Below are 112121 nucleotides of genomic sequence, written 5' to 3' on the forward strand. Positions count from 1 at the left end.
TCAGCTTGCTCGATGAACTCACCGAGGCGGGCGGACCTGACCTCCGCTGAACCAGGGCTCTGCACAGCCCCGCGCGGCCTGCTCACAGGTGGGCGTTCAGGAGCTCCCCGAGCGCTGTTTTCGACATCGGGCCGGTGCCGGCCGCCAGTGCCTCGCCCCGGTTGATCAGCACCACGGAGGGCGCGTCGGTGACGCCGTAACGCCGTACGGGGCCGGGGCACCTTGCGATGTCGGCGCGGACGACGAGCAGTCGGCCCTGGTAGTCGTCGGCCACCTCCCGTACCAGGGCGTCCATTTCCTTGCATGCCGCCGCGGCCTTGGGCCACACCCCGTGGAAGTACGCGAGCACCGGCACGTCCGCCTTCGTCAGGATGAACTCGAACTCGGCTTCCTCCTGGGGGCGTTGGACCCTGTTCGGCATCGGCACTCCTTGACTTCCGTACGGCGCGTCAGTGGGCCCTGCGTGCTCGGGCGGCCTTGCGGGCCTCCGCCATCGTGCGTGCCTCCGCGGCCTTGCGGGATTCCTTCGGCGGGCGGCCCGAGCGGGTACCCAGACCCCGGAACGGCGCGTTGCCGGTCTTCGCCCCGTTCTCCACCGGTGGGCGCTTCGCGCCGGTGATGCTGGTCAGCCTCTCCTCGCCGGAGCGAACCTGAGCGACCGTGGGCCGGATCCCGGCCTCCGACATCATGCGGTTCACGTCCCGGCGCTGGCCGGGCGTGACCAGCGTGACCACGCTGCCGGACTCCCCGGCACGCGCGGTGCGCCCGCCGCGGTGGAGGTAGTCCTTGGGGTCGGCGGGCGGGTCCACGTTGACGACGAGGTCCAGGTGCTCGACGTCGATGCCACGGGCAGCGACGTTGGTCGCCACCAGCACCGTGATCTTCCCGTCCCTGAACTGGGCCAGCGTGTGCGTACGCTGCGGCTGCGACTTCCCGCTGTGCAGAGCGCCCGCCTGTATGCCGCTGCTCCGCAGGTGGCGGGTGAACTGGTCCACACCGTGCTTGGTGTCCAGGAACATCAGCACCCGCCCGTCCCGAGCCGCGATCTCGGTGGCCGTCACGTACTTGTCGGCGGGATGGACGTTCAGTACGTGGTGCTCCATCGTCGCGACCGAGCCCTCCGCCCGATCGACCGCGGCGAACACCGGCTCACTCAGATACTGCCTGACCAGTTGATCGACGTTGCGGTCGAGCGTCGCGGAGAACAGCATCCGCTGCCCGCCGGGCGGCGTCCGGTCCAGGATCTCCGAGACCTGCGGCAGAAAACCCATGTCGCACATCTGGTCCGCCTCGTCCAGCACGGCGATCCGCACCCGGTCCAGGTGACAGTCCCGCCGGGCGACGAGATCGGTCAGCCGTCCCGGCGTCGCCACCACGACCTCGGCACCCGCCCGGAGCGCCGCCACCTGCCGGCTGATCGCCAGCCCGCCGACGACGGTCGCCGAGCGCAGCCCGAGCGCCTCCGCGCAGGGGGCCAGTGCCTCGCTGACCTGCTGCGCGAGTTCCCTGGTCGGCACCAGGACCAGCGCGAGAGGGCGCTTCGGCTCGGCGCGCCGGCCCGCCGTACGTGCGAGAAGCGCGAGCCCGAAGGCGAGGGTCTTCCCCGAGCCGGTCCGCGCGCGGCCGAGGACATCCCGGCCGGCCAGCGCGCTCGGCAGGGTGGCCGCCTGGATCGGGAACGGCTCCCGAATCCCGAGCTCCGCCAGCACCCTCATCAGCTCGGCCGGCAGTTCCAGCTCCGCGAAGGAGCCGGCCGGCGGGAGGCCGGGCGCCGGTGCTCCCGGCACCGAGAGCTCGCCGTGCGGGCCCTTGCCCTGGTCGGACCTGCCGGGTCCGGAGCGACCGGAGGACGAATGCTTCGCCTTCATTGGGGGTTCCTCGTTTCGGCGCCCTGAACGGATCTGGGCCCGTACCTTGTCCGGTACGGGCCCAGGCTCTCTGCAAGCGTGCCCCAACCTTACCAGCGCGGGCCTCGCGCGGGCCTCGCGCCGACCGTCCCCGCGGGTCGGCGGATCGGCGGCTTATCGGCATGGTGGGCGATCAACATCAAGCCTCTCCTGAGCGCTTCCGCCACGCCGGGCGGACAGCCTCGTGCGCCGCCGGGTTCGCGGAGGGGCCGGGGCCCCGAGCCTGAGGTGAGTCGTTTCTTCGCACGCGTTCGAAGAAGCGGCCGGGCATGTCACTGATTACTGCCGCAGAATCAATTCTGCACAATCGAAATCCTTGCAGAAATACGTCACTCGCGACCCGAACGTTTGCGGAATCTTCTCACTATATGGATAACAGAAACCGCCGAGACTCGTCTGTAAGCATTCCCATCCGAGGCATATTCACGCGTAATCTGCCCGCGACAGAATGAAGGCTTTCCGGGCGATCGGTAGCGGCCCGGCCGGCCCCCGTCTCCCAAAGAAATGGTCTCGATGAAGCTCAATATCCGTGGCATGGCACGACAACGATCCATTTCCGGCTGGCTCACCGCCGCGCTCACGGCCACCGTTGCCGCCGCGATGGTCGCGGTCACACCGAGCCAGGCGCTCGCCATCGCCACACCCGTCCCCCTCGGCACCGCCGACGCATTCGCCGTTCTGGCCGGTGAGTCGATCACCAACACCGGCCCGTCGGTCATCACCGGTGATATCGGTGTGAGCCCCGGAACGGCCATCAGCGGTTTCCCGCCCGGCCTGGTCAACGGCGCGCAGCACTCCGCGGACGCGGTGGCTCTCCAGGCCAAGTCCGACTTGGTGGCGGCGTACAACAACGCCGCCGGGCAGGCCACGGACGCGGCGCTCCCGCCGGACGCCGGCGGCCTGACGCTCGTTCCCGGTGTCTACACCGCGTCCTCGACGCTGGGTCTGACCGGCACCCTCACGCTGGACGCGCAGGGTGACCCCAACGCCGTCTGGGTCTTCCAGGTCGGCTCCGGGTTGACGACGGCCTCCGCCAGCCGGGTCTCGCTCATCAACGGCGCGGCGGCGTGCAACGTGTTCTGGAAGATCGGCAGCTCGGCCACCCTGGGCACCAACTCGACGTTCATCGGCAACATCCTGGCCCTGACCTCGATCAGCGCCACGACCGGGGCGACCATCGACGGGCGTGCGCTGGCGCGTAACGGCTCGGTGACCCTGGACACCAACCGCATCACCCGCGCCACCTGCGCGGGCACCACCACGTCCGGGACGACGACCGGCACCACGACCGGTACGACCACGGGCACCACGACCGGTACCACCACCGGAACGACGGGCAGCGTCCTCGGCGGCGTGCTCGGCGGTGTGCTGGGCGGCGGAACGACCGGCACCAACACCGGTGGCGTGCTCGGCGGCGTCCTCGGCGGCGTCGTGACCGGCGGCACCACCGGAGGCACCACGGGTGGTACGACCGGCGGGTCCCCGGGCGGGGTCATCGCGGGCAACACGACCGGCAATACGAGCGGGAACACCGTCGGCAACACCATCGGCGGAAACAGCGGCGGCGGCCACGGCGGTCACACCGGTGGCGGCCACGGCGGAAAGCCTCCGGGCAAGCCGGACCACGGCCACGGCGGAAAGCCCCCGGGGAAGCCGGACCACGGTTACGGCCACGACGAAGGCGGTTACGGCGAGGGCGGTTACGGCGAGAAGCCCCCGGAGCACGGCGGCTACGGCGACAAGCCCGAGCACCAGGCCTGACAAACAGCCGGACCACGGATCGCGCCGCGCGGTGGAATCTCTCGATTCCGCCGCGCGGCGCCCCCAGAAAACCCCGCGAAAACTCCGGGCGTGAGTAGCTGATATGAAAAAGACAGGGTGGGTGCCGGTGCCGGGCGGAATTGATTCGGTGGAATCGGTGGAGTCGGCGGAATCGATGGAGTCGGTGAAGCCGGCGGAATCGGCTGACTCGGTTGACTCGGTTGAGTCAGTTGAGTCGGTTGAAGCCGTGAGAACTGCCGACACGGCTCGGAGACCGGAATCGGCGGAGGCACGGAAATCCGGCACCGCCGGAGTACCGGCCACTTCGCGCGTACTGAGAGCGGGGGTGCGTACCGTCGTATTCCTGTGTCTGGCGACCGTGCTGGCCCACGCGGCGCTCGTGTTCCTGCACATCGCGCCTTCCAACGCCGTCTCGCAGCGCTACAGCCGGCAGATCAACGCCTGGGTCTATCCGCTCTTCGAGCAGAACTGGCGGCTCTTCGCGCCTGACCCCGACTCCGTCAACCGGCAGATCTCCGCGCGCACGGCGCGCACCACTGCCGACGGCACAGTCCAGGTGAGTGGGTGGTTCGACCTGACGGCTGTGGACAACGCGGCGGTCGAGCACAGCCCGTTCCCCAGCCACACCGCGCAGAACGAGCTGCGCCGGGCCTGGACGTCGTACCTCGAACTGCACGGCGGGAGCGACGAGTCGCGTTCCGCCCGCGCCGTGATGATGCAGAAGTATCTGCGCAACATCGCGGTGGCCCGGACGGCCGACCGCCTCGGCAAAGGCGCCGGGTTCATTCAGCTCCGGGTCGTCACCACGCCCATCGCCGCCCGGAGCGCGGACGGTACGCGGACGGCCCAGGGGCCGCCGAAATCCCCCGAGACCCGGCTCCTGCCCTGGTGGAAGGTGACCCCCGATGGCAACTGAACAGCTCTCCGCGCGCGACCGGACCAGGCGTCTGTACGCCCTCCTGACCGAGCGGCCGATCTCGCTGTACGCCACCGCGGGGCTGCGCATCGGCTACGGCCTGCTCTATCTGGGCTTCCTGCTGCGGGAGTTCCCCCATCGCGACGAGATCTGGGGACCCGGTTCGCCCTGGACACCGGAACTCGCGGCGCAGCTCTACGACCAGACCGGCTGGGCCAGCATCCTCGCCCTCTCCGACAGCCGTACCTACTTCGAACTCTGCTACGCGCTCGCCGTCGTCACCTCCGCGCTGTTCGCGCTCGGCTGGCGGACCCGCGCCATCTCCGTCCTCTTCGCCGTCCTCGTGGCCTCGTTCCACTCGCGGTCCATCTTCATGACCGACGGCGGCGACAACCTCATCCTGCTGATGGCCTTCTACCTCGTCCTCACCGCCTGCGGCCGGCGGTGGTCCCTGGACGCGCGCAGAGCGGCCCGGTACGCGGCGGCGGACGCCGGCCGTACGCCACAGCCGATCGGTCAACTCCGCGCCGCCCGGACCGTGTTGGTCACGGTGCTGCACAACTGCGGACTGATCGTCATCGCCGTCCAGGTCTGTTTCCTCTACGGATCGGCCGGCCTGTACAAGGTGCAGGGTGGCACCTGGGGCAGCGGCACCGCCCTGCACTACGTGCTGAACCTCGACCTCTTCCGGCCCTGGCCCGCGCTCTCACAGATCGCGGACGAGCAGACCGTACTGCTCGCGATCACCGGTTACGCGACCGTGCTCCTCCAGGTCGCGTTCCCGTTCGTCCTGTTCGGACGGCTCAAGTACCCCGTCCTCGCCATGCTGTTGGGCATGCACATCGGGATCGCGGTACTCATGGGGCTGCCGCTCTTCTCCGGCGCGATGATCGTCGCGGACCTGGTCTTCCTGCCCGATCGCTTCTACCTCGCACTGCGACGCCTGTGCGGGCAGGTGGCACGGAGCGGGCTCCGGCGCGCGCCGGAGCCGAGAAAGCCCACGGGCCAGGCGCCGGAGGGGCTGCCGACCACCAACCTGCTGCCGCAGCAGAGCGGGGCCAACCGGTCCGTGACGAGTGGGCATCTCGACTGACGTTCTCACGCGCGCGGTCACCGACCGCGGTGTCCCCAGTGCCCGGCCGCGCACCTGGTCGGACACTTGGTCGGGCACTTGGTCGGGACGGGGCGCTTGGTCGGGACGGGCGCTCGATCTGCCGCTCGATGCCGTGCGGCTCAGCGGTCGACGGTGGCCATGTCCGCCTCGTTGTGGCGCTCGCCCGAGGCGGGGGTGAGGTTGTTCAGGCGGTCGAGCTGGGTGGCGCTGAGTTCGATGCCGTCCGCGGCGGTGTTCTCCTCGACGCGGGAGACCCGCCGGGTCCCGGGGATGGGGGCGATGTCGTGGCCGCGGGTCAGCAGCCAGGCCAGCGCGGTCTGGGCCGGGGTCGCTCCGATCTCGGCGCCGATGGCCTGTACTTCGTCAACGATGCGCAGGTTGCGCCGGAAGTTCTCCCCGGTGAAGCGCGGATTGGCCTTGCGCCAGTCGTCGTCGGGGAAGTCGTCGACGGAGCGGATCCGGCCGGTCAGAAGGCCGTGGCCGAGCGGCGAGTAGGGCACGAATCCGATGCCCAGCTCGCGCAGGAGAGGGAGGATCTCGGCCTCGACGTCACGGGTCCACAGGGAGTACTCGGTCTGGAGTGCGGCCACCGGGTGCACGGTGTGCGCACGGCGGATCGTGGCGGGGCCGGCCTCGGAGAGCCCGATATGGCGGACCATGCCCGCCGTGACCAGTTCGGACAGCGCGCCGACCGTCTCCTCGACGGGGATGTTCGGGTCGACGCGGTGCTGGTAGTAGAGGTCGATGTGGTCGGTGCCGAGGCGCTTGAGGGAGCCTTCGACCGCGGTCCTCACGTTGCCGGGGCTGCTGTCGATCACACCGGGGCCGCCACCGCAGTGGGAGTACATGCCGAACTTCGTCGCCACGACGACATCGTCGCGCCGGCCCTTGACGGCCTTGCCGACGACCTCCTCGCTGTGGAAGGGGCCGTAGATCTCGGCGGTGTCGATATGGGTGACCCCGAGGTCCAGCGCCCGGTGGATGGTACGGACGGACTCTTCGTCGTCCAGCTCACCGCCCGTCGTGTAGGTGCCGGCCATGGTCATGGCTCCCAGGCCGATGCGCGACACATCGAGCCCGCCGAGTGTTACGTGCTTCATCGGACACTCCTTCTCGTGCGGCCGTCGTCTCGTACGGTCGTCAGGCTTGGTCGGTGGGGATGACCCGGAGTTCGGCGATCGAGGCATGCCGGGCCCGTATCACTCCCGAGCAGGCCACCGGGCGGACCCGCCGCAAGAAGCCCCTCGACCACGAGCAGAAGCGGGCGGGGCTCGTGGCGGGTTCACCGGTGCAGCGGTTCAGTGGTCCAGGGGGAGTTGGTCGCCGGTCGCGCCGGCTTCGAGGTAGGCGTAGTCGGGGTGGTCGAGCCGGTGGTGGGCGTAGATCTGGTCGGCCCACGGCGGGTCGAAGGGGGTGAAGGAGCGCAGGCCCAGGACCTGTCCGATGGGCCGGTCGGGGTGGGCGGTGTTGAAGTCGGCGACGGCCGCGGCTTCGCCGATCTGCCCGATGGTGCCGGGGAGGTCGTCCAGGTAGCACGTGACCCGCGGCAGCAGGTGCGTGTGCTCCGGGCCGTGGAAGAGTTCGAGGGCTGCGGCCGTCGACGAGCAGTAGTCGAGGTCGAGGCTGACGAAGCCCACGGGGTGGTCGCCCAGCTCCTGCGCGCGGGTGGTGAGATAGTGGGGCAGGGTCTCGGCGAGGTCGCCGATCACGAGTTCGACCGCGTCGCCGAGGCGGGCCCGCAGCCGGTCGTGGTCCATGGTGTAGAAGCCGGGCCCGAAGAGGTACGGCAGGTCCCGGGGGTCCTTCGGTGCGGGCATGCCGCCCCCGCTGTCGAAGCCGACCACCCGCACCGCCACCCCGGTGGCCGCCGCGTAGTAGCGGGCGTGCGCGGCAAGGGCGAGCAGCCCGTTGCCGCCGGCCACTCCGAACTCCACGACGGTGACGCCGCGGTGTCCCAGCCGCGCCGCCAGCTCCGTGGCCCGGCGGATCCCGTACGCGTAGTGGGGCCGTTCGACCAGTCCGAACCGGTACGCCGTGGCGGAGCCGGCCCCGGGCAGCCGCCGCGCCAGCCGGATCAGGCGGGCATGGCGAGTGGCGGACTTCGACCAGTCCCACAGCGCGTCGGCCGCCCCACCGGCGGGCCGACGACCGTACGGATGGCCCTTCTGGGCCGTTGCCGGTCGTTCCCTGCCTCGCACAATGCTCCCTTCGCGCCAGGACACACAGCGCCGTTGACATGGCCCGCTCCCGCCCCTCGGATCGGCCCGGGTCGGGCTCACGGGGCAGGACAGAACTCCATCATCGGCGTGCGACAGCGCATACGCGGTAACCGTCGACCGGGAACACCCGAACCGGTGAACAGCGACGCCATCCATGGCAGCGGGCCCACGTGCACGCGGGTCGCGGGCGTGGTCGCGGGCGTCGTCGTGTGAGCGGTGGGCCGGGGCGTGGCGTGCTGTTGGACCGCATGCGGGGGATGATCGAAGCATGAGAGGCGATGATCCGCTGGTGTCCGGTGCAGAGCCGGGCCCGGAGGGCTGCCAGGAGGCGGTGGCGGGTCCTGTCCGGCGGACCCGGGCCGAAGGGTCCCAAGGGGCCGAAAGGGCCGCCGGTCATGGCGGCTCGCTCCGTGCGGGCGTCGGCCCGGCAGCGGGGAGGGGGCGGTGAATGAAGCGTTCCTCCTCAGACGGTACGAAGCGCTCCTGGGCGCCGTGCCGCAGTCGGTCTGGGCGTTGTCGGCCGACGGGGTCGTCACTCTGTTGATGGGCAGCGGGATGCCGGAGCGGCTGTGGCACCCCGACGGTGACAGCTCATGGATGGACGCGGTGCATCCGAAGGACCGGGACTGGTTCCAGCGGGCGTGGCGCAAGGCCAATCAGCAGCGGTCCGCCCTCGACACGATCGTACGAGTACGGCTTGAGGAAGCCCCCGACCGTTTCCGCCACATCAAGATCATCGCCGCACCCGTCCTGGACCGGAGCGGGGAACTGGAGTGGGTCGGTACGGCCACCGATGCCGAGGACCACTGGCGCACCCGTATGCGGGAGAAGCTGCTGGCTCGGATGGCACCCGTACCGGCCGCGCACAACCTGTCCGAGGCCTTTCTGACCAGTGCGGCGGCCGTCGTGCCGGAGCTTGCCGACGCCGTCGCCGTCTTCCGCGTACGGGACGGCGGCGAAGCCGCGTTTCGGACCTCCGAGGGCGTACCGGCCACGGCGTCGGCGGAGCGGGTGGGGCTCGCACCCGGGCTGCCTCCCATGCATCCGCTGGACGCGGACTTCCTGCTGGGGCCGGCCGTACAGGAAGCCATCGAGAGGCAGGAGGCGGGGCTGCTGACCTTCCCGCCCGGGAAACCGCCCGAGGACAGCCTTTCCAAGGTCTCCGTCCGGTGGCTGCGGGAGGCCGACGCGACAAGCGTGGCGCTGCTGCCGGTCGTGGTGGACGGCCGGACCGTCGCGCTGGCGACCACAGCGACCTGCCGGGGCAACCCGCCGTCGGACGAGGGCGACCTGTATCTGCTGCAAGACGTCTTCCAGCAGATGAGCGGACCTCTGCGCCGGACGATGGAGCTACAGAACATCCGCGACATGGCCCTCGTACTCCAGCAGTCCTTCCTGGCCGTACCGCCGTCCGTCGAAGGTCTCGTCATCACGGCGCTCTACCATCCGGCCGACTCGGCCGCCGAGGTCGGCGGCGACTGGTACGACGCCGTCCGGCTCACGGCCGACTCACTCGCTCTGTCCATCGGCGACATCGCGGGTCACGACGTGGACGCGGCCACCGCGATGGGGCGTGTCAACAGCATGCTGAGGGGGCTCGCGTACGACAGCGGCCCGGCCGCCAGCCCGGCGGCCACCCTCAGCCGGCTCGACCGCATCGTGCAGGCGCTCGACAGCCCGTCGATGGTCACGGCGGTGCACGCGGTCCTGCGCCGGCAGGCGGACGACGCCTGGCACATCGCCCTGTCCAACGCCGGCCACCCGCCACCCCTGCTGATCCCGGCCGGCGCGCCGTCGCGGTATCTGCACGACCTCACGGCCTCGGACCCACCGCTGTGCGTCGGCGAGGCCCTGCCCCGTACCGACCTCCACGCGGTCATCCGGGAGGGCGACACCTTGGTGCTCTACACCGACGGACTCGTGGAAGTGCCGGGCACGGACATCGGTGACGGTCTGCGGCGCCTGCGTGAGCACACCGACGCGCTGGTCCGCAGGGGGGTGTCCCAGCCGACCCTGATCCGGGGGCTGCTGCCGCCCGTCCAGAACCGCTGGGACGACATCGCCGTGATCGCGCTGCACGCCCGGAGGGAGCGGTGATGCGGCCGGCTCGGCGACTGCGTCCGCATCCGGCTGTGCCCGCTGCTCCCGCCGCCCTCGCTTGCGACCGGAACATCACGTTTGTACGTTTGATGAGCCGTCCTTGACCGAGAGAGGCGCCGCATGAATGCTCCGCACGATCGACAGAGCGGACTTGCCACCTCGCGCGCCCACTCCGCCCGGGTGTACGACTACATTCTGGGCGGCAAGGATCACTATCCCGTTGATGTCGAAGCGGGCGACGCCATGTGCCGGCACTGGCCCGCGCTGCCCGTCCACATGATGGAGAACCGCCGGTTCATGCACCGCGCCGGCCGCTTCCTCGCCGAGGAGCGAGGCATCCGCCAGTTCCTCGACGTCGGGACCGGTCTGCCGACCTCGCCCAATCTGCACGAGGTCGTGCAGGAGGTCGCGCCGGAATCACATGTGGTCTACGTCGACAATGACCCCGTCGTCCTCGCCCACGCCCGCGCCCTGCTCCAGAGCTCGGCCGAGGGGGCCACCGCATACGTGGACGCGGACATGCACGACCCCGACACCATTCTGGACAGCCCCGAGTTCCGTGACCTCATCGATCTGAACCGGCCCGTCGGCCTGATGCTGATCGGCATCCTGCACTTCATCCTGCCCCCGGACGACCGGCGCCTGGTCAACCGGCTGCTGGAACCGCTGCCGTCCGGCAGCTATCTCGCGATGACCATCGGCACCGCCGACTTCGCGCCCGAGGAAGTCAACCGGGTGGCGGAGGAGTACCGGCAGCAGAACATGCCCATGGCGCTGCGCGATCTCCCCACCGCCACCTCGTTCTTCGACGGACTTGAGCTACAGGAACCGGGAGTCACCCAGGTGCACACCTGGCGCCCCGGCCCTGAACAGGCCGGCATCGACGGCCGCGACATCGCCATGTACGGGGCGGTGGCCCGAAAGCCCTGAGCCGCCCCGCGCCGATGGGCTCATGGGGTGGGGGGCGGTCCGGGGAGGGTGAGGGACGAGTGGGCCGGGCGGGGTGGTGGCGGGGGGAGGGTGTGGAGGGTGCGGAGCCTTTCGTTGCGCCGGGTCAGGGACTCGGCGGTGGTCGGGAAGAGGGTGGCGCCGCCCTCGGCCACCAGTGCCTGGTTCGCCGTCACGAACGGGCGGGTGTCGTGTTCGTAGGCGGCGAAGCCCGCGGTGTGGTCGCGGTCGGCCAGGGACGCGGCGAGCATGTACGCGCCGGCGAGGGCGAGGCTGGTGCCCTGGCCGGTGAGGAACGAGGGTGCGTACGCGGCGTCGCCCACCAGCGCGATCCTGCCGCCCGACCAGCGGGGCATACGGATCTGGCCGACCGCGTCGAAGAACACGTCGTCCGCGTCGCGCATGGCGGCCAGCATGCCGGGGATCTCCCAGCCCGCGCCGGTGAAGACCTCGGCGACCAGGGCCCGTTGGGCTTCCGGGTCACGGAGGGTGTCGAAGGGTGGTGCGGGGCGGGCGAAGTTCAGGAAGGCGTGGACAGGTTCGTCGTGCCCCACGGCGTAGAGCGCCGCCGCTCTGCCGGGGGTGTTCCACATGACGGTCTCGTGGGAGAGCCCGAGGGTGTTGGGCACGGTGAAGATGGCGAAGCCGTATCCGAGGTAGTGGTGGAACGGTTCCTCGGGGCCGAACAGGAACTCCCGGGTGTGGGAGTGCAGTCCGTCCGCTCCGACGACCATGTCGAAGGTGCGGCTGCCGCCCCCGTGGAAGGTGATGTCGACACCGCGGGCGCTCTCGTGGAGGGTGGCGACGGAGTCGTCGAAGACGAACTCCACGTCGTCACGGACCGCCGCGTACAGGGCTGCGGTCAGATCCCCGCGGCGCACTTCGAGATCGTGTCCCGCGACACCGCCGGTGACGGTGTGGGGGTGGAGACGGGCCACCGTGCCGCCGTCACCGTCGAGGAAGGTCAGCCGGCGCAGGTCGATGTGCGCGTCCCGCAGCCGGGGCAGGATTCCCATCCTGCGGACGACCTCAAGTGCGGTGCCACGTATGTCGACGGGGTAGCCGCCGCTCCGTGGTGCGGCTGCTCTCTCGACCACCGTGACCGCGTATCCGTAGCGGTTCAGCCAGTACGCGAGGGCGGGGCCCGCGATGCCGGCCCCGGAGATCAGGACCTTGTTCTTCATTCCTTGGCTCCTCTGTTCATGGTGCGGACGACAAGCAGGGAGAGCGCCGTGAGGGCGCCGGCGACGACGAAGCCGGTGACGAAGCCGGATTCGGCGGGGATGTCCGAGCCGGACGGGGTGGCGGCGGTGAGGAGCGCCCCGCTGAGCTGCACACCCACGGCGAACCCGATCACGCGAGTCACCAGGACCAGGCTGGTGGCGATGCCGGTGTCGCTCTGGTCGACGGATGTGGCGGTGGTGGTCACCAGCGCCGTGACGCACAGGCCGTTGGCGAGGGCGACCAGCGCCTTGCCGACGACGAGATGCCAGATCTCGGTGTGTACGGCCGCCAGGGCGAGCAGGCCGGCGGCCATCATGACGACGCCGGTGGCGACCACGGCACGCGAGCCGAACCGTCGCGCCCCCATCCCGCCGAGCGGCCCGGCCAGCGTCGCGGCCACGGCGCCGGGCAGCAGGAAGAAGCCGATCTCGGTGGCGCCGGCCCCGAAGCCGTACCCGTCACCGGACACATCGAACAGCTGCGGTACGAGATAGACCGCCGCCGAGGTGCCGACGCATATCAGGAACGTCAGCACGCACGACTTCCACACCGCGGGCCGTGCCAGCATGCGCAGATCGACCATCGGCGCCGCCGCACGACGCTCGACGGCCACCCAGCCGCTCCCGAAGGCGGCCAGGAGAAGGACGAGGGCGACGAGTACGAGTGGCTGCGAGGCGATGTCCGTCGCCAGTGAGAGCACGAGCATCAGCGTGACCAGCGTCCCGCTCAGGAGCGCCAGACCGGGCCAGTCGATTCCGGTGCCGTCCGACGTGGCCGGCTGATCGTCGGGCATCAGCCTGTTCAGCAGCAGGGTGGACCCGATGACCGCGAACGTCGGCAGCGCGAACATCCAGTGCCGGGACAGCCCTTCGGCGACGGGTCCTGCGGCCAGCGTTCCCGCCATCCCGCCCCCCACGAACAGCCCGCTGACCACCCCGATGGCCACCTTCGACTCGCCTGCGGGGAGGTGTTTTCGCACCAGGATGAACGACAGGGGCAGCGCGCCCACCATCGCTCCCTGTAACACCTGGCCGAGCAGCAGCACGGGCAGGTTCGGCGCCAGGGCGGACACCAGGCCCCCGGCGGAGACCACCGCCATCAGCCGGATCAGGACCCGTTTACCGCCGTAGCGGTCGCCGAACTTGCCCGCGACCGGCGTGATGAGCGCGCCGGTGATGAGGAGAACGATGCTGAGCAGCGCCCCTTCGGCCGGACTCATGTCCAACTCCCGTTGCAGGAGCGGGAGTGTCGGAGTCACCACCGACTCCAGGGCGCCGGTGGCGACCGCGAGCATGCCGAGAGCCGCGACAGCGGGCTTCCCGATGGAGACCGAGGGGGCCGGGATCGTGGCCATATACGCCCTTTCCATCCTTTCGATCATTTCCGTCGTTCCGTCGTTCCGTCGTTCCGTCGTTGGCGGACGAGAGCGCGGACAGCGCTTTACGGGGAAGTGGGCGCGCGTCACGACCAGCGGCGCAGTGCCGCCCGCGCCGGCAGCGTGACCGCGAGCAGCGTCAGAGCGCCGGTGGCGGCGACGAGGGATCCGTACAACAGCGGTGGTACGTACGGCAGTTCGCCCGTCGTACCGCGCATCATCGGGATCAGCGTGGCCGCCGCGATCGCGGAGCCGAGGACCACGCCCACCGCCGAGACCAGCAGGCCCTCCCAGTGGAGCATCGTCAGCACCTGGCGCCGGGTGGAGCCGACGAGGCGCAGCGTGCCCAGCTCGCGGCGGCGGTCGAGGACCGTCATCACCAGGGTGTTGACGGCGGCGACGGCGGCGAAGCCGCCGAGGACCGCGGCCATGGTGTTGTTCAGCCAGGCGCCCAGCTTCGCGTCGAGGCTCTTCCCGGTGGCGTAGCCGGAGGCGTCGGTGACCTGCCCCAGGGCGGCGAGCGACTCCCGCGAGCCGCCGTCGACCAGCAGCGTGCTGTCGAAGCCCGAGGTGACGTGCCCGGTCAGGGCCGCCCGGTCCATCGTCACCGTGGCCAGGCCGAGACCGCGGCCGTAGATCGCGACGATCTCGGGGTCGGCCATGGTGCCGTCGGGCAGATACAGCGGGAGCCGGTCGCCCACGCCGACGTCCGCCGAGGTCGCCAGGCTCTTGTCGATGGCGACACGGTCCCCGCCGAGCCGGTCGAGGCTGCCCTTGGTGACGTCCAGGTCCTGCACCTTCGCCAGTTCCGCGCCGGAGCCGGTGACACCCTGTGTCGCCGCGCCCTGGAGCGACGTGAACTCGCCGGAGCCGATCGGCACCAGCACCTGTGTGTTCAGCAGGCCGACGGCCGCGTCCACGCCCGGTGCGCGGGCGGCGTCCGCCGCCGCGTCCACCGGGAGCCCGGCCGGGTGCGTGACCACGTGGTCGGCGGTGATGCCCGCGCGCACCTGCTTGTCGGCGACACGGCTCTCGCTCGTGTACATGAAGACGAGGGTCGACGCGAAGGCCACGGCGAGCACGATCGGAGTGATCGCGGAGGCCAACCGGCGGGCGTTGGTACGGGAGTTGGCGGCGGCCAGTGACGCCGACGCGCCGGCGCCGCGCAGCGGGAGGCCGAAGAGGCCCGCGCACAGCCGTGCCACCAGTGGGCCGAGCAGCGCGACGGCGAGCATGAAGAGCATGACGACGCCGAGGGCGGCGCCCGCCGCGTCGTCCCCCGCGGAGCCGGCCGAGACGCCGGTGAGGATCGTGCCGCCGACGAGGGCGGCGATGCCGAGCGTCGTACGGATCACTCCCGGCCGCAGCCGCTCCACCGACGCCTCGCTGAGCGCCTGTCCCGGCTTGATCTTCGCGGGCCTGCGCCCGGCCGCCCAGCCGGCGCCGAGCGCGGTGAGCAGCCCGACGACGACGGCGCCGAGCAGGGGAATCCCGGAGACATGCACCTGTACCGCCTCCGGGATCGCGCCCCGGTCCCGCAACTGCCCGAACCACCAGTTCGCGAGCCCGATGCCGGGCAGACAGCCCAGGATCCCGGCGAGCGGCGCGATGAGCAGCGCCTCGGAGGCGACCGCGCGGCGGATCTGCCGGGGGGTGGCGCCGACCGCGCGCAGCAGCGCGAACTCACGGGACCGCTGGGACACCGACAGGGCCACGGTCCCGGCCGCGGTGAAGATCGCGACGATGGCGGCGATGCCGCCGAAGGAGCCGCCGATCCCGAAGAGGGTCACCTTGGCGGAGGCGAGGCCCGGGTCCTCGACGGCGCCCCGGTCGTCGCCGGTGTGCACGTCGGCGCCCGAGCCGGCCAGGGCCTTCTGCACGGAGTCGGCGAGGGCGTCGGTGCCGGTGCCGTTCTTCGGCAGTACGGCGATGGCGTCCGCCTTGCCGGGGTGGTCGGCGAGCGTGGGGGCCTGGGCGTCGGCGAACCAGGCGATGGCGTCCCCGGCGCCGGTGTCGCTGTCGCTGTCGCGGGTGGTGTCCGCGGGTCCGGCCTCGGCGATGCCCGCGACGCGGAAGTCCTGCCGCCCGGAGGCGGTCTCCAGCGCGACGGTGTCGCCGACCCCGGCCTTCGCGGCGCGGGACGTGGCCGCGTCGAGCACGACCTCGCCGGCGCGGGGCGCGGAGCCGGTGCTCAGCGCCGTACCGGTGAAGGCGTGCGAGCCCCAGCCGTGGCCGGTGAGCGCCGCGCCGCCGTGGCGCACCGGGAAGGTGAAGTCCGCGACGGCGGTGGCGACACCCGGCGCCTCGGCGGCCTTCGCCGCCAGCCCGGCGTCCAGCCGGGCCGTGTCCGGCAGCGGGACCGCTTCCTTCTCGCGGTCCTCGCCGGTGCCCGTGACGACGTACTCGTACTGGTCCGCCGCCACGACCACCGGCGCCTTCGCGTACCGCTCCGGCGGCACCGACGCGCGCAGGCCGGTCTCCAGCAGGATGCCGCAGGCCGTGACGATCAGCGCCGACATCATCAGCGCGACGAAGGTCCCGGCGAAGGACGCGGGCCGGAAGCGGACGGCCGACCGGGCCAGTCCGTTGGGGCGCGTCATGCCGCCACACCCGCCATCGCGCCGGTACGGGCGGTGAGCGTCGCCATCCGAGCCGCGATCTGCTCCGCAGAACCGTGCTCCAGGGCGCCCGCGAAGGCGCCGTCGGCGAGGAACAGTACGTGGTCGGCCCAGGTGGCCGCGGCCGGATCGTGGGTGACCATGACGACGGTGGCGCCGAGGGTGTCCACCGCGTGCCGGAGCAGGCCGAGAACCTCGGCGGCGGTCACGGTGTCGAGGGCGCCGGTGGGCTCGTCCGCGAACACCACGTCGGGGTCGGTGACCAGGGCGCGGGCGACGGCCACGCGCTGCTGCTGGCCGCCGGAGAGTTCGCCGGGCCGGCGCCGCGCCTTGTCGGCGAGCCCGACCCGCGCGAGCACCTCGGCGGCCCGGCCGCGGTCCTGGCGCTTCCCGGCGAGCCGCATGGGCAGCAGGACGTTCTGCTCCACGGTCAGCGACGGCAGCAGGTTGAAGGCCTGGAAGACGAAGCCGAGGCGGCTGCGGCGCAGTTCGGTGAGTTCGTTCTCCTTCATGCCGGTGATCTCCGTACCGCCGAGGCGCACGGATCCTTCCGTCGGCCGGTCGAGCCCGGCGGCGCACTGGAGGAAGGTCGACTTGCCGGACCCGGACGGGCCCATGATCGCGGTGAACGTGCCGCGCGGGAGGGCGAGGTCGACGCCCGCGAGGGCGTGTACGGCGTTCGCGCCCCGGCCGTACTGCCGCCGGACACCGCGCAGTTCGACGGCGAGAGCGGGTGTGCCCGTCGGAGCCTCCGGCCGGCCGTCCCTCTGCTGTCGCTTACCGCTGCCTGACCTCATGTCCTGCCCTTCCGCGTTCCTCGTGCTGACGGAACGCAGAGTGCGGGGACGGCCGGGCGCCGGGCGTCATACCCAGGAGCCAATCTGGGGGTGATACCGGAGTAGGGGGTGGTGCGGAGGGGGGGCCGGTGGGTCGCGGGCCGGTGCCCGTACGGCCGGTGTTCCGCGGGCCAGTGCCCGTACGGGCAGTGCCTCCCAACCTCTCCCCCGAGGAGGTCGGAAGGGGCGTGACGCGGTGTTGTCCGTCGTTCAGGTCGTCCTCTCGGACCGGCCTCGGCCGCCTCCCTCACGACATTAGGGTCATCATGGGCCCGGGACTTTGTCAGTGGTGCAGGGATGTTTGTCAGCCGTGCACACCTCGAAGTCGGCGCCGCGTCGGGCGGGGGCCCGGTGGCCCGGTCGGAGCGCGTTGCGCGGCGCGAGAGAAGCCTGTCAAGCTGATGCCGGGGACTGTCCCTGTCGAGGGGTGACTTGTGGAGGAACGGGTGGAGGTCTCGTCGGGCGGGCCCGATGCCCGATGTGGGCGAAAGCCTGTCTCATGAGCCCGATGCTGGACACCGAGTTCATGCCTCCGCAGGACCGTGAGGAAGTACTCCGGGACGCGGTGCGGGAATCCATGGTGGCGGTCGACATCGATCACCGTCCGCCGCCCGAGGACATCTCGGTCCGCATGGGACTCACGGCCGTCGGGCCCCTCCGGTTCTGTTCCGTACGGGCGACCGCGGCCACCATCCGTCGTACGGCGCGGCTGGCCCGGGAGGACGAGGAACCGGCCGTCTTCGTCGGTCTTCAGATGACGGGCACCAGCCTGGTGGTGCAGAACGGCCGCCAGTGCCTGCTGGGGCCGGGATCCCTCACCGTCTTCGAGACGATCGCTCCCTACACCCTTCTCTTCGACGAGGGACTCGACCACCACTTCTTCCGTTTCCCCCGCGCGGCACTCGCGCTCCCCGAAAGGCTGTTGCGGGACAGCACCGCGGTTCCCCTGGGGCCCGACAACCCACTCGCGCGCCTCGCCTTCACCTACTTCTCGCAGCTGGCCGTCAGCGACGAACTGCATCAAGGCGCGCACGCCACCGCCGTCGTGGAACCGAGCATCGAGCTGCTCCGCGCCGTACTGATGTCCCGGCACGGCGACTCCGGCCCGGCCAGGGGGTCCTCGGAGGCGGCACTCAGCCTGCGGATCACTCAGTACATCCGGGCGCACCTGGCCGATCCCGATCTGTCGGCGGCACGGATCGCCGCCGCGCACGACATCTCCGTACGTCACCTCTACGCCGTGCTGTCCCGGTCGGGCATCAGCCTCGGAGACTGGATCCGTACCAACCGCCTGGCCGAGTGCAAGCGGGAGTTGGCCGGCCCGAAGGGGCGGCTGCGGACCATCGCGGCGACCGGGCGGAGCTGGGGCTTCGCCGACGCGACCCACTTCAGCAAGGTGTTCAGACAGGCATACGGAATCTCGCCCCGGGCCTGGCGCGACCAGCACCACCCCCGCCCCTCCGCATGAGGGAGCCGTCGCCCGCGCGGCGCGGGCGGCCCGCAGAGAGCGTGGGGCCAGTAAGAGGGACACTGGTCCCATGGCCCTACCCACAGCGCATCAATGTTTGACCTGCTCGGACGGTGCCACACAGAACCCGGTCCTGCACGAGGACCTCGTCGTCGGGGCACCACTGTCCATGGAAGATCTCACCGACGCACAGCGCCTCGACCGGTTCGCGCTCAAGTACGCCCACGACGGATGCCAGGTCACGGAGGTCCGGCGGGTCCCGCACGAGGGCCTGGGCGGCTACGCCTGGTCCGTCCGCTTCATCGAGAGTCAGTGACGAGCTGATCACCGAAGAGGTCTGAGAGGAGCCAGGACCGGCCGACGGTGGCTGTCGACGTCCGTCCGACGATGGTCGATGTCCGTGGTGACACGGCCGTCGACCATCGTCGCGACGACGCGATGGCGGAACGTCGTCCCGTGGAACGGAGTGTTCTCCGACGCGCCGACCGACTCGGACCGGTCCACCCGCCCGGCCGAGGGCAGGCCTCAGCGCAGGGTGCGCCTGGCCGCGTACACCGTCACGGCGGCGGTCAGCACGAGCAGGCCGCACAGCGCGCCGGTCGCGGCCCACTGCATGGAACCGATCTGGGAGTACGGCAGATACTCCACCGACCAGCCGACGATCCCCTTGTCGCGCAGACAGGCGGTGTTGTCGGCCTCCTGTACGCACGATCCCCAGCCGTGCAGCGAGCCGTCGGCGCCGAGGTAGGAGATGTCGACCTCCAGGGCGTTCCGGGGAATCACCGGGGAGTCGTCCTGGGCGAACCGGCCGCCGCCGGTGGTCTCCGTCACCGTGCTCGCGAACGACATCCGTACGGACGACCACACCGTCTTCACCACCAGCAGCACACCGAAGGTGGTGACCATCGCGGGCAGTGTGCGCCGCAGCAGCAACCCGGCCGTGGCACCGATCAGCAGTCCGAGCAGGGTCAGCGCCACCACCACCGGTCCGGTGGTGTCGAAGCCCGCCGCACTGGTGAAGTCGGCGTCGATGGCGCGGTATTCGGCGAGCGGTGACCACAGGCTCCGCATGGCGAGTCCGGTGGCGAGCGCCGCCGCGACCGAGAACGCGGCGGCGAGGCCCAGCTTCGCCGCCACCCAGCTCGCCCTGCTCCGGGACTGGAGCCCGACGAATTTGGCTGTGCCGCTCTCCAGGTCCCCCGCGAACACCCCGATCAGCACCGGCAGACACGCCAGTCCCAGGCCGATGAGTTCGAGCCGGCGATACGCGCTGTCGACGGTCGTGGTCTCGGCGGGTGACGGATTGCCCGCCTTGACGGCCGCCAACGCGTCGTCGACGCTGCCGCTCAGCCACATCAGGGCCGCTGTCGTGGCCGCCGCGGCGGCGAGCATCATCAGGAGCGTCACACGGTGCTAGCGCCAGACCAGCCACACCATGCCGCTGAGCCCGAACCGCCGGCCGGTGGCCCGCTGCCGCCCACCGCCGTCCCGGTCCCCGCCGGCCCGCCGGAGGGTCTGGGTCGTCGCGCTCATGCCGCCACCTCCGAACCGGTGCCCGGGACATGGGAGTTCGGGCTGATCAAGGGCGTGGAATCGGCCTGCCGCAGATAGGCCAGCACCACCTCTTCCAGGGTCGGCGCGCAGGATTCCCACACGTCGCTGACGGGACCGCTGGGGCGGATCAGCGCCTTCGTGTACTGCCTGTCGTCGTGGGTCTCGACGACCGTGTGCTCGTCCAGCCCCGCGGGCAGCCCGCCCGGTCCCGACGTCACCCGGTCATGGGGCGCGGACAGCAGCCGGTGGACACTGATGATCTCGTCCACGTCCCCGGCCAGCCGCAGACCGCCCTCGGACACCAGCAGCAAGTAGTCGCACAGCGTGTCCAGTTCGGCGACCAGATGGCTGGACATCAGTACGGTGATCCCGCGTTCCGCCACCTCTCCCAGCAGGGCGGCCACCGTCTGCCGGCGTACGAGCGGATCGAGATCGGCCAGCGGCTCGTCCAGCAGAATCAGATCGGGCCGCTTCCCCAGGGCCACCGAGAGGGCGACCCGGGTGCGCTGGCCGCCGGAGAGCCGGCCCACCTTGGCGTCGAGCGGTACGGACCCCGAGCGCAGGAACTCCTCGGCGAGCTGCTGGTCCCACTCCGGGTTCAACTCCCGGCCGAGCCGCAGAGTCTCGGCGACGGTGAAGCGCGGGAACAGCGGCTTCTCCTGCGGCAGGAACGCGATGCGCCGGCGCGCCGACGGCCCTCCGGCGGGCTCGCCGAACACCCGCGCCTCGCCGGCCGTGGCCTGCCGCAGCCCCGCCACGATCTCCAGCATCGTGGTCTTGCCCGCGCCGTTCGGCCCGACGAGCCCGCACACCCGGCCGGCGGGAAGCCGGAACGTCGCGTCGCGCAGCACCCAGCGCCTGCCGTACCGCCGCCCCAGCCCGCGCACCTCCAGCGCGGTGCGCGCGTCGTGGGCGGACTCGCCCCGTATGCCCCTGCTCACCTGTGGTCGCCCTCTCGCTCGTTCGCCCGTCGTGCTGCCGACTGCCGTGCCTCGGAGGGCTGTTCCTCCGGCTGCCGTGCTTCCGAGTGCGGTTCTTCCGCGCCGCGCCGGAGGGGGGCCGTCCCCACGCCCTCGTGCTCCTCCAGCGTCAGTTCGACCAGTTCGCGTACGTCGTCGTGGCTCAGCCCCGCCGACAGCGCCCGCTCCGTCCAGCCGGACAGCTCCGCGTGGAGCGGCGACCCGGCTTCCGCCCGGTGCCGCTCGGGGGCGCGGACGATGAAGGTGCCGAGGCCCTGGCGCAGTTCCACGATCCCCTCGCGCTCCAGTTCCCGGTACGCCTTGAGCGTCGTGTTGGGATTCACCGCACAGGCCTCGGCCGCCTCCCGCGCGGTCGGCAACCGGTCCCCGACCTTCAACGCACCTGTGCGCAGGGCCCGCTTGGTCTGCTCGATGATCTGCTGGTAGGCCGCGACGCCCCGGCGTCTCTCGATCCGGTACTGCATCCACATCACCGACACTCTGCTAGTTGAATAGCTCAATGATGCTGACGGGCCACTCCGGTGTCAATCGATCCCTCGGAGCAGGCGCGAGGTCTGGCGGGGCCGCGCGGGGATCTCGTTCGCGTGGCAACGCCGGCGTCTGGAAAGGTGAGCGGCCCGTGCCGGGAACAGCCGGGCCGGGCCGCACGGTTGCATCTCTCTGTAGGAGGACCTTTCTTATGACTGACCGGCCGTTGACGCTCATGGCAGTGCACGCCCACCCCGACGACGAGGCCACCGGGACCGGCGGGGTCCTCGCGCGGTATGCGGCGGAAGGCATCCGGACCGTTCTGGTGACCTGTACCGACGGCGGTTGCGGGGATGGGCCGGGGGGTGTCAAGCCGGGTGAGCCCGGACACGATCCGGCGGCCGTCGCCTCGATGCGCCGTCAGGAACTCCGGGCCAGCTGCGACGTCCTGAAGATCAGCGATCTGGAGACGCTGGACTACGCGGACTCCGGGATGACCGGCTGGCCGAGCAACGATGCCCCCGGATCCTTCTGGCGGACGCCCGTCGCGGAAGGGGCCGCCAGACTCGCGGACCTCATGCGGCACTACCGGCCCGATGTGGTCGTCACCTATGACGAGAACGGTTTCTACGGCCACCCCGACCACATCCAGGCCCACCGCATCACGATGGCGGCGCTGGAGATGACCGAGCTGACACCGAAGGTGTACTGGACGACGATGCCCCGCTCGATGATGGAGCGGTTCGGGGAGACGATGCGCGAGTTCGGGGAGGAGATGCCGGAGCCGGATCCTGCCGAGGCCGCCGAGATGGCCGAGATCGGCCTCCCCGACGACGAGATCACCACCTGGGTGGACACCACCGCTTTCAGCGGCCAGAAGTTCGACGCGCTGGCCGCGCACGCCAGTCAGGGCGAGAACATCTTCTTCCTCAAGATGGGCAAGGAGAAGTTCGGCGAGCTGATGGGCGTCGAGACCTTCGTACGCGTCAAGGACACCACCGACGCCCCCGTACCCGAGAACGACCTCTTCGCCGGTCTGCGGTGATCCGCCCGCCCCGGGGATCCACGGGACGCTGACCGTACAGGCGCGGGACCGGGCGGGTCGCGAGCTCGGCGGTCCGCGCCGGTCGAGGCGGACCGCCGAGGAAGTGACAGGGCGTCGACCTCAGACGCGGACCATGGCCATGCCGCGGTTCGCGCCGCCCAGGACCCCGACGAGGGCGTTCGGCGCCTGCTCCAGTCCTTCGACGACGTGGTAGTAGGGCTTGATCCGCCCATCTTCGAGCCAGGTCGAGTAGTCACGATCGGCTTCGCCGAACCGGTCCCCGTACGTGCCGAAGGCGAACCCCTTCATGGTGAGGTCCTTCAGGATCAGGGTGAGCGGCACGCCCTTGGGTCCGCTCATCGGCTTGTCGCTGTCGTACTGGGCCGTGTTGCCGCAGAGCACGATGCGGCCCCCGCGCTTCATCGCGTCCAGCGCGGCTTCGAGCACAGGCCCGCCCGTGTTGTCGAAGAACAGGTCGACGCCCTCGGGGCAGGTCCGCCTCAGCTGCCCGGCCAGGTCGCCGGCCTTGTAGTCGATGGTCGCGTCGGCGCCGACCTCCCCCTCAAGCCAGGCGCACTTCTCGGGTCCCCCCGCGATACCGACCACGCGACAGCCCGAGATCTTGCCGAGCTGGACGACGGCGGATCCGACGCCGCCCGCCGCCGCGGAGACCAGCAGCGTCTCGCCGGCGCGTGGCCGGCCGGCGTGCAGGAGTCCGAAGTAGGCGGTGTAGCCCGTCTGACCCAGCAGGCCGATGTAGTGCTCCACGGCGTGGGCGCCGTCGCGCTTGAAGAGGTTCTGGGCGGGCATCGCGACGTAGTCCTGCCACGCGGACATCGTCTGCACCACGTCCCCGGGCACGAATGCCGGATCGGCGGAGCGGACGACCTCGCCCACGGAGGTGCTCATCATCGGCTCCCCCGCCCGGAGCCCGCTCGCCCCGTAAATGGGGTTGGCGTGCATGTAGGCCCGGTTGCCCGGCATGACGTTGAAGTAGCGGTTGTGGACCAGGACCTCACCGGGCCCCGGCTCGGGGATCTCGATCTTCCGCAGCTCGAAGATGTCGGTCGTCAGCCTGCCTTCCGGCACCGCTGTGTAGATCCACTGCCTGTTCATCGCTGTTCCTCCTGGTGATCCCGTGATTTCAGCGGCTGCAATCAACCGTAACAGGTGATTGCAGCCGCTGTAATCACGTAGGATCCGCCCATGGGGAGATGGGAGCCGAACGCACGCGGACGCCTGGCGACAGCGGCGCTGGACCTGTACAGCGAGCGCGGATACGAGCAGACGACCGTGGCGGAGATCGCCAAACGCGCCGGGCTCACGGAGCGGACCTTCTTCAATCACTACGCCGACAAGCGCGAGGTGCTCTTCGCCACCGCCGGCGAGTTTCAGGACCGGTTCGTGGGAGCGGTCTCCGGGGCCCTGGAGACCGCACCGCCGATCGACGCCCTGGCGGCCGGTCTCGACGCGATCGCCGAGATGCTCGCCGGTCAACGCGACTTCGTACGCGCGCGACAGGCGGTGATCATGTCGAACCCCGAGCTGCGGGAGCGCGACCTGATCAAGCTCGCCTCGACCTCGGCGGCCCTCGCCGACACCCTGCGCCGGCACGGCGTCGCGGAACCCGAGGCGAGCCTGGCCGCCGAGGCGGGGATCGCCCTCTTCAAAGTGGGCTTCCACCGCTGGGTCGAAGCGGACGATGCGGACACGGCGAGCGCGGCGGACGAGGAGCGCGAGCTGTCACTGTTGCTGCGGGAGGCCCTGGACACGCTCAAGACCATGACCGCCGCGGGCGGTTAGCCCTGGTCGAACCGCCCGCGGACCGGTCACCGCCCGGCCGGAGCACCGCCTTGTGCGTGCGCCAGTCCCGGCCGGTCCCCGGCCTCCCGGCAGACCCGTACGCGCTCCCGCGCCTCGCTCAAGGCATCGCCGTGAGGGACATATCTCCACCTTTCCCCACCCGGGCCGCCGGCACCCCACGGTCTTCCAGGGGGTCACGTCCCGTTCTCGGGCGGGGTGGCGCGGTCCGCGAAGATGCCGTTCAACATGCCCGTGGCCTGGCCGACTTCGATCAGATAGCCGTCCGGGTCCTTGACGTAGCAGCGGAGTTCGGCCTTGCGGTCGAGAGGTTCGGTGAGGAAGCGCGCCCCCTTGGCGACCGCCTGTTCGTAGAAGGCGGCGATGTCGGCCACCCGGACGTTGAGGAAGGAGGACACCGGGTCGCCGGGTTCGGGGGCGGTGAGGACGACGTCGGGCTTGTCGGGTGTGGGGCCGCCGCCCGGGTTCATGATGATCCAGCCGTTGGCGATCTTCACGATGCAGGGGTTCTCCGCCAGCACCACCTCGCCGCCGAAGACATCGGCGTAGAAGCGCCGTGAGACCGCGACGTCCCGCACGGTCAGGAAGTGGGTCAGCACCAGGCCCTGCTCGGGCGTCGGCCAGTCGTCACGCGAAGTCATGGCGTGGTCCTTCCAGTTGAGAAACGCGGTGCGGGGTTCACGTGGTCATCCGGGTGCCGCTCGTCGGTCGGACCAGCGTTCGGGATCCGTCTCCAGCGCCGCCCGGTCCCAGCCGGCCCCGTCCGCAGCCGCCATGTAGGTGCTCCGTAGGAAGCCCGCGAGCGTACGGTCCGGGTCGGCGGCGGTGCGTACCGCCTCGTACGGCAGCAGGAACTGCCCGTGGGGCCGGCTGTAGAAAGCGTCCGGCGGGGTGACGTGGCTGTCGGCGAATCCGGCAGGTTCGGGGTAGGCGTACGCGTAGAAGGCCCCCTCCTCCCCGCCGCCGGGCCAGAATCCGCAACTGCTCAGCTCGTGCGAGTAGCCCTCCGCCATGACCCAGTCGCCGCAGTTGGGCGCGCCGCCGGGATGGCGCGGGGCGCGGCGGCCGGAGAACCGGGTGCACGCCAGATCCATGGCCCCCCAGAAGAAGTGCACCGGGCTCACCTTGCCTGCGAAGTGCGCCCGGAACTCGCCCAACACCCGGTCCGCCTGGAGGAGTTGGCGCCAGAACAGCCACGCCGCACGCGGGTCGTAGGTGTGGTGGCGATAGTCCTGCGAGAACGGGATCGCCGGCTCGACCTCGTTCGGCAGGTCCTGGATGGTGGTGGGTACGCCCAGCTCGTCCAGCGCCTGCCCGACCCGGGCGTGGAAGTGGGCCACCGGCATCGACTCCAGGGCGATACGGCGGGCGCCGCCGTCACTCGTACGCAGCCGCAGCAGGTGGTCGACGAAGTCGAACTCGATGTCGAAGGCCCCGTCGCCGTACGGAACGGCGGAGGTGGTCAGCCCTCGCGGAGTCACATAGAGGACCACCTGCCACCAGTGGTTGAGCAGGGGAGCGTGCGCCAACCGGACCTTGCCCACGATCTGGACCCACATGTGCAGCGTCTCGCGGGTCTCGGTCCAGTCGTCCACGCGCAGCCGCGGCCACGCCGGCCCGGAGCCGGAGGTGTCCGTCATACCCATGGTCACGGTCCTCTGCTCGGCGGCGTCGGACGGGCGGCGGGCGTGCGGTACGGGTCACTGCCCGACCCGTCCACCTTGCGCAGCCTTCCGCCCGCCCGCAACCGCACCCTCGCCCTCGCCCTCGCCCTCGCCCGCAACCGCACCCTCACCCGCACCCTCCAGGTCGGTGGCGATGCGCAGGGAACTCACCAGTTCGCGGTAGAGCGTGTCCGACACCAGCAGGTCCTCGTGCCGGCCCTGGGCACGGATCCGGCCCGCTTCCATGACGACGATCATGTCCGCGTCGAGAACGGTCGACAGCCGGTGGGCGATCGTGACCACCGCGCCGGTGGTCGCGCGGGCCCGGACGCAACTCTGCACGGCGGCCTCGGTCACTCCGTCCAGCTGGGCGGTGGCCTCGTCCAGGAGCAGGACGTCGGGGGTGGCGAGCAGGGCGCGGGCCAGGGCGATGCGCTGGCGTTCGCCGCCCGAGACGTTCGTCGAGGACAGCGGGGTGTCCAGTCCGTCGTCGAGCGCGTCGACCCTCTCGGCGAGCCGTACGTCCCGCAGCACCTGCCGGAGTTGGTCCGTCGTCGCGCCGGGGCGGGCGAGCAGGAGGTTGTCGCGGATCGTGCCGGGGACGACGGGGGTGTCCTGCTCGACGTAGGCGAGGCGGGCGCGGATGTCGGAGTGGGTGTGGTCGCGGTACGGGCGGCCGTCCAGGAACAGTTCGCCGTGCGTCGGTTCGAGGAATCGCAGGACGAGGGAGAGCAGGGTGGTCTTGCCCGCGCCCGACGGGCCGACGACGGCGGTGTGGCCGCGCCGGGGGATCGCGAGGTCGATGTCCCGCACGGCGGGCGCGCGGTCGGGACCGTACGCCGCGGTGACCTTGCCCAGGCGCAGGACGGGAGTCTCGTCGCGGATCGGGCTGACACCGGCGCGTACGTGACCGCCCGCGACGGAGGCCGGGGCGGCGCGTACGTGGGCACCGGCCGCGCCACCGCGGGTGGGGTCCTCGGTGGACAGCGCGTCGGCCTGCCGGATGCGTTCGGCCGCCGCGATGCCGGCCTGGAGCGTGGTGACGTTCTGGCTGAGTTCGGTGACGGGCTCCATCAGCGCGAACGCGTACAGCAGGAAGGCGATCAGGCTCGACACCTGGAGCTGGCCGTCCGCCACGCGCCAGGCGCCCGCACCGAGGATCGCGATGATGGCCAGCTGGATGCCGGACCAGGCGATCGTCCAGGCCAGCGCCTCGCGGCGGACCACGCGGGTGCCGTGCTCGGCGGAGGCCCGCGCGTCGGTCATGATCCGTTGTTCCATCCGGTCCTCGGCGCGGTTGACCTTCACCGTACGGATCGCGCGCAGCGTGCCTTCCAGTACGCCGCCGAGCCGCCCCACATGCTCCTGGGCCTGCTGCTGCGACCGCGCGATGCCGGGCATCAGGAACGCGAAGAGCAGGCCGGTGAGCGCGATGGCGGCCAGCGTGGTGCCGAGCAGGACCGGGTCGAGCCAGCCCATCAGGGCGAGGCTGCCGGCCATCATGACCGCCCCGTTGATCAGGCCGATCAGCGATTCCGAGGTGGCCTCGCGCAGCAGCACGGTGTCGGAGGTGACGCGGGTGACCAGCTCGCCGGGCGGGCGCGAGGTGACGGCGGGCACGGTGGCCCGCAGGAAGCGCCGTACGAGCGATCCCCTGGCTTCGAGCACCACACGCTCGCCCAGCGTGCCGAGCAGGATCCACTGCCAGAACGACATCGCGCCGCCGACCACGAGCAGCACCAGGAGCGTCGCCACCGGGCCCGTCAGTGACGCCGAGGTGCCGAGCGCGTCCAGGACCTGCTTGGTGACCATGGGCGTGGCGAGGCCGAGGCCGGAGACGAGCAGGGCCAGGCAGAGGCCGTGGATCAGCGTGCGCCGATGGGGGCGGGCGAAGGACCACAGGATGCGCAGGCGCGGCGCGGCGACCGAGGACGGTATGGAGGTGGACATATCCGTAGTGGAACATGCCTGTTCCAAAAAGTTCAACCGAGTTTCGATTCGGTACGCGCCGAGGTCATGAGGTACTACCGTGGGGCGCATGGGGTCCGACCGCACAGCGACGCAAGAGAGCACCACCCGCGCCCGCACCCGGCGCGCGATCATCGACGCCGCCGTGGCCACGCTCTCCGCCGATCACGCGGCCTCACTGGCCGATGTCGCGGAGGCGGCCGGGGTGGGGCGCACCACCGTCCACCGGTACTTCCCCGAGCGGTCCGACCTGCTCGCGGCCATCGGCACGGACGTACGGGAACGGATCGAGGCGGCGACCGCCCGCGCACGCCTCGGCGAAGGGCCCGCCCCGGAGGCCCTGGACCGGCTCTGCCTGGAGTTCTTCGAACTCGGCGACCGGCTGATGCTGCTGGACGACGTGCCCCAGTTCTGGGCCTGGTCGGGGCTGGAGGAAGAGGAGCAGGACGCCCCGTCCGACCGCGAACTCCTCGCCCTCATCGCCCGCGGCCAGCGGGACGGCACGCTCGATCCCGACGTCGACCCCACCTGGCTGCACACGGTCCTGTGGTCGCTTCTCTACGCGGCCTGGGAGCAGACGCGCGAGTACGAGACCCCCAAACACACCGCGCTGTCCCTGTGCCTGCGCACCCTCAGGAAGGCGACCGCCGCCTGAGGGGGCCCGCGCCTCGCCCGTGGGGTGAGGAGTCTGCCGACAGCCGGTGGGGGGACCCGCCGTCGGCAGACCCGGTCAGGTGAGACCCCGGTACGCGCCCCGGTGGCGCAGCAGTGGCTGGCCGTGGCGGCGGGTGGTGCTGGTGACCGAGCCGATCAGGATGGTGTGGTCGCCGCCGGGGTGGGTGGTGTGCACCCGGCAGGTGATCGAGGCGAGCGCGTCGTCGAGGACGGGCACGGTGTCCTGATAGTGGTGCGGTACGCCGGAGAACCGCTCCAGCAGGGGCTTCTCGGCGAAGATCCGCGAGGCGTCGTCCATGGTGGCGGGCAGGACGTTCACGGCGAACGCCTGGTGGCGCAGGATCAGTGCCAGGGTGCCGGACCGGTTGTGCAGGCAGGCCAGGACGAGCATGGGGTCCATGGACAGCGAGGTCACGGCGCTGGTCGTCATACCGACGGGCCCGTCGGCCGAGGTGGTGGTCAACACCGTGACGCCGGAGGGCAGTTCGGCCATGACATGGCGGAACCCCTGCTGTCGCTCTTCCTGGGGCGAGGGCGCGGGTGCGGGTGAGGTCCGGGGCACGGTGTCGTGGGTCATCTAGGCCGACCTCCCGGTCAGATGGTCGTCACGGAGCCGGCCGCGGCGGCGTTTGCCGCTGCTGGTACGCGGGATGCCGCCACGTTTGCGGACGACCACCTCGTCGAGGTTGAAGCCGAACGACTGCCGTACGAGGGTGGCCACTTCGCGCCGGATCCGGTCGTGCTCGTCGGGGCGTACGCGCGTTTCGACGACGGCGGTGACCCGTTCGCCGGTGTCGTCGGTGTGCGAGAAGACGGCGCTGTTGCCGGCGTCGATGTCGGGGTGCGTCTCGATGCTCTGCTCGACGTCGTACGGGGGCAGATTGCGCCCGTTGACGATGATCAGCTCCTTGAGGCGGCCGACGATGTAGAGGTCCCCGTCCCGGGTGAAGCCGAGGTCGCCGGTGGCGTGGGTCCGGTCCGCGACGAGCCGGGGTTCGCCGCCGGGGCCGAGGTAGCCCGCCATCACCGAGTCGCCGCGCAGCCGGATCTCACCGATCTCGTCGTCCGGTAGCAGGGCGCCGTCGGGGTCGCGGATCTCGACGGTCAGTCCGCCGAGCGGGCGCCCGCAGGCGACGACGGTGAGGGAGGGCCGGCCGGCGTCGCAGTCGGTGACCCTGTTGTGGCGGTGCAGTTCCTCGCGGTCGAGCCGTACGGCTTTGGTACGGCCCCAGCTCAGTTCGCCCGGCGGGCGGAGATCGAGGGCCATGGTGGCGGCCAGGACGGTCTCGGCCATGCCGTAACAGGGGATCAGCGCGCCCTCGGCGAGTCCGTGCCCGGCAAAGGTGTCGCGGAAGTCGGTCAGCACTCCGAGCGGGATGGGCTCGGCCCCGACGTACGCCTGCCGCAGGAGGGACAGGTCGAGATCCGGGTCGGGGGTGCGGCGGTGGCGGTCGGTGACGGTGCGGTACCCGAAGGGCGGCGCGGTGGTGATGGTCGCGCCGCGCCGGGACATGTGGCGCGGCCAGGACAGCGGGTCGCGCAGGAAGCTGATGGACGGCATCAGATCCAGCGCGACACCCTTGATCAGGGTGGCCAGCGTCAGGATGAAGCCCATGTCGTGGTTGAGGGGCAGCCAGTGGCAGACCCGGTCGTGCTCCAGCGTCATGTCCAGGGCCGTGTGGATGGCCCGGATGTTGGCCGTGACCTGCGCGTAGGTGAGGACCGCGGCCTTGGGCGAGCTGGTGGAACCGGAGGTGAGCTGGATGTGGTGGGCGTCCTCGGGGCGGCGCGTGGGCAACTCCCCCGCCGGCAGCGCCGGTTGACGCAGATCGGCCACGCTCAGATACGCGGGTCCGGGGGCGTGGCCGGATCCCGGTCCCGCTCCCGGTCCCGGTCCCGGTGCGGCGGCGAGCGCGGTGGCGGTCGCCCGGTCCTCGGCGACGACGGCCGCCGGTTCGCACACGCCCAGCACGGCCGCGTACTGCCGCATCCCCGTCGAGTCGGGATCGCCCGGGTTGCCGGGGACCACGATCGTGCAGGGGACGAGGCCGGCGAGCAGCGAGCCGAGCAGCGCGGTGAGATGGTCGACCCCGGTCGGCAGCGGCAGCAGGATCCGGTCGCCGGGGACCAGACCGCGGGCCAGCAGCGCGCCCGCGGCTCCGCGTGCGCGTTCGTCGAGTTCCGCGTAGGTGAGTTGGGCGGTTGTGCCACGGGAGTCGAGGACGGTGACGCACCCGTCGTGGCCACCGATGGTCCGGTGGTCCAGCAGGTGCTCGGCAACGGTGTGGGCGGTCATGGACCGGTCCTTCACTCGGCGGCGCGGGCGGCCTTGGCCTGCACCCGCTCGCGGACGAAGTCGGCTATGTCACCGACCTGTTGGAAGGCGAACGCCTTCTGCTCGGGGATGAAGACCTTGAACTCGTTCTCGACCCGGGTCATCGCGGCGACCAGGGTGATCGAGTCCAGCGGCAGGCTGAGCAGCGGCGTACCGGACCGGATCGAGTCGAGGTCGACCTGCGCGAGTTCGGCCGGTTCGAGGAGTTCGGCGAGCGCCTCGCGCAGGACGGTGAGGACATCGGCGTCGGTCGGGGCGACGGCGGAGGGCTGGGTCACGGCCGGTTCTCTCCTGTGGATGCGGTGGGTGTGTTGGACGCGGTTGTGGCTGCGGGTGCGGTGACGGTGTCGTCGCCGCGGGGATCCAGGCCCAGGGCCGCCTTGCCGATCATGTCGCGCAGCGCGTCGAGGTTGGCGCCCATGACGGCGCCGGCGCGGGCGTCGCGGTAGTGGCGTTCCAGCGCGTTGGAGCGCAGGAAGCCGTGGCCGCCGGTGACCTGCATGGCGGTGTCGGCGACGGTGATGGCGGCCCGGTTGCACACGTACTTGGTCATGTTGAGGGCGCCGAGCGCTTCGAGCCGGTCGTTCGAAGCCGTCCACGCGCCGTGCAGCAGGCTCAGCCGGGCGGTGTGCACGGTGGTGGCCATGTCGGCGACATGCAGCCGGACGCCCTGGAAGGCGGTCAGCGGCCGGCCGGTCGGGGCGAGCGTGCGGTGGGTGACATGGTGGTTGGCGAAGGTCTGGGCGGCGCGGGCGATCCCGAGGGACGCGGCGGCGAGCCCCAGGATGAGCGCGGGCAGGGCGTGGGTGAGCAGGGGCATGCCGCCACCGGGGCCGCCGACACAATTGCCTTCCGGGATACGGCAGTTGAGGAGAAGGGTGTTGGCGCTGTTGGCGCGCATGCCCATCGCGTCCCAGGTCTCCTTGACGGTCAGTCCCTCCTGTCCGGCGGGCAGCAGGGCCATCGTCTGGCTGCGGCGGAACTCGGTCTCGCCGCTGTGGGCGTTGATGACGTAGTAGTCGGCGTGCCCGGCGCCGGTGCAGAACGCCTTGGTGCCTTCGAGACGCACCGACTCGCCGTCGGGGGTGGCGCGCAGTTGGGGGTTGAGGATGTTGCCGCCCGTGCCGGGTTCGGAGAATCCCCAGCTCAGCAGTCGCCCGTCGGCGCAGATCTCGGTCAGTACGCGGGCGGCCACCGGGTTGGTGGCGGCGTCGGCGGCCAGCAGCCGGGCCGCGCCCGAGTGCATCGCGAAGATCAGCGCGGTGGATCCGCAGGCCTCGGCGAGTTCGGCGACGGCCAGTCCCCACGCGGTGAGATCGGCGTCCGTGCCGCCGTACCGCCCGGGGACGAGCAGTCCGAGCAGACCGGCCTCGTGGAGGTCGGCGATGTTCTCCTCGGGGAAGGCCGCGGTGCGGTCGTGGGCGGTGGCGCGGGGTGCCAGGCAGCGGCGGGCCACCGCCCGCGCCTGGTCGACGATGTCCTGCTGGTCACTGCTCAAAGCGAGGTCAACCATGACGCTCTCCTAGCGGGACGCCGCCGTCGCGTGGGGACGGCGGGTACGGAGGGTGGTGACGCGGTCGGCCAGCGCGCCGGGGGTGTGGAAGCGGGCGTCGACGATGACGTCGTCGCCCGGTGGTGCGGCGGTGGTCGACGCGGCGTAGACGGCGTTGCCGTAGACCGTCAGCGGCAGTTGGCGGGGGCGGTCGGCGACCGGGATCGGCTCGCGGTGGCCGTGCCCGAGCTGCCAGCGCCGGGCGGCGACCAGCCCGGTGGGCGTGTCGCACAGGGTGAGGCAGTCCGGCGGGGCCAGCCGCTGACGGCGGGCGGTGGGGCAGGAACGGGCCCAGGCCACCGGTGTGACGTCGGCGAGGCGCCGGACGGACCAGCCGGGGCGGTCGGGCACGACGGCGTCGGCGTCCGTCTCCACGATCCGTACGCCGAACCCTTCGAGTTCGGCGAGGAAACCGTCCTCGTACACCGCCGGCTCCAGCGGGTGCCGGGGCGCGTCCGCCGAGTGGTGCGGGCGGCCCGGGAACAGGGCCTGCCCCACGGTCAGTTCGCACTCCGGCAGGGACCGCCCGGCCAGGGTGCCCAGGGTGCCGAGGTCGTTGACGCTCACCGTGAGCGGTCCGTCCCCGGCCAGCGTGGTGGCGAGGTCGGCCAGGGCGGCGGTGCCGCGCTCCCAGCCGGCGGGCAGTACGACTCCGGCCCGGAGCCCCGCGCCGCGGATACGACCGGCCGCCTCGCGCAGCGCGGGCAGTCGCGGCAGCTTCGCGGCGCAGCCCTCCTGCCCGATGCTGACCGCGTCGACGGGCAGGCCGAGCACTTCCGTCAGCCGGTCGGGTGTGGTCAGACGTACTTCGACGGTCATGGATCGTCCCCCGGTTCACAGATGGGCGGTTCGCACACGGGCGTTTTACACATGGGCGTTTCACGCATCGACGGTTCACACAGCGGCGGTTCACGCAGCGACGGTTCACACATGGGCGCGGCGCGCCGCGGTGTCGCGGAAGCGGCAGCGTTCCTGCTCGCACATGCGCGGCACCCAGCCCATCTGCCAGGTCAGCTCGGTACGGTCGATGTCGGCGACCGTCTGCTTGGTGCTCCAGCCCTTGGCCACGCCGTCCAGCGCCCGCCGGTACATCTGGGTCACCTTGGCGTTCTGGCGGACGATGGGGCTCTCCCGGCCCGGGATCTGGAGGGCCGCGACGCCGAGGGCCACCAGCGACGGGACGTCGCACAGGGCGCAGTCGGACGCCCCGTCCAGGAAGCCGTCCAGGAACCCGCCGAGATCGTCCGGGCCGGGGCCGATCGACACCTGCTCCTGGTAGCCGGCCCGGCAGCCCAGCCCCGAACCGCTCTGGTCGGGCAGCCGGCAGTGGTGGCAGTCGGCTCCCGAGCCGGTCTGCACCGGCACCTCCACCTCAAGACCGTCCACCGCGCAGAACGCGGCGATCTCGTCCAGCGTCGCCGCGTGGGGCAGCACCACCCGCCGTACCCCGTAGGCGGATTGGAGATGCCGGGCGTACGCGACGGTCGTCACCCCGAGGGCCGCGCCGGCGACCAGCGGGACCTCTGGCCACGCGTCGGCGACCCACCGGGCCGTCGGCAGCGCGCCGACGACGACGGTGTCGGCGCCCGCCTCGACGCCCTGCTCGACATGGGCCAGGAACGCGGCCCGCGCCCCGGCGGGCACGGCGGGCGCGTCGGCGCCGAGATGCACCCGCAGACCCGCCGCGTGCGCCTGGGTGATGATCTCCTTCAGCAGACGCCGGTTGGAGACCTGTGTCGGGTCCCCGTCCCGCCTGCCGGGCAGCGCGTCGAAGCTGCCGTCCTGACCGGCCGGGGCCCGGTGCGCCAGATAGATCTCGGTGGCGCCGCCGGAGATCTGGAGTTCCAGCATCTGGAGGTTCCGTACGGGGGCGTCCAGGGCGACCAGCGCCGCGGCGGCGGGGTCGGGTGTCGCCACGTACGGTGCCTCGCGGGCGGTGTGCGGGGGCGCGAGCGCCCACTGGTCGGTGACGTCGGTCATCGGCCCGCCCCCTGGGCGTGGCCGGGTCGCGGCACGGACGCCGGGCCGAGGGCGCGCAGCTTGCCGACGGCTTCGACGGTGGCGGCGGCGGCCTCGGTGACATCGGCGAGCGTGGTCGTACGGCCGGGGCTGAACCGCACGGAGGCGCGCGCCCGTTCGGCCGGGACACCCATGGCGGTCAGGACGTGCGAGGGCTCGTCGCTGCCCGCGTGGCAGGCGGAGCCGGCCGAGACGCAGATGCCGTGCACGGCCAGGACGTCGACCAGGGTGTCGCCCCGGACGCCGTCGAACGAGACGTTCAGCGTCTCCGGGACGCACGGCGCGCCCTCGCCGTTGACCCGGACGCCGTCCGCTTCCCGTATCCCGGCGAGCAGGGCGGTCCGCAGTGCCCGGCGGTGCGCGTCGAAGTCCGGGTCGCGGAGGTGCCACAGGGCCTGGGTGGCCGCCGCGGCCATGCCGAGGATGCCGGGGACGTTCTCCGTACCGGCGCGCAGTCCGTGCTCCTGGCTGCCGCCGCGGATCAGTGGGGACAGCCGTACGCCCGGGGCGACCTTGAGGGCGCCGACGCCCTTGGGGCCGTAGAACTTGTGCGCCGAGACCGACACCAGGTCGGCGCCGATGCCCGCCAGGCTCGTCTTGCCGGCGGTCTGCACGGCGTCGGTGTGCAGGAGCGCGCCGGCGCGGTGGGCGATCTCCGCGATGTCGGCGACCGGTTGGACGACACCGGTCTCGTTGTTGGCGTGCATCACGGACACCAGCGCGGTGTTCGGGCGCAGCGCGTTCCGTACGTCGTCGGGGTCGATCCAACCGCGCGCATCCGGCCGGAGGATGGTGATCTCGGCGCCCAACTCGGCGGCGAACGCGCAGGATTCGAGGACGGCGGAGTGCTCGATCGCCGTGGTGATCACATGGACGCGGCGGTCGCCGGCGGCCAGGACCGTACCGAGGACGGCGAGCGCGTCGGACTCGGACCCGCCGCCGGTGAAGACGACGTCGTCCGGCGCGCAGTCGAGCAGCGCGGCCAGTTGCGCGCGGGAGGATTCCAGCGCCTCCTTGGCCTCGTCGCCCGCGGCGTGCCGGCTGGAGGGGTTGCCGGTGACGCACATGCCGTGCAGGACGGCCTCGGCCGCCTCGGGGCACACCGGGCTGGTGGCGGCGTGGTCGAGGTAGATGCCGGGCGGGCCCGAAACCGGCCCCGGCCAGGACGCGGGCGCAGGTGCGGACACGGACACGGACGCGGGCGCGGGCCCGCTACGCACAGATGAGGGGCGCGTCATCGTCCACTCCGTCCCGGTGGTTGGTCACCAGTCGGTGGGCGACCTGCCGGCCGAGCGCGGCCACATGCCGCTGATCGGGGGCCAGTCCGCCGAGCAGGTCCGCCACCCGCTCGTCGTCCCACGCCTCCAGCTCCGTCAGTTCGCTGCCCAGGGCGGCCTCGGTGATGACGCTGGCCGCCGCGAGGGAGGCGGCGCAGCCGTGGGCACGGAAGCGGATCTCGGTCACCCGGCCGTCGCTGACGGCGGCGGTGAGCATGATCTGGTCTCCGCACACCGGATTGCCGATGAACGCCCGTACGTCGGGGCTCTCCAGCTCGCCCGCGTTGCGCGGGGTGGTGAAGTGGTCCACCACGGTGGGGCTGTAGCGCGGCACGCGTCAGCCCTCCACGGAGGTGGCGGCGACGGCGGGGACCTCGCAGTCGGCGACGATCTCCTGGCTGTCGATGAACTTCTCGATGCTCACCGCGCAGCAGCCGAGTTCGGCGCCCTGGAGGCGGCGGCGGAAGGAGACCGTCTGACCGGTCCGGCCGCACGGGCACGGCGTGTGGTCGACCTCGCCGACGTCCTCGCTGAGGATGAACGCCGGGTAGCCGGAGCTGAGCGCGTCGAGCAGGGCGATCACGCCGGTCTTGCCCGGGGCCAGTTCGACATCGGTGTTCTCGACGTCGCGGATGCTGATGTACGACCACGGCGGCACGTGCTTGCGGTGGTGCTCGCACTCCATGGCCAGCATGTTCGACTCGATCATGCCGTACATGTCGCGGACCCGGTCGGCGGGTATGCCGAGATACTTCTCGATCTTGGCGTTGAACTCCTCGCGGCTGATGCTCTCGCCGGTGTACCGCTTCCAGCCCCCGAGGGTGATGACCAGCGAGTCGGGGTCGAGCTTGAGCGTGATGTCCTCCAGTTCGAGGAAGCGCAGCAGCCGGCCGACGAGGAACGGCGGGCCGATGATGTGGCGCGTCATCGACTCCTCCCAGCCGTCGAGCAGACCGATGGCCTCCTGCGGGTCGAAGGCGTAGTCGCGCACCACGTAGGCGTGCACGTCGAGCAGCCCGTTGAGGACGTTGAACGCCTTGACCATGCCCATCTCCGGCGTCTCCGCCGTGGACGGACACAGGAAGAGCCCCGCGCCCTTGCCGACCTGGAAGAACTCCCGGTACTGGGCGAAGATCGCGCCCATCACCCGGCTGACGGTTCTCACGTCGCGGCGCGCGACGCTGGGCACGCCGCCGGTCCCGGTGCTGCGGATCTCCAGCTCGACATCGGCCAGCGACGCGGTCATCAGGACATGCGCGTCGGGCTGCTTGAACATCCGCACCGGCAGCAGCGGGATCTTCACCAGGTCGGCGAGGGTCGCGATGTCGTCGGGCTTGACGCCCAGCGCGTCGGCCTGGGCGCGGTAGAAGGCGTTGTGTTCGGCGTGCGCGGCGAAGGAGCCCCGCAGCGCCTCGGTCACCGAGGCTTCCCATTCGTGGGCCGGCTGGCGGAAGGCGGTGTCCGGACAGCCGAGCATGGCGGCGAGTTCCATGAAGAATCCCCCTGGATTTCGGGCAGTGAGAGAGCACGGCACACGGTCGGGCATCGGCGAAGGAGCCCGACCGCGGCGATGGCTACTATCGCAGTAGTACTACGTGGATAGTCAAGGGCCGCCGGATGTCCTATGCTGCTCGCCATGGCGAGACTCGGCGACCTTGAGCGAGCGGTTCTGGACTGCCTGTGGCAGTCCGGTGAGCCGCAGACCGTGCGCGAGGTGCACGAGGCGCTGGCCGCGAGGCAGCTCGCCTACACGACCGTCATGACCACCCTTCAGCGCCTCGCGCGGAAGGGTCTGATCACCCAGGACTCGCACACCCGGGCGCACCGGTTCAGCGCCGTGGCCACCCGTGAGGAGATGTTCACCGAGCTCATGACCGACGCTCTGGGCATCGCCGGGGACGAGCACGAGGCGATGCTCCGCTTCGTCGACGTCATCAGCCCCGAGGCACGGGCCGCGCTGGTCCAGACGCTTCATCAGCAGGAGACGCTCGACCAGCAGGACCGCGACACACCGGGGTGAAGCAGGTACCGCGCGACTGCCGCAGGGGTGCGGCGGCCGGCTGAACGAGGGGTCGTTCGGCCGGGTGGCGCGTCGAAGAATGATCGATGTAACGGGGGGTTACGTGGATGCGCTCTGTCTTGTGCTGTTGTCCGTCCTGCTGATCACCACGGCGACCACCGTCGTGACCACTGCGGACTGGCCCGGGCGGGCCCCGTGCGCGGCGTTATGCCTCTGGCTCGCCGGTTACGTGGGCGGGCTGAGCGCGCTGGTGTGCGCGACGTACGGGCTGTTCGCCGAACTGGACGAGAATCTGGCCCATCGCACCCTGCGGCTGCCCGCCGACGCGGCGGCCGTCGGCTTCGCCTGGGTCTTCATCGCGCGGGTCGTCACCGCGTACGTGGAAGTGGGCCGGCTGGCGCGCAGGCGCCGCGAACGGCACCTGATGCTGCTGGAGTTGTTCGGGTACGCCGCCCAGCATCTGTCGGCGGTCGTACTGCCCAGCCGGCAGCCGCTCGCCTACAGCGTCCCGGGCCGCTGGTCGCGCCGCGGCCACGCCGTCATCTCGGACGTCGTCCTCGCCGAGTTCACCCGCGAGGAGGTGCAGTCCGTCCTCGCGCACGAGCAGGCGCATCTGCGCCAACGCCACCATCTGCTCACGCAGTTGAGCGAGGCGCTCTGCACGACGCTGCCCCGTGGACAGTTCACCGCCCGCTTCGGCGACCGCATCGGCAATCTGATCGAGATGCGCGCGGACTGCGCGGCCCGGGTGAAGTGCGGGCGCCTCACCATCGCGCAGGCCCTGGCCCGGATGGCGCCGGGCAAGAGCCCCGAGACGGCGGCCGGTTCGCGCTGCCCGGTGGCCGCGAGGCGCCGTCATCTGCTGACCAACGTCCGATGTTGTAGCTCCCTCACGTCCTCAGTGGTGTTCGGCGCGGCCTGCGTGCTGGCCACCGCCCCCGTGGCCCTCCTGGCAGTCGGAGCCCTCGCCGCCGTGTGCGACTGGATCTGCCGATGACCGCCCCTCGTGCGACGCACGGGGGCTTTTCTGTTTGCCCCGCCGTATGACCGCCGTACGCCAGCCGTATTCGCCCGCCATGACCGCCGTATGACCGCCGTATGAGAGAGGCGCACATGACCGAGCAGGTGTCCGAGACGATAGAGATAGCCGTCCCTCCGCGTGTCGTGTACGACACCGTCACCGACGTCGCCGAGATGGGCCGCTGGAGCCCGGAGTGCACGGGCGGCGAGGTGAAGGACCGGGGGACGGCACGGGAGTTGCGGGTCGGTACGCGCTTCACCGGCCACAACGTCTCCGCCAAGGCCCGTCCCTGGTCGACCAGTTGCTCGGTGACGGTGGCCGACCCGGGCGAGAGGTTCACCTTCCTCGCCCGTGCGGTCGGCCTGCGTATCGCCATCTGGAGCTACCGCTTCGAGCCTCTCGACTCCGGGAAGGGGACGAAGGTCACCGAGACCTGGACCGACCAGCGCGGGCGGCTCATGCACTTCATCGGCCCGCGCGTCAGCGGCGTCCATGACCGGGCCACGCACAACCGCGGGACGATGAAGGTCACTCTCCAGCGTCTGAAGGAGGCGCTGGAGAGCGAACACCGGTCGTCCTGAGCCGGGTTGAACCGGCCCCGGGCTGAGCCTGGGCCGCGGCAGGGGCGGTACGAGGGGAGGACCCCCGTACCGCCCATGTACCGCTACGCGGTGGCCCGTTCGGCGTTCGCCGGCTGCCCCTCCGGCACCTGCTCCTTCGCCGCGCGGGCGGGCAGCAGCGCCACCACGAGCACCGCGACGACGGCGGCCAGCGCGGCGCAGATCAGCGCCACCGTCGACATCCCGGCGACGAAGGCGTCGCGCGCCGACTCCGTGATGGCACGGGCCTGTTCGCCGGGCAGACTCTCCGCCGCCTTGGCGGCCCCGGCCACGTTGTCGCCGATCGCCTCGCGGGCGGGGGCCGGGAGGGCGGCGGGGATGTCGTCCTCGACGTCGGCGCGGTAGACCGAGTTCAGCGAACTGCCCAGGACCGCGACGCCGACGGACGCGCCGATCTGCCGGCAGGCGTTGGCCAGCGCCGAACCGGCTCCCATCTGATGCTCGGGCAGCGAGCCGAGGATGGCGTCGAGCGTGGTCGGCATGGTGAAGCCGAGAGCGGCGCCCATCACGGCCAGCGCCGTGCCGGTGAGCAGGAAGTCGGTGTCGGCGTCCACCGTCGCCAGCAGGCCGAGTCCGACGACCCACAGCACCATGCCGATCGCGACGATCGCCTTCGTACCGATCCGGCCCACGAGCCGTCCGCCGACCCCGGCGGCGACCATCAGGGCCCCGATCATCGGCAGCAGATGCAGACCGGTGTCCATGGCGTCCTTGCCCTGGACCTGCTGGAGGAACTGCGGCACGACGAACAGGACGCCGAAGAGGATGAACATCACCGAGGAGATCGCGACGGTGGACCACGTGTAGCGGGCGTTGCGGAAGAACCCGAGATCCACCAGCGGGTTGGCGGCCCGGCGCAGCCAGACGACGAGCAGCACGATCAGCAGGAGCCCGCCGATCGTCGTCAGCAGTACGAGGGGGTCGGACCAGCCCGCGTTCGGCACCTCGATGACGCCGTACACGAAGGCCGAGACACCGACCAGGGACAGCGCGACACCGACGAGGTCGAGCCGCTTCGCGTTCGGGTCGCGCGTCTCCGGGACGAACACCAGGATGCCCACGACGGCGACGACGATCACCGGGATATTGATGAGGAAGATCGAGCCCCACCAGAAGTTGCTCAGCAGCCAGCCGCCCGCCAGCGGGCCGAGCGGCAGCCCGAGCGCGAATCCGGCGGTGGCGATGGCCATGGCGCGGGACCGCTCCTCCGGCGGGAACATCAGCGGCACGATCGACAGCGCGAGCGGGGTGATGGCCGCGGCTCCGGCGCCCATCACGACACGGGCGAGGATCAGACCGTTCGGGGTGTCGACCGCCATGACGAGCGCGGAGCCCACACCGAAGAGCAACAGGCCCCCGATCAGGACGAGTCGGCGGCCGATCCGGTCACCCAGCACACCCATCGCGAGCAGCAGACCCGCGAAGGGCAGGGTGTAGCCGTCCGTGAACCACTGGAGTTCGGTGGTCGTCGCGTCGAGATCGGTGGCGAGTGTCGGCAGCGCGACGGTCAGGATCGTCGCGTCCAGTCCGACGATCATCAGCCCGAACACCGGGGCGGCCAGGGCGAGCCAGCGGCGACGCACTAACCGGCCGTCGGCCGGGGCTTTCTGATCGGTCGAACTGTTTTCGGGCATGCTCATATCTGCTCCTCAGCAGGGCGGGACGGGTGCGGGATGTTCGTTCGATGCCGGAGCCGCCGGAGCTGCCGGGCCGTACGGTTACGGATACGCGCACGGGTACGGGTACGCGTACGGCGGCGGTGCGGCAGGGCATGACGGAGCGCGGCAGGGCGCGCGGCGGCGACCCGGCGCCTGTCGTACGGCGGCTCCGGAGGCCGTCGGAGATTCAGTGGAGCGGCAACGCCGCCCGGATCGGGGTCAGTTGTGGCAGCCGCAGCCGGACGCGCAGCCGCAGGACTTGTCGGTGACGGCGGCCGGGGCGCAGCAGCCTTCGCCGCGCCACGCCTGCCTGCCTTCCTTGATCGCGACGGCCGCGATGACCAGGGCCGCCACCGGGTCCGCCCAGGACCAGCCCAGGGTCGCGTTCGCCACCAGGCCCAGCAGCAGGACGGCGGAGAGATAGGTGCAGAGCAAGGTCTGCTTGGAGTCGGCGACGGCCGAGGCCGAGCCCAGTTCGCGGCCCGCCCGGCGCTGGGCGGCCGAGAGGAACGGCATGATCGCCAGTGACAGCGACGCCAGCACGATGCCGGGGACCGAGCTGTCCGCCTCGCCACCGCCCGCCAGCGCGCGGACGGCGTCCACACTCACATACGCGGCGAGCGCGAAGAAGGACACGGCTATGATCCGCAGCGTCCGCTTCTCGCGCGCTTCGCGTACGGCGTGGTCCCGGGCGGAGAACTGCCAGGCCACCGCCGCGGCGGACGACACTTCCACCACCGAGTCAAGTCCGAAGCCGATCAGGGCCGTTGACGAGGCCAGGGTGCCTGCGGTGAGCGCGACCACCGCCTCGATCACGTTGTAGACGATGGTGGCGGCGACCAGCAGGCGGATGCGACGAGTCAGGACGTCCCGTCGCGCCGGTAAGGCTCCGACGGCCGGCTGGACCGCCATCAGCAGCAGCCCTTGTCTTCCGCGTCCGGGCACGTACGGTCGTCGGCCACGGCGACCACGGCGGCGCGCAGATCGTCCAGGGCGTGCCCCAGCCGGTCGTCGGCCAGTTCGTACCGGACGCGCCGGCCGACGGGAACGGTGACCACCAGTCCGCAGTCCCGCAGACAGGCGAGATGGTTCGAGAGCCGGGTCCGGGAGATCCCCAGCGCCTCGGCGAGGTCGGACGGGTATGCCGGGGCTTCACGCAGCGCGAGCAGCAGACGGCAGCGGATGGGGTCTGCCAGCGCGCGCCCGAAGCGGGCCAGCACCTCGATGTCGGAAGCAAGGTTCAGCATACGCCGACCATACACAGAATCGTGGATTCAGGAAACTCTGAACTGACAGTCGTTTCGGTCTGCGGAACCGGGCCGTGGACGAGGCGGGCACGCCTGGACGCACGGGCCACACCGGACGCATGGGCCACACCGAACACACCGGCGGCGGCGCCTACTTCGCCGGTCCGGGGCTCTCCTGCCTGGAGGCGTTGAAGCGCGCCTTCTTCTGTCGATTCCCGCACGTGTTCATGTCACACCATCTGCGGGTGCGGCTCTGACTGGTGTCGAAGAAGGCCGCCTGACAGGTCGGCGACGCGCACAGAGCCAGCTTTCCGTCCCGTTCGCCCGCGATGACACTGATCGCGTCGGCGGCGATCACGCCCAGGGCGTCCTCCACGGAGGACGTCGGCCCGAGTCGCCAGCGCCGTTCACCCTCGGGCGTCAGGACAGCCGCCGCCCGGCCCCGAGTGCTGAAGTCGTTGATGACGTCGACGGCGGACGCGGGCAGCGGGTCGCGACGCGCGGCGGCTGTCGCGGCGGCGTGAATCGACTCCCGCAGCTCACGGGCGCGTTCGAGCTGGGCGGTGGTGCAGGACTCCACGGCGAGGCCGCTCACCGCCAGCCAGTCCACCAGCCGCTCCGGCGTGGGGATGCGCTCCACGGCGTTGCCGCGACGCTCCGAGAGCGTCCCCGTGAAGCTGGTCGCCAGGACCTTGCCGAGGCGGAAGTCGGGAAACGGAGCGCGCATGGAACCACCTTAGCCGGTTGCCCGTCGATATCGGGATCTGCTAGAACCGTCTTAGCCGGTTCCATCGATGACCAGGAGGGCATATGAACCGTCCGATCAGCGACGTGGAGGCATTCGAAGCCCACGCGACCGACGCCGACCTCGACGATCTGCGCGCCCGACTGGCCGCGGCGCGGCTGCCGGAAGCGGAGACGGTTCACCGCGACGGGCCCGGCGCGGGCCGCTGGGACCAGGGCGTTCCCCTCGCCGACCTGGCCGAGGTCGTGGATTACTGGCGTACCGGGTACGACTGGCGGTCGTTCGAAGCGCGGCTCAACGGGATCGGCCAGTTCCGTACGACCGTCGACGGTCTGGGAATCCACTTCCTGCACCGTCGCTCGCCCCGCGCGGACGCCACCGCGCTGATCCTGACGCACGGCTGGCCGGGCAGCATCGCCGAATTCACCGACGTGGTGGACGAGTTGGCGGATCCGAAGGACCCAGCCGCGCCGGCGTTCCACGTCGTGGTCCCGTCGCTGCCCGGTTTCGGCTACAGCGACAAGCCGGCCACCACCGGGTGGGGGACCGAGAAGATCGCGGCGGCCTGGGTGGAACTGATGGGCAGGCTCGGCTACGGCAAGTTCCTGGCCCACGGGGGCGACTGGGGAGGGGTGATCACCGCGATCCTCGGCGGCAGGTTCCCGGAGCGGGTGCTCGGCATCCACACCACGCTCGCGCAGGCGCCGCCCGGTCTGACGACGGACGGACTGACGGCGACCGAGCGCCGGTGGACCGAGGAGACCCGCGATTTCTGGCTCCACCGCGCGGCGTACGCGAAGCAGCAGGCGACCCGGCCGCAGACCGTCGGATATTCGCTGGTCGACTCACCGGTCGGGCTTCTGGCCTGGATCCTCGACAAGTTCGCCGAGTGGTCGGACACCGGGGACAGCCCGTTCGAGACGATCTCCAGGGACCGGATTCTCGACGACGTCACGCTGTACTGGCTGACGCGCACCGGCGCGTCGGCGGCCCGTATCTACTACGAGAGCCACAACTCGCTCGACCCCGGACTCCGCGTCGACGTCCCGTCGGCGATCAGCGTGTACGCCGGTGACGTCGAGAAGTGTCCGCGCCCCTGGGCACAGGAGCGGTACCGGCAGATCGTCCGCTGGAGGTCACCCGGGGTCGGGGGGCATTTCCCCTCGCTGGAGGTCCCCGAGTACTTCGTCAGGGATTTGCGCGAGGGTCTCACGGCGGTGCTGGCCGCGGGGCGGCACGGCGTGTGAAGGACGCCGGGACAGGCCCTACCGGACGGGGAAGCCGAAGGTGTAGCCCTCCTGCTTCAGCCACGGCAGGACCTCGCGCAGCGCGGCAACGGTCTGGGAGCGTTCGCCGCCCGCGTCGTGGAAGAGGACGGTCGGCCCGTTGGCGATCTCGCTCTTGACGGTGGCGACCATCACGTCCGCGCCGGGGCGCTCGAAGTCCCTGGAGTCCACGTTCCAGCCCAGCGGTCGCATCCCGTGGGACGCGGCGAGCTGGCGGCTGTACGGGGTGAAGGCACCGCCGGGGGCGCGGTAGTACTGCGACCGGACGCCGCCGGACGCCTTCATGATCATGCGTTCGGCGTCCAGGATCTGCTTGGACTGGTACTCCTCGGACTTGCCGTCCATGGCGGTGTCGTGCGAGACGGTGTGGTTGCACAGCCGGTGGCCGTCCGCCACGATCTTCTTGACCAGGTCCGGGTACGCCTCGGCCTGCGGGCCCACCAGGCAGAACGTGGCCTTCGCCCCGTTGTCCTCCAGCAACTGGAGCACCTGCGGCGTCCAGTTGGGGTCCGGCCCGTCGTCGATGGTGATGTTGACGCCCCGGTCACCGGCCTCCGAGGCGTGCGCGATGTCCGCCGCCACCTTGGTCACCTTCCGGTCCTGGCCGTCCGGCACGGAGACACCCGCCTGCGAGGGCTGTCCGCCCGAGGGGTTGGCCGTCGCGGTCCACATCGAGGTGGCCGCCGCCAGCGCCGTCACCCCGAGCGCCGCGGTGAGCAGCCGGCCGTGCCATCCCCGTGTCCTGCGCCGTGTCATGTCCGCCCGCCCCTTCGCAGTCTCCGCCGATGCCGTGCACCCATGAAGACATACGAAAGCCCCGCAAGATCCGTCTGTTACGGATCACGGACGAACCCGCAGGGGGCCGGCGACAAACGCGGGAGTTCCGGGACCGAGAAGGGCGTCCGCCCACACGGCGGCGTACAGATCCAGGCGCGGCTCCGGTACGAGTTCCTGAGGCGCCGTCACACACAGGGTGGGGCGCCCGCGGACGCTCCGCACCGCGCAGTGCACGGCGTCCGCCGCCAGACATGTCCAGGACTGGAGGAGCCAGCCGTCCGGCACCGTGGGCGCCCGCGTCGAGTCCAGCACCACCTTGGGGCGTAACGGAGTTGGCGCACCGTCGACCCCGACGAGTCCGTCGTCGAGCAGTACGGCGAGGTCGGCGCGCGGGTCCCTGCCCAGCGAGCGCAGCAGTCGTCGCAGGGCCTGGGCGCCGACCTCGGCCGGGGAGCCGTGCACGGCGCCGGGAGGGTACGGCCGTACGGCCGTGGCGACTTGTGCGGCGAGGATCCCGGGCGGGGGCGCGGGCGGACGGGGGCGCGGGGCGGCTCCGGCGTCGGCTTCGGCGTCGGCTCCGGCTTCGGCTTCGGTGAGTCCTCGGGCGATGTCCGCCAGCAGTGCGCCGGCGGCCTTCGGTCCGCCCACGCCCACGGGTCCCACGATGCGCAGGTGCGGCCCCTCCCACGACAGGGATATCTCAACTCGCAGCGCGGTCGCGGTGGTCAGGGCCCGCCCCACCGCCGCGCGCAGTGGGGCGGGGGACGCGGCCGGAATGTGGACGCGGGCTTCCCAGGTGTCGGTCACCGGCTGCTTCTCCGTTCGGTCGACAGGAGAGGTGGAGCGGTGGGCGCCGGGTGTACGGCGTCTCCGACGCGGATCGGCCCGCCCCGGAGAATCTCGGCGCGCAGGCCGCCCCGGTGGATCAGCCCGCGGATCAGTCCGGGGCGGGTGAGCTGTTCCAGCCGGGCGCACGGCTCGCTCAGGCGCAGCCCGAGCAGTACGACGTCGCCCACCCGGAAGGTGGCTCCCACGAGCGGGTTGAGGCGCACCCCCCGGCACACGACATTGCGCCGGGACTCGGCGGGTGACAGCTCGATGCCCGTCTCCCGGGTGAGGGCGTCCAGGGCCTCGTACTCGATCAGCGTGAGGTCGCAGACGCCGGAGGCGCGGCCCGCGCCGCGCGTGCGCGGGCGCGGGCCCTGGCCCGGCCAGTAGTTGCGGTCCCCTTCGAGGCCGCGGCCGGTCACGGCGGTGGCCTGGGTCAGCGAGCGGGTGGGCGCCCCGGGCGCGGGGGCGATATGGAGGGAGACGATCCGGCCGTGCCTCATGGGTGGCTCCGGGAGACGCGTTCAGGAGGTGCGCTGCGGACTCGGGGTGGCGGAGAGGAAGTTGTCCTGAATGGCGCGGAGCGTACGGAAGTGGTCCACGTCCAGGGTGTCGAGGGCCAGTTCGTGTCCGACCAGGTCCTCCAGCAGCAGGATGAACTCCATGAACCCGAGGGAGTCCACCAGCCGGCTCTCCACCAGGTCGAGATCGAGGGGGATCTCCTCGATCTCGGGGTTCCGGTCGCGCAGCCAGTCGGTTATCGGTGCGAGCGCGCTGTCCATGTGCCGCCTTCCGTCTCGTGCTCGTACTCGGACTCGTACTCGTCGCGGATCCGCCGGACCACCACCGCGGCCGTGTCCCGCGCGGCGACCCGTTCGCAGGAGGTGCCGCAGTACATGGCCATCTCCTCGATCCGGCCCTCGGTCCCCGCTCCCGGCACGGTGGCGCTGTAGCGCGGTACGGGGACCCGGCCCCCGTCCACCCGCGCGGTGGCGATGAAGGTCGCGGGGAGGCGCCGGCTCCGCTCGGTCAGGGTGTTGCGCAGGACGCGGTGCGGGCGGCCGGGCCAGCCGATGTCGAAGCGTCCGGTGACGACGGTGTCGTCCGCGCGGGCGGTGACGATCCGTCGTTTGAACAGGGGGTGGGCGGTCGACTCCGGGGTGGGTACGAACACGGTGCCCGCCATCGCGCCGTCGGCCCCCTCGCCCCGTACCCGTGCGAGATCCGCGCCCGTCGCGACGCCGCCCGCCACCGCGAGCACGGCATCGGGGTGCCGGGTCCGGACCACGGACAGCAGCTCGCTCACCGGCAGTTCGCCCAGGAGGTGGCCGCCGGCCTCGGTGCCCTGGAGGACGAGCACATCGGCGCCCAGCCGGAGCGCGGCGGTCGCCTGGTCTGGCGTGCCGATCTGCACCACGAGGGAGCGGCCGGCGCGTGCCACGTCGCGGGCCGCGTCGGCGCCGGGGAGTCCGAAGGTGGTGACGTAACCGTTGGCGGGCAACTCGTCGAGCGCCGCGTCGAGTTGGGCACGGCACCGCTCGGGGGAGATCACCTCGGGGACGAGGTTGACGCCGAACGGACGGGACGTGGCGGCGGCGACCTCGCGGACGGCTTCGCGTATCCGGCCGGGGGACTCCTTGTAGAGCGCGAGGGTGCCGCCGGCGCCCGCCCGGGAGACCTCCGTACAGAGCAGGGTGCCCGCGACACCTCCCATGCCAGCCTGGATCAGCGGGAGTTGGAGACCGAGAGCGGCCCGGAGCCGGTCCATCAGGCGTCCCCGGCCCGTGTCACGGCTTCGGCGGCGGCGCGCAGGTCCCCGTCGTAGCGCTCGTCCAGCGCGTGCACCCACCGTTCGAGCCCGAACGCGACACAGCTGGTGTGGGCGGGCTGTCCGGCGTAGTGGATGGCGCACCGTTCGCCGAAGAAGTTGCGGTGCCGGTTCATGGAGGCGACGGCGGTGCCGTCCGGGTACGTGTACTCGTCCTTCACCGGCGCCAGCCGCTGCATGATGCCGCGCGCCCCGTCCTGCTGGAAGAAGGGGTCGGTGGCGGGTCCTCGGACCAGATCGAGGCCGAGGGCGGCGGCGAAGAGGGCGAGCCGCTTGTGGTGCCGTTCGAGATGGTCGCGGGCGTGCTCGGCGGAGCCGACACAGATGATCTCGCGCATGGTGAAGCCCCAGAGCCGGCGCAGTCCGTCGTAGTGGTCCTCGTGGCGGAAGCACTGGGCGACGGTGGTGATGTGCAGCGGGGTGTCGGTCGCGGTGCCCGCGAGGTGCACGAAGCAGCCGTAGCAGGCGGCCGAGGGCAGCAGATGGTGGGCGTCCGCGAGGTCCTCGGCCGCGACGGGGCCGCTGTCCGGGGCCGTCGTGGTGTGGTGGTCGAGCCGGTCGGGTCTGATGCGGGAGACCGGGGCGCCCAGATGCGGGAAGTTGGCGAAGTAGTCCAGCGTACGGAGGTCGTCCGTCCGCAGCAGCGGGGGAAAGGACATCCGCTCGGCGCCGGCCTCCGCGCCCCATCGCGCGAACACGTCGTCCAGGGCGCGGATCAGCAGGGTCGCCGGTTCGCGGAACATGGCCAGTCCGCGCTCGGCGGTCCAGGACGCCCCCCGGCCGACGGCGTCAGCGCCCGGCATCGAGGACCCCGATCCGGGTGAGGAAGTCCGTTGTCTTGCGCAGGACTTGGGCGTGCGCGGTCTGCCGGGCCGGGTGCGCGAGCAGCCGCTTCCGTACGGCGAAGCCGTCGGGGATCCCCGCGTCGCGGTAGACGGCGGGGCTGTAGAAGGACTCCATCATGGTGGCGATGTAGCGGCCGACGTAGTCACCGGTGGCCCGGCGGACGTCCTCGTCCGGTTGCGCCGTACGCAGTCGCCGCCACAGCAGCTCGACCAGGCGCCGCCCGAACGCGATGTGCCTGGATTCGTCCTGGTGGTGGAGGCGGTTGAGATGGCGGATGGTGGGGTGCAGCCGCTCGTCGGCGGCCAGGCGCACGTTGTAGTGGTCGACGATCTGCTCGAAGACCAGGATGCGTACGAAGACCAGGAAGTTCTCGACCGCCGGGTCGTGCGGCGGTTCGGGCAGGCGCAGCTTCTTGTCGGGGTAGATCTTGTCCCCGTACTTGAGGCAGAACGTCGCGAAGAACCACATGTGGTCGTTCTCCTCACCGATGAAGTGGTGGAAGAACTCCGACGGCGCCCGGAAGCCCGGGGTGTGGACGCGCCGCATGACCTCGATCAGCAGCTCGCGGATGCCGTGCACGTTGAGGCTGTAGAAGTGGACGCTCTCCCAGCGGCTCAGATCGAGCAGTTGACGGTGCGTCAGAGAGTCCAGCACATCGGTGCCGTGGACGGTCAGCAGTTCCGGGGACATCCAGAACTCGTCGGTGGGGATCGTCCGGGGCCAGTCGAAGGTGGTGAACGGGTTGTAGTAGTCCTCGGTGGCCTTGTCGGAGAGCCGGTCCAGCAGGGCGCGGAACTCGGCCGTGTCGTCGGCGGCTTCGCCGGTCTCGCTGTCCGGGCCGCCGGGCTGTCCTTGCCGGGTCAGACCTGCCATGTGATGCCCTCCAGCAGTGCCTGGTGCAGTTCGGGGGTCGAAGCCGCCACGCAGGAGCGCTGGTTGGCGACGCTCAGGTCCGTCAGCGCCGTCTCACCGAGGGGTTCGCCGTACGCGTCGGTGATGACCGCGCCGGCCTTCTCGGCGAGGAACACCGCCGCCGCGATGTCGTACGGGAAGAGATGCAGCACCCGCCCGTTGCCGGCGCGCTCGAACTCGGGCAGCAGGGCCGGGGTGTCCCGCAGCAGGCGGTTGCCGATGTCGACGTAGGCGTCGAGCTGACCGGTGAGCAGCCGGGAGATGGAGTAGGTGGCGCTGTTGAAGACGAAGACGCCACCGGTGTTGGCGGAGCGGTCGATGAGATGGCCGTATGCAGCGGTCATCAGACGGGCCGGGTGACCGTTGAACTCGATGGACCAGAACATCCGCGACAGGTCGGTGTTCGTGGTCAGCGCCGGTACGACGGCCGGGCCGTACCCGTGGGCCTGCACGCTGTCGGTGTCCCGGTCGCCGTACAGATAGGCGCCGGTGGCCAGTTCCATCAGGAGCGCGTGCTCGACGTCGGCGATGCGCGGGCGGTCGCGGATCCGGGCGACGGCCACCGAGACGGTCGCCGACTCCAGCCCGGCGACGGCCGGCCGGGTGCCGTCGATGGGGTCCACGACCAGCAGGTGCTCGGGGCGCTCCCCGTGGAACTGGAGGCCGCGGTCCTCGGAGTAGACGGCCACCGGCAGGCCCGCCTCGGCGACGTACTTCCAGACGGCCGCCTCCGCGACGTCGTCCAGCCCGAACTGCGCGTCGCCGCCCGGTGAATGGCCTCGTACGAGCCGGCTGCCGGCCTGGTCCCGCGCGGCCAGCACCGCCTCGCGTACCGACGAGGCGAGCGCCACGACGTACTCCCGCATACGGTGTCCCTCCTGCTGTGTCCTCATGCCGCCTCCGCGGTGAACAGGGCGTCGAGCCGGTCGCAGAGCAGGTCGGCCTCGGCCCGGGTGAGCACGAGCGGTGGTCTGATCTTGATGACGTTGCCGCGTCCGTAGCGGGAGGTCCGCAGGACCAGGCCGTGTGCCATGCCCCGCTTGGCGAGTGCCTGGGCCCGTTCGCTGTGCGGGCGGCCGTCCGCGTCCCCGATCTCGATGCCGATCATCAGACCGAGGCCCCGGACGTCGACGACGCAGGGGTGGGCCGCGGCGAGCGCGTGGAGCCGGTCCAGTACGTACGCCCCGACGGCGCGCACGTTCTCCAGGAAGCCGGGGCGGGCGATCACGTCCAGGGTCGCCACGGCGGCAGCGGCGGCCAGGGTGTTCCCGCCGTAGGTGAAGGAGTGGTGGTCGGCGTCGAGCCCGGACATCCGCTCGTCGGCCACGATGGCGGCGACCTGGGCCCCGGAGCCGCCCAGTCCCTTCCCGGTGGTGAGGATGTCGGGGCGGACACCGTAGTGCTCCGCGGCGAACATCCGGCCCACCCGCCCGATGCCCGTCTGTATCTCGTCGAAGATCAGCGCCATCCCCCGCTCGTCGCACAGGGCGCGCAGCGCGGCGAGATACCCGTCGGGCGGCACGATGTTCCCGCCGCTGCCCGATATGGGCTCCACCACGACACACGCGACACTGCCGGAGCCGGCGTGGTCGAGGAAGTCGTGGATCCGTTCGACGCAGAGCAGTCCGCACGTGTCCGGGGTCTGCCGGTAGAAGCACCGCAGGCAGTACGGGTCCGGCACCTGGAGAACGCCCGGCATCAGGTGGGGGAAGGGCGCCTTGCGGAAGGACTCGCCCGACATGGTCGTCGTCATCATCGTCTGACCGTGATGGCTGCGGAACAGCGTGACCACGTCCCGTCGCCCGGTGGCCAGTTGAGCCATCTTCACCGCCCCTTCGTTGGCGGTGGATCCCCCCGAGACCTTGAGATGCACCTTGGTGAGATTCTCGGGGGTGATCTCGACCAGCCGTCCGACGAGTTCGTTGACCGGTCCCGTCTGGAACGTCGACGTCACATGGACCAGTCTCTCGACCTGGTCTCGCAGCGCCTTGACCACTTCGGGATGGCTGTAGCCGAGGCTGAGATTGAACGTGCCGGACGCGCAGTCGATGTATTGATGGCCGTCGGCGTCGTACAGATAGATTCCTTCGCCATGATCCATCAAATAGTCGCTGACCGGATAGTAAATCGAGTCCTGAACACGCCTCAAGTCGACCACGCGCGTACCCCCTCAGCGCACAGAGTATGGCGGCGATTGCCAGGCGGATCACCCGGCGAATCACCCCGGACGGACGGCCGGGATGCGGGTCGGGATCAGATGTCCAGCACGAAGGTGAATGAGGCGTCCCACCCCTCGGGGGCGTCCACCACATCCATCAGACATTCCGGCCGGTAGTACTTGTCGAGGTGATTGCGCCGCTCCTGCGGGAAATACAGCATCGTGGTGAGCACCTCTCCGCCGGGCGGCTGCACCTTGACGTGCACGTGGCGCGTCCGGCCGGGGTACACGGCCGGCAGTACGGTCTCCAGCTGCCACTTTCCGTCGTCGTCCGCGAAGAGATGGCCCCGGAGTCGGAAGCCCTCCTCGTCGTACTCCCCCTCGTCCCCGACCTGCCAGAAATCGAGGAGGGCCTTGCCGACGGGCTTTCCGTCCGAGGTGACGACACGGCCGTGGAGAAGCAGTGGCGTACCCCCTTCGACATCCGCCCGGAAGTTGGGCTTATGAGGGGTGTCGGGCTTGTAGTACGGCCCTTCCTGCTGTTCCGGAGTGGGTGGCGTTCCATTGCACTTGACCGTCGGGGTCGGAGTCAGTCTCGCCTCAATATCCACTGCGAAATCCTCTCGCAAGCAAAGGGATCATTCGGCCTCAAGGAAGGCTAACCGCTCGGCGATTCGAAGACCAGAGCGTAACTCTCCCCTTACGGACGAGTACCGGCCAAAAGCGCCGCGGAACCACGCTCGGAATATTCAGTTATCAATTGCCGGGCCGTTCATTCCCGAAGCCGCGCCGACTCTTCCGCGAGGTGCCGGCGCAGCGCGTCGCGCGCACGGAGGAAATACGCCTCGTCCGGCGGCGCGGTGAGAATGTCGGCCAGGGTGAAAAGATCGAGTGCCCTGCTGAGTGCGCGCCAGTCCGGCGGCAGAAGACCGTTTCCGTCGCCGTCGACGCCTCCGTCGCGGCATGCGGCGACGAAGCCCTCGGCGAACCGCGGTGGGTAGAGATGGGCGAAGCGCAGCATGTTCCCCACGTCGTACAGCGGCGATCCGCCGAACGCCTGCTCCCAGTCCAGCACGGCCCCTACGCGCCAGCGGCCTCTCTCCCGCGTGACCAGCACGTTCTTGGGGTTGAAGTCGTGGTGCACCAGCCGGTCGTGGCCGCGTACGGCCGCGACACGGTGGGCGGTGCGGGCGGCGAGCCCGCGCAGCGCGTCGGCGTCGGCCGCGGTGAGGGGGCAGTCGGCGGCGGCGCTGTCGAGACACCGCTCGACGAAGGGAAGCAGTTCCGTGTCGCGCGCCGAGCCGGCCGGAGTCAGCGTCTCGTCGTGGAAGTGGCCCGGCCCGGCCAGCTCCACCAGGGAGATCCGGGCCAGCGTCTCGCCGACGGCGGCGCCCAGTTCGGCCGCCTCGACGGCCCCGGGGCGCCGGGCCAGCAGTGTGTCGAGAGGGACACCTTCGACATAGCGGTAGAGCAGGAGGGGCGCGCCCGTGGCCTGTCCGTACGGGTCGGCGGCGACGAGATCGGCCACGGGTACGGTGGCGGCCACCCGGCGCAGCAGCGCGGCCTCCACGGCGCAGGTGTTCCGGTGCGTACGGGTCCCGCTCGGGCGGTGGCGCCGCAGGACATACCGCTCGTACGCCCCGTACCGCCCGTCGCGGATGTCGCGGGCGTCGCGCCGGGCCGTCGTGAGCAGCAGCATCTCGTTGGTGGACCCGCCCTTGAGCCGGCTGACACCGTCGATGCCCCTGCCCGGCAGGGCCTCTCGCGTCAGCCACCGCCAGGTGGCGCCGTCCAGACCGAACCGGCCGCCGCCGCCCATCCGGATCAGCCCGCGTCGCGGGCGGCCAGCTCCGCCAGGACCAGACCGCCCGCCGGTCCGGCCTGTTGACCCAGCGCGGCGGGGACCACGAAGTCGTCGGAGGAGTGCTCGGGCAGCCCCGGGTAGCCCGCGAGAGTACGTGCGAGTTCCGCCCGCAGCATCGGGAAGAGCCCGGACAGTACGGCCAACCCGCCCCCGATCACGATGCGTTCGGGCGCGAGGGTGTAGACGATGTTGCGCAGCCCGGCGGCGAGGTAGGCCACCTCCATGCGCAGCGCGCGGTCCAGGGTCTCCCCCGTCAGCTGCTCGGCGGGGCTGCCCCAGCGGGCGGCCACCGCCTCACCGCCCGCCAGCCCCTCCCAGCAGTCCCCGTGGAACGGGCAGGTGCCGGGGAAGTCGTCGCCCTTGACGCGCGGCACGGTCAGATGTCCCATCTCCGTGTGCACCAGGCCGTTGATGACGCGCCCGGCGATCACCGCGCCGCCGCCGATACCGGTGCCGACGGTCAGATACACATAGGTGCCGTAGCCGCGCGCCGCGCCCCAGCGGCCTTCGCCCAGCGCCGCGCCGTTGACGTCGGTGTCGATGCCGACGGGGACGCCGAGCGCGGCCGTGAGGGTGCCGACGATGTCGGTGCCGGTCCAGCCGGGCTTGGGGGTGGGGGCCAGGCGTCCGTAGCCGGGGTGCGAGCGGCGCAGCTCCAGGGGGCCGAAGGACGCGACGCCCACCGCGTCCAACGGGGCGGCAGCCGCGGCCTTCTCGAAGAAGGCCACCGCTCGGGCCAGCGTGGGCGCCGGCTCCCCGGTGGGGAACCGGATCTCCTCCTCGATCCGGTCGGGTGCCGATCCGACCAGACAGACGATCTTCGTCCCGCCGGACTCCATCGATCCCAGCCGCAGCTCGCTCACGCGACCACCGGCCAGCCGTCGGCGCCGCTCGGGCGCGGGTCGGAGCGCAGGACCACTTTCATGGCGTCGTACCGCCGCCCCGCCGTGGTGTCACCGGCCCCGCCTCCGGCCCCGCCGATTCCCCCGAGCGCGCCGAGGGCTTCGTCGTACGACTCCAGTGGGAACTCATGTGTCACCAGTTGCTCCAGCTCCAGCTCCGCCGCCAGGTCGACGGCCACGGGGAAGGTGTCGCCGCGGAAGTCCCCCGCGCCGATGACGCTGATGCCGCGGTTGGTCAGCTGGAGGGGCGTCAACGGCATGCTGTAGCCGTCGTCGAAACCCATCACGACGATCCGGCCTCCGTCGTCGACCATGCCGAGCGCCGCCCCGAGGGCGGATCCGGTCGTGTCGAAGACCACGGACGGCCGCTCGCCGCCCGAGGCCTTGACCACCGCCTCGGCCGAGTCCGCACCGGACACGTCCACGACGTACTGGAAGAGCCGGCGCGCCGAGGCCAGCCGGTAGCCGTCCGTCTCGGCGACCGTGACACGGCGGGCGGTCCGGGCCGCGACCATCGCGGTGAGCGTGCCGATGGGTCCGGCGCCGAGCACCGCGACGGTGTCGTCCACCGTCAGGGACGCCGCCCGCACGTTGTTGATGACGCAGGCCAGCGGCTCTATGAGCACCGCCCGCCGGAACGGCATGTCGTCGGGGAGCCGCTGCACGAAGCGCTCGGGCAGCACCACTTGGTCGGCGTAGGTGCCGTCCCGGTCCACCCCGACCTCCGTACCCGCCTTGTGGCGACAGAAGTTCGTCGCCCCGCGCCGGCAGGGCACACACCATCCGCAGTACAGCGTGGGATTGACCACCACACGGTCGCCCGGTACGAGCGAGCGCACCTGGGCGCCCACCTCGTCCACGAGGCCCACCGATTCATGGCCGAGCACGACTCCGGGGCGGGCGGGGAAGCGGCCGAGCAGGATCTTCCGGTCGGTCCCGCAGATGCCTGTGCCGACGATCCTCACCACCACGTCGTCGTCATGGCCGACGCGGGGCGCGGGATGCTCCCGCAGTTCGACCGAACCCGGTTCCAGATACACGAGAGCGCGCACAGGTACCTCCCCATCGGTGTCCGGGGACGAACGCCACCGGAGCCGTGCAAGGCAAAGCCGTGTTCGACTGACGACGCTAACCCAGACCCAACTGCGAGAGAACAGCGCCTATCAGCCGTTGTCGGGGGCCGTCTCACAGACCTCTCCATGGCCCCACTATGTGACACGGGTCACCCGTTCATCGGCACCCGCCGCGCCGACGCGGTCAGCGTCCGGTCGCGCCGTCGGCGAGTTCGCGCAGGATGTCCGCGTGCCCGGCGTGCCGGCCGGTCTCCTCGATCAGATGGGCGAGTGCCCAACGGACACTGGGGGCGGGGCCGTTGGGCCGGGGAAGCGGTGCGCCGAGGTCGGCGCACCCGTCGAGTACGTCGTTCGCGCGCTCGACCGTCTCCCGGTAGCGGGCGACGACATCGGCCACGCTGTCGGCGGGGTCGGCCCGGAAGGTCGACGGCCAGTCGGTGATCCGCTCCCCGAGGAAGGTCGCGCGCTCGACGCCGTCGAGGTGGTTGAGCAGGCCGAGCAGATTCGTACCGGACGGGACGCCCGCGGTCCGGACCGCCGGTTCGGGGGCGCCCTCGACCTTCGCGGCGATCGAGTGGCGCAGATAGTCGAGGAAGCCGCGCAGAACCTCGGCCTCGGTGTTCCCGGTCCGGGGCGGCGGAGTGTCGCGCCGGGAGCGGCGGGGGGTGGTGGACATGGTGCCTCCTGAGGAGAGCCGGGCCGCGCTCACGCGGTACGGCGGACGATCAGGACGTGGTCGGTGACCTCGGCGCTCCGCCCACGTCCCCGGGCCGTGATCTCGGTCTTGTCCCCGGCAGTCTTGTCCCGGACCGCCCGATCCGGCACGGAAACTTGCGGTTCTGGCAAGATGATCGGGTGGACCGCGAAGCGGATGACGTACTCGACGCCGTGGGGCCCCGGCTGCGCGCACTGCGGCGTGAGCGCGGCATCACCCTCGCCGGACTGGCGGCGGTGACCGGTGTGTCGGAGAGCACCCTGTCCCGGCTGGAGAGCGGGCGGCGCCGGGCGACGCTGGAGCTGCTGCTGCCGCTGGCCCGTATGTACGACGTGCCGCTGGACGATCTCGTCGGCGCCCCGCGCACCGGCGATCCCCGGATCCATCTGAAGCCGGTACGGCGGTTCGGGATGGTCTTCATTCCGCTGTCCCGGCGACCGGGCGGCTCCCAGGCGTTCAAGATGATCATCCCGGCCCGGAAGAAGCCGCCGGCCCCGACCCCGCAGACGCACGAGGGCTTCGAATGGCTCTATGTGCTCGACGGCCGTCTGCGGCTGCTGTTCGGCGACCGCGATCTGACGCTGTCGCCCGGCGAGGCGGCCGAGTTCGACACGTCCCTGCCGCACTGGCTGGGCAGCGCCGACGGCGGCGCGGTCGAACTGCTCATCGTGTTCGGCCCGCAGGGGACGCGCGCCCATCTCCGTACGCCGCCCGGCGAGCCTCCGTCACCGCACGGCTGAGAAACGCCGCGCGCTCGGCACGAGCGCGGCCAGGGCCGGGGCCAGGAAGCAGATGAGCGCGCAGCCGGCCAGTACCGGCCGGGGGCCGAACGTGTCGATGGCGGGCGCGATGAGGACGAGGCCGAGCGGCGCCAGCCCGTAGGACAGCATGAAGTCCAGCGAGGTGACCCGGGCGAGCCGGTCCGGCGCCACCTCGCGCTGGGTCGCGGTGAACCAGGGCACGTTGAACAGCTCGATACCGAACCCGGCGACGACGTAGGCGGCCACGACCACGGCCGGGTGCACGGGGAAGACCAGGCTCAGCGGCGCGAACCCGTACGCGGCCAGCCCGGCGAGCGCGGTCCAGCCCTGGGCGCGCGGGCGCCAGCGGGCCATGAGCAGGGCGCCGCCGAGGGCGCCCGCGGTGTACGCGGTGGTCGCGGCGGCGAGCAGCACACCGGTCGCGTACCGGTCCCGGCTGACCAGGGGCAGGGCCACCCCCGTGGCGGAGTAGCCCGTCGCGATGACCGCCGTGAGCGCGCCGAGCGTCGTCAGGAACCACGGGTGCCTGCGCGCTTCGCGTATCCCGTCGGCGAACTCCGTGAAGAACGCCGTGCGTCGGCGCGCGGCGACGGGGAGGTCCCGGGCGCCGGCGGCCGGGACGAGTGCCGCGACGAGCCACAGGAGCGCGACGCCCAGCAGCAGGGCCCAGATGTCGAGCACCGTGCCGAGCAGGGCCGTCAGCGCGGGCCCCGTCAGGGTGGTGACGCGGACCGAGAGGGTCATGGCGGCGTTCGCCTGCTGCCTGCGGCCGGCGTCGACGACCTCCGCCGTCAGCGCCTGGAAGGCCGGCCGGCAGGCGCCCTGCCCGGCGCCGGCCACACCGGCGGCGACGCACATCAGCGCAAGTGAGGTGCCGAGGCCGGCCGCGATCAGCGGGGCCGCGCCGGCGGCGGCCAGACTCGACCAGCGGACGACTCCCCGGCGGGAGTGCCGGTCGGCCAGTACCCCGCCGACGGGAACGGCCAGCAGGAATCCGGCGGTCCGGGCGGCCAGCAGCAGGCCGAGCCCGGTGGCCGACAGCGTGCGGTCGAGAACGGCGAGGCCGAGCACGAACGGCAGCGCCCAGGTCGCCAGACCCGACGCCGTGGCGCCCGTCCACAGCCTGAGGAACGCGGTGTCGCGCAGGACGGACGGCGGGCGCGGCGGACCGCTCTTCGTGAGGGTGACCGCTGGGGGCGATGTCGGCACGGCGTGACGCTCCTCGGTGGCTTCGTGGGTAGCTTCTTGAAAATGATTATCGTTATAGTACGGGCTGGCCCCGCCGGTCCTCGCCGGACGACCGACGACGGCCGCCCTCCCAATGCCCCCGTACAGTCGAGGAGTTCACCGAAGTGCGCCTGGATGTCAGCATGTTGGCCCGGGGAGACCGGGCATGACCGCGGGTGGCGCTCCCCCGCGCCCCGCCTCCGTCGATGACCTGTTCTCCGCCGTACTGAAGGGGGAACACGGCCCCGACCCCGCCGGTCTCGTCGCCACGAGTGTGTTCTGGATCCACCACGGGACCCGGCTGGCGGGCGGTGACACCACCTATCTCAACCAGTACGTCCTCGTCCGCCTCGGGGGTTCGTTCGGCGCCTGCGCCTTCGAGGCGGGCGAGGTCGATCCCGGTGTGTGCCGGGACGCGTCGGGCGTGCCGCTGGACGTACTCCTGCGGGAGGGCCCCCGCCCGCTGCGGACGGCCGCCCTCGACGCGTACCTCGCCGAACTCCTGCCGCACCGGGGGGCGGTACGGGCCGAGGCCGTGACGCTGCCCGCCGGATCCCCCGAGATCCGGGCGAGGGCCCGGGACGCGGCCGTCGCCGGGCTGCTGGACGTCCCGGACGGCGCGAAGGTCGCACTCATCGGGGTGGTCAACCCCCTGGTCGCGGCGATCCGGGAGCGCGGCGGAATTCCGCTGCCGTGCGATCTGAACCTGCGGCGTACGCAGTGGGGAGACCCGGTCGGCGACGACATGGAGGAGGTGCTCGGCCGCGCGGACGCGGTGGTCGCCACCGGGATGACCATCGGCAACGGCACGTTCGACACCGTCCTGTCGCGCTGCCGCGAACGCGGCGTGCCCCTCATCGTCTACGCGCAGACGGGCAGCGCGGTGGCGCGGGCCTTCCTGGGGGCGGGTGTCACCGCCCTGTCCGCCGAGCCCTTCCCGTTCTCGCAGTTCGACGCCGGGCCCACGACGCTGTACCGCTACCGCGCGGCGGACGACTCGTGACGGCGGACGGTGGCACGAGCCCCGGCACCGGCACAGGTACCGGCCCCGGCATCGGCACGGGCGTCGGGTACGCCGCGTGCCATCACGGCGAGATCCTGCAAGGCGTCTTCCTCGACCGGAGGGGCCGGGCCCGCGCGGGCCTGGTGACGCTCCCGATCCAAGGGCCGGGCACCCGCGCCGAGTTCACCCTCCGGCCGGGGACCTCGCCCGGCCGGCTCACGGTGTTCCCGGCCGACCGCGCCAAGGCCCTGCGGGCGGCGGCGCTCACCCTGGCCGAGTGCGGCGCCCGACGCGGCCGGGAACCGGGCCGCGGCGGGGAGTTGACCCTCAGCGGGGACGTCCCGCTGGGGCTGGGCATGGGCTCGTCCAGCAGCGACGTCATCGCCACGATCCGCGCCGTCGCCGACGCGCACCGCCTGCGGCTGCCGCCCGCGACGATCGCCCGGCTCGCGGTACGGGCCGAGCGGGCGTCCGACCCGCTCATGCTCGGCGGCCGGCCACTGCTGTTCGCCCAGCGGGAGGGCCGGGTCCTGGAAGTCCTCGGCAGCGCGCTGCCGCCCGCCGTCGTGGTGGGCTGCGTCCTCGGCGGCGGAAGCCCCGTGGACACCCTGTCGCTGCCCGCGCCCCGCCACGGCCACGAGGACGTCGTCGCGTACGAGCGACTGCGCGACCTGCTCCGGCGGGCGGTCGCCGACGCGGACACCGCGCTCCTCGGACGCGTCAGCACCGAGAGCGCCCGCCGCGCCCAACACCTGCGCGAACAGCCGGAGTTCGGGCTGCTCGACCGGATCGCCGGGCGGGTCGGGGCGGTGGGGGTCCAGATCGCGCACAGCGGGAACGTGGCCGGGCTGCTCTTCGACCCCGCGGCCCCCGACCTCCGCCACCGCCTGCGCCGCTGCGCACGCGCCCTGAAGACCTGCGGCATCCCCGTCACCCGGACCTTCGCGACCGGCACCACCAGCGAGGAGCAACCCCATGGACGAGCACATAGCCGACTCGATCGGCCGACCCGATCTGATCCGCCTCGACGACGGGCTCATCTGTCTGCGCTTCGAGACGATGAAGGTGGTCTCCGCCATGGCGGCGGTACGGCGGCTGCTCGACACCGGCACCGTACGACGCGGTGACACCCTGCTGGACAGCTCCAGCGGGATCTACGCGTACGCCCTCGCCCTGGCCTGCCACCGCTACGGCATGCGCTGCCACATCGTCGGTTCGACCACCGTCGACCACACGCTGCGCGTACAGCTCGCCGTCCTCGGGGCACGCCTCGAACAGATGGGCCCCTGCGACGACTTGAAGCTCGACCAGAAGCGGCGGGTGGCCCGAGTCCGGGAGATCCTGGCCGAGCACCCCGAGTACCACTGGATGCGCCAGTACCACGACGACATCCACTACCTCGGCTACCGGGAGATCGCCGAACGCGTCCGCCGGGAGACCGGGGCCGACCGGCTGACCGTGGTCGGTGGTGTGGGATCCGGCGCGTCGACCGGGGCGCTCGGCCGCTATCTGCGCGAGCGCGCCGCCGATGTCGAACTGGTCGGTGTCCAGCCGTTCGGCAGCGTCACCTTCGGCGGCGAGCACGTCGCCGACCCCGAGATCATCATCGCCGGGATCGGCAGCTCGATCCCGTTCGCCAATGTCACGCACCCGCTCTACGACACGATCCACTGGCTCGCCTTCGACGCGGCCCTCGCGGGCAGTGTCGACCTCCTGCGCAGACACGCCGTCTTCGCCGGGCTGTCCACCGGCGCGGCCTATCTCACCGCCCGGTGGGAGCGGTCCCGACACCCCGGCCGGACCGTCGTGTTCATCGCGGCCGACACCGGACACCGGTACGCCGACTCGGTCTTCGCCCGCCATCGCGACGCCCTGCCGGTCGACGGACTCGCTCCCCGCCAGGTGTCGGGCCCGGACGAACTGGCCCGCCCCTGGTCCCGCATGAGCTGGCACCGGGCACCGGCGCCGGCCGCCGCACGGGCGCGCTGAGCGCCCCCAACACCCGTACGGAGAAGCAGTGGTGACACTCCATCAGCCCGCCGTCGGCAGCGGCCGGCCGCGCCCCGTACCGCCGGCCGGTCCCGTGCCGACGGCGCGCGCCGGAGCGGTCGCGGCGGTGTGCGCGGTCCTGGCGATCCTGCTCGCCGGCTCGGTCCTGCTCGCCATCGGGCTCGGTCCCGCGCCGGTTCCGCCCGGCGACACGGCCCGCCTCCTGTGGGCGGCGCTCAGCGGCGGCCGGGTCGCGGCGGCGGACGCCACGACGTACCAGATCATCTGGGAGATCCGTACGCCACGGGTGCTGCTGGCCGCACTCGTGGGCGCGGGGCTGAGCGCCGTCGGCGTCGCCGTCCAGGCCATGGTCCGCAACGCGCTCGCCGACCCCTTCGTCCTCGGCATCTCCTCCGGCGCCTCGGTCGGCGCGGTGGCCGTCACCGTCAGCGGCGGCCTGGCCGGGCTCGGTATCCACGCGGTGTCCACGGGCGCGTTCGCCGGGGCGCTGGCCGCCGCCGCCCTGGTGTATCTGGCCTCGTCGCGCGGCGGCGTCCTGTCCCCGCTGCGGCTGGTCCTCACCGGCGTCAGCGCGTCGTTCGGGCTCCAGGCCGTCATGAGCGTGCTCATCTACCTCGCCCCCAACAGCGAGGCGACCAGCACCGTCCTCTTCTGGACGATGGGCAGCTTCGGCGCCGCCGACCGGGCCGCCCTGCCGGTCGTGGCGACGGTCGTGACACTCGGAGTCGTCCTGCTGCACCGGCGCAGCCGCGGCCTGGACGTACTGGCGCTCGGCGACGAGACGGCGGCCAGCCTCGGTGTCAGCCCCGACCGCGACCGCCGCCTGCTGCTCGTCCTCGCCTCCCTGATGACCGGGGTGATGGTCGCCGTCAGCGGTGCCATCAGCTTTGTCGGACTGGTCATGCCGCATCTGACGCGCCTGGCCGTCGGCGCGGGGCACGCGCGGGTCCTGGCGGTCGCCCCGCTCGCCGGGGCGCTGTTCATGGTCTGGGTCGATCTGATCGCCCGTACCGTCGTCGCCCCGCGCGAGCTGCCCCTCGGCGCCATCACCGCGCTGATCGGGGTACCGGTCTTCATCGTCCTGATGCGCCGCAAGAGCTATGTCTTCGGAGGCCGCTGACATGGAACTGTCCTTCGACGCGGTGACCGTCACCGTCAACGGCGAGCGCTTGGTCGCGAGTCTGTCGCTGCGCGTCGGCGGCGGCCAGGTCGTCGGCCTGGTCGGGCCGAACGGAAGCGGCAAGTCGACCGCCCTGCGCTGTGTCTACCGGGCCCTGACACCGAGCGACGGAGCGGTACGCGTCGACGGGCGCGCTCTCACCTCCCTCACCCCGCGCGAGAGCGCGCGGACCGTCGCCGCCCTGACCCAGGACGGCACGGTCGACCTCGACTTCACCGTCGAGGAGGTCGTCGCCCTGGGCCGGGCCCCGCATCTGCGCGGCAACCAGGCCCTGAGCGGCCGGGAGCGGGCGCTCGTCGAGCGGGCCATGGACCGGCTCGACGTCGGTCACCTCGCCCGGCGCGGCGTACTGACCCTCTCCGGCGGCGAGCGCCAACGCGTCCTGGTCGCCCGCGCCCTGGTCCAGGAGCCGGAGATCCTCGTCCTGGACGAGCCGACCAACCACCTCGATGTCCGGCACCAGATCGAACTCCTGTCGCTGCTGCGCGGAGCCGGTCTCACCGTGCTGGTGGTCCTGCACGACCTCAACCTCGCGGCTGCCGCCTGCGACCGGCTCGGGGTCCTGTCCCACGGGCGTCTCGTCGCCACCGGGTCCCCCGGCGAGGTGCTCACCGCCGAACTCGTACACGACGTGTTCGGTGTCGAGGCCACCGTCGTCCCCCATCCCCTGACCGGCGGCCCGCAACTGCTGTACACCCTCCCGTCCCACCGATGAACTGCGAGAACACCACTCATGTCACCGTCTCTTCCGTCACTTTCCGGCCCGGCCGCGCGCCGGCTCGCCGCCCTCGGCACCGCCCTGACCGCGACCGTCGCGCTCGGCGGCTGCGGCGCCGACGTCCAGGGCACGGCCGAGGACGCCGACAAGGTCACCGTGCGACGCTGCGGCGAACCGGTCCCGTACACCGTCCCGCGGAGAGCGGTCGCCTACGAAGGCGGCAGCGCGGACAAGCTGTTCAGCCTCGGCCTCACCGACCAGGTGCTCGGCTATGTGATGCCGCCCGCGAATCCGCCGGTGAGCGGGTCGCCGTGGGCGGCGCAGTACGCGAAGGTCCCGATGCTGAGCGACGACCTCCTCAACAAGGAACTCGTCGTCGCCGAGAAGGCCGACTTCGTCGTGGCCGGCTGGAACTCGGGATTCAGCGACCAGCGCGGCATCACTCCCGAAATCCTCGACAAGCTCGGCATCCAGAGCTTCATGCACACCGAGAGCTGCTACAACTACCCGCGTTTTCCCCAGAAGACCGCCCCCTTCGAAGGGCTTTACACCGATCTCGAACGGCTCGGCGCCATATTCCGTGTCGAGGACAGGGCGGCCGAAGTCGTCGCAGGTCTGAAGAAACGCGTGGCCGCCGTACGGGCGAGTGTCCCGCCGGGTGGGGCGCCGCCGGTCTTTCTGTACGACTCCGGCACCGATCAGCCGTTCACGGCCGGCAGCCAGGTGCCGCCGAACGACATCATCGAAATCGCCGGCGGCCGGAATATCTTCGACAAGCTGAACGAACGCTGGACCCAGGTGAATTGGGAGGCGGTCACCCGGGCCGCCCCCGAGGTGATCATCATCCTCGACTACGGCGACCAACCGGCGTACAAGAAGATCGACTTCCTGAAGAAGTCTCCCCGGACAAGCAAGTTGCCCGCCGTGCGGAACAACCGGTTCTTCGTCCTCGACTACAACGAAGGGATCAGCGGACCGCGCAACATCGACGGTCTGGAGAAGTTCGCCGCGTACCTCAAGTCGTCGGCACGCTGACCTTCCGCACAAGCGAAGCGCCCGGCCGGAGAACTCCGGCCGGGCGTTTCACTTCGAGCACTTCACTTCGAGCACTTCACTTCGGGCGCTTCGGATCAGATGGTCGGTGTGTCGTCGACGATCTCTTTGTGCGGCTCGACGATGAACTTCCAGCCCTCGCTGGGCTCCAGGAACCGTACCCGCGTCGGGTAGATGTCCAGGGCGCGGCGGTCGCGGTTCTGGCCGCTCGTGTTCTTCCGTCCCCGGGCCGGCTCCTCGAACAGGTCGACCTTCACGTCCGGCACCGCGACGGACTCCTCGCTCCAGCGCTGCACGATCCCCGCACCGAAGGCGTCCCGGGCGGCGGAGTAGAGCGACTCCAGGGACTCCTTGTTCCCGTTGGGAACGAAAAGGGCGAGATTCAGCAGGACACCGGCGCTCTGGAGGACCTCGATTTCCTCGCCCGCCTTGTCGGCGACCCAGATACCCGGTTCTTCGGCATTGTCCGGGAGGATATGAATCACCTCACCGAATACCGTCCGCGCGGCGAAGGAACCTCCTTCGGAATTCTTTCCCGGCTCCGTGAGGAAAGCCGGGGCGTAGCAGTCGAGAGGAAGGCCGTCCGTCGCCGCCGAGACGAAGATGTCGTCCTGGAGCCCCAGTTCGGAAACTTCCTCGGCGGTAAGACGTCGGGCCGTGACCTTCTCGGTATTCACGCCATTCCCCTTTTTGTCGTGGCGTCTGTTGAATTCGGTAAACTCTATCACGAAATCAATGAGCCCCCGTTCGAGTAATTCGGCCGGGGCAACGCGAAAGGGCGCCCCCGCGAAGGGGGCGCCCTTTCTTGGCGTTCAGCCGGGTGGGACCGCGTCGGGAGACGGCGTCAGGAGGCGGAGCCGGCCCGACGGCGGCGGACGGTGTAGAGGGCCGCTCCGCCGAGCACCACCGCGGCGCCCGCCGCGGCGGCGAGCTGCGGGAGGGCCGAGGAGGAGCCGGTGCTCGCGAGGGAGCCGGAGTCCGGCGTGGTGGCGGACGAGCCGCCCTGGGGCTTGGTGTCCGGGGCCGGCGGGGTGGTCTTGCCGGGCTTGGCGTCGTCGACGTCGTCGGGGACGCTGCCCTTGGCGAGGAGTTCGAAGGCGTACTCGTTGCCGAGGTTGCCGCCGCAGGACTCGTCGTCGTTGATGTAGTCACCGGCGACGAGGGCCAGGCCGTTGCCGGCCGGGGCGTCGGCGTCGACCTTCAGACGCAGCTTCACGTCCGCGTGGGTGCCGGCCTTCAGCGAGGTGATGGAGCCGACGGTGCCGTCCTGAACGTTCTTCCAGGTCGGCGACTTGGTGGTCGACCACTGGAGGTGGAACGCGTCGTCGATGACGTTGAGGCCGCTCTTGTCCGTCGCGTGGAAGTAGACGAACGGGGAGACCTCGTCCAGCGTCCTCTTCGTACCGTTGGTCACCCGGAGCGAGAAGCTGGTCGTCGAGCCCGCGACGATCTTGGACGGCAGGTTGTTGACGACGGTGCCGAGCTTGCCCTCGGGGACGCACTCCGGCTCGTTGGGCTCCTCCGGCTCCTCCCCCTTCGCGTCGGCGAGCGCCTTGTCGGCGGCCTCCTTCGCCTTGCGGGCGGCTGTCAGGGCCTGGTTCACCCTGTCGTACTCCTGGACGGCGGCAACGCGCGCGTCGTCGCGAAGCCGGTCGGCCGTCGCGGACTTCTCGTCGGCCGCGGTCTTGGCGGTCGCCGCGGCGGTGGCCGCGGTCCCGGCGTCGGCGACGGCCTTCTCGGCAGCCGCCTTCTCCTCGTCGGTGGCCGTTCCGGGCAGCGCGGCGAGTGCGTCCTTGGCGTCGGCGAGGGCCTGGTCGGCGTTCTTCTTGGCCGTGGCGGCGGCTTCCGCCTCCTTCTCGGCGGCCTTCGCGGCGACGGCGAGCGGCGCGTCGTCGGACACGGCCGCCTCGACGACCACCCGCGCGACCTTCTCGGCGGCGACGGCGCTGTCATACGCCTTCTGCGCCTTCTCCGCGGCCTTCTCGAGTTCCTCGATGGACGGCTTGTCCCGCTCGCCCGCCTGCTGCGCGCCCGACGCGGCGGACGTCTTGGCGTCGGCGAGCGCGGGGGTGACGGAGAGCAGGAGCGCGGGAGTGGTGACGGCGGCGACCACGGCCGTGGCAAGTATGCGTCGGATCTTCAATGGAGCCCTCACGTGAGTCCGGGAAGCTGGTTCGAAAACGTGTTGAAGGAACCACTGCGGCAGCACCCACGCAGGGTTTCGCCGGTGATCGTATGTCCGAAAACAGCGTTGTCGGAAGCGCGTTAATCAGGTGAAGAGTCCGACACATCGTCTTCACAGGCAGGGCAATTGCCGCGTACAGGGACAGTTGCTTTCGCCACACGGGTCACTTTTGTGATCCATGTCATTGCATGGAAGGCGCCATGAGCCCCTGGCCCACCGGTCACCCTCTGAACCGATTCCGTTCCCGGCTCGTAGTGGTGGGCCACATGCCGAAAGGAGCACCACATGCCAGGACCGAACGAGTCCGGGTTCGCGTACTACGACCCGCACACGAACCAGCGCGTCTCTCAGAGGTACGTCATGCCTGTGGCCGGGTTCGCACAGGAACCGCGCCCGGAGACAGCCGAACAGGCACAGCGGCAGACGGAGGCGGCGGAGGCTTATGCCTGGCAGCGGGCGCAGGCGCAGGGCCGGGCCTGGCTGCGGCAGCAGGACCTGACACAGGCGCAGGACCGGACGCGGGCCGAGGCGCGGGCAGAGGCGCAGGCCCAGGCCTGGCTGCGGCAGCAGGGCCTGGTACAGGCGCAGGGCCCGACGTGGGCCGAGGCGCGGGCCGAGGCGCAGGGCCCGACGTGGGCCGAGGCGCGGGCACAGGCGTACGAGGCGGACCAATACGAGAACGCACAGCGAGTAGGGGAGTGGATGAAGGGCGTGACTCCTGGGCAGGCTCCACCGGAGCGGGAGCCGTCCCTGTCGGTCCCGTCCAACCCCCACGCCGAGGGCGCGTGGGCCCATCGGCCCCCGGGCGAGCCCGGCCGCCAGGTCCGTTCGACGCGGGACCGCGGGGAGGATCGCCCGAGCCGGCCCCGGGACCGGGACCAGGCGCGGGACCAGGCGCGGGACCAGGGTCGCCACCGCCGGCGGGGACACGGCGGCGGGCACTGACGCCCGCCGCGGGCTGATCCGACCCGGGAAACCCGGCGGGGGCCGGACGGTCTCACCGTCCGGCCCCCGCCCATGGGGTGTTGACTCGGGTCAGGTCAGTCGCGGGACTCGGGTCACTTCACCTCTTGGAAAGCGTTGCCGCTCGCGTTCGGGGTGCCGCGGTAGAAGAGACCGGTGGGGCTCGTCTCGGTGTTGAGGGCGAACCACGCCGAGCGCTCCACGTAGCCCAGCTCGCTCATCGCCTGCTGCGACCGCTTGAGGAAGTCGGCCTGCGCGAACTCGCTCGGGTAACGGGGGGTGCCCTGGGAGAAGTCGATCAGGGCGTACTCGGTCAGCCAGATCGGCTTGTTGTAACGCTGGTGGACACGCTCCAGGTAGTCGACGAGCTGCCCGGTGGCCGCGGTGCTGAAGTCGCCGCCGTACCAGTGCACCGGGATGAAGTCGACGCGCAGACCGCGCGCCTGGGCGCCCTGCATGAACCTGTCCAGCCAGCCGCCGGCCTTGTCGGCGTCCACGGAGACCGCCGGGGCTCCCAACTTCAGCCCCGTCTTCTCCAGTTGGGGCCAGAGGTCCAGCGCCTGCTCGGGGCTCATGTTGGCCTGGTCGGCGCGGTCGGGCTCGTTGAAGCCGAGGAGATGCTTGCCCTCCCGGGCCGCGTTGCCCAACTCCTGCTCGGTGACCGAGTTGGGGCCCCAGATCGACGGGACGAACTCGACGCCCTGCGGCACGGTGACCCCGTTGCTGGAGGAGGCCCAGTTGTGGAACCACTTCGCGCCGGAGGCGGCCAGCGCCTCGGAGGCTCCGTCCACGGGGTTCAGCCCCACGCCCTTGCCCGCTCCCGCCACGGGAGCCTTGTCGGGCCTCGGGATCGCGTTCAGAGGGCTGCGCTCCCCGGGCGGCTGGTCGCCGCCGGGGGCCGGGGCGCCGCCGCCGGTGCCGTGGAAGGTGACGGTCATGCCGGTGCACTCGCTGCACTGGCGTACGACCTCGTTGCCGGCCTCCGCGTCGTGCTTGGACCAGGAGTACGCCGAGGGGCACTTCTCGGTCAGAGCGTTGCTGTACGCGGTCTTCGCGTCGCGGTTCGGGTTGACGCAGACCAGCGGCTTGCCCGCCTCGTCCTTGGTCAGATTCTCGGGCGGGCAGGCGGACAGCAGATCCGTGGGGCAGCCCACCGCCGCGCACTCCCCGCCGTTCTCCGGTGGCGGCACCCCGTCCGGGACGATGGTGATGGGCGCCGAGACGGCGTTGACGTAACTGACGTTGTACCAGGGCGCCATCGCGTCGGCCGAGTCGAAGTTGAACTCCGCGAGGCTCGCGGGCTGTTCACCGGTCGAGCAGCGGTCGGCGTACGGTCCGCAGTCGGCCACGGCGCAGTGGAACGTGCTGCCGCTCTCGCCGGTGCAGCCCTGGCGGGCGAAGAACTTCCCGCGCCAGTGTCCGGCGCCCGAGCGCTCGGGGATGGTGATGGTGGCGGACTGGCCCGGGTCCAGCGTGGGCAGTCCGGTCAGCTCGGACGAGCCGTCGGCGTTGACACCGGCTCCGACCCAGACCCGGCTGTCCGTCTCGTTCTTCAGCGTGACGGTGTGTTCGGCGCCGCCCGCCGCCGTGCTGGACACCCGGTCGTCGTTGTCGGAGCCCTGGGTGGCGGCCGAGGTCGCGACCGACAGACCGACAACCAACAGGAAAGCGAGGAGAATTGGTCGGAATTTTCCGAATTTCTTAAGTGATCGGAACCTTTGAAATGACGCGAGTGATCTCACACGCATAGAGCAGCCTCTCAGCTCAGGGGTCGACTACGCCCGCACGACGTACGCGCACAGAGGACGGTTCACCCCGCGGCCGTGCCGGGACAGTGCGGGAACCGCCTGAACCGACAAGGGCCCGGCGCCGTTGTGCTCCCCCGTAAGGAGACTCCCGCTTCTGCGAAAGGAAGGCCACCATGCCCGGCGGCTCAAATCCAGGCGGCACCTACCCGGAGCCCTCAGACTTCAATTACAGCCCGGCGTCTTCTCTTCCCCCGACGCCGGCCCCCAGAAGGGACACGGCCACCACCGTCGACTCCTACGACCTGGAAGGCCAGCAGCCGTCCAGGGCGGGGCAGAACAGAGCCTGGCTCACACCGGCGATGCGTACCGTCGGGGCCGTCGCACCCGAGGTGGTCGCGGCGATAGGAAAGGGCGTCCAGGCCGGCGGGTACGACAAGACCGGGAAGTTCATCACCGCTTCGGGCGCCGTCGTACGGGGAGCCATCGACGGAGTGAGCGCTTACCAGTCGGGCGAGGTGAACAAGTACCTCACCTCCGCCGGCGCAGTCGTGGGCGCCGTCGCCCAGTATCCGTTCAATCCGGACGCACAAATGGGCCTCGAAGCGGTCGGACTCATCTCCTCGACCACGGGGCGGGCAGTCGCCGCCTTTCAGCAGCCCCCGACAGAACCTTTCCACACGAATTATCCGCTCAACACGCAGATCGCCTCGTACGCGAACGCGAGCCCGGCTTCGATGTCCCCGGCAACGGAGACATCGATCGGCGGGAGCTCGGGGCCGGAGTTCGTCGCACCGCCGCTGCGCCGCAGGACGACCCGCCTTGACGGCCAGACGACGCCCGCCATGACGAACATGCCGCTCCCGGAACAGCGGGAGCGCGCCCGGCGGGGTGCCCCGCCGCTCGCCCGGACGACCAGCATGCAGATACCCCCCGCCGACCAGAATCGGTCCAAGGGACGTAAGAGGTCGAGCTAGGCCGAAGGGCGCCCGGTGGCCGTACGGCCCCGGCTCCGGCCCCGCGCCGCCGGGCGCCCGCCCCCGTTCGTCCCCGGTCCGGTTGAACCGCTCGGCCCGCGGGACCGTAGGACCGTTGTCGGTCGCACGAGAGCTTCACGAGAGTCCCGCAGCGCCACGAGTGCCGTGGACGATGACGGAAAGGGCAGGACGAATTCCTTCCGGAAACCGGGCTAACGTACCCGTATGCGCCCGTTGACCCGCTCCCCCGGTCCACTCGTCGGCAGGCGGGAGGAGATCCGGGCCATCGACGAGTTGATCGCCGACACGCGCGAGAGCCGTGGTGGTGTGCTCGTCCTGCGGGGCGAGGCGGGGATCGGGAAGAGCGCGCTGCTCGATCACGCCCGGCAGGCCGCGTCGGGGTTCCAGGTGCTGCGCGCTTCCGGGTCGCGGTTCGAGTCGGGGCTGCCGTACGCCGCTCTGCACCAGCTCTGCCGGCCGCTGTGCGTGCCCTCGCCCGGCCGGCTCGCGGAGCTGGCCGCCCCGCACCAGGAGGTCCTGCGGGTCGCGTTCGGGCTGGCCAGCGGGGCGCCGGACTTCTTCCCCGTCGGTCTGGCCGCCCTGGAGCTGCTGTCCGCCGCGGCGCGGGAGCGCCCGCTGCTCTGCGTGGTCGACGACGCCCAGTGGGCGGACGCGGCGACATCGAAGGCGCTGACCTTCATCGCCCGGCGGATCAGCGCCGAACCGGTCGCCCTGGTGTTCGCGGCCCGCCGGACGGGTGCGGCGAGCGAACTGGACGAGCTGCCCGGTCTGGACATCGGCCGGCTCGGCGACCGCGACGCGCGCACCCTGCTCTCCGCCAGGAGCCGGGGGACCCTCGACGACCAGGTCCGCGACCGGATCATGGCCGAGGCACGCGGCAACCCGCTGGCACTGCTCCAACTGCCCAGGGCCGACGGCTTCGCCCTGCCTGACACCTCGTCGGTGCCGACCCGCATCGAGCGGAGCTACCAGGCGAGGCTGGCCGAACTGCCGCCCGACGCGCGGCTGTTGCTGACCATCGCCAGCGCCGACCCGACCGGCGACCCCGATCTGCTGTGGCCCGCCGCACGGCGTATGGCCATCGATCTGGCGGCCACCAGCGCCGCCGTGACCGCCACCGGGCTCGCCGAGTTCGCCACCCGCGTCCGCTTCTGCCATCCGCTGGCCCGCTCCGCGGTCTATCTGGCCGCCGACGCCGCTCAGCGCCGTACCGCCCACCGCGTACTGGCCGAGGTCACCGACCCCGTCGTGGCACCCGACCGGCAGGCCTGGCACCGCGCGCGGGCCAGCACCGGCCCCCGCGAGGACGTCGCCGCGGAGCTGGAGCGTTCCGCCTCCCGCGCGCGCTCGCGCGGCGGTGTCGTCGCCGCCGCGGCCTTCATAGAACGCGCCGCGGAGCTGTCACTGGCCCCCGGCAAACGGATCGAACGCACCCTCGCCGCCGTGGCGGCCCATATCGACGCGGGCTCCCCCGACACGGCGGCGACCCTGGTCAGCACCGTCGAGAACACCCCCCTGGACGTGCACCAGCACGCGCAGGTCGACCTGTTGCGCGGGCAGATCGCCTTCGTACGGCACAACGAGACCGACGGCTCGATGTACATGGTCCGCGCCGGGCAGCGGCTCGCGTCGATCGACCCGGAACGGTCCCGCGCGTGCTTCCTCGACGCCCTGGAGATGAGCCTGCTCGTCGGCCGGTCCGGCGATGTGCTGGACACCGTCCTCGCCGCCGCCTCCGCCGCGGCCCCCACCGCGCCACGCCCCCCGGACATCCTCGACGCGCTGAACCTGCTGACCACAGAAGGGCATCACGCCGCCGCGCCCCTCATGCGCGGCGCCCTCCAGGGCACCGGCAGCCCGATGTGGACCCGGCGCCCCGCGCTCGCCCTCGTCGTGGCGGCCGAACTCTGGGACGGCTACACCCACGCGACCGTCGTCGAGTGGCTGATGAAGACCGGCCGCGCGTCGGGCTCACCCCTCGTGCTGCGCCTCGGCCTCGCCCAGGCGGCGTCCCGTGCCGCGCTCACCGGCGATCTCGCCGGGGCCGTGGTCGCCATCGCCGAGGAGGAGGCGATCGCCGACGCGACCGGAGCACCGCCGGTGAGCTACCCTCGGTTGCATCTGGCCGCCATGCGCGGGCGGCGCCGGGAAGCGGCCGAACTCTTCGCCAAGGTCGCCGAGACGCCGCAGAGCGCCGGACACCTCGTGGACCTCCAATGGGCCACGGCCGTACTGAACAACGGCCTCACCGACTACCGTGCCGCGCTCGCCGCCGCCCGGCAGGCCGCCGCGCACGACGGGCTCGGCATCCCCGGCATGGCGCTGCCGGAACTCGTCGAGGCCGCCGTCCGCTGCGGCAGGACCGCCGAGGCCGCCCTCGCACTGGAATCACTGACCCGGCGCACCCAGGCCGCCGCGACCTCCCTGGGCCTGGGCGTCGCCGCGTACGCGCGCGGGCTGGTCACCGGGGCCGAGGAGCACTACCGCGAGGCCGTGGAACACCTCCAGGACACCCCGATGCTCCCCTACCGCGCCCGCGCGCATCTCCTCTACGGGGAGTGGCTGCGGCGCGAGGGCCGCCGGAAGGACTCCCGCGAGCATCTGCGCACCGCCCACCAGCTCTTCTCCGGGGCGGGACTTGAGGCGTTCGCCGGGCGGGCCGCCGACGAACTGCACGCCACCGGCGAGAAGACCGGCGATCCGTCCGGGCATCCCTTCGACCGGCTCACCACGCAGGAGGTCCATATCGCGCGGCTCGTCGCCACCGGCGCCACGTCCAACGAGGTCGCCGCCCGGCTGTTCCTGAGCCCGCGCACCGTCGAGGCCCATCTGCGCAACATCTTCCGCAAGCTCGGCATCAGTTCGCGCCGGCAGCTCAAGAACCAGCCGTACCTGGTCACCGACGAGGCGTCGTGAGGGCCGGCCGGCGCCCGTGGGCGGCTACTTGTTCCACCGCTTGTTGGTGTTGTTGACGCCCAGCTCAGCCGCCGTCAGATCCACGTGCAGCGGGATCCCGGGCCGGTTGCCGACCTTGATGAGGAAGTTGCCGAGACCGGGCGGCTCCGCCCGGCGGCCGTTGGCGGCGTCCCAGGCGGGCGGCGTCGACCAGTCGACCAGCAGCCGCTTCTCCGCCTCGGTCAGCTCCACGATCTGGCCGAGCTGCGGCAGTTCGGCGGGCGGCAGCCCGGCGCAGACCACCATCCCGGCCCGCTCCACGAAGCCCTTGGCCTTGGTGCGGTCCTCCTCCGTGGGCAGGGCCAGCAGGTCGTCGATGCTGTGCGTGACCATCGCCAGGCCCACACCGCGCTGCCGGTCGAGCCGGGTGAGGGCGTTGACGCGGTCGACCAGCCCGCGGCCCGCCTGGAGCACACGCCACAACTCGTCCATGACGAGGAAGTAGTTGCGCTGCGGCTCCAGCCCCGCGTCCGCGAGGGCGTGTGCCGCCGAGACCGCGCCGAAGCCGTACGACCAGCAGGAGAGCAGCGCCGCCGCCTGGAGCAGCGCCTCGCTGTCGTCGATGCCGCTGATGTCGAAGCAGACCGGGCGGTCCAGCTTCATCGGCTCCGTCGTCGGCCGGGCGAAGGTGCCGCCGAGCCGGCCGTCGCCGAGGAGGGCGGTCAGCGACGCCTCCAGGTTCTCCGTGATGTCCCGGTAGCGGGTGATGTCGCCCCGGTCCAGGGCGACCGAACGCACCGCCTCCGGCGCGTCCTTGATGACCTGTACGACGTCCGCGAGCACCGGGACCCGGCCGGAGGTGGTGTCGAACCGGTCGTCCAGCACGTTCAGCGCGGTCGAGAGGATCGTCTCCTCGCGGTCCGTCGGCGGCGCCGAGCGCAGGATCGTCACCAGGGCCGAGACCATGTGCAGCCGGCGGCCGTGGATGTCGGCGAGGAGGCGCGCGCGGGCCTCGCCGGTGAGCCGGGCGGCGGCCCGGCCGGACTCGCCCGGGTCCAGCACGTTGAGATTGCCGCGACCGCGTCCCAGGCTGATGACCTGGCCGCCGATGGCCCTGATCAGGTCCACGTAGTCCGGCTTGAGATCACCGAAGATCATCGGGTGGACACCGTAGCCGGAGAGGCCGAGTGCCATGCGCCGTACGATCGTCGACTTGCCGAGCCCGGGGCGGCCGAGGACGAACATCGACGGGTTGGCCAGCAGCCCGGTGCGGCTGAACCAGGAGATCGGGTCGCAGCACACGGTGGCGCCGGAGTCCAGGTCCCGGCCGAGCGGCACCCCGACCATGGGGGTCCCGGCGCCCGCGCCGAACGGCCAGAGCCCGCAGACCTGTACGGAGGTGCCGCGCCACTCCGGCGCCGGGTCGACGTAGCCCACCATGCCGCCGCCGGGGCCGGGCCAGCCGCGCGGCGTGGGGCGTCGCGGCTGTCGGGACTGCTTGGTCTGGCGTGCCATCGGGGGTCTCCTCGTTGTTCCGGGCCGGGCCGTCGCGTCGACTCGCGGGCGTCACATCGCGTCGCGTACGACCTGTGGCACGGCGGTGTGCAGCGGCAGCACCAGGCCCAGCGGCAGCGCCGCCGCGAACGCCGCCGCCTGCGAGCCGTAGACGGGCCGTACCGCGATCCGGGCGGCCGGGGCCAGGTTGTCGACGGCCGCGGCGGCCAGCGGCAGTTCCTCGGCGGAGTTGACGGTCGCGGTGATCAGCATGCCGAAGCGGATCACGCCGTGGCCCTGGGCCTGTTCCTCGGTGGTCCGGCGCGCCGCGATCACCTCGGCGTCGTCGCGCGCCTTGCCGATCTGCGACTGCTGGGCGCTGAACAGGGCGTTCTTGTAGTCCTGTTGGACGACGCGGGCGCCCTCGGCCCGGGTGTGCGGGCGGTACAGGAGCGTGACCCGCTTGCGGGCGATGTCACGGCTGGGCTGCACCAGCCCCGTCAGGACGTTGGAGAACACCTCGCCCTGCGGGGCCTCCGTCATGGCCCAGGTGACGCTGAACGCGCCGTCGTGCCGGTAGTGGTCCCACGCCTCCTGGGCCGCCATGGGGCCCGCCTCCCGCCAGGTCAGCCCGGTGCCGCCGGTGGCCTGCGCCTCCTCGACCAGGGTCGCCACGGTCGGGTCGTACGCGACGCGCACCGCCTCGGCCAGCTCGCTCGCGGTCATCGGTACGGCCGTGCCGGCGCTGGTCAGGGAGAGTCCGCCGGTGAGTCCGGGGAGCCGGGTGCCGATGTGCAGGGCCATGTCCTCGGCGCTGCGGCGCGGCACACCCGGCCGGGCCGCGCCCGCGTACGTCAGCGCGATCCGGGTCGCGATCCGCGCCGAGCCGGCGGGGTACGCGGCCAGCACCTCGTGCAGCATCTCCGTGGCCAGCGCGGGGGCGTCGGCGACGGAGTTGGCGGCGATCTCCTGCTGGAGCCGTACGCCGGAGTCGGGGGCGGTCTCCACGGTGACGCTCGCGGCGACGAGGTCCGGCTCGGCCCCCAGCGCGGACAGCCACTGGCCCCAGTGGGCGACCCAGGTGTCGACCTGCCGTTCGTCGACGAGGGCGGCCCCGTCCGCGTCGCAGGAGATGACCACGGTGTGGTGGCCGGTGGAGGGGATCGTGATCACGGCGAACGGCCTGCCGTAGCCGTCCTGCGCCTCCGTCAGCGACGACGCGGCGGCCAGGCCCGGCAGTTGGCAGGTGCCGTAACCGGCCCGGCCGAGCGGACCCGACCGGTAGAGATGGCCGCCGGAGGAGGTCGTACGCCACCAGGCCAGCCGGACCCCGCCGCGCTGCATCGCCGTACGGTCGTGCCGGTCCTTCAGGCCCAGCGCGGCCGTGACCATCGCCAGCGACACCGCCAGACCCACGGCCGCCCACAGGGACGCCAGCGAGGCCAGGACCACGGCGATCAGCCCGAGGAGCAGCAACAGTGTGGTGCCCAGGGAGAGTCCGCGCAGCCCGGCGGTGCGCGGCTTGCGGAAGTTGCCGTAGGTGCGGGTGGTGATCTCTTCAGTGGTCACGGGGGTTCTCCTGCTGGTGGTCGGGCTGCCGCAGGTCCGGGACGGGCACCAGCGACGGTGTCTTCCGCCGGTCCGCGGACTGTGTCTCGTCGGCATCGGCGTCGGCCGTCTCCGGCCGGACGCGTCCGGCCGTGGCGCGCTCGCCGTCGGGTGTCGCGCGGGCGCCCTCGACGCCGCGCGCGATCGTCGGACGGCCCGAACGGGCGCCGGTGGCATCGGGGTTGACCGCGGCGCCCGCCACCGAACGGCCGGTGGCCAGACTCCGCAGATGCGGTACCGGCAGCGCCCCGGTACCGCCGCCGGCGGGCGAGCCCGCCCCGTCGGCGCCTCCGGAGGAGCGGCCCGTGCCCGAGACCGCCGCCTGGACGACGGGGGCGGCGAACCGCATCAGCGCGGGGAGCGTGAAGCAGGCCAGCACGATGAGTACGACTCCCGAGACCATGGAGACGACCTCGTTGTCCTGCTGCCGGCCGCTGATCGAGAACGCGGCGGCGTACACGACGGCAGCCGCCGGTTTGTACAGCACGAAGGCGAGCAGCCAGCCCACGGACCTGCGGAACCAGAGCCGCCCGGCGGCGGTGGAGCTGGCCGCCGCCGACAGCGGCAGCGTGCCGGTGAGGATGACCAGCATGGCGATCCGCACGATCATCAGGGCGATCTGCGCGACGGTGCCGGCGATCACCAGCACGGCCATGATCAGGACGAGGAACGACGACTCCGAGCCGCCGAGGGCCAGCATGGCCGAGGTGCGTTTCTCGAACTCGGCCACGCACTGCGCGACCGGTTCCCCGGTGGTGCTGATCTGCCGGCAGCCGGTGGACCTGTCGATGATCCAGACGCTGAACTTGTCGCCCGCCGAGGTCAGCAGACTCACCGTGGCGACCCCGACCGAGGAGACGGTCACCAGATTGAGCAGTCCTTGGAGCGCCTGCCGGGCGGGCTCGCCGCGCCGCCGCCAGGCGAGCTGCCCGGCCGCGATCAGCAGACAGAGCACGGCGGTGAAGGAGGTGATCCACAGGGTGGAGCCCTGGAGGAAGGCCACCGGTCCGCTCTCGTCGGCCAGATCGGGACCGCCCAGCTCCATCCAGGCGCTGCCCAGGGCCTTCACGGTGATGCCCGCCGCCTGCGCGGCGCTCTCTGCGATGTCGTCGAACGCGCTGTCACCCAGATTGTCGGGGGCCGTCCCCGTACCGCTGCCGACGCAGTAGCCGCCGACCGAGGGGGTCACCCAGCCGAAGTCGCAGCCCGCCATCAGACGCCTCCCCAGGTGGTGTAGCCGGCCAGGGAGCCGACCGGGGTGGGGGCGGCGGGCGCGGCCGGGTACTCCAGCCGCCAGTCCCCGTCCTGCCACAGCACCGTCGTGGTCGCGGACTGCATCCGGCCGTCGGGGAAGCGCCAGACCGTCTCGATGACGGCGGTGCTCTCGTTGTAGGTGACGAACCTGAATCCGGCGATCTGGCCGTGGGCGCCGCCGTCCTGGTCGGTGGACGCCTCCTTCTCCGCCTTGGTCCGGCCGGTGATGTACGCGTCCCGGCCCGCGCCGACGGTCTGGAGTTCGGTCACCTTCCGCCAGTCGTCGGCGGCCAGATAGCGCACGCTGATCTGGCTGGTGGCCAGCAGGGCGCCGACGGGCGTACGGGCGTAGCAGCGTGCGACGTCCTTGCCGGTGACGGCGGGCCCCGCCGTCTTGGAGGCGGGCACGGCGACGGCGCCGAACAGCGCCCAGGTCACACCCCGGGGAGCGGCCGTGGGTATCTCCTGGCGGGTGTCGGCCAGTTCGGCGCAGGGGCCCGCGCCGCCGGACGGGGACCGCGGGGCGGCGGCCCGGTCGACGGGCGGCCCGGACGCGGCGGGGCCGCCGTCCTGGCCGGAGGCGTCCGAGGTGAAGACGACCGCGCCCGCGATGACGGCCACGAAGCCGACGAACGCGGCGGCGAGGACGAAGCCGGTGCGCAGCCACGGACTTCGCGGCTCGTCGGCCGCGGTGGGGGTGCCGGGGTCCGGCATGGTTCCTCTCCCTCCTCATGGGTGGGCGGTGCGGGGGGTTGGGGGGTGAGCCGTACGGGGCGCTAGACGAACGCGCCGACGATGCCCGAGGCCGAGCCGAGGAGCAGACAGGCGCCCAGGACGAAGCCCAGGCCCCTGGCGTGGTCACGGCCGCCGCCCCGGGAGTGGTCGACCGCCATCCGGGCGGCGACGGCGAAGATGCCCGCGACACACAGGATGGTCACGGTCCACGCCACCCACCGGAGGATCTTCAGCAGGTCCTCGGCGCCGGGCGGCGCCTCTCCGCCGCCGACGTCGGGCACGCCGGAGGGCGGCACCGGGGCCGCGACGGTCTGGGTCAGTTGTGTCGAGGCGTCGAGAAGAGACGCCAGCAGAGTGGACAACTCCGTTCCCCTCTAAGTGGGTTGAGTGAGCCGGGTCAGGTCGCGGGCCAGGGGTACGCACTCCTTGGGCAGATGCGGCTCGCCGAGCCGCCACTGCTCCACCCAGGGGATCTCCCACAGACGGGGCACGGCGCCCGAGACCAGCTGCACCAGGTCCCGCAGGATCCGGGGGCGCCGGCCGGGAGCGTCGGCGACGACGACCAGGCCCAGCAGGTCGACGCCGGTGACCATGCGCGAGCCCCACTGCCGGGCGGCGGTCTGCGCCGCTCCGAGACCGTGCGCGGTGGCGCGGGCGACCAGCACGACCGGCTGGTTCCGCTCGGCAGACGGCCAGGCGCGCTCCGCGTCCCGGCCACCGGGCACGGCACGCTCCAGCGAGCTGACCCCGGCGCCGCCGTGCACACCGAGCCACCACCAGGACTGCTCCCCGCCCGATCGGGGCCCGGCGACGGGCAGTCCGTGCTCCGGCCGGGGGACTCCGGCGCCCTGAGGTGCCGAAGGACCGGAAAGTCCGGTGGGCATTTCTTGAACCGATCGTCCGGGTTTCCCGTTGGTGCCCCCCGGAGGGCCCGACCGCGGCGACAACCAGGGGTTGACGACCGGCACATCCCCTGTCAAGGCATCTCCTTCGACCATCGACGCAACGGGCCGAATAATACACACAAGTTGATAAGTCGCAACAAACAACTCCTCTTTCACTTATGTAAGTTAAGGACTCATTCACGCATGTCGGACTTCAGGTGAAATCGGGCGCGCTGATCACCGGGTTCGCCGTCCTCGGACTGGTCACCTCACTGGTCGGCCTGTCGGTCCTGGGGGCCACGGAGTCGGAGCAGGACGTCGTCGAACCCGTGGGGCTGGTCACCGAGTTGAGCCCGAGCAAGATCCCGCCCGAGTACGTGAGCTGGATCGAGCAGGCCGGCGGCCTCTGCCCGGAGGTCAGCGCGCCGCTCGTCGCCGCGCAGATCGAGGCGGAGTCGGGCTGGAACCCCACGGCCGTCAGCCACGCGAACGCCCAGGGGCTGAGCCAGTTCATCCCCGGCACCTGGGCGACCTGGGGCGTGGACGCGGCGGGCAAGGACGGCAGCCCCGAACCGGACGGCGTGGCCGACCCGTTCACGCCGGGCGACGCGATCATGTCCCAGGCCCGCTACGACTGCTACCTCGCCGACACCGTCAAGGAGATGGGCGTCGAGGGCGACCTCACCCGGCTGATGCTCGCCGCGTACAACGCCGGGCCCGGAGCGGTGCAGCGGTACAACGGCGTGCCCGCCATCCCGGAGACCCAGGGCTATGTCACCCGGATCATCTCGCTGATGTCCAAGTACACGGGAGGCGGCGGCGAGGACGAGACGGCCGTGGACGACGGCTCGTTCGGCGGCCGGGTGGTGGCCCACGCCAAGAAGTGGCTCGGCACCCCGTACTCCTGGGGAGGCGGCGGGCCGGAAGGACCCGGCCGCGGCTTCGCCCAGGGCGCGAACACGGTGGGCTTCGACTGCTCAAGCCTCGTGCAGAACGCGGTCTACCACGCCAGCGGCGGCGCCACCCTCCTCCCCCGGGTCAGCCAGGTCCAGGTCACCGTCGGCGAATCGGTCTCCCGCGACGACATACGGCCCGGCGACGTGATCGGTTTCCAACTGGGCTCCAGCTACGACCACATCGGCATCTACATCGGCCAGGGGCAGTTCATCCACGCGCCGAAGACCGGTGACGTGGTCAAGATCAGCAACCTCGACGAGCCCTACTACGCCGGGAAGCCCCAGCAGATCAGGCGGTTCGGATGACGTCCCCCCGTACCTCCCGCACCGCCCCCGCGCGGATCAGCGCCGTGGCCGCGACGGTGCTCGCCCTCGGCCTCCTGGCCGGCGGGTGCGGCTCCGGCGACGGCGGTTCCGGTGACGGCGGCGCTGAGGACGGCGTACGTACGGCTCCGTCCGCTCCCCCGGCAACGGGCACCGGCCCGTACCCGACACCGACCGGCGCCGCGACCGCCACGGCCACCGCCCCCGGCACGGACGCACCCGCGCGCCCCGCGCCCACCGGCACCGACAAGCCCCGGGGCAGCACGGTCCGGCCCGAGGACGTCGACCCGGCCGACGCCGACGAGGTCGGTGAGGGCGCGCTCACCGCGCTGTGGACGTTCGACGCCGCCGCCGACAGCGGGCCGCACGACGCCGAGTTGCGCGCCGCCGACGCGGGCTGGCTGACCGAGGCGTACGCGGACCGGCTGCGCGCGCACCAGCCGCAGTCGGTCCCCGGCGCCCAGTGGCAGGAGTGGGCAGAGCACGGCGCCCGTACCACCGTCGTACCGGAGAAGACCGAGGACGCGGCCAAGCCGCCCGACACCGAGACCGAGGCGTGGCGGCAGTGGACCGTCACCGCCACCCCCTCGGGACGCGAAGGGTGGAAGGGCGAACCCGTCGTCGCCGCGGTCTACGTACAACTCACCCGCGCGACGGCGGACAAGCCGTGGCGGGTCGCCGACGTCACCGTCCGCTAGGAGTCCAACCGAAGGGGGAAACCTCATGCCGACGACGCGCGAGTCCGCCGATGTACCCGCCTGGCCCGTCTACGCCCTCACCGTGCACGACGACGGCCGGGTCCTCGCGTCGGGGCCGCTGATCGAGACGTCCGGGCACCCCACGCGCGCCGCCGCGATCGAGGTCGTGGCCGGGGCCGCCGTGCGGCTCGGCCGTGCCGTACGGGCCACGGCCACCGAACCGGACGGCGCCGTATGGCCGTTGATCGTGACGCCCGACGGCGAGGTGAGCGAGGTGAGGACCGGCAGGCCGCGCGCCGCGGCACCGAAGAGACGCCAGGAGAAGCGCGAGGAGAGGCGCCGGGCGAAGGACGCGGCGAAAGAGACGGCCGGCGGAAAGGCCGCCACCGCGTCCCGGCCCGGCGCACCCGCACCGGCGGGCACCGAGGCGTACGCGGAGTCCCTGGCCCGGGTGACGGGCCACCTCGACGCGGGCCGCACCGGCGAGGCCACCGCGCTCGCCTCCCAGCTCGACACCAAGGTCGCGGGCGTCCTCGGGGTCTCCCACCCCGTCGCGCTGGGCGTCCGGGAGGTGCGCGCCCGCGCCACCGCCGAGGCCGGGGACCCGGTCGCCGGCATCCAGCTGTACCGGGACGTGGCCGAGCGCTGGCACTACCGGGGGGACGCCGAACAGGCCGAGGCGGTGGCCGCCCGCGCCGAGACGCTGTGGCGGGGTATCACCGACGTGGAGCCGGCGCTGACCGCCGGGGTCGCCGTGATCCGTATGCGCAACCAGATCCCGGGGCGGGACGGCGAGGCGCTCGCCTCGGTCCTGGAACACCGCGAGCGGCTGCTCCGGGGCGGCGCCACGGGCGGACCGGGCACGGAGGCGGCACCCGCCACGGAAGCGGCACCGGTCGCGGCGCCCGTCCCGGGCACCGGGAGGGGAGCCGCAGGGGGAGTGCCGCAACACCCTGTAGCGGTCTCATCCACGCCGCGCAGCTCCCGTCCCCGTACCGCACCGTCCTGGGAACGGCCCCCGGTGAACGCCCGGAAGGCGGGCTGAGTCAGGCGGGCCGGCTGGGGACGTGCGGGCTGCGTCGAATGCGCCAGGTCACGTACGCAGCGGGTCACCTGACTGACGCGGGCCCTCCCCCTTCCATTCGCGTTCGAGCGGCCGCGGCGACGAGTGCGCGCGCTCCTGATCCCGCGAGCGTGCTCTAAAGCTCCTGGCGCGGGGCGGGCGTGTGCTCGGCAGCAGGAGCTTTGAGGGGGAGCACCATCGCGGTGTAGAACGGCGCCTCTTCCCAGGGGTGGGAGGTGCCGACTTCGCGGTATCCCCATGTCGCGTACGCCGCTTGGGCGGCCTCGGCTTCGGGCTCGGGCCGGACTGCGAGGGTGACGCGCTCCATGTCCAGGCCGTGAAGCAGCTCCGCGTGAAGACGGGCGGCGACCCCGTGCCGGCGCCACGGCTTGCGTACGGCGAGTTGGATGATGGCCCAGGTGCGTGTCCCGTCCTCGCGCGTGAAGTCCTTGCTGAGCGGGGTGAGCACGTTGTCCCACCACGAGGTGTAAGCAGGCAGCAGATAGCCGTAGATGAAGCCGGCGGTCTCGTCCCCGTCGCGGGCGATGATCAGACGCATACGGTCCCGCTGGACGTGGACCCGGTAGTGCTCGATGAACTCGGCGACATCGCTCGGGCCCTCGTTGTACGGAGGCTCGGCGTACACCTCCTCGTACGCCGCCAGGAACGCGTCGAGTGCAGTGGCAGCCGCCGCGCCCTCGTACACGTCATAGTTCAGGTCCTCGGCCCGCATCATGCCGCTCCCCTCGCGTGGGCGTACTCCGTCAGCTCGGCCACGGCGCGGCGGGCGGTCTTGGCATCACGGTGGCGGAGCAGGTCGGTCACCTCGCCCAGCCTTTTCGTGACGCGGCCGGACTCGACTTCCTCCAGATGTTCCAGGCTGCCCACAGCGTGTGCCGCGCCTTCGTCGATCTCACCGGCCTTGACCAGGCTGCGAGCCAGGGTGAGTCGGTAGAGGGCTCGGTTGCGACCGTAAGTGCGGTCCTGGTGGGCGAGCGCGGCGCGTAGGAATTGAACCGCGGAGTGGTGGTGGCCGAGTTCCGTGTAGAGCAGCCCCTGGGTGAAGTCCAGTTCCGCGTGTCCGTGGAAAGCGGTCCACTCCGGCGGGGGTCGCCCGTCTGCCCGGTCCACGAGGCGCATCGCCTCGGAGAGTCGTTGGGTGGCCGATTTGCCGTCGCCGAGAAGCGACAGGGCGCGTGCCTCTCTGGCGGCGATGAGTGATCGGAGTACCGGTGATCCGAGTCGCGCGGCGCGTGTCTGCGCGGCTCTGGCGAGGTCGAGGCCGTCGCGCGGCCGGTCCTCGTGGCAAGCCTGCAAGCTCATTGCACAGAAGATCATGATCTCCAGGTCGAGGTCCCTCAGCATCGTCGCGGTCGTCAGAGCCTCGCCCCAGTACCGGCGGGCGCCGCCCTGGTCGTCGGCGTCATAGGCCAGCCAGCCGCAGTGCACGGCCGACTCCCCTACCAGGAGCTGGAGTTGACGGCCCATCGTGTCCGGATACTCACCGGTGTTGATGATGCGGCGGACCCGGCGCAGGTGCCGGACCGCGAGTAACCGCACTTCGTCCCCGCCGTACGCGTCATCGAGCTGGAAGAGAGAGCGCAGGCCCTCGCGCAGCTCCAGGAGATGCGTGGTTCCGATGGCGTCGGATTTCCCGGGCGGTGTAAGCGACTGGGCGGACGCAGGCAGACGTACCGCGGTGGCCGCGCCGAGAGAATCAGCAAGGAACGCACGTCGGTCCACGGCAGGCGTACCTCTCTGTGCGGGGAATGGTTCATCCACCACGGTGGCACCTGGCGGAGGACCAGGAAAACCGAGCAGGTTCGGGCTCACCCCGAACATCGCGTGAAGGACGTTCCATGCACGCGCCCTTGGCATGGGCGGCCGGGGCTGTCGCCAGCGACGGTATTGACGGTCAGTCACAGTTACCGCCACGCCGAGGACTTCGGCCGTTGCCTGGAAATCCCGTAAGAACGCTGCCGGGCTCGCCCATCCGTGCTCGATACATGCCTGCTCGAACGGCGTCAGCGTCTCCACCCGTTACCTCCGGTGATCAGATCCTTATCGACGGTAGCGGTTTCGTGGCACGTGAAAAGTCCGGTCGAGCTGAAAAGTCCGGCGAAGAGTCCGGCCGTACGTCCGGCGGCGCCTGCGTCCGGGGAGTTGGCTCGTATCGAGGGGCCGGCGACCGGAGCAGCCGGTGGCCGACCGAGAGGAGGTGATGATCTTGCGTTCCGTGATCAGACTCGCTGACTGGACGCTCGGCACCGACACCGAGCCGGGTGCGCCCGGACCTGTGCACGGGTGTCTCCACACCCTGTCGATACCGAGCTGCTTCGGCTTCCTCGCATTCATCGGCCTGCTGTTCTTCCTCGCGGCCGTGCACGACCTCACCCAGTGACCTAAGAGACCGTCCACCAGGGCGGCTGTAGAGGGTCCCAACGCTGCGGCTCCAGTGGCCGTGGCCGTCGAAGGGTGCGACGTGTGCGCTGTGCCGGCCCCCTCGGCGGGGACGGTCGGTGGCCGGACGGGCTCCAACTCGCCTACTAGGAGGCGGTCGTGACCCTCACGACAAACGAACGCACAGCGGCGGCGAACCCGACGCGACTGCACAACGTGACCCGGCGGGCCATCTCCCGCGCGGTCAAGGACCTGTGGCCGAACAAGCGAGTCGTCCTGGGCCGGCCGTGCCCGAGCGTCACGTCCTACGTCTGCCGGATCAGAGTGGACGGCGAAACACTGATCGCGAAATACAGCTGGCTCGGCATGTCCCTGGTGTCCGTCCTACGAGGGGCCGGAGGGACCTGGAAGGACGTGCGTCAGGCCCAGGACGCGTATCTGCGCAGCACCGAACTCATCACCGCACGCGAGGCCCGGAACCTTGAACTACTCCGCGAGCTCGGGCGCCCGCGCGTCTGCGAGACGGTCGCCCTCCATCAAGGCGTTCTGCTCACCCGCCTGGTGCCGGGGACAACGTTGGCCGATGAGCTGACGGCCCGCCCGTGGGAGACAGGCGACCTCCTCGACGCGGCCCTCGCCGCTCTCGGAGATCTCCACGGGCCGGCCGGTGCACGGCTCTTGGACGCGGCCCGGCCGATCAACGAGCGCTCCGTCTCAGGTGTGTTCCGCCGCAAGTTCAACGGCCGGAGCGCCAACGTCTATCTGAGGACGCTCGGTCAGGACAGCGGGCTTCCGGAGTTCGCGCGTGAGGACATCGTGGAGCTGGTGCAGCACACAGTGTGGCGGCTGCTCAGGATGGGAGGGGCGATCCCGTCCGGCCGGAAAGTCGCGGTGTACGGGGATCTCAAGCCGGAACACGTCTACGTCGACGGTCCGCGTCTGCACTTCATCGATCCCGCCGTGCAGTGGGCAGGCGGCCCGCATCCGGACGTCGCGAAGCTCATCGGCCGGTCGTTGCTTCTCGCGATCGGCCATCCGGACCGGGAGGCCGGACAGCAGCTGGTGCGGGGGATCGCCTCCACGCTCACCCGCCAGGTGTCGGCGGTGCCCGCACCCGACCGCGCGGACTGGCTGCGTGAGGTCCTGGTGCTGTGGGTCATGGACACCGTGAACATCCTCAGCACCTGCCTCAGCGCACCGCACGGGCTTCCCCTGGCGCCCCATCAGCAGGCGCTCGTCGCACAGGCCCGTACGGTCGCGGGGATCGCGCACCGGGTGAGCGGCCTCCTCACCGGGACGATGGCCGGGCCGCGGCTCCTGGATTTCGTGTTCTCCGAGGTCGAGCACACCACGAGGAACACCCGGTGACCGCCGCCGTGGTGGGAGTTGTCGGCGCGGGCGCGGTCGGGCAGACCCTCGCCGCCGGCCTCGTCGCCGCCGCTCTGCCGGACCGGCTCCTCGTCGTGTCCCGGCAGCCGGACCAGGTCCGCGCACTGACCGCCGACCTCCAGGACCTCGCGCACGCCGCCCGCTCCCGCACCGTGGTCGAGCCCGGCGAAGTCGCTGACCTCCACGGATGTGATGCGGTGATCGTCGCTCTGCGGACGTCGTTCACGAACACGGCCGAACACGACATCCGGCGCGGAGGTGCCCTCGCCAACGCCCCCGTAGTCGGCACCCTGGCCCACCGGTTACGCGGCTTCACCGGCACCGTCCTGGTCGTCACCAACCCCGTGGACCTCATGACCCGCCGCTTCGCCGAAGTGTCCGGCTGCGCACGAGTCTTCGGGGTCGGCTCGAATCTCGACTCGGCCCGGTTCCGGCTGCTGATGGCCAGATACGCCCGCGTCCTTCCGGAGCAGGTGCGCGGACACGTGATCGGCGAGCACGGCGACCGCGCCGTCATCTGCGCCTCGTCAACAACCGTCAACGGCCTGCCTGTGCACGTCCCGATCCGGGCGGTCGTGAACGAACTCCAGCAGCGGCCGGCGCTGATCCGTACCAGCATCGGCCGTACCCGCTGCGGACCTGCCGGTGCGGTGCTCTCCACGCTCCGCAAGAGCCTCGGCCTGGTCGACGGCGTGGAGGAATTGTCGGTGCCGTACCAAGACGTCTGGCTCGGCATCCCCATCCAATTCACGGGCTGTCGTGCCGTCGCGTGCCTGCCCGACCTCATCAGTGACGAGCGGTGGCGGCTGGATGCCGCCGCCACCAGCCTCCGTGACGCCTACGCCCGCCTTCCCCATCACACCGAGAGGATCACCCCATGATCAGCGCTACCCGACTCAGCGCCGCCACGGCCGCCGTCAATGTCCTCAGCAACCACCCCGACATCACGCACTGGGCCCTGCGGTACTTCGGCCCCTGGTGGAAAGCCACCACCGTCGCCGAGGCCGACGTCAGGGTCGCCGAGGCCGTCGTCCTCGCGAACGTCGACAAGGCCGCCTACGACGAGACCACCCTCCTCGTCCAGGACGGCCGGCCAACCGACACGGTGGACTACGCGAAGCACCCGATGCTCGTGGCGCGCGACGGCGACGACATCATCGCGACGTCGCCCGACGAGGACATCGCCTACCGCAGCACCCCGTCCACCGGCCTCCTCACCCTCGCCGGCATTGACCCGCCGGCCCTCGCCCTGGCCGCCGCGCGCCTCGCCCGCGAATCGATCCGGGGCCAGCTCCTGCGCGCCGGCTGGGCAGTCCTCCATGCCTCCGCCGTCGTGCGCGAGGCCGACGGAGCGACGGTCCTCACCTTCGGCGACAAGGGCGCGGGCAAGACCACCACGGCCCTGCTGCTCGCCGCACACGGCTGGCAACTCCTCGCCAACGACAGGGTCCTCGTCCGCCCGCTCGGGGAGAGCGGTGTCGAGGTCCTGCCCTGGCCGTCCGCCGCCGCGCTCGGCCTCGGCCTCCTCCATGCCCTCGGCTGGGACACCCACGCACGGGGCCACCTGCGCGGGGGCGGCCACTTCCACCCCACACAGCACCCGTCCGTAACCCAGGCGCTCCTGGACGGCAGTCACGAACCGCTGTGGGACCAGAAGGGGAAGGAGAAGAAGGTCCAGGTCTTCCCGGACCAGTTCCCGGCGCTCTTCGGTGTCCCCCTCGCCACCGGAGGACGGGCCGCCGCCCTTCTGTTCCCCCAGGTCGATCCCGACGCGGCGCCCGACGCCGTCGACGCGGCGCGCGCCCTCGGAGCGGCGGACTTCATGTCCGGCGCCACGGAGGACCGCTACCCCGACGTATTCGAGCTGGCTCAAGGGGTCGACGGCGGCGGCCGGGACGGCGTCCGTACGGAGGTCGCGATGCGTCTCGCCGGACTCCCGCACCACGCGGTCCGGCTCAACCACGACATCCCCGCCGGCGCCGCCCTGCTGAGCGAGATCGCCGACGCGGTCAACTCTGTCGGCGTCGCGGGGGTTGGTGAATCCTGACGTTGCGGGCCACGACCGACCGGCACACCTACGCGGCGGACAGATACCTGGCGGGCTTGCGCCCGGCCCCGCCGCCGTCGGAGGCCGCGGTGCGGGGGGTGTTCGCCGTGTTCTCGGAAGTCTCGACGACCACACCCATCGCCAGCCGCAGCGCCCGTACCGCGTGGTGCACACGCGACTTGACGGTGCCCGGCGGAACGCCGAGGACCAGGCCCGTCTCGCGCATCGACCGGCCGGAGAAGTACGTCTCGTACAGCGCCTCACGGTGGTTGGGCGACAGTTGCTTGAACGCCTCCTTGAGCAGCATGGAGGAGAGCAGCCAGTCCACGTCGTCGGGGCGGATCAGCAGGTCGTCCAGCCAGGTGTTGCCGTTGACCTCCTGCGGGCGGGTCTTGCGCATCCGGTACTCGTCGACGACGAGATTGCGGGCCACTCTGAACAGCCACGGCCGCAGCGCCCGGCCGCCGGTCAGATCCTGTGTCCGCCAGCAGCGCAGCAGCGTCTCCTGCACCACGTCCTCGGCCTTGTGCCGGTCACCGTTCAACAGCCGTACCACGTAGGCGTAGAGCGCGCCGGCCTGTTCGTCGTGGAGCGTGCGCATCGCGCGTTCGCCGGCGCTCACCGCTCCCAAGGAACCCATCACTGTCCCGCTCACGTACTTACTCCCTCGCTGCTTGACCCTGGGGAAGGTCAGGTCGAGGCCGTTGGTCACACAGGCCACGACTCGGGGGGAGTGTTACGAGTGGGGCTCCACATCAGGTTTACGTTCGATTGACGCCGGGTACCGCGCATTCCGCTTGACCGGACCGCCGTACACGGCGAAAGGGAAGCGTCCCTTCCGGTGCATCCGCGGTCGACCTGCGCGTTCTCCCTCACGCCACCGCGCTCCCGACCGCCGCCGCCTCCGTCGCGAGGGCGTGTATACGGCGGTCCACACCCCGCACCAACTCGACGTCCCCCACGGCCGTTCTCCCGTCCTCCGCCAGCCGTGACCAGGTGGTGAGCAGGGCACGGCCGTGGTCGACGGCGGACGGCAGGTCGTCAATCAGCTGCCACACGGCGACGGCGCGCAGCAGATCCTCATGGGCGCGCGGATCGCCCTGTTCCTGGCGGATCCGGGCGAGTTCGAGACAGGCGGCCGTCGCCGCAGTGTGATTGCCGCTCTTGTGCGCGGCGAACGCCTCCAGCGCCTGGGCCTCCAGCGTGTACGGGTGCTCCGCGCCGAAGGTGCGCGCGGCGTGCTCGCGCAGCCGGAAGGCGAGCGCCGCCGCCCGCTCCAGCGCTCCGGAGTCGATGGCCCGGCCGATCTGCGTGACGAGTTCGGAGAGTTCGACCGGGACCGGCACCGGCGGCTTGGGCGAGGTCTCCTCCTCGGACGGCTCCCGGTACCGCTCGTGCCGCACGATCCGGCTCGAACCGTCGGCGGTGACCTCGATCCGGGTGGCGTATCCGGCCTGCCGGTCGACGATCACCGCCTCGATGGGTTCACCGGCGGTCCGCGCCCGGTGCTGCATCGTGTCGAGCACCGCCACGTTGACCGCTTCGCCGTCCGGCAGCGGGAAGGGCACGCCGTCGACCGTCACCCGGCCGTCGGAGTGGATCAGCACCTCCAGGGAGAGCGAAGGCCGCGGCTCCGCGGCTTCCTGACCGTCGCGGCCCTGGTCTGTCTGGTTCCTGAACACCCGCTGACTCCTTCGCTGTCCTGGTCACTGCCCGCCCTCGGGCGAGGATTTGGCGCTGCCGGTCGGCAGCGGACTGATGGTGGGGTACGTCGCCCCGTCGGGGAGTTTGATGGCATCCGAGTAGATGGCGAACGACGACCTGATGCCGTAGATGTAGCTCTGCGCGCCGCCCGAGGCCGGTACGCCCTTCGCCTTCTTCACCGCGTCCAGGCCCAGCGAGTACGCGGCGAGGGTCAAGTCCAGGTGGTCGCCGGTGACTTGTTGGCCGGCGGCCAGGGTCTCGATCTCCTTGGACAGCGAGCACAGATACCGGCCCTGCGCCATGATCGAGTCGCCCGCGTCCAGGGCCGAGGTGTCGTCGTTGTCGTCGTCGTCCTCGCCGAACTCGTCGAACTTGTCCGGCGGCAGCTGGGAGATGCCCTTCTTCCCGCCGACACCTTCGAGCTTCGCGTTGAACTGTGACTCCTGCTGGATCTGCGCGGCGATGACCATCGGCCCGATCCGGTCGCACTCGGCCCCGGCGTCCTTGACGTACTCCAGATACGCCGCGGGCACGGCGGCCTCGTTCAGCTCACCGCGCCCGTCACTGGCGAACACCTCGGACACCCGGTCGTTGTCCACCGACGCCTCGCCGTCTCCTCCGCCGCAGCCGAAGATCGAGCAGATGAGCACCAGCGGCCAGAAGAAGAAACCGATGGCGCACACGACCAGCACCCCGGCCAGCAGGACCAGGATGATCACCGGGAAGAGCAGACATCCGGACACCCCCGTGCCCGCGGCTGCGGCCATGAGGATGGTGTTCGTCCCCTTGTTGTCGGAGGACTGACCCTTCCCGCCGGCACCTGCGCCCACGACCGGTCGCTCCCTTCCTGTACGCCCGCGAAACCTGGTTGCGAGCAGTTCTGAACCAGGTCCCGCGATTTCCCGTAGTGGCTGCGCGACGGATCACCGCGAGCCCGCACGGCGCAACGGACACAGCGGCCGATCAGTTCAATCCGGGATCTGTCCGCCGAAGTTCGGAACCGAGAGAAGGGGTGGACGCTCATGGGTGTCCCACCGGCGTCGTCCGCCGGTCCGCAGATGTGGATACGTGGGCCGGCCGCCCAGCAGAACGCACAGCAGCCCGCCGGGCAGAACGCTCAACAGGCCGCTCAGCAGCCCGTCGCGCAGGCCGCCCCGGCGGCGGCCGTGGCACCGGCCGCGGCCCTGAGAGCCGTGCCGTCGGCTCCGGCCGTACCGGTCGCTCCGTCGGCCCCGGTCGCACCGGTCGCTCCGGCCGAACGCGAGCCCTCGCCGCACGTGGGCCAGCGGTTCGCCTGGGTCAACGCCCATGGCGGCGGCGGCGCGAGCACCCTCGCGCAGGCGCTCGGCGGCGCGGACCTGGGCACCCGGTGGCCGGAGCCCGCCGAGGGCGAGCCCGGCGACGTCCTGCTCGTGGCCCGTACCCACGCCGGCGGCATCCGGGCGGCGTCCCAGGCGCTGAACGCGCTGCGGATGGGCGACCACCCCGACGGGCTGCGGCTGGTCGCCGTCGTGCTCGTCGCCGACGCCCCTGGCCGGCTGCCGCGTCAACTCGGCCAGCGGGTACGGGTGTTGCGGTCGGCGGCCGAGGTGCACCGGGTGCCGTGGGTGCCGGCCTGGCGCCTCGGCGAAGAGGTGGACCCGCTGCCCCGGGACGTCCGCGCCCTGGCGTCGCTCGTCGCCGGCCCGGCCGGACCGATGGCGGGAGTGCGGTGAACCTCGCGAGCCCGCCGCCCAACGACTTCGGCCCCAGGGGGGAGTTCGACCCGAACCCCCAGGCCGGGGAACTGCTCGGATACCTCGCCTGGTCGGTGACGGCCGCCGCCGTGGCGGGAGTGATGTTCATCGGTGTGCAGATGGCCCTGCAGTTGCGCCACGGCGAAATGGGAGCGGGCACGGCCCATTTCCGAGGGCTCGTCTTCGTCATGCTCGCCTGCATTCTCTGCATCAGCGCGGGACCGCTCGTCGAATACGTGATCCAGCCCTACCTCCTCGCCGCCCCCTAGCGGTACGCAAGAACCTGACTCGTCATAACAACGGAGAATTTTCGTGAAAGCGATCCTGCATTCCCTGCACGCCGATGCCATGAATTTCGCGATGCTCGCACAGGGCGGCGGCGGCGAGGCCGGGGTCACCGTTCCCGACCCCGAGCGCAAGGCCCCGCCGAAGCTGGCGAACGCCGTCGACACCGTGCTGGGAATCGTCGGCTGGGCGGGCACCGCCGCCGGTGTGGCGGGCGTACTGATCACCGGCACCATGATGGCCGTCTCCATGAAGCGCGGCGAGGGCTCCGAGCACATGAGCCGTCTCGGCATGGTGCTCGGCGGCTGTGTCCTCGTCGCCACCGCGGGGCCCATCATCACCTTCGTGTTCCAGCCCGCAGGAGAGGAATAGAAGCCCACGGCCGAGGTCACCGACATGTTCCGCTCAATACGAAAGAAGGACCCGGTCGACGGGCCCTTCTACAAGCAGCGCGGCTGGATCAACTCGGCCGCTTTCCTGGGGTTTCTGGTGGTCATGTCGCTGGTGGCGTTCGTGACCGACGACGCCACCGGCGGCGGCGACAACCCGGACACGACCGCCGCGGCCGACAGCCGGGATCTGCTCTCCGGACTGAGCGGTCCGCTGTCCCCCGGCGATCCGCATCAGGTGCGCGGTGGCCCGGGGGGCCGGCCGGCCAACTGCCGTACCGACGACAAGGACACCGCCGCGCCGACCACCACACCGGCGGATCTGCGCTGGCGGGACCTCGTCGCCGTCCGGGTGCCCACCTCGGCCTCGGCCGGGCCGCTGCACGCCGACGGCTCCGTGTGGTGGTGCTTCGCGCACACGCCCACGGGCGCGGTACTGGCGGCGCACGTCATTCCCGTCCAGTTGAGCGGCACCGCGTGGCGCGCCACCGCCGAACAGCAGTTGGTACCGGGGGCGGCGCGCGACAGGTTCCTCACCGGCAAGGCCGAGGAGGCCGAAGGGACGGCCCCCGCGAAGAGCGCCGTCGGGCGGTTCGTGGGCTTCTCCCTGGCGGACTACTCGGCCGACGCCGCGACCGTACGACTGCTGCTCACCCATCCCGCGGGCGGCTATGTGTCGATGACGGTGTCCATGCGCTGGCAGGACGGCGACTGGAAGGTGGCACCCGTCGACGACGGGTCGCTCTACTCATCGGTGCGCCAGGCGAAGCCCGACGGCTTCTCCGCGTGGGGGGAATGACATGAATCTGGCCGCGAAATGCAGTGGCAGCATCAACTTCCTGAACATGTTCGACGATCCCATCGGCGAGATGATCAAGATGGTCGCCAAGATCGCGATGCGCGGCGCGCTCGGGATCTTCGAGGCCGTCGGCGACATCAACTCGTACGACCAGAAGACGTCGGACACGATCACCCGTCAGACCCAGTGGATCGTCGTGTATCTGGCGGTCGGGTCGATCCTCTTCGCAGCGGTCAAGATGGCCCTGGACAGGCGGGGTGACTCGGGCCAGACGGCGATGAAGGGCGTTCTGCGCATCACCCTGGTCAACACGGTCGCGAGCACCGCGATCATCACGTTCACGGTGCTCATGGACCGCTACTCCGAGCATCTGTTCCAGGGCGCCCTCAAAGAACTGATGAACGGCATCGACTGCGGTGGGGACATCCCGGCGATGCTGCTGCTGGTCATCGCCTGCCTCCTGATCATCGCGGGCGTCATCCACGCGCTCCTGATGTGGATCCGGCTCGGCGTGATGATCATCCTGATGGGCACGCTGCCCATGGCCGCCGCCGCGTCGATGACGGACTGGGGCGGCACCTGGTGGCGCAAGCACATCGGCTGGCTGATCGCCTGGCTGCTGTACAAGCCCACGGTCGCCCTCGTGATGTATTCGGGGTCCGTGATGGTCAACGCGCAGGACGCGGACCAGGTCGACACACAGATCGCCGGCATGGGCATCCTGCTGCTGTCGGCCGTCGCGCTGCCCGCGCTGATGCGTGTGATCGTGCCGGCGACGGAAGCGCTCGGCGGCGACTCGGTCGGACAGACCACCATGGGCATCGCCGGCGGCGTCGCGTCCGGGGCGAAGTCGGCCGCCGGCGGCGCCGTCAATATCGCGAGCAGCGCCCTCGCCGGCCCCTCGGGGGCCAGCGGCAGCAACGCGTCCGGTTCGTCGGGCAAGGGCGGGGGTGTCTCCGGCGGAGGCGGCGGCGGTTCGTCGTCGGGTGCCGGAGGCGGCGGCTCGTCCGGCGGGTCCTCGTCGGGTGCCGGAGGCGGCGGATCGTCCGGAGGCGGCGGCGGATCGTCGTCCGGCGGCGGCAGCGGCGGCGGGGGCGGAGGCGCCCCCGGAGGCGGCGGAGGCGGCGGAGGTTCGTCGGCGGGCGCGGGCGCGGGCGCGTCCCGGGCCGCAGCCGCGGGCGCGCTGCCCGTCGTCGGCGCCGCCGTGATCGGCGCGGCGACGGTCGCGGCCAAGACCGCCAAGGGCGCCACGGATGTCGCCAAGAGCGGGATTGAGGGCGCCAAGTAGCACGGCGGCCGAATCCACCCGGCCCGCCCCACGGTCCAGTCCACGCAAACGAAGCAGGTACGCGCAATGTCCACCGAAGCTCCCGTCCACCCCACGTACGGGAACTGGCGCAGGCCCAGACGTCCCGGCCTGGGGCCGCTCGGCCTCATCGGCACCGTCGGGGTGTTCGGCGGGATCGTCGTCGACCTGATGGCGTCGCTGATCTCGCTCCAGATCACCCTGGTCTTCATCGTGCTCCAGGTCCTGTTCCTGATGCCGCTGGCGGCGCGCACCCAGGACGGGCGGAATCTCTATCAACTCCTGGCCCTGCGCATCAGTTGGTTCCGCCGCAAGGCCAAGGGCTCGACCACCTATGTCTCGGGACCGCTCTCCATGCGGCCGGGCGGCCGGTTCCGGCCGCCGGGGCTGCTGAACCGGGTGCAGGTCGAGGAGGGCAGGGACGCGTACGACCAGCCCTTCGGCGTACTGCACCACCGCAGCCGCAACCTCTACACCATCGTGCTCGGCTGCGAACCCGACGGCGGCTCGCTCGTCGACCCCGACCAGGTGGACACCTGGGTGGCGTCCTGGGGCCACTGGCTGGCGCGGCTGTCCGCCGAACCGGGCCTGCGCGGCGCGTCCGTGGTGGTCGAGACCGCCCCGGACACCGGCAACCGGCTGGCCAACGAGCTGCTGCCGCGTATCCACCCCGACGCCCCCGAGGCGGCGCGGGCGGTGATGGAGGAGGTGGTGCAGCGCTATCCGTCGGCCTCCTCCGAGATGCACACGTACATCTCGCTGACCTACGGCATGCCCCCGGGGCAGAAGCGCAAGAGCGAGGAGATCATCACCGAGCTGGCCATCCGCATCCCCGGCCTGCTGTCGGGCCTGGTGGCCGCCGGTGCCGGGCCCGCCACCCCGCTGTCGGCCGAGCGCATCGCCGAGGTCGTACGGGTGGCGTACGACCCGTCCGTCGCCGGTGACGTCCTCGACGCCCGTGCCCAGTACGGCGGTACGGGTCTGGACTGGGACGACGCCGGTCCCTCGGCGACGCTGGAGCGGGCCCACTCCTACCAGCACGACTCCGGGGTGTCCCGCACCTGGATGCTCACCCTGGCACCGCGCGGCACGGTCCGCGCCAATGTGCTGCGCGGTCTGCTGGAGGCCGCCCCGGGCACCCGCCGCAAGCGCGTCGCGCTGCTGTACCGCCCCATCGACCCGGCGACCTCGGCGCGCATCGTCGAGGCGGACCGGCGGGCGGCGCAGTTCATGGCCACCTCCAAGCGCGGCATGGTGCAGGCGCGCGCCGCCAACGAGGTGCACGCCGCCGAGCAGACGGCCGTGGAGGAGGCCACCGGCGCCGGCCTCGTGGAGTTCTCGCTGATGGTCACGGTGACCGTCGACAACGACGCCGAACTGGACGACGCGAACACCTCGGTACGCAACCAACTCGCCGGGGCGCGGCTGCTGATGCGGCCCGCCGACCGGATGCAGGCGGCGGCGTTCAGCTGCACGCTGCCCGCCGGGATCCTGCCGTGGGAGTACACGCTGGTGCCGCGCGAACTGAAGGAAGCACTGTGAGCCCGAAGAAGACGACCAGCGCCAAGGACCGGCAACCGCCGCGGCCCAGACAGCCGTTCATCCCGCCGCGCGGCTATCCCGGCCCCGGCGGCGGGCAGGTGGCCAACATCGACCCGCCGACCATGTGGCGGGCCACGACCGTACAGGCCTGTGGGCTCTGGCCGTTCGCGGCGGGCTCGGGCGCGCCCATGAGCGGCGTACCGCTGGGCCAGCACCTGTTCACCGGCGCCACCGTCTGCGGCGACCCGCTGTCGTGGTTCACCCGCTCCCACTACATCTCCAACCCCTCGCTGTTCATGCTCGGCATGCCGGGTCTGGGCAAGTCCACCCTGATCAACCGGATGCTCATCGGACTGGCCGCCACCGGTGTGGTGCCGCTGGTGCTGGGCGACCTCAAGCCCGACTACGCGGACACCGTGCGCGCCCTGGGCGGTCAGGTCATCTCGATCGGGCGCGGGGTCGGCGGCATCAACGTCCTGGACCCCGGGGCGATGGGCGCCGCCGCCCAGCGCATCGGCGGCGAGGGCGGCCGGGTGCTGATGGCCGAGACCCACGGCCGGGTGCTCAACATGGTCGCCGCGCTCGTCACCATCGTGCGCGACCGCCCGGTGGACGACCACGAGCAGTCGGTGCTCTCCGCCGCGCTGCACCATCTGCGCGAGCGCACCCCGCCCGGCCGTCAGCCGCTCCTGCCCGACCTGGTGAAGATCCTCGCCGAAGGCCCGGACCGGGTACGGGCGGTGACGCTGGACCGCGGCGACGAGACCCGCTACCGCGACGCCGTCGACCCGCTGCACCGCTCGCTGCTCGGTGTCCTGGACGGTCCGCTCGGCGACACGTTCGCCGCCGAGACGTCCACCCGTATCAACCTGGACTCACCGGCGGTCTGCGTCGACATCTCCCGGATCGGTGAGGCCGACACCCAGCTCACCGCGGCGGCGATGCTCGCCACCTGGTCCGACGGGCTGGGCACGGTCGCCGCCTCGCACGCGCTCGCGGACGCCGGACTGCGGCCCCGCCGCTGGTTCTTCACCGTGCTCGACGAGCTGTGGCGGCCCCTGCGCGCCGCGTCCGGCATCGTGGACCGTATCGACGCCCTGACCCGCCTCAACCGAAGCCTCGGCCTCGCCGACGCCAAGATCACCCACACCCTCAAGGACGCCGAGGCGCTGGGCACCGACGCCGACCGGGTCAAGGCGCGCGGCTTCGTCGAGCGCGCCGGGATGGTGGTCTGCGCGGGGCTGCCCCGCCAGGAGATGGAGGATCTGGGCCAGGTCGTGGGCCTGTCCCAGCGGGAGATCGAACTGGTCTCCTCCTGGTCCTCGCCCCCGGGCTGGGCCGCGCACGGGGCCCGGGAGGAACCGCCCGGCCGCGGCCGTTTCCTGATCAAGGTCGGTGGCCGGCCCGGTATCCCGATCCAGGTCGCCATCACCGACACCGAGCGGCGTCTGCACGACACCAACAAGCGCTGGGCGGAGAACGAACCGCCCGTCGATCCGGCGACCGAGTACATTCCCGACCTCTCCAAGCTGGCGGAAGTGGACGGATCATGGTGAAGGGGACAGGGTCGGGCGGCCGGAGCGGCAGCGAACTCGCGCCGTGGGCGATCGTCGTCGCGGCGGCCGTCGGCTGGCTGGTGTTCGGCGGCGTCTGGGTCGGCGGCACCCTGGGCGCCGCGCTGACCGGATCGGGCTGGCACCCGCCGCCGTTCGTCCTGACGACGTTCGCCACCCTCTTCACCGAGGGCACGGCGCCGCTCTGGCCGGGCGCGTCACCGGCCGGTGTGGTCATCGGTATCGGGATCGTCTTCGGCGCGATCATCGTGCTCGGCGTGCTGGCCGTACGGCTGGTGCTGAAGTACACCTCCCGGGAGAAGGGCCTGGCCGGGGCCAAGGAGATGGCGGCCATGGCACCGGCCGGCATCGCGGCACGCGCCCGCGAGCTGCGCCCCTCGCTCAAGGGCCGGGAGCATCTGCACCCCGACGAGACGGGCAATCTCCTCGGCGATCTCGATCCGAAGGGCCCCGAACTGCGCTCCTCCTACGAGGACGTGGAGCTGGACCTGATGGCCCCGCGCGCCGGGAAGTCCACCGGTATCGCCGTCCCGCGCGTCCTGCGCGCGCAGGGCGCGGTGCTGCTGACCTCGAACAAGTCCGATGTGTACGCCGTCACCCGCGCCGCCCGCGAACAGGCGGGCCGGGTCTGGACGTTCGACCCGCAGGGCATCGCGCACACCCCGCGCGAGATGTGGTGGGACATCCTCTCCGACTGCCACACCATCGAGGGCGCGCGCCGGCTGGCCGGGCACTTCGTGGCGTCGGTCAACGACGACCAGTCGAAGAAGGACTTCTGGATCTCGGCCGCGCAGAACACCCTCACCTCCCTGTTCCTGGCCGCCGCGCGCGGCGGGGGCTCCGTGCTCGATCTGCTGGGCTGGCTCGCCGACCCCGCCGACCGCACCCCGGTCGATCTGCTGCGGGACGTCGAGATGGTCGCCATGGCGGAGCAGTTGCAGGGCACGGTCCGGGGCGCGGTGGAGACCCGCGACGGTATCTACGAGACGGCCCGCCAGTGCGTGGCCTGTCTGCTCGACCCGGAGATCGTGAAGTGGGTGACGCCCGATCCGGCGCTGCCGCAGTTCAAGCCGCACGAGCACGTGCTGGCCACGGACACGCTCTATCTGCTGTCGAAGGACGGCGGCGGCTCGGCCGCCGGGGTGATCGCGGGGCTCGCCGACGCGACGATGCGCGCGGGCGTGGTCGCCGCCGAGCGGATGGGCGGCCGGCTCGACCCGCCGATGACCGCCGTACTCGACGAGGCGGCCAACGTCTGCCGTATCTCCGATCTGCCCGATCTGTACAGCCACTTCGGCTCACGCGGCATCAACGTCGTGACGCTGCTCCAGAGTTACCGCCAGGGCAGCCGGGTGTGGGGCGAGGCGGGCATGGACGCCCTGTGGAGCGCGGCCACCATCAAACTGCTCGGCGCCGGTCTGGACGACGCCGACTTCGTGGAGAAGGTCTCCAAGCTCGTCGGCAACCAGGACGTACGTACCGCGTCCGTGTCCCGCAGCAAGGACGGCACCTCCCGCTCGTACTCCTACCGGCTGGACCCGGTGCTGCCCGCGGACAAGATACGGGCGCTGCCCAAGGGCACGGCCCTGCTGCTGGCCACCGGTGTACGGCCGGCCCTGATCCGGCTGCGTCCCTGGTACAAGGAGCCCGACGCGGGCGTCATCTCGGCGGCGGCCAAGGCGGAGACGGCCGCCATCACCGAGCGGGCCGCGCGGGCGTGGGCGGGCACCGCCGCCGCTCCCGTGGAGAGCGCGAGCAGATGGCAGCGGGACGCGGTGACCCTGCGCAAGCCGTGAGGCCGTTCGCGGTCAGGGGCGGCGGGCCAGCGTGGCGGTACGCAGCAGCCACTCGACCGGGCCGTACCGGAACCGGCGCGACAGCGGCCCGCTGACCGCGAGTTGGGCCGCGTACAGCACGAGGCACCCGGCCACCAGCGCCACGGTGCCGTGGCGGCCGTACCAGCCCAGTCCGTATCCGGTGAAGACGAACGCCATCACCAGGGACTGGGTCAGATAGTGGGTCAGGGCCAGCCGGCCGGCGCCGGCCAGGACGGGACCGATCCGCCGGCCGGGCCGGGTGCGCAGCAGGAGCAGCAGTCCGCAGACGTACGCGGTGGTCAGCACGGGCGCGGTGAGTACGCCGACGGCCGAGCCGACGTCGTACCAGAGTTCGTCCAGCGGCCCGTTGCGGCAGAGCGCCATGAGGGCGCTCCCGGCCAGCCCGACGGGCAGGGCGACGACCAGGATCTGCACCAGCCAGGCGCGGTGTCGGCCGGTGTCGGCGAGCAGCCGGCGCCGGCCCGCGGCGAGTCCCAGCAGGACGGCCGCCAGCATGTCGGCGCCGTACAGGATGTTCCAGCCCACGGCGGAGCGCAGCGACTCCAGATTGGCTCCGACGACCGAGCCGAAGTCGCCCCGGTGGGCCGTCACCAGCTCCCGCGCCACGTCCTCGCGGGCCCGCGGAGTCAGGGGCACCCCGTACGCGAGCGTGAACAGACCCCAGACCAGCAGGCAGAACGCGACGACGGCGACGAGGACGGCCGCCGCCCGTACGGCGGTGCGCGGCGCGATGTCCCGGGCCGCGAACAGGACGAGGCTCAGCACCGCGTACACCGTCAGGACGTCACCGGGGAAGAGCAGGACGCCGTGCGCCAGGCCCAGCAGGAGCAGCCCGCAGAGCCTGCGCAGATGGCGGGGCGCGAAAGACACGCCCGCGCGCTCGGCCGAGGCCCGCTGGAGCGTGAAGCTGTATCCGAACAGGAAGGAGAAAAGCAGATAGAACTTGGCACTTACGAGGGTGGTGACGAGCCATCCGGCCGTCTTGTCCGCACCTGACGTGTACAGCTCGTCCGCCGGACCCATGTGCGGTCCGGCCATGGCGGAGACATTGACCAGGAGAATTCCCAGCAGGGCGAATCCGCGGAGGACGTCGACCTCCGCCACCCGGTCGCGCGGCGCCGCCCCGCCGCCGGTCCCACTCAGCCCGCGCGCCGCTTCGTGCTCGGCTCGCTGCCGGCCGTGCGCGCGGCGGCCTCCGGGGACAGCTCGTACCCGGCGGGCAGCGGAAGCAGCTCGTCAGGCAGGGGGGAGAGGGGGAGCCGCAGCGCGCGGTCGGCTCCCGCCGGGGCCTGCCCCGAGGGGTCGCGCACCTCGTCCGTCGCCGGCCTGCGCCGCTTCAGCAGACCCCGCGGACCGAGCGGGCGGGCCGGTGTTTTCTCGGACATGACGTTCTCCTGGACCTTCAGCCGGGAATAATCCGGATGGGTGCCGGATCGGATTCGGGAGGCACAACGGTCCGGGCGCCCCAACGGTTCAGTCGCGCCGGTGCGGAAGTCCCGCCCAATACACCCGCTCCCGTCGGTAGAAACTACGTAGTGCGTTACGTAACCCGCCCGGGAAAGGCTCTGGCCAAAGGATTTCGGCGCGTGGTCGCAACGAATCTTCGTATAGTCAAGCCGTGGATATATCCAGCAAAGTTCCCCTTCGCTTCGCTGTGCTGGGTCCCGTCCGGGTATGGAGAGGCGACGAGGAGTTGGTCCTCGGCTCGCCACAGCAACGGGTGGTGCTGGCGGCGCTGTTGCTGCGACGCAGGCGGGTCGTCACCACCACCGAGATCGTCCACGCCGTCTGGGGCGAGGACCCGCCGACGGCGGCCCTGCCCGTCCTGCGTACGTATGTGTCACGGCTGCGCAAGGTGCTGGAGCCCGACCGGTTCTCCGACAGATCCCGGGCGGTGCTCCTCTCGGCCACGGACGGCTATCTGGTCCGGGTCCCCGAAGACGCCGTGGACCTGGGCGTGTTCGAGCAACGGGTCGCCGGCGCGACGAAGTTGCGCGCCACGGGCGAACTGGCCGCCGCGTCCCAGCTGTTGCACGACGCGCTCGACGGCTGGCACGAGACCCCCCTGGCCGGGCTGACGGGCCCGCTGGTCGAGGCCGAACGGTCCCGGCTGAACGAAGCACGGCTGACCACGCTCGAAACCGGCTTTGACATCGATGTCCAGCTCGGGCGGCACGACGCGGTGATCTCCGAGCTGCGCGCCCTGACCCTCCAGCACCCGCTACGCGAGCGGCTGTGCCAGTTGCTCATGCTCGCCCTGTACCGGTCGGGGCGTCAGGCCGAGGCGCTGGCCTGCTACCGCAAGACCCGGAGCACCCTCGTCGCCGAACTGGGCATCGAGCCCGGCCCGTCGCTGCGCGAACTCCACCACAAGATCCTGACGGCCGACGCGTCGCTCGAATACGCCCCGCACTCGCCGGGGGCCGCCACCTCCGGATCCGCATCCGCCTCCGCGGCCACGCCCGCGCCGGCGCCCGCACCCGCACCGGCCGCCCCGGCGACATCCGCGGCCCCGCCCGCCGCCTCGGTCAACCGCCCGGCCCAACTCCCCGCCGACCTGCCCACGTTCAGCGGCCGGCACAGCGAACTAGAAGAGGCCCGCGACCTGTTGCCGAGGGACGGCGACGACGCCGCGAGGATGACCATCAGCGTCATGAGCGGGATGGCAGGCATCGGCAAGACGACCCTCGCCGTCCATCTGGCCCACGAGATCGCCGACCGCTTCCCCGACGGACAGCTCTTCATCAATCTGCGCGGCTTCGACGCGACCGGCTCGGTCATGGCGCCGGAGGAGGCCATCCGTATCTTCCTCGACGCGCTCGGCGTCCCTCCGCAGCGCATCCCCGCGCAACCCGAGGCCCAGGCGCTGCTCTACCGCACCCTGCTCGCCCGCCGCCGCATGCTGATCCTGCTCGACAACGCCCGCGACGCCGAACACGTCCGTCCCCTGCTGCCCGGCTCCGCCAGCTGCCTCGTCATCGTCACCAGCCGCAACCAGCTCACCAGCCTGATCGCGGGCGAGGGAGCGCGCCCGCTGACACTGCATCAGCTGACGCATGCCGACGCGCACGACTTCCTCAGGCTCCGGCTCGGCGCCAAACGGCTGACGGCACAACCGGTCGCCGCCGACGAGATCGTGGCACTGTGCGCACGGCTGCCGCTGGCACTCGCCGTCGTCGCCGCCCGCGCGGCGATCAACCCCGGCTTCCCGCTCAGCGCCATCGCCGACGAGCTGTACGACAGCCGGGGAAGTCTCGACGCCTTCGAGAGCGGGGATCTCAACACCGACCTGCGCACCGTCTTCTCGTGGTCGTACGACGCCCTGTCCGCGCCCGCGTCGCGGCTGTTCCGGCTGCTGGGCCTGCACACCGGCCCGGACGTGTCCGCGCCGTCCGCCGCCGCCCTGGCCGGCCTCCCCCTGCGGGAGACCCGCGCCCTGCTCGCCGAACTCTCCCACGCGCATCTGCTCATCGAACGGCTCCCCGGCCGCTACACCGTGCACGACCTGCTGCGCGTCTACGCCCGCGAACGGGTCACCACCGACGAGCCGTTGGCGGAGCAGGACCGGGCGATCGACCGGCTCCTGTCCTGGTATCTGCACACCGTGGACGCGGCCTATCTCCTCCTCGCGCCGAACCGCCGCCGGATCCGGCTGGAGCCGGCGCCCCGCGGCTGCCGGCCCCTGGCGTTCACCACGCACGACCACGCGCTGGACTGGTGCGAGATCGAGCGCCCCAACCTCGTCGCCGCCGTGCACCAGGCCGCCACCTCCGACAGGGCGGCCATCGCCTGGCGGCTGGCCGCGACCCTGTGGGGGTTCTTCTACCTCCGTAACCATCTGCACGACTGGCTCGACACCGCCCGGACAGCGCTCGCCGCCGCCCGCGCGGCCAACGACCGGGAGGGCGAGGCCCAGAGCCTCGGGGACGCGGCCGGCGCGCTGACACAGCTGCGCCGCTTCGACGAGAGCATCGAGCACTACCGGCAGGAGATGAACCTCTGCCGGGAGCTGGGCGACACGTACGGCCGCATGCACGCCGTCGCCAACATGGGCAACGTCCATCTGAACAGCGGCAGGCTCGACAAGGCCGTCGAGTACAGCCGGCGCGGGCTGGTCATGTTCCAGCTCAGCGGCTACTCGTGGGGAGAGGCGATCTCCCTGGCCAACCTCGGTGACGCCTACCAGCGGCTCGGCCGGTTCGACGAGGCCAAGGACTGCCTGGAGAAGTCGCTGACCGTCCTGCGGACCATCGGCAACCGCTGGGTCGAGGGCGTCGTGCTCGACACCCTCGGCACCGTCGACCACCGGCTCGGGTGCCACGACGAGGCCGTCGAGCACTACGGCCAGGCGCTCGAAGCACACCGCGACGTCGCCAACGCGTGGGGCGAGGGCCACACCCTGAGCAACCTCGGCGATGTCCAACTGGCCGTCGGCGACGAGGAGTCGGCCCGGGACAGCTGGCAGCAGGCGCTGGCGGTCTGGACGAAGTTCGACCACCCGGACGCCGAGAACATGAGGGACCGGCTGAGCAGGCTGAACGATCCGGGGCGCGCCGCGTGAGCTGACCGGTTGAACCTCGTACGTCCCGGGCGCGTTGTGCTGCCCGGACGGACCTCGGTCCGTCCGCACCCGGCCGCACGCGGCCACGCACGGCACGCCACGAAGGGAACGCGATGACGGTCGACACTCCTGAAGCCGAGCAGGAGGCGCCCCCCGCCCCTCTGTTCATCCTCTATCTGGAGGGGCCCGAGTACGCGCAGAATCTGCGGCAGCTCACGCTCTGGACCCACCATGTGCTGCTGCCGGTCTACGGCAGGGAGATCACCTCCGCCGCCCCCTGGTGCTCGCGCTGGTGGGAGCACCAGGAAGCCGTCGCCCTGCTGCACGGACTGTGGCTCGCCTGGGCGGAGTTGACCGGTCCCGGCTCGGGGATGTGCGGGCCCGCCAACTGGCACCGGGACTATCTGGGCCCGGTCATGCAGTCGCTGCGTGATCCGTCGGGGCCGTTCGCCGGCTGCAAGCCCGGCAACCACCGGGCGAAGGAGGTACCGACCGTCGACTCCCCCGACCCGTTCGGCCCGCCGCCGCAGTTGTAGCCGCCGCCGTAGTTGTGGCTACCGCCGTAGAAGCGGGAGCGACGGAGGGCCGGGGCCGGCCGCGGGTCTCCACCCGTGTCCGTCCCCGGCCCTCGCGGCGCACTCGGCTCAGGCCTTGATGAACCGCCACTGGTGGTCGTCGTCGTCATTGCACGGGTAGAGGGTGACCCCGCCGTTCGCGGACTTCTTGTCCGTCCGCGAGAGGTCGAGGCACATGTCGCCGCTCTTCTGGTTGCGGATCCAGTACGTGCCGTTGGGCCGCTTGTCGAACCACCAGAGCTGGTTGTCCGCGAGCGTCGGCTTGCAGCCGTACTGGGTCACCGGCGCCGACACCCGGCCGGCGCTCTCGCCGTAGATGTCCAGGCACATACGGTCCTTGGCGTTCCGGATCACATAGAGGTCGGAGCCACCGGTGCCGACGCCCTTGTGGGTCCGGTGCAGGATCCACCGCTGGTTGTCGGTCTTCGACGGGTCACAGGCCAGCCAGTCCTGCACCCGCGCCTCCTGACGGCCCTTGCCGTGACCGGGAACGTCGAGGCAGGAGCCGAACTTCTTGTTCTTGATCAGCAGGTCACCGGTCGGCATCTTGGGACCGGAGACGGGCTTCGCGCCCTTCGGCTTCGGCTTCGGCTTCGGCTTCGGCGGCGGCGGATTCACCTCGGTCTTCGGCTTCGGCGGCACGGGCTTCTTCGTCGTGGCGGAAGCCTTCGGCGAGGGCGACCCCGAGGGAGAGGGCGACACCGTGGTGGAAGGCGACGTGGTGACCGACGGCGGCTTCCAGGCGGGGGCCGACGGGCTGGGCGGCTTCAGCGCCAGCGGGGACTCGCTCGCCTGGTTGCCTGAACCGGCCGCCTGGCTGGCCCCCTCGGCGCCCGCCGATCCCCCGCTGCCCAGCGCCACCAGCGAGCCGATGACGAGCGCCGCCACGGCGGCGGCGACGCCTCCGATGAAGGCGGGCCGCTGGAAGAGACCGGGCTGCTCGTACTCGTCGTCCGACTGGGACTGCGACTTCTTCCGGCCGGAGTCCCCGATCAGAACGGCCGGGCGGATGCCGGGAGGCTTCGGCAGCGCGGACTTCGGCGGGGAGGGCGTGGACAGCGCCGGCTTGGACAGCGCGGGCTTCGGCGGCGGGGGCGTGGTGAGCGCCGGCTGCTTCGGCATGGCGCGCGTGTCGCCGTCGGCGTCCGGGCCCCCGGCGTCGGGACGGGGCCGGCCGGACTCGAACGGCTCGTCGGCCGCGACCGGGGGGACCGGCGCGACCGGCGGCGTGGCGCCGGCCGCTCCCGCCTGTTCCCCGTCCTTGCCGTCCCCCACCTGTTCCAGCAGCTTGCTCGACCCGTCCGGCGCGACCTCGACGATCGCCACGTAGTCCGCGGACGGATCGGTGATGGCTCCCGTCACGGGGGCGTTGCGGGCACGCGCGTATCCGTGCAGCATGTCGAGGATCGCGACATCGAGTGGTTCGCCCGGCACAACGGCCACGGGCTCACCGTCGATGGAGGCGGAGCCGTCGCCGAAGATGACGACGGCGAAGTGAGAGGGTGGCTCGGGCCCCGGACCGGCGGCGCCCGGCTCGTCACCTCTGTTCATGTGCATCCCTTCGTTACGGTGTCGGCACGCGGCCTCGCACGGGCAGGGCTGCGCGCCACAACATCTCTGCCCACACCGCAACGGCCACCGGGGCGAAACAGTTCAACTCCCGGCGCCGGTCCTCACGACCGGCTGGCGATCCCGCACTCCACGTCGCCCGCCTCGCTCAGATTCGCGTCCATCGAGGTGCTCCGGTCGTACGGGTCGCTCTCGGGCCCGGAGCCCCGGTCCGTACGGTCGGCGATGAACTCGGGCAGGAAGTAGCCCGTGTAGTTCTCACAACCGCCGTTGGTGGCGTCCACCTTGTAGGAGAGCAGGGTGAACGTGCCCTTCTCGGTGATCACCTTCGCGGGGTCGTCCCAGCTCATCACCGTCTCGCGGCGCGCGACGGTGCGCGCGACCTCGTCGCTGCCGCCGGTGGCGCGGACGACCGGGTACACGTACGTGACATCACTGACCACCTCCACCGCGCCACGCTTGCCCTCGCGGAACGTCATCTCTCCTCGCGTCTTGACCACGTCGCCCACGAGCCGCACCTTCGGGGCGAAGCGGCTGAACAGCAGCAGCGGGTCGTTCTCCTCGCCGGGCTCACTGAACGCGGCGGTCACATAGTCCCGTACGTCGCGCTGGTGCGGATTCATCAGCGCGATGGCCTCCGTCGGCCGCTCCCCGCCCAGCACGGCGGGGTCCAGGCTGGAGGCGGCGAGGAAGTCCCGGCTGCGGTCCAGCGCCTCCGCGACCTGCTTCTCGGTCATCCAGCCGGTCGCCTCCGGGGTGGCCACGGTGATTCCGGCCGTCCCGTCGCCCCACTCCACCGCCGGCGATCCCTTGAACGGCTCCTCGGGCGTGGGCCGTTGGGACGCCGGTTCGCCGGCGGCCGGCACACCGGCGGCCGACCCGCCGCCGTCCCCAGCCCCGTCCCCGGCCCATCCGATGACCCGCCCCGGATCCAGCGCCACGACCAACAGCCCGACGGCGAGCACGAATCCGACCAGGTACCAGGCCTTGCCTCGGCGGCGCCGCACCGGTTGATGCGTCCGCCACCCCTCGGGGGGCCTCGTCTCCTCCCGTAGCCGGCGCCCCACCATCCGCGCCCGCGCCGAGGGCTCCGCGGGCGCGCTCCCCGCCCCGCTCTCGGCGTCCCGGAGGAACCGCTCCCACTCCTCGTCCGGTATGGACGTCTCGTCCTTGCCGCTCATGCCCCTCATGCCCCCTTTGTCGCGCGACGGTTCCACCCCCGGCCCCCTCGCGATCCGCCCATCATCACACGTCTGACCTGCGCGCCCGGCGGCGGTTCGGCGCCGCCCGAAGGCCTGTCCGCACGCGCGTACGCCCCGGGGCGCGGGAGGCGCTCCGGGGCGTACGGGGATCCGCTCGGCGGCTGCCCGGTGTGCGTCAGTCCACGATCACCGTGTTGAGCGGCGCGTCGCCGGCCTTGCGGTTGAGCGCGCCGCCGAAGTAGCCCTCGACCGCGGACTTCTCGGACGCGTTCGGGTAGGCGTTGGTGCACGAGGTGCCCGCCGTGGAACCGGACATCAGGCTGGTGCAGGGGCCGGGCTTGATGTCCGGCAGGCCCAGGATGTGGCCCAGTTCGTGGGACGAGATACGGATCGTGTTGTGACCCTCGTTCACGGCCTGGCGGCCTATCCAGACGGTGCCGTTGCCCAGTGAGGTGGTCTGGGCGCGGGGCCAGCCGTTGTCCGCCAGGACACGGATGTTGGCGCGCTGGCCGGCCGCGGACGGGACCAGTTCGACGGCGTTGACGCTCTCGTTCCAGATCGCCGCGCCCCGGTCGACCGCCGACCTGAACTCCGCCGAGCCGCTGGCGTCGTAGGTGACGACGCGCGCGGCGGCGGCGGTGTCCGTGGCGGGCGCGGCCTCGGGCGCGGGTGCGGCCGTGGCCTGGCCGCTCATCAGGGAGAACGTGACGGCCAGAGTGGCGGCGAGCCCGCCGGTCAACTTGGCGATGTGCATGGTCGACCTCCTTGGGGGGAGAGAGTCGTGGACATGACATGAAGTTCCCCTGCTCACTGCCCAACGAGCCCTGACACCAATCCGTCAATCCACCGGCGGCTCAACCGCCGCTGACACCCGGGGAAGAGCGCCGGCCGGCTGCCCGTCGCCGACTTCCACGCGTCGACGTAACCGTCCAGGTCGGTACCGGATCGCGTCCCGGGTGGTCCGTGCCAAGCCGGTGGCCCTCTTCACCAGTTCAGTTCGTCGGCGGTGGCTTCGGCGATGGCGGGCGAGCAGGTCATACCGCGTCCGCCGGGCCCGGTGACCAGCCAGACGCCGTCGCGCACCTGCTGGCGGTGGACGACGCGGCCGGTGTCGGCGCACTGGGCGTAGACCCCGGCCCAGCGCCGGCGGACGCGCGGCAGCGGGCGGCCGAGGAAGGACTCCACGACCCGGGTGAGGTGGTCGTACGGCTCCTGGACCGTGTCGAACGCGAAGGGGTGCTCGTACTCGTGCGTGTCGCCGATGGTCAGTCCGCCGTCCCGGCGCTGGACCATCAGCAGCTGCATCCGGTGCTCGGCGGCGGTCGGGTCCTGCGGGCGGCCGGAGTTGAGCGCGTCCAGCGCCCCGGACCGGTAGGCGGGGTAGTAGCGGAAGCTGTCGGCGTCGGCGACGGAGGTGGTGAGGTCCTCGCCGAGCGGGTCGGTCTGCATCATCTGGAGGCGGACGCGGCGCACGGGCAGACCGGGTCCTGCCAGCTCACGGACGAGGCCGCCGAGCCAGGCGCCGGTGGCCAGGATCACGGCGTCGCCGGTGTGGACGTCGCCGTGGTCGTCGCGTACGGAGGCGGTGCCGACGACCTCGCGGACCTCACGCCCGCCCAGGAAGGCGTACCGGCCGGAGGCCAGCAGGGCTTCCTTCAGGGCGAGTTGGGCGGTGCGCGGCTCGACCGCCGCGTCCCGCTCGCACCACAGGGCGCCGGTGAACCGGCCGCGCAGCGCGGGGTTGACGGCGCGGGCCTCGTCGGCGGTGAGCAGCCGGTAGCCGCGGTCCGCCGCGTCGGACCGGGCGACGGCCGCCTCGGCGACGGCGGTCTCCAGCCCGTCCCGCAGCGGGGTGAGCGAGCCGCAGCCGCGGAAGCCGACACCGGGCACCCGCTCGCCGATCGCCTCCCACAGCTCGCGGGCCCGCAGGGCGGTCGCCAACTCCTCGCCGCCCGCCCGGCCGCTGACCCATATCTGGCCGAAGTTCCGGAGTGACGCCCCGCGGGCCTCGCTCTCGCGCTCGATCTGGACGACCTCGTGGCCGCGTTCAACTGCGTGCCAGGCGTGCATGGTTCCCACCACGCCGGCTCCTACGACGATGACTCTCACGACGTCAAAGCTGGGCGGGGCCGGCGACCTGGACGGGTCCGGACGGCAACGGCACGGTGAACGACCTATCAAGCTTGGCCTAGACCCGTTATCCTCTCGTGATAAATCTACGGGCGCATGGAACGCGGACGGTCAGACCAGATGCGTCGTGAAGGAGAACCGGTCCCCCCGGAACAGGGTCCGCACCCGCTCCAGCGGACGCCCGTCGGTGTCTCGCGAGAGCCGGTGCATCAGCAGCATCGGCAGGGCCGGCGGCGTACCGATCAGCAGCGCCTCGCGCGGGGTCGCCAGCACCGTCTCGATCCGTTCGTCCGCGTCCCCGAAGGAGATGCCGAGCCGGTCGCGGAGATAGGCGTAGAGGGAGGAGTCCGGGTCGAACCGCGTGTCCAGCTCCGGCACCCGCTCGACCGCGACGTACGTACTCTCCAGACCGACCCGCTCGTCGTCCGCCAGCAGCACCCGCTCCAGATGCCAGACGGGCTCGCCGAGACCCACGCCGATCTCGGGGGCGAGCGCCTGGGGGCACGGGAACCGGTCGAGCCCGATGAGGCTGCGGCCGGGTCTGCGGCCCTGGCGCCGGACCCCCTCGGTGTAACTGGCCAGCGACAGCGGCTGCTCCAGCTTGGGCCCGGCCACGACCGTGCCACGGCCCTGCCGGCGCAGCCGCCCCTCCAGCAGCAGTTCGCGCAGCGCCTGGCGTACGGTCTCGCGGGACACCTCGTAGCGCAGGGCGAGGTCCCGCTCGGTGGGGAGCAGCCCTCCCTCGCCCAACTCGTCCACCAGGACGCTCAGATGGGCCTTGACGGCGTAGTACTTGGGGACGCGGCCGTGCTCCGGAATGCCGGAACGGATGGGTGCGCCGGGTGCGTGAGCGTTCAGCTGATCCACGAACCGATGGTGTCAGACGGCCCTACGGGGCCCGTTCAGGGACCGGCGGCCCTCTCCGGGGACGGCCGGCCCCCCTTCACGACGCGGCGACCCGTACGCCGTCGCTCTCGCCGTCGGAGAGGAACAGCGCCGTCTCCCGCCCCTCCTCGGCGACGCTCTCGCGGTCCGCCGGGGAGAGCCGCCCCAGCGGGGCGACCGTCACCGTGCCCGCCTCCACGCGCCAGGTCGCGGCCACCCGGCCGTCGACCAGCACGACGCGCTCACCCGCCACCGACAGCCCGCGGTGCTCGTCGTCGATGATCCGGCTCCGGTCGTGATAGCCGAGGATCGCGTTGTCGAACGCCGGCAGGAACCGCACCGGCGCCGGTGTGTCCGGATCGGGGCGCGGCGCGCCGGGCAGGTCCAGCAGTTCCCGGCCGCGCCCGTCGCGGAAGGAGACCAGTTCGTCGCGGAGCGCGGACACGGCGGCGGGCAGTCCGGCCAGCCCGCACCAGGCGCGCAGATCGGCCGAGGCGGCGGGGCCGTACGCGGCGAGATAGCGGCGCAGCAGCGCCTGGCCGACCGGGTCGGAACCGTCGGCCGACAGCGGTGCGACGTCGCGCCCCAGCCAGGAGGCGAGCGGGACGTTGCGCACTCCCGCCTTCGTCCGCCACAGCCCGCGCGGCGGCAGCTGGACCATCGGCACCAGCGCGGTGACGACCATCTCGCCCAGCGCGCGCCGGCCCGGCTCCGGCCATCGCCCGGCGAGCGCCTGGGCCACCTCGGTCATCGTGCGGGGCTCGCCGTCCGCCGTCAACGCCCTCCCGGCCGCCGCGAGTTCGTCGAGGTCCGTCCCGGCCAGCTCACCCCGGTAGACGCCGAGTACGCGCTGGCGCAGCATGGCCTCGTGGCGGGACCGCCAGGCCAGCGCGTCCTCGGCGGTGACGAGATGGACGGTGCGGCGCATGAGATGCGTCCGCACCACGCTCCGCCCGGTCAACAGATCTGAGAGCAGGGCCGGTTCGAAGGCGCGCAGCCGGGTCCAGAGGCCCAGATAGGGCTCCTGGGGCTCCTGGGCCTGGAGACCGCCGAGACGCGCGACGGCGTCCAGGACCGGCAGGTCGGCGCGGTCGAGCAGCAACTGCCGGGCGAGCGTGGCGCGGTTGAGCGCCCGGCCGTCGAGAACGGTCGTCATCAGGTCGACTTCCGCCCGTCGATCGACTCGCGCAGGATGTCCGCGTGCCCGGCGTGCTGCGCGGTCTCCTGGACGAGATGGATCAGCACCGCGCGTACGCTGCGCACCGCACCCGGCTCGTTCCACGGCGCGTCGGGCAGCGGGCGCGTCGCCGCCAAGTCGGGAACCTCCGCGACGATCTTCTCCGTGCGCTTCGCGACCTCCTCGTAGCGCGCGAGGATCTTGGCCAGGGTGTCGCCCGGCCCCATCCGGAAGTCGTTCTCGCGGTCGATCGCCCACTGCGGGTACTCGCTCACCGCCCCGGTCTCGAAGTCGGCCCAGGTGACACCGTCCGGCAGGTCGAAGCTCATGGCCGAGGGACCGCCGAGCACAAAGCTCAGCCACGCCTCCTCGGTGGACGCGACGTGCTTGACCAGCCCGCCCAGCGAGAGCGCGCTGACGGTCGGGGTCTGGCCCAACTGGTCGTCGGAGAGCCCGCGCACCGTGTCGGTCAGGGTGGCCCGCGCGGTCGCGAGGGCGGCGAGCAGGTCGGCGCGCTCGGCGTCGAGCGAGGGGGATGTGGTGGTGTTCATCGCTGGTGGCCCTTCCGCTGTGCGGGTTCATCGGGTGCTCATGGCCGTTCTCCGGCACAGGACAACCTTCTCAGGGGAAGAGGACAGGATGTGGCCGCTTCTCGGGTGATAATCGCGGTCATGCAGAAGACCTCAGCGCGGCTGCTGTCGATGCTCTCCCTGCTCCAGGCCCGCCGGGACTGGCCGGGCGCGCTCCTGGCCGAGCGGCTGGACATCAGCCCGCGCACCGTACGCCGAGATGTCGACCGGCTGCGCGAGCTGGGCTATCCCGTGGTCGCCGTCAAGGGCCCCGAGGGCGGGTACCGGCTCGACGCCGGCGCCGAGCTGCCGCCGCTGCTCTTCG

Annotated in this window: 109 protein-coding genes (2 of these 109 only partly in view); 43 read left to right on the forward strand and 66 right to left on the reverse strand. The window is 71.6% G+C overall.

The features are described 5' to 3' along the window. Positions 1-50 carry the 3' portion of an EcsC family protein gene (locus tag ACFYNU_RS10525; RefSeq protein WP_356587600.1) on the forward strand. The gene continues 1075 nt to the left of window position 1, outside the view, so 50 of the gene's 1125 nt are visible here — the last part of the coding sequence; the start codon falls outside the window, past its left edge; the stop codon is at positions 48-50. A 32-nt stretch (positions 51-82) separates the two neighbouring features. On the opposite strand, the gene ACFYNU_RS10530 is transcribed toward ACFYNU_RS10525, so the two are convergent. Both ACFYNU_RS10530 and ACFYNU_RS10535 read right to left on the reverse strand, forming a co-directional pair. Then, complete coding sequence (locus ACFYNU_RS10530) at positions 83-421, reverse strand: thioredoxin domain-containing protein (protein ID WP_356587602.1); 339 nt, start codon at positions 419-421, stop codon at positions 83-85. A gap of 28 nt (positions 422-449) precedes the next feature. After that, positions 450-1868, reverse strand: coding sequence for a DEAD/DEAH box helicase (locus ACFYNU_RS10535; protein WP_356587604.1), 1419 nt, complete (start codon positions 1866-1868; stop codon positions 450-452). A gap of 552 nt (positions 1869-2420) precedes the next feature. On the opposite strand from ACFYNU_RS10535, the gene ACFYNU_RS10540 reads away from it, so the two are divergent. From ACFYNU_RS10540 to ACFYNU_RS10550, 3 genes are all read left to right on the forward strand, one after another. Then, positions 2421-3668 carry an ice-binding family protein gene (locus ACFYNU_RS10540; RefSeq protein WP_356587606.1) on the forward strand — a complete coding sequence of 416 codons (1248 nt, stop codon included), beginning with the start codon at positions 2421-2423 and terminating at the stop codon, positions 3666-3668. Between the two features lie 346 nt (positions 3669-4014). Then, on the forward strand, positions 4015-4605 hold the full coding sequence (locus ACFYNU_RS10545) for a DUF5819 family protein (protein WP_356587608.1): 591 nt from the start codon (positions 4015-4017) through the stop codon (positions 4603-4605). Further along, positions 4595-5698, forward strand: a complete 1104-nt coding sequence (locus ACFYNU_RS10550) for an HTTM domain-containing protein (protein ID WP_356587610.1) — start codon at positions 4595-4597, stop codon at positions 5696-5698. The genes ACFYNU_RS10545 and ACFYNU_RS10550 overlap by 11 nt, the downstream gene beginning before the upstream one ends. 140 nt (positions 5699-5838) lie before the next feature. On the opposite strand, the gene ACFYNU_RS10555 is transcribed toward ACFYNU_RS10550, so the two are convergent. Both ACFYNU_RS10555 and ACFYNU_RS10560 read right to left on the reverse strand, forming a co-directional pair. After that, a complete protein-coding gene (locus ACFYNU_RS10555; protein WP_356587612.1) occupies positions 5839-6819 on the reverse strand; it encodes an aldo/keto reductase in 981 nt (326 codons plus the stop codon). A gap of 198 nt (positions 6820-7017) precedes the next feature. Beyond that, a complete protein-coding gene (locus ACFYNU_RS10560) occupies positions 7018-7917 on the reverse strand; it encodes a hypothetical protein (protein ID WP_356587614.1) in 900 nt (299 codons plus the stop codon). Between the two features lie 465 nt (positions 7918-8382). Between ACFYNU_RS10560 and ACFYNU_RS10565 the strand changes: the two genes are divergently transcribed. Further along, positions 8383-10035 (forward strand): SpoIIE family protein phosphatase, encoded by a 1653-nt coding sequence (locus ACFYNU_RS10565; protein ID WP_356587616.1) that lies wholly within the window; start codon positions 8383-8385, stop codon positions 10033-10035. Positions 10036-10158: 123 nt separating this feature from the next. Further along, positions 10159-10968 (forward strand): SAM-dependent methyltransferase, encoded by an 810-nt coding sequence (locus tag ACFYNU_RS10570; RefSeq protein WP_356587618.1) that lies wholly within the window; start codon positions 10159-10161, stop codon positions 10966-10968. Between the two features lie 20 nt (positions 10969-10988). On the opposite strand, the gene ACFYNU_RS10575 is transcribed toward ACFYNU_RS10570, so the two are convergent. The 4 genes from ACFYNU_RS10575 to ACFYNU_RS10590 form a co-directional block, all read right to left on the reverse strand. Continuing rightward, entirely contained in the window at positions 10989-12170 is a 1182-nt protein-coding gene (locus tag ACFYNU_RS10575) for an FAD-dependent monooxygenase (RefSeq protein ID WP_356587620.1), read from the reverse strand. After that, positions 12167-13564 (reverse strand): MFS transporter, encoded by a 1398-nt coding sequence (locus tag ACFYNU_RS10580; protein WP_356587622.1) that lies wholly within the window; start codon positions 13562-13564, stop codon positions 12167-12169. The genes ACFYNU_RS10575 and ACFYNU_RS10580 overlap by 4 nt, the downstream gene beginning before the upstream one ends. Positions 13565-13671: 107 nt before the next feature. Next, positions 13672-16185 carry an FtsX-like permease family protein gene (locus ACFYNU_RS10585; RefSeq protein ID WP_356587624.1) on the reverse strand — a complete coding sequence of 838 codons (2514 nt, stop codon included), beginning with the start codon at positions 16183-16185 and terminating at the stop codon, positions 13672-13674. Next, positions 16182-17000, reverse strand: coding sequence for an ABC transporter ATP-binding protein (locus ACFYNU_RS10590; protein WP_356587626.1), 819 nt, complete (start codon positions 16998-17000; stop codon positions 16182-16184). Before ACFYNU_RS10590 ends, ACFYNU_RS10585 begins: the two co-directional genes overlap by 4 nt. A gap of 538 nt (positions 17001-17538) precedes the next feature. Here ACFYNU_RS10590 and ACFYNU_RS10595 point away from each other — a divergent pair. Beyond that, positions 17539-18507, forward strand: coding sequence for a helix-turn-helix domain-containing protein (locus ACFYNU_RS10595; RefSeq protein ID WP_356587628.1), 969 nt, complete (start codon positions 17539-17541; stop codon positions 18505-18507). A gap of 70 nt (positions 18508-18577) precedes the next feature. Then, a complete protein-coding gene (locus ACFYNU_RS10600) occupies positions 18578-18823 on the forward strand; it encodes a hypothetical protein (protein ID WP_356587630.1) in 246 nt (81 codons plus the stop codon). A gap of 209 nt (positions 18824-19032) precedes the next feature. On the opposite strand, the gene ACFYNU_RS10605 is transcribed toward ACFYNU_RS10600, so the two are convergent. The 3 genes from ACFYNU_RS10605 to ACFYNU_RS10615 all read right to left on the reverse strand — a co-directional run bounded on the left by ACFYNU_RS10605 (position 19033) and on the right by ACFYNU_RS10615 (position 21511). Beyond that, positions 19033-19914, reverse strand: a complete 882-nt coding sequence (locus ACFYNU_RS10605; RefSeq protein ID WP_356587632.1) for an ABC transporter permease — start codon at positions 19912-19914, stop codon at positions 19033-19035. Between the two features lie 122 nt (positions 19915-20036). After that, on the reverse strand, positions 20037-21002 hold the full coding sequence (locus tag ACFYNU_RS10610) for an ABC transporter ATP-binding protein (RefSeq protein ID WP_356587634.1): 966 nt from the start codon (positions 21000-21002) through the stop codon (positions 20037-20039). Next, a complete protein-coding gene (locus ACFYNU_RS10615) occupies positions 20999-21511 on the reverse strand; it encodes a GntR family transcriptional regulator (RefSeq protein ID WP_356587636.1) in 513 nt (170 codons plus the stop codon). The genes ACFYNU_RS10610 and ACFYNU_RS10615 overlap by 4 nt, the downstream gene beginning before the upstream one ends. Positions 21512-21720: 209 nt before the next feature. Between ACFYNU_RS10615 and ACFYNU_RS10620 the strand changes: the two genes are divergently transcribed. Further along, positions 21721-22554: a PIG-L family deacetylase gene (locus ACFYNU_RS10620; RefSeq protein ID WP_356587638.1), complete on the forward strand. Its 834-nt coding sequence runs from the start codon at positions 21721-21723 to the stop codon at positions 22552-22554. 120 nt (positions 22555-22674) lie between these two features. Here ACFYNU_RS10620 and ACFYNU_RS10625 read toward each other — a convergent pair whose 3' ends face one another. Further along, on the reverse strand, positions 22675-23670 hold the full coding sequence (locus ACFYNU_RS10625; protein WP_356587640.1) for an NADP-dependent oxidoreductase: 996 nt from the start codon (positions 23668-23670) through the stop codon (positions 22675-22677). A 90-nt stretch (positions 23671-23760) separates the two neighbouring features. Between ACFYNU_RS10625 and ACFYNU_RS10630 the strand changes: the two genes are divergently transcribed. Further along, the gene (locus ACFYNU_RS10630) at positions 23761-24357 is read left to right on the forward strand and encodes a TetR family transcriptional regulator (RefSeq protein ID WP_356587642.1); all 597 of its coding nucleotides are present in this window, start codon (positions 23761-23763) and stop codon (positions 24355-24357) included. 194 nt (positions 24358-24551) lie between these two features. Here the strand turns inward: ACFYNU_RS10630 and ACFYNU_RS10635 are convergent, their stop codons facing one another. From ACFYNU_RS10635 to ACFYNU_RS10645, 3 genes are read right to left on the reverse strand one after another with little or no spacing between them, the layout of a single operon-like run. Beyond that, a complete protein-coding gene (locus ACFYNU_RS10635; RefSeq protein WP_356587644.1) occupies positions 24552-25016 on the reverse strand; it encodes a VOC family protein in 465 nt (154 codons plus the stop codon). 45 nt (positions 25017-25061) lie between these two features. Next, positions 25062-26015: a DUF5996 family protein gene (locus tag ACFYNU_RS10640; RefSeq protein ID WP_356587868.1), complete on the reverse strand. Its 954-nt coding sequence runs from the start codon at positions 26013-26015 to the stop codon at positions 25062-25064. Positions 26016-26075: 60 nt separating this feature from the next. Then, complete coding sequence (locus ACFYNU_RS10645) at positions 26076-27989, reverse strand: ABC transporter ATP-binding protein (RefSeq protein ID WP_356587646.1); 1914 nt, start codon at positions 27987-27989, stop codon at positions 26076-26078. Between the two features lie 88 nt (positions 27990-28077). Between ACFYNU_RS10645 and ACFYNU_RS10650 the strand changes: the two genes are divergently transcribed. Further along, a complete protein-coding gene (locus ACFYNU_RS10650) occupies positions 28078-28662 on the forward strand; it encodes a TetR/AcrR family transcriptional regulator (RefSeq protein WP_356587648.1) in 585 nt (194 codons plus the stop codon). Positions 28663-28737: 75 nt separating this feature from the next. On the opposite strand, the gene ACFYNU_RS10655 is transcribed toward ACFYNU_RS10650, so the two are convergent. From ACFYNU_RS10655 to ACFYNU_RS10695, 9 genes are all read right to left on the reverse strand, one after another. Beyond that, positions 28738-29259, reverse strand: a complete 522-nt coding sequence (locus tag ACFYNU_RS10655) for a flavin reductase family protein (RefSeq protein WP_356587650.1) — start codon at positions 29257-29259, stop codon at positions 28738-28740. Continuing rightward, positions 29260-30978, reverse strand: coding sequence for an AMP-binding protein (locus ACFYNU_RS10660; protein ID WP_356587651.1), 1719 nt, complete (start codon positions 30976-30978; stop codon positions 29260-29262). It lies immediately after the preceding gene. An 11-nt stretch (positions 30979-30989) separates the two neighbouring features. Then, positions 30990-31295, reverse strand: a complete 306-nt coding sequence (locus tag ACFYNU_RS10665; RefSeq protein ID WP_356587652.1) for an acyl carrier protein — start codon at positions 31293-31295, stop codon at positions 30990-30992. Next, the gene (locus ACFYNU_RS10670) at positions 31292-32530 is read right to left on the reverse strand and encodes an acyl-CoA dehydrogenase family protein (protein ID WP_356587653.1); all 1239 of its coding nucleotides are present in this window, start codon (positions 32528-32530) and stop codon (positions 31292-31294) included. The genes ACFYNU_RS10665 and ACFYNU_RS10670 overlap by 4 nt, the downstream gene beginning before the upstream one ends. Before the next feature lie 9 nt (positions 32531-32539). Beyond that, positions 32540-33388, reverse strand: a complete 849-nt coding sequence (locus tag ACFYNU_RS10675) for a hypothetical protein (RefSeq protein ID WP_356587654.1) — start codon at positions 33386-33388, stop codon at positions 32540-32542. Between the two features lie 105 nt (positions 33389-33493). After that, entirely contained in the window at positions 33494-34549 is a 1056-nt protein-coding gene (locus tag ACFYNU_RS10680; RefSeq protein ID WP_356587655.1) for a U32 family peptidase, read from the reverse strand. Then, positions 34546-35775 carry a cysteine desulfurase family protein gene (locus tag ACFYNU_RS10685; protein ID WP_356587657.1) on the reverse strand — a complete coding sequence of 410 codons (1230 nt, stop codon included), beginning with the start codon at positions 35773-35775 and terminating at the stop codon, positions 34546-34548. Before ACFYNU_RS10685 ends, ACFYNU_RS10680 begins: the two co-directional genes overlap by 4 nt. 25 nt (positions 35776-35800) lie before the next feature. Further along, positions 35801-36199 (reverse strand): iron-sulfur cluster assembly scaffold protein, encoded by a 399-nt coding sequence (locus ACFYNU_RS10690; RefSeq protein WP_356587659.1) that lies wholly within the window; start codon positions 36197-36199, stop codon positions 35801-35803. A 3-nt stretch (positions 36200-36202) separates the two neighbouring features. Continuing rightward, entirely contained in the window at positions 36203-37357 is a 1155-nt protein-coding gene (locus ACFYNU_RS10695) for a hypothetical protein (protein WP_356587661.1), read from the reverse strand. Positions 37358-37501: 144 nt separating this feature from the next. Between ACFYNU_RS10695 and ACFYNU_RS10700 the strand changes: the two genes are divergently transcribed. The 3 genes from ACFYNU_RS10700 to ACFYNU_RS10710 all read left to right on the forward strand — a co-directional run bounded on the left by ACFYNU_RS10700 (position 37502) and on the right by ACFYNU_RS10710 (position 39487). Continuing rightward, positions 37502-37885, forward strand: coding sequence for a BlaI/MecI/CopY family transcriptional regulator (locus ACFYNU_RS10700; protein WP_356587663.1), 384 nt, complete (start codon positions 37502-37504; stop codon positions 37883-37885). Between the two features lie 79 nt (positions 37886-37964). Beyond that, positions 37965-38882, forward strand: a complete 918-nt coding sequence (locus ACFYNU_RS10705) for a M56 family metallopeptidase (protein ID WP_356587665.1) — start codon at positions 37965-37967, stop codon at positions 38880-38882. 116 nt (positions 38883-38998) lie between these two features. Continuing rightward, on the forward strand, positions 38999-39487 hold the full coding sequence (locus ACFYNU_RS10710; protein ID WP_356587667.1) for an SRPBCC family protein: 489 nt from the start codon (positions 38999-39001) through the stop codon (positions 39485-39487). Positions 39488-39570: 83 nt separating this feature from the next. Here ACFYNU_RS10710 and ACFYNU_RS10715 read toward each other — a convergent pair whose 3' ends face one another. The 4 genes from ACFYNU_RS10715 to ACFYNU_RS10730 form a co-directional block, all read right to left on the reverse strand. Beyond that, positions 39571-41166 (reverse strand): MFS transporter, encoded by a 1596-nt coding sequence (locus ACFYNU_RS10715; protein ID WP_356587669.1) that lies wholly within the window; start codon positions 41164-41166, stop codon positions 39571-39573. 237 nt (positions 41167-41403) lie between these two features. Continuing rightward, positions 41404-42096, reverse strand: a complete 693-nt coding sequence (locus ACFYNU_RS10720; protein ID WP_356587671.1) for a cation transporter — start codon at positions 42094-42096, stop codon at positions 41404-41406. Beyond that, positions 42096-42431 carry a metalloregulator ArsR/SmtB family transcription factor gene (locus ACFYNU_RS10725; RefSeq protein WP_356587673.1) on the reverse strand — a complete coding sequence of 112 codons (336 nt, stop codon included), beginning with the start codon at positions 42429-42431 and terminating at the stop codon, positions 42096-42098. The genes ACFYNU_RS10720 and ACFYNU_RS10725 overlap by 1 nt, the downstream gene beginning before the upstream one ends. A 151-nt stretch (positions 42432-42582) precedes the next feature. Continuing rightward, on the reverse strand, positions 42583-43158 hold the full coding sequence (locus ACFYNU_RS10730; protein WP_356587675.1) for a CGNR zinc finger domain-containing protein: 576 nt from the start codon (positions 43156-43158) through the stop codon (positions 42583-42585). An 83-nt stretch (positions 43159-43241) separates the two neighbouring features. Here ACFYNU_RS10730 and ACFYNU_RS10735 point away from each other — a divergent pair, with 83 nt between their 5' ends. Then, positions 43242-44423, forward strand: coding sequence for an epoxide hydrolase family protein (locus ACFYNU_RS10735; protein ID WP_356587677.1), 1182 nt, complete (start codon positions 43242-43244; stop codon positions 44421-44423). Positions 44424-44441: 18 nt separating this feature from the next. Here the strand turns inward: ACFYNU_RS10735 and ACFYNU_RS10740 are convergent, their stop codons facing one another. The 14 genes from ACFYNU_RS10740 to ACFYNU_RS10805 form a co-directional block, all read right to left on the reverse strand. Further along, positions 44442-45218 carry a polysaccharide deacetylase family protein gene (locus ACFYNU_RS10740; RefSeq protein ID WP_356587679.1) on the reverse strand — a complete coding sequence of 259 codons (777 nt, stop codon included), beginning with the start codon at positions 45216-45218 and terminating at the stop codon, positions 44442-44444. An 84-nt stretch (positions 45219-45302) separates the two neighbouring features. Next, positions 45303-46046, reverse strand: a complete 744-nt coding sequence (locus tag ACFYNU_RS10745; protein ID WP_356587681.1) for a hypothetical protein — start codon at positions 46044-46046, stop codon at positions 45303-45305. Next, positions 46043-46570, reverse strand: a complete 528-nt coding sequence (locus ACFYNU_RS10750; RefSeq protein ID WP_356587683.1) for an MOSC domain-containing protein — start codon at positions 46568-46570, stop codon at positions 46043-46045. The genes ACFYNU_RS10745 and ACFYNU_RS10750 overlap by 4 nt, the downstream gene beginning before the upstream one ends. A gap of 21 nt (positions 46571-46591) precedes the next feature. Beyond that, the gene (locus ACFYNU_RS10755) at positions 46592-46849 is read right to left on the reverse strand and encodes an acyl carrier protein (RefSeq protein WP_356587685.1); all 258 of its coding nucleotides are present in this window, start codon (positions 46847-46849) and stop codon (positions 46592-46594) included. Next, a complete protein-coding gene (locus ACFYNU_RS10760; protein ID WP_356587687.1) occupies positions 46825-47835 on the reverse strand; it encodes a nitronate monooxygenase in 1011 nt (336 codons plus the stop codon). The genes ACFYNU_RS10755 and ACFYNU_RS10760 overlap by 25 nt, the downstream gene beginning before the upstream one ends. After that, on the reverse strand, positions 47835-48698 hold the full coding sequence (locus tag ACFYNU_RS10765; RefSeq protein WP_356587689.1) for a hypothetical protein: 864 nt from the start codon (positions 48696-48698) through the stop codon (positions 47835-47837). Before ACFYNU_RS10765 ends, ACFYNU_RS10760 begins: the two co-directional genes overlap by 1 nt. Continuing rightward, positions 48685-49614, reverse strand: a complete 930-nt coding sequence (locus ACFYNU_RS10770) for a diiron oxygenase (protein ID WP_356587691.1) — start codon at positions 49612-49614, stop codon at positions 48685-48687. Before ACFYNU_RS10770 ends, ACFYNU_RS10765 begins: the two co-directional genes overlap by 14 nt. Then, entirely contained in the window at positions 49602-50546 is a 945-nt protein-coding gene (locus tag ACFYNU_RS10775; RefSeq protein WP_356587693.1) for an inositol monophosphatase family protein, read from the reverse strand. Before ACFYNU_RS10775 ends, ACFYNU_RS10770 begins: the two co-directional genes overlap by 13 nt. Then, complete coding sequence (locus ACFYNU_RS10780; RefSeq protein ID WP_356587695.1) at positions 50543-51754, reverse strand: aspartate aminotransferase family protein; 1212 nt, start codon at positions 51752-51754, stop codon at positions 50543-50545. Before ACFYNU_RS10780 ends, ACFYNU_RS10775 begins: the two co-directional genes overlap by 4 nt. Before the next feature lie 152 nt (positions 51755-51906). Continuing rightward, positions 51907-52422 (reverse strand): dioxygenase, encoded by a 516-nt coding sequence (locus tag ACFYNU_RS10785; protein ID WP_356587697.1) that lies wholly within the window; start codon positions 52420-52422, stop codon positions 51907-51909. 161 nt (positions 52423-52583) lie between these two features. Continuing rightward, positions 52584-53630, reverse strand: a complete 1047-nt coding sequence (locus ACFYNU_RS10790) for a phosphotransferase (RefSeq protein WP_356587699.1) — start codon at positions 53628-53630, stop codon at positions 52584-52586. 5 nt (positions 53631-53635) lie between these two features. Then, positions 53636-54538, reverse strand: a complete 903-nt coding sequence (locus ACFYNU_RS10795) for an ROK family protein (protein ID WP_356587701.1) — start codon at positions 54536-54538, stop codon at positions 53636-53638. After that, positions 54535-55629 (reverse strand): alcohol dehydrogenase catalytic domain-containing protein, encoded by a 1095-nt coding sequence (locus ACFYNU_RS10800; RefSeq protein ID WP_356587703.1) that lies wholly within the window; start codon positions 55627-55629, stop codon positions 54535-54537. Before ACFYNU_RS10800 ends, ACFYNU_RS10795 begins: the two co-directional genes overlap by 4 nt. 205 nt (positions 55630-55834) lie before the next feature. Then, on the reverse strand, positions 55835-56326 hold the full coding sequence (locus tag ACFYNU_RS10805; protein ID WP_356587705.1) for a DinB family protein: 492 nt from the start codon (positions 56324-56326) through the stop codon (positions 55835-55837). 179 nt (positions 56327-56505) lie between these two features. Here ACFYNU_RS10805 and ACFYNU_RS10810 point away from each other — a divergent pair, with 179 nt between their 5' ends. Continuing rightward, positions 56506-57105, forward strand: coding sequence for an XRE family transcriptional regulator (locus ACFYNU_RS10810; RefSeq protein WP_356587707.1), 600 nt, complete (start codon positions 56506-56508; stop codon positions 57103-57105). Here ACFYNU_RS10810 and ACFYNU_RS10815 read toward each other — a convergent pair. Then, a complete protein-coding gene (locus ACFYNU_RS10815) occupies positions 57091-58335 on the reverse strand; it encodes an MFS transporter (protein WP_356587709.1) in 1245 nt (414 codons plus the stop codon). The genes ACFYNU_RS10810 and ACFYNU_RS10815 overlap by 15 nt on opposite strands. A gap of 184 nt (positions 58336-58519) precedes the next feature. Here ACFYNU_RS10815 and ACFYNU_RS10820 point away from each other — a divergent pair, with 184 nt between their 5' ends. Genes ACFYNU_RS10820 through ACFYNU_RS10845 form a run of 6 tightly spaced genes read left to right on the forward strand, consistent with a single transcriptional unit; the run spans position 58520 to position 64299 of the window. Next, complete coding sequence (locus ACFYNU_RS10820; protein ID WP_356587711.1) at positions 58520-59356, forward strand: Rossmann-like domain-containing protein; 837 nt, start codon at positions 58520-58522, stop codon at positions 59354-59356. Further along, positions 59353-60483 (forward strand): GHMP kinase, encoded by a 1131-nt coding sequence (locus ACFYNU_RS10825; RefSeq protein ID WP_356587713.1) that lies wholly within the window; start codon positions 59353-59355, stop codon positions 60481-60483. Before ACFYNU_RS10820 ends, ACFYNU_RS10825 begins: the two co-directional genes overlap by 4 nt. Then, positions 60416-61345, forward strand: coding sequence for a pyridoxal-phosphate dependent enzyme (locus tag ACFYNU_RS10830; RefSeq protein ID WP_356587870.1), 930 nt, complete (start codon positions 60416-60418; stop codon positions 61343-61345). Before ACFYNU_RS10825 ends, ACFYNU_RS10830 begins: the two co-directional genes overlap by 68 nt. Before the next feature lie 31 nt (positions 61346-61376). Beyond that, positions 61377-62486 (forward strand): FecCD family ABC transporter permease, encoded by a 1110-nt coding sequence (locus ACFYNU_RS10835; RefSeq protein ID WP_388765831.1) that lies wholly within the window; start codon positions 61377-61379, stop codon positions 62484-62486. Between the two features lies 1 nt (position 62487). After that, positions 62488-63261: an ABC transporter ATP-binding protein gene (locus ACFYNU_RS10840; RefSeq protein ID WP_356587714.1), complete on the forward strand. Its 774-nt coding sequence runs from the start codon at positions 62488-62490 to the stop codon at positions 63259-63261. 18 nt (positions 63262-63279) lie between these two features. Next, positions 63280-64299 carry an ABC transporter substrate-binding protein gene (locus ACFYNU_RS10845; protein WP_356587716.1) on the forward strand — a complete coding sequence of 340 codons (1020 nt, stop codon included), beginning with the start codon at positions 63280-63282 and terminating at the stop codon, positions 64297-64299. A gap of 95 nt (positions 64300-64394) precedes the next feature. Here the strand turns inward: ACFYNU_RS10845 and ACFYNU_RS10850 are convergent, their stop codons facing one another. Both ACFYNU_RS10850 and ACFYNU_RS10855 read right to left on the reverse strand, forming a co-directional pair. Continuing rightward, complete coding sequence (locus ACFYNU_RS10850; protein ID WP_356587718.1) at positions 64395-64994, reverse strand: hypothetical protein; 600 nt, start codon at positions 64992-64994, stop codon at positions 64395-64397. A 167-nt stretch (positions 64995-65161) separates the two neighbouring features. Next, positions 65162-66460 carry a peptidase gene (locus tag ACFYNU_RS10855; protein ID WP_356587720.1) on the reverse strand — a complete coding sequence of 433 codons (1299 nt, stop codon included), beginning with the start codon at positions 66458-66460 and terminating at the stop codon, positions 65162-65164. A gap of 327 nt (positions 66461-66787) precedes the next feature. Here ACFYNU_RS10855 and ACFYNU_RS10860 point away from each other — a divergent pair, with 327 nt between their 5' ends. Then, positions 66788-67447, forward strand: coding sequence for a hypothetical protein (locus ACFYNU_RS10860; RefSeq protein ID WP_356587722.1), 660 nt, complete (start codon positions 66788-66790; stop codon positions 67445-67447). A gap of 113 nt (positions 67448-67560) precedes the next feature. Here the strand turns inward: ACFYNU_RS10860 and ACFYNU_RS10865 are convergent, their stop codons facing one another. Further along, the gene (locus ACFYNU_RS10865; protein WP_356587724.1) at positions 67561-69126 is read right to left on the reverse strand and encodes a glycosyl hydrolase; all 1566 of its coding nucleotides are present in this window, start codon (positions 69124-69126) and stop codon (positions 67561-67563) included. A 446-nt stretch (positions 69127-69572) separates the two neighbouring features. On the opposite strand from ACFYNU_RS10865, the gene ACFYNU_RS10870 reads away from it, so the two are divergent. Together ACFYNU_RS10870 and ACFYNU_RS10875 are read left to right on the forward strand one after the other, a co-directional pair. Continuing rightward, complete coding sequence (locus tag ACFYNU_RS10870) at positions 69573-70187, forward strand: hypothetical protein (RefSeq protein WP_356587726.1); 615 nt, start codon at positions 69573-69575, stop codon at positions 70185-70187. 225 nt (positions 70188-70412) lie between these two features. Then, positions 70413-73124 (forward strand): AAA family ATPase, encoded by a 2712-nt coding sequence (locus ACFYNU_RS10875; protein ID WP_356587728.1) that lies wholly within the window; start codon positions 70413-70415, stop codon positions 73122-73124. A 24-nt stretch (positions 73125-73148) separates the two neighbouring features. Here ACFYNU_RS10875 and ACFYNU_RS10880 read toward each other — a convergent pair whose 3' ends face one another. The 6 genes from ACFYNU_RS10880 to ACFYNU_RS10905 all read right to left on the reverse strand — a co-directional run bounded on the left by ACFYNU_RS10880 (position 73149) and on the right by ACFYNU_RS10905 (position 79078). Then, the gene (locus ACFYNU_RS10880; protein ID WP_356587730.1) at positions 73149-74618 is read right to left on the reverse strand and encodes an ATP/GTP-binding protein; all 1470 of its coding nucleotides are present in this window, start codon (positions 74616-74618) and stop codon (positions 73149-73151) included. A 51-nt stretch (positions 74619-74669) separates the two neighbouring features. Beyond that, the gene (locus ACFYNU_RS10885) at positions 74670-76166 is read right to left on the reverse strand and encodes an SCO6880 family protein (RefSeq protein WP_356587732.1); all 1497 of its coding nucleotides are present in this window, start codon (positions 76164-76166) and stop codon (positions 74670-74672) included. Beyond that, positions 76156-77418: a hypothetical protein gene (locus ACFYNU_RS10890; protein ID WP_356587734.1), complete on the reverse strand. Its 1263-nt coding sequence runs from the start codon at positions 77416-77418 to the stop codon at positions 76156-76158. Before ACFYNU_RS10890 ends, ACFYNU_RS10885 begins: the two co-directional genes overlap by 11 nt. Continuing rightward, positions 77418-78173: a hypothetical protein gene (locus ACFYNU_RS10895; RefSeq protein WP_356587736.1), complete on the reverse strand. Its 756-nt coding sequence runs from the start codon at positions 78171-78173 to the stop codon at positions 77418-77420. Before ACFYNU_RS10895 ends, ACFYNU_RS10890 begins: the two co-directional genes overlap by 1 nt. Positions 78174-78235: 62 nt before the next feature. Next, a complete protein-coding gene (locus ACFYNU_RS10900) occupies positions 78236-78556 on the reverse strand; it encodes a hypothetical protein (protein ID WP_356587738.1) in 321 nt (106 codons plus the stop codon). A 12-nt stretch (positions 78557-78568) separates the two neighbouring features. Next, positions 78569-79078, reverse strand: a complete 510-nt coding sequence (locus ACFYNU_RS10905) for a DUF6668 family protein (RefSeq protein ID WP_356587740.1) — start codon at positions 79076-79078, stop codon at positions 78569-78571. Between the two features lie 218 nt (positions 79079-79296). Here ACFYNU_RS10905 and ACFYNU_RS10910 point away from each other — a divergent pair, with 218 nt between their 5' ends. Genes ACFYNU_RS10910 through ACFYNU_RS10920 form a run of 3 tightly spaced genes read left to right on the forward strand, consistent with a single transcriptional unit; the run spans position 79297 to position 82101 of the window. Continuing rightward, positions 79297-80340, forward strand: a complete 1044-nt coding sequence (locus tag ACFYNU_RS10910; protein ID WP_356587742.1) for a bifunctional lytic transglycosylase/C40 family peptidase — start codon at positions 79297-79299, stop codon at positions 80338-80340. Next, on the forward strand, positions 80337-81056 hold the full coding sequence (locus ACFYNU_RS10915; RefSeq protein ID WP_356587744.1) for a hypothetical protein: 720 nt from the start codon (positions 80337-80339) through the stop codon (positions 81054-81056). Before ACFYNU_RS10910 ends, ACFYNU_RS10915 begins: the two co-directional genes overlap by 4 nt. Before the next feature lie 25 nt (positions 81057-81081). Continuing rightward, positions 81082-82101, forward strand: coding sequence for a hypothetical protein (locus tag ACFYNU_RS10920; protein WP_356587746.1), 1020 nt, complete (start codon positions 81082-81084; stop codon positions 82099-82101). 154 nt (positions 82102-82255) lie between these two features. Here ACFYNU_RS10920 and ACFYNU_RS10925 read toward each other — a convergent pair whose 3' ends face one another. Next, a complete protein-coding gene (locus tag ACFYNU_RS10925) occupies positions 82256-82855 on the reverse strand; it encodes a GNAT family N-acetyltransferase (RefSeq protein ID WP_356587747.1) in 600 nt (199 codons plus the stop codon). After that, positions 82852-83862, reverse strand: a complete 1011-nt coding sequence (locus ACFYNU_RS10930) for a hypothetical protein (protein ID WP_388765843.1) — start codon at positions 83860-83862, stop codon at positions 82852-82854. The genes ACFYNU_RS10925 and ACFYNU_RS10930 overlap by 4 nt, the downstream gene beginning before the upstream one ends. Positions 83863-84355: 493 nt before the next feature. On the opposite strand from ACFYNU_RS10930, the gene ACFYNU_RS10935 reads away from it, so the two are divergent. The 4 genes from ACFYNU_RS10935 to ACFYNU_RS10950 all read left to right on the forward strand — a co-directional run bounded on the left by ACFYNU_RS10935 (position 84356) and on the right by ACFYNU_RS10950 (position 87955). Then, positions 84356-84520 carry a hypothetical protein gene (locus ACFYNU_RS10935; RefSeq protein ID WP_356587751.1) on the forward strand — a complete coding sequence of 55 codons (165 nt, stop codon included), beginning with the start codon at positions 84356-84358 and terminating at the stop codon, positions 84518-84520. Between the two features lie 158 nt (positions 84521-84678). Beyond that, positions 84679-85887 (forward strand): phosphotransferase, encoded by a 1209-nt coding sequence (locus tag ACFYNU_RS10940; RefSeq protein ID WP_356587753.1) that lies wholly within the window; start codon positions 84679-84681, stop codon positions 85885-85887. After that, entirely contained in the window at positions 85884-86789 is a 906-nt protein-coding gene (locus ACFYNU_RS10945; protein WP_356587755.1) for an NAD(P)-binding domain-containing protein, read from the forward strand. Before ACFYNU_RS10940 ends, ACFYNU_RS10945 begins: the two co-directional genes overlap by 4 nt. Next, the gene (locus ACFYNU_RS10950) at positions 86786-87955 is read left to right on the forward strand and encodes a hypothetical protein (protein ID WP_356587757.1); all 1170 of its coding nucleotides are present in this window, start codon (positions 86786-86788) and stop codon (positions 87953-87955) included. The genes ACFYNU_RS10945 and ACFYNU_RS10950 overlap by 4 nt, the downstream gene beginning before the upstream one ends. 28 nt (positions 87956-87983) lie before the next feature. Here ACFYNU_RS10950 and ACFYNU_RS10955 read toward each other — a convergent pair whose 3' ends face one another. From ACFYNU_RS10955 to ACFYNU_RS10965, 3 genes are all read right to left on the reverse strand, one after another. Beyond that, positions 87984-88610, reverse strand: a complete 627-nt coding sequence (locus ACFYNU_RS10955; RefSeq protein WP_356587759.1) for a sigma-70 family RNA polymerase sigma factor — start codon at positions 88608-88610, stop codon at positions 87984-87986. 217 nt (positions 88611-88827) lie between these two features. Beyond that, positions 88828-89637 carry a hypothetical protein gene (locus tag ACFYNU_RS10960; RefSeq protein WP_356587761.1) on the reverse strand — a complete coding sequence of 270 codons (810 nt, stop codon included), beginning with the start codon at positions 89635-89637 and terminating at the stop codon, positions 88828-88830. Positions 89638-89661: 24 nt separating this feature from the next. Continuing rightward, entirely contained in the window at positions 89662-90489 is an 828-nt protein-coding gene (locus tag ACFYNU_RS10965; protein WP_356587763.1) for a transglycosylase SLT domain-containing protein, read from the reverse strand. 192 nt (positions 90490-90681) lie between these two features. On the opposite strand from ACFYNU_RS10965, the gene ACFYNU_RS10970 reads away from it, so the two are divergent. The 8 genes from ACFYNU_RS10970 to ACFYNU_RS11005 all read left to right on the forward strand — a co-directional run bounded on the left by ACFYNU_RS10970 (position 90682) and on the right by ACFYNU_RS11005 (position 99086). After that, the gene (locus ACFYNU_RS10970) at positions 90682-91374 is read left to right on the forward strand and encodes a hypothetical protein (RefSeq protein ID WP_356587764.1); all 693 of its coding nucleotides are present in this window, start codon (positions 90682-90684) and stop codon (positions 91372-91374) included. Beyond that, the gene (locus ACFYNU_RS10975; RefSeq protein WP_356587766.1) at positions 91371-91664 is read left to right on the forward strand and encodes a hypothetical protein; all 294 of its coding nucleotides are present in this window, start codon (positions 91371-91373) and stop codon (positions 91662-91664) included. Before ACFYNU_RS10970 ends, ACFYNU_RS10975 begins: the two co-directional genes overlap by 4 nt. A gap of 52 nt (positions 91665-91716) precedes the next feature. Beyond that, positions 91717-92052, forward strand: a complete 336-nt coding sequence (locus ACFYNU_RS10980; protein ID WP_388765877.1) for a hypothetical protein — start codon at positions 91717-91719, stop codon at positions 92050-92052. A gap of 24 nt (positions 92053-92076) precedes the next feature. Beyond that, positions 92077-92868, forward strand: a complete 792-nt coding sequence (locus ACFYNU_RS10985; RefSeq protein ID WP_356587768.1) for a hypothetical protein — start codon at positions 92077-92079, stop codon at positions 92866-92868. 1 nt (position 92869) lies between these two features. Then, on the forward strand, positions 92870-94156 hold the full coding sequence (locus ACFYNU_RS10990) for a hypothetical protein (protein WP_356587770.1): 1287 nt from the start codon (positions 92870-92872) through the stop codon (positions 94154-94156). A 66-nt stretch (positions 94157-94222) separates the two neighbouring features. Then, positions 94223-95716 carry an SCO6880 family protein gene (locus ACFYNU_RS10995; protein ID WP_356587772.1) on the forward strand — a complete coding sequence of 498 codons (1494 nt, stop codon included), beginning with the start codon at positions 94223-94225 and terminating at the stop codon, positions 95714-95716. A gap of 59 nt (positions 95717-95775) precedes the next feature. Beyond that, a complete protein-coding gene (locus ACFYNU_RS11000; protein WP_388765880.1) occupies positions 95776-97272 on the forward strand; it encodes an ATP/GTP-binding protein in 1497 nt (498 codons plus the stop codon). Next, positions 97266-99086, forward strand: coding sequence for a TraM recognition domain-containing protein (locus tag ACFYNU_RS11005; protein WP_356587776.1), 1821 nt, complete (start codon positions 97266-97268; stop codon positions 99084-99086). Before ACFYNU_RS11000 ends, ACFYNU_RS11005 begins: the two co-directional genes overlap by 7 nt. 12 nt (positions 99087-99098) lie before the next feature. Here ACFYNU_RS11005 and ACFYNU_RS11010 read toward each other — a convergent pair whose 3' ends face one another. Next, positions 99099-100232, reverse strand: coding sequence for a DUF418 domain-containing protein (locus ACFYNU_RS11010; protein ID WP_356587778.1), 1134 nt, complete (start codon positions 100230-100232; stop codon positions 99099-99101). A 35-nt stretch (positions 100233-100267) separates the two neighbouring features. Then, positions 100268-100513, reverse strand: coding sequence for a hypothetical protein (locus ACFYNU_RS11015; RefSeq protein ID WP_356587780.1), 246 nt, complete (start codon positions 100511-100513; stop codon positions 100268-100270). A gap of 233 nt (positions 100514-100746) precedes the next feature. Here ACFYNU_RS11015 and ACFYNU_RS11020 point away from each other — a divergent pair, with 233 nt between their 5' ends. Together ACFYNU_RS11020 and ACFYNU_RS11025 are read left to right on the forward strand one after the other, a co-directional pair. Continuing rightward, on the forward strand, positions 100747-103689 hold the full coding sequence (locus tag ACFYNU_RS11020; RefSeq protein ID WP_356587782.1) for a BTAD domain-containing putative transcriptional regulator: 2943 nt from the start codon (positions 100747-100749) through the stop codon (positions 103687-103689). 113 nt (positions 103690-103802) lie between these two features. Then, positions 103803-104225: a DUF4913 domain-containing protein gene (locus ACFYNU_RS11025; protein ID WP_356587784.1), complete on the forward strand. Its 423-nt coding sequence runs from the start codon at positions 103803-103805 to the stop codon at positions 104223-104225. Between the two features lie 108 nt (positions 104226-104333). On the opposite strand, the gene ACFYNU_RS11030 is transcribed toward ACFYNU_RS11025, so the two are convergent. From ACFYNU_RS11030 to ACFYNU_RS11060, 7 genes are all read right to left on the reverse strand, one after another. Next, positions 104334-105815: an RICIN domain-containing protein gene (locus ACFYNU_RS11030; RefSeq protein WP_356587786.1), complete on the reverse strand. Its 1482-nt coding sequence runs from the start codon at positions 105813-105815 to the stop codon at positions 104334-104336. 122 nt (positions 105816-105937) lie between these two features. Next, positions 105938-107014: a hypothetical protein gene (locus tag ACFYNU_RS11035; protein WP_356587788.1), complete on the reverse strand. Its 1077-nt coding sequence runs from the start codon at positions 107012-107014 to the stop codon at positions 105938-105940. A gap of 196 nt (positions 107015-107210) precedes the next feature. Beyond that, entirely contained in the window at positions 107211-107789 is a 579-nt protein-coding gene (locus ACFYNU_RS11040; protein ID WP_356587790.1) for a snapalysin family zinc-dependent metalloprotease, read from the reverse strand. Positions 107790-108019: 230 nt separating this feature from the next. Further along, positions 108020-109144: a TIGR03364 family FAD-dependent oxidoreductase gene (locus ACFYNU_RS11045; protein WP_356587792.1), complete on the reverse strand. Its 1125-nt coding sequence runs from the start codon at positions 109142-109144 to the stop codon at positions 108020-108022. A 132-nt stretch (positions 109145-109276) separates the two neighbouring features. Next, positions 109277-110032, reverse strand: coding sequence for a GntR family transcriptional regulator (locus ACFYNU_RS11050; protein WP_356587794.1), 756 nt, complete (start codon positions 110030-110032; stop codon positions 109277-109279). Positions 110033-110108: 76 nt separating this feature from the next. Further along, complete coding sequence (locus ACFYNU_RS11055) at positions 110109-111206, reverse strand: winged helix DNA-binding domain-containing protein (protein ID WP_356587796.1); 1098 nt, start codon at positions 111204-111206, stop codon at positions 110109-110111. Beyond that, positions 111206-111778, reverse strand: a complete 573-nt coding sequence (locus tag ACFYNU_RS11060; protein ID WP_356587798.1) for a DinB family protein — start codon at positions 111776-111778, stop codon at positions 111206-111208. Before ACFYNU_RS11060 ends, ACFYNU_RS11055 begins: the two co-directional genes overlap by 1 nt. Positions 111779-111898: 120 nt before the next feature. Here ACFYNU_RS11060 and ACFYNU_RS11065 point away from each other — a divergent pair, with 120 nt between their 5' ends. Then, positions 111899-112121, forward strand: the 5' portion of a protein-coding gene (locus ACFYNU_RS11065) for a YafY family protein (RefSeq protein ID WP_356587800.1). Its footprint extends 794 nt past the window's final position; 223 of the gene's 1017 nt are visible here — the first part of the coding sequence; it begins with the start codon at positions 111899-111901; its stop codon lies beyond the right edge, outside the window.

The organism is Streptomyces sp. NPDC006643 (genome assembly GCF_042870175.1).
GTDB lineage: Bacteria > Actinomycetota > Actinomycetes > Streptomycetales > Streptomycetaceae > Streptomyces.

Bases quoted from the DNA above. Each gene is read 5' to 3' on its own strand.
- ACFYNU_RS10860 (WP_356587722.1), top strand. From the start codon at position 66,788: ATGCCAGGACCGAACGAGTCCGGGTTCGCGTACTACGACCCGCACACG.
- ACFYNU_RS10820 (WP_356587711.1), top strand. From the start codon at position 58,520: ATGACCGCGGGTGGCGCTCCCCCGCGCCCCGCCTCCGTCGATGACCTG.
- ACFYNU_RS10840 (WP_356587714.1), top strand. From the start codon at position 62,488: ATGGAACTGTCCTTCGACGCGGTGACCGTCACCGTCAACGGCGAGCGC.
- ACFYNU_RS10780 (WP_356587695.1), bottom strand. From the start codon at position 51,754: ATGGATCATGGCGAAGGAATCTATCTGTACGACGCCGACGGCCATCAA.
- ACFYNU_RS10675 (WP_356587654.1), bottom strand. From the start codon at position 33,388: ATGACCGTCGAAGTACGTCTGACCACACCCGACCGGCTGACGGAAGTG.
- ACFYNU_RS11030 (WP_356587786.1), bottom strand. From the start codon at position 105,815: ATGAACAGAGGTGACGAGCCGGGCGCCGCCGGTCCGGGGCCCGAGCCA.
- ACFYNU_RS10550 (WP_356587610.1), top strand. From the start codon at position 4,595: ATGGCAACTGAACAGCTCTCCGCGCGCGACCGGACCAGGCGTCTGTAC.
- ACFYNU_RS10770 (WP_356587691.1), bottom strand. From the start codon at position 49,614: ATGGCAGGTCTGACCCGGCAAGGACAGCCCGGCGGCCCGGACAGCGAG.
- ACFYNU_RS10875 (WP_356587728.1), top strand. From the start codon at position 70,413: ATGCGCCCGTTGACCCGCTCCCCCGGTCCACTCGTCGGCAGGCGGGAG.
- ACFYNU_RS10650 (WP_356587648.1), top strand. From the start codon at position 28,078: ATGGGGTCCGACCGCACAGCGACGCAAGAGAGCACCACCCGCGCCCGC.
- ACFYNU_RS10670 (WP_356587653.1), bottom strand. From the start codon at position 32,530: ATGGTTGACCTCGCTTTGAGCAGTGACCAGCAGGACATCGTCGACCAG.
- ACFYNU_RS10895 (WP_356587736.1), bottom strand. From the start codon at position 78,173: ATGCCGGACCCCGGCACCCCCACCGCGGCCGACGAGCCGCGAAGTCCG.
- ACFYNU_RS10655 (WP_356587650.1), bottom strand. From the start codon at position 29,259: ATGACCCACGACACCGTGCCCCGGACCTCACCCGCACCCGCGCCCTCG.
- ACFYNU_RS10530 (WP_356587602.1), bottom strand. From the start codon at position 421: ATGCCGAACAGGGTCCAACGCCCCCAGGAGGAAGCCGAGTTCGAGTTC.
- ACFYNU_RS10725 (WP_356587673.1), bottom strand. From the start codon at position 42,431: ATGCTGAACCTTGCTTCCGACATCGAGGTGCTGGCCCGCTTCGGGCGC.
- ACFYNU_RS10775 (WP_356587693.1), bottom strand. From the start codon at position 50,546: ATGAGGACACAGCAGGAGGGACACCGTATGCGGGAGTACGTCGTGGCG.
- ACFYNU_RS10575 (WP_356587620.1), bottom strand. From the start codon at position 12,170: ATGAAGAACAAGGTCCTGATCTCCGGGGCCGGCATCGCGGGCCCCGCC.
- ACFYNU_RS10715 (WP_356587669.1), bottom strand. From the start codon at position 41,166: ATGAGCATGCCCGAAAACAGTTCGACCGATCAGAAAGCCCCGGCCGAC.
- ACFYNU_RS10735 (WP_356587677.1), top strand. From the start codon at position 43,242: ATGAACCGTCCGATCAGCGACGTGGAGGCATTCGAAGCCCACGCGACC.
- ACFYNU_RS10765 (WP_356587689.1), bottom strand. From the start codon at position 48,698: ATGCCGGGCGCTGACGCCGTCGGCCGGGGGGCGTCCTGGACCGCCGAG.
- ACFYNU_RS10760 (WP_356587687.1), bottom strand. From the start codon at position 47,835: ATGGACCGGCTCCGGGCCGCTCTCGGTCTCCAACTCCCGCTGATCCAG.
- ACFYNU_RS10570 (WP_356587618.1), top strand. From the start codon at position 10,159: ATGAATGCTCCGCACGATCGACAGAGCGGACTTGCCACCTCGCGCGCC.
- ACFYNU_RS10730 (WP_356587675.1), bottom strand. From the start codon at position 43,158: ATGCGCGCTCCGTTTCCCGACTTCCGCCTCGGCAAGGTCCTGGCGACC.
- ACFYNU_RS10995 (WP_356587772.1), top strand. From the start codon at position 94,223: ATGTCCACCGAAGCTCCCGTCCACCCCACGTACGGGAACTGGCGCAGG.
- ACFYNU_RS10535 (WP_356587604.1), bottom strand. From the start codon at position 1,868: ATGAAGGCGAAGCATTCGTCCTCCGGTCGCTCCGGACCCGGCAGGTCC.
- ACFYNU_RS10915 (WP_356587744.1), top strand. From the start codon at position 80,337: ATGACGTCCCCCCGTACCTCCCGCACCGCCCCCGCGCGGATCAGCGCC.
- ACFYNU_RS10830 (WP_356587870.1), top strand. From the start codon at position 60,416: ATGAAGGTGGTCTCCGCCATGGCGGCGGTACGGCGGCTGCTCGACACC.
- ACFYNU_RS10705 (WP_356587665.1), top strand. From the start codon at position 37,965: ATGATCGATGTAACGGGGGGTTACGTGGATGCGCTCTGTCTTGTGCTG.
- ACFYNU_RS10925 (WP_356587747.1), bottom strand. From the start codon at position 82,855: ATGATGCGGGCCGAGGACCTGAACTATGACGTGTACGAGGGCGCGGCG.
- ACFYNU_RS11060 (WP_356587798.1), bottom strand. From the start codon at position 111,778: ATGAACACCACCACATCCCCCTCGCTCGACGCCGAGCGCGCCGACCTG.
- ACFYNU_RS10970 (WP_356587764.1), top strand. From the start codon at position 90,682: ATGGGTGTCCCACCGGCGTCGTCCGCCGGTCCGCAGATGTGGATACGT.
- ACFYNU_RS10625 (WP_356587640.1), bottom strand. From the start codon at position 23,670: ATGAACAGGCAGTGGATCTACACAGCGGTGCCGGAAGGCAGGCTGACG.
- ACFYNU_RS10680 (WP_356587655.1), bottom strand. From the start codon at position 34,549: ATGACCGACGTCACCGACCAGTGGGCGCTCGCGCCCCCGCACACCGCC.
- ACFYNU_RS10790 (WP_356587699.1), bottom strand. From the start codon at position 53,630: ATGGGCGGCGGCGGCCGGTTCGGTCTGGACGGCGCCACCTGGCGGTGG.
- ACFYNU_RS11055 (WP_356587796.1), bottom strand. From the start codon at position 111,206: ATGACGACCGTTCTCGACGGCCGGGCGCTCAACCGCGCCACGCTCGCC.
- ACFYNU_RS11035 (WP_356587788.1), bottom strand. From the start codon at position 107,014: ATGAGCGGCAAGGACGAGACGTCCATACCGGACGAGGAGTGGGAGCGG.
- ACFYNU_RS10990 (WP_356587770.1), top strand. From the start codon at position 92,870: ATGAATCTGGCCGCGAAATGCAGTGGCAGCATCAACTTCCTGAACATG.
- ACFYNU_RS11005 (WP_356587776.1), top strand. From the start codon at position 97,266: ATGGTGAAGGGGACAGGGTCGGGCGGCCGGAGCGGCAGCGAACTCGCG.
- ACFYNU_RS10615 (WP_356587636.1), bottom strand. From the start codon at position 21,511: ATGTGGATGCAGTACCGGATCGAGAGACGCCGGGGCGTCGCGGCCTAC.
- ACFYNU_RS10595 (WP_356587628.1), top strand. From the start codon at position 17,539: ATGAGCCCGATGCTGGACACCGAGTTCATGCCTCCGCAGGACCGTGAG.
- ACFYNU_RS10580 (WP_356587622.1), bottom strand. From the start codon at position 13,564: ATGGCCACGATCCCGGCCCCCTCGGTCTCCATCGGGAAGCCCGCTGTC.
- ACFYNU_RS10585 (WP_356587624.1), bottom strand. From the start codon at position 16,185: ATGACGCGCCCCAACGGACTGGCCCGGTCGGCCGTCCGCTTCCGGCCC.
- ACFYNU_RS10805 (WP_356587705.1), bottom strand. From the start codon at position 56,326: ATGTCCACCACCCCCCGCCGCTCCCGGCGCGACACTCCGCCGCCCCGG.
- ACFYNU_RS10620 (WP_356587638.1), top strand. From the start codon at position 21,721: ATGACTGACCGGCCGTTGACGCTCATGGCAGTGCACGCCCACCCCGAC.
- ACFYNU_RS10630 (WP_356587642.1), top strand. From the start codon at position 23,761: ATGGGGAGATGGGAGCCGAACGCACGCGGACGCCTGGCGACAGCGGCG.
- ACFYNU_RS11015 (WP_356587780.1), bottom strand. From the start codon at position 100,513: ATGTCCGAGAAAACACCGGCCCGCCCGCTCGGTCCGCGGGGTCTGCTG.
- ACFYNU_RS10720 (WP_356587671.1), bottom strand. From the start codon at position 42,096: ATGGCGGTCCAGCCGGCCGTCGGAGCCTTACCGGCGCGACGGGACGTC.
- ACFYNU_RS10950 (WP_356587757.1), top strand. From the start codon at position 86,786: ATGATCAGCGCTACCCGACTCAGCGCCGCCACGGCCGCCGTCAATGTC.
- ACFYNU_RS10985 (WP_356587768.1), top strand. From the start codon at position 92,077: ATGTTCCGCTCAATACGAAAGAAGGACCCGGTCGACGGGCCCTTCTAC.
- ACFYNU_RS10740 (WP_356587679.1), bottom strand. From the start codon at position 45,218: ATGACACGGCGCAGGACACGGGGATGGCACGGCCGGCTGCTCACCGCG.
- ACFYNU_RS10695 (WP_356587661.1), bottom strand. From the start codon at position 37,357: ATGGAACTCGCCGCCATGCTCGGCTGTCCGGACACCGCCTTCCGCCAG.
- ACFYNU_RS10890 (WP_356587734.1), bottom strand. From the start codon at position 77,418: ATGGCGGGCTGCGACTTCGGCTGGGTGACCCCCTCGGTCGGCGGCTAC.
- ACFYNU_RS10920 (WP_356587746.1), top strand. From the start codon at position 81,082: ATGCCGACGACGCGCGAGTCCGCCGATGTACCCGCCTGGCCCGTCTAC.
- ACFYNU_RS10845 (WP_356587716.1), top strand. From the start codon at position 63,280: ATGTCACCGTCTCTTCCGTCACTTTCCGGCCCGGCCGCGCGCCGGCTC.
- ACFYNU_RS10600 (WP_356587630.1), top strand. From the start codon at position 18,578: ATGGCCCTACCCACAGCGCATCAATGTTTGACCTGCTCGGACGGTGCC.
- ACFYNU_RS10870 (WP_356587726.1), top strand. From the start codon at position 69,573: ATGCGTACCGTCGGGGCCGTCGCACCCGAGGTGGTCGCGGCGATAGGA.
- ACFYNU_RS10640 (WP_356587868.1), bottom strand. From the start codon at position 26,015: ATGACGGACACCTCCGGCTCCGGGCCGGCGTGGCCGCGGCTGCGCGTG.
- ACFYNU_RS10590 (WP_356587626.1), bottom strand. From the start codon at position 17,000: ATGAGGTCAGGCAGCGGTAAGCGACAGCAGAGGGACGGCCGGCCGGAG.
- ACFYNU_RS10635 (WP_356587644.1), bottom strand. From the start codon at position 25,016: ATGACTTCGCGTGACGACTGGCCGACGCCCGAGCAGGGCCTGGTGCTG.
- ACFYNU_RS11040 (WP_356587790.1), bottom strand. From the start codon at position 107,789: ATGCACATCGCCAAGTTGACCGGCGGGCTCGCCGCCACTCTGGCCGTC.
- ACFYNU_RS10750 (WP_356587683.1), bottom strand. From the start codon at position 46,570: ATGAGGCACGGCCGGATCGTCTCCCTCCATATCGCCCCCGCGCCCGGG.
- ACFYNU_RS10700 (WP_356587663.1), top strand. From the start codon at position 37,502: ATGGCGAGACTCGGCGACCTTGAGCGAGCGGTTCTGGACTGCCTGTGG.
- ACFYNU_RS10880 (WP_356587730.1), bottom strand. From the start codon at position 74,618: ATGGCACGCCAGACCAAGCAGTCCCGACAGCCGCGACGCCCCACGCCG.
- ACFYNU_RS10905 (WP_356587740.1), bottom strand. From the start codon at position 79,078: ATGCCCACCGGACTTTCCGGTCCTTCGGCACCTCAGGGCGCCGGAGTC.
- ACFYNU_RS10755 (WP_356587685.1), bottom strand. From the start codon at position 46,849: ATGGACAGCGCGCTCGCACCGATAACCGACTGGCTGCGCGACCGGAAC.
- ACFYNU_RS10660 (WP_356587651.1), bottom strand. From the start codon at position 30,978: ATGACCGCCCACACCGTTGCCGAGCACCTGCTGGACCACCGGACCATC.
- ACFYNU_RS11025 (WP_356587784.1), top strand. From the start codon at position 103,803: ATGACGGTCGACACTCCTGAAGCCGAGCAGGAGGCGCCCCCCGCCCCT.
- ACFYNU_RS10540 (WP_356587606.1), top strand. From the start codon at position 2,421: ATGAAGCTCAATATCCGTGGCATGGCACGACAACGATCCATTTCCGGC.
- ACFYNU_RS10555 (WP_356587612.1), bottom strand. From the start codon at position 6,819: ATGAAGCACGTAACACTCGGCGGGCTCGATGTGTCGCGCATCGGCCTG.
- ACFYNU_RS10645 (WP_356587646.1), bottom strand. From the start codon at position 27,989: ATGTCCACCTCCATACCGTCCTCGGTCGCCGCGCCGCGCCTGCGCATC.
- ACFYNU_RS10710 (WP_356587667.1), top strand. From the start codon at position 38,999: ATGACCGAGCAGGTGTCCGAGACGATAGAGATAGCCGTCCCTCCGCGT.